This is a genomic window from Parabacteroides sp. CH2-D42-20 (assembly GCF_003670185.1).
Classification (GTDB): Bacteria; Bacteroidota; Bacteroidia; order Bacteroidales; family Tannerellaceae; genus Parabacteroides; species Parabacteroides distasonis.
Genome location: NZ_RAYG01000001.1, coordinates 288357 through 403699, shown reverse-complemented (window position 1 = coordinate 403699; position 115343 = coordinate 288357). Strand labels below are relative to the sequence as shown.

Below are 115343 nucleotides of genomic sequence, written 5' to 3'. Positions count from 1 at the left end.
ACAACGCCTGCGGCCAATACGAGAGTAGCTGCCACAGCGTACCAATTAGAGCCCAACAGCGAACAAACCATGTTATAAGCCTCTCCGGAGAAAACGGCCGCCACGTTCATCGACAGGTGGAACAATAAGAACAGAACAAGAAAGAGGCCTGATATACTCATTATCAGCTTCTTCCCGATAGAAGAATTAAGTAACCACATAAGATAATAATTTAAGTTATTTAATTGTATTTAGAAATTTCTACTTAAACTATGTAATTATCACGCAAAGGTATGCTAAATCCATATATCGCGCAAACGATTAAAGAAATATTTCTGCATTAATGGGAGAGGTCAGGGCATGTGCCCCGACACATGAAATAATGCGGAAGGAAAAGGCTTTCCTTATGAATAATTTATATACATTTGCCTATATGCGTAAGGATTTGAATGGGGCACGGCATTTTTCTATAGGGATCAAGTTTACGATCTTATTGTTTACGATCGCGATCTTGGTTCTTGTGCTTTTTTCGTATAGGAGCGACAAGCATGGCAACCTGTTCTGGCAGGTAGAGAAATTGATTCCGCATCATCCGGACAGCGCTTTGGTGTTATTAGAGAAAGTGACGGATATCAATGGATTATCGCTTCGAGAGAAAGCCCGTTATTGTCTGTTATGGACCGAATCACGGGATGAGGCGGGATTGAGGCATACATCGGATTCCATAATCTCTATCGCTACGGATTATTATAGGACGACACGAGGCTGTTACTGGCCTCCCAAAGCGTGGTTTTACCGGGGGAAAGTCTATGAGGATATGGATCAACCGTCCCTAGCTTTGGAATGCTATTTACGTGCGTTGGAATATGAGGGAGGGAATTGGGATTACGAATTTTGGGGACGGTTATATAACCAGATAGGGAGGCTGTACGCCGAGCAGGAATTATATGGCAAGGCTATGTCTTTTTTGAGAAAAGCGAGTGCCCAATATCAGCTCTTGAATGATACGGCCGGACAAGGCCGGATACTGGAGGAAGTCAAGAAATACGAGGCGTTACGGGATTCTATCGGATCGCTGTCAGCGAGAGAATCGATTTATCAGATCACTTCCCGGTATGATGTAAGGCCGGTTCGTGAGGACTTATATAGGAAAGAATTGATGCTATCGCAAAGGGGACAGGAGCGTTATCTGTACGCGTTTATTATCGGCATAATCCTATTTATTTGCTTCCTCCTTTATCGGCGATGGAGAAATACGCAGGAAAACGCTCTTCGAAGGGAAGAAGCCTTGCGACGTTCGATTGCTAGCCAGCAACAACGTATGCGAGAAGAAAAAGAAGAGAATGAACGGCAAATCGCCCTTTTGGAAAAGAGAATTACGAAAATAAAGGAAGAAAAGGATCAAGAGTTGATGTTGGTTTCCTTACAATTGGAAAAACAACGGCTGGAGATTTGTAACGAGTCGATTCATAATAAGGAGAGTAAGCACTTATTATCTGTCGCGATCTTGCGGAAATCGGAGGTCTATGAGAAGTTTCACGATCGGGATGCCGGCAAGATTGTCTCTGAGGATTGGGAGCTTTTGGAGGTGCTGTTGAATAAGGCTTATGATGACTTTACCTTACGGCTGAAAAAACTATATCCTGCTATTTCCGATACGGAGTTGAAGGTCTGTATGCTTACGAAGATCGGCGTTCCCGCCAACCAGATCACACGGGTATTGAAATATAATAGTTCGGTACTTCGTCCTCGTCTGTTCCGGAAGATTTTTAAGAAAGAAGGTTCTACGGAGGCATTTGTGGAGTTTATCTCAAGTTTTTGATTATTATGTATTTATAGCTGTCTTGGCAGGTTTGTTCTCATTTTTGTTCTCATTTATCATGTGATTTGTGAGATATGCGGGATATTTTTGGAGGCAAAAAAGCATGGTTATGAAAAGTGTAAAGTTAGCCTCTATCTTGTTTTATTTAAATAGTGTTTTTGTCGTTTCTTGTTTCGTGTCATGCGGTTCTTCGCCAACGGAAGCGCCCTCTCTTTTAACCGCAGATATAAGAGGGGGGATGGATAAACCGAGGCTATTGGGATTAGGCGATGAGATCAAGGGGGTTACTTTTGTCCCTTTAGAGGTGACCACGGATGATGCCTCGTTGATAGACGGAGTTTATGATTATGCCGTGACAGATCGATATATCTATGTGCTTCCCGTAAAAGAGCCCCGTATCGTCCTGTTCGATCGGCAAGGGCGTTTTATCCGGACGTTGGTAAAAGAAGGGCAGGGGCCGGGTGAATTTAGCGGTATTCTGCCATGTATCCAAGTGGACGAACGTAATGACCGCCTTTTTTTATTTAGTAATAATCGAGTTTGGGAATATACGTTGGAAGGTGAATTTATCGGACAATCCACCCATGAGTATTCGGTAATCTATATGCGTCATATCGGAAAGGATCGTTTCGCCGCCATATCATTCCCTTTTCAGCCTTTCAACGGAGGGGGATTCGGATTAGGCCTATTTTCGAGGAAAGGGGATACGATAGCGATCAAGAATGATTTTTATTCCTTTTTATTACCTCATGAGAAGAGCGGGTTCACGACAAGTATCGCCCCCGCTTATTCTGATGCGCAAAACTCCGTGTTGTTTAAGACCGGTAGCAATGATACGGTCTTCAGTATCTCGGCGGATCGAATCAGTGCGGCTTGTGTCCTTGATCTGAAAAACTCGGATGCGGAAGTGATTCGTTCGTTGGATGTTACGGACATGAGTAATTTGCGAATTGAAAAAAAGGATCCCAAGGATATCTTTGTGCAAGATATGATTGAGTTTCCGGCACATTATTATTTCCGTTTATTGTATAACCAAGGCTATTATATAGCCTCTGTGGATAAAAAGACGGGAAAGACACTCGTGGAAAAATGCGAGATGCCGGGTTCTATCTATGAACTGGCGGACGCAAACCTTCAACATGGCATGCAGGGTACGAGAAGTTATCGGAATTTCCCGGTCTGGGGGAGGGTCATAAAAGATGAGCTGGTACAAGTAGTGACCCCGTATGAGCTAAACTTATATAAATCGCTTCGCTCGATCACGATTCCGCAGGAGTTGAACTTAAAAGGAGAGGAGGGCAATCCGGTTTTTGTGTTCTATTCGTTAAAACAACCTTTATAGTTTGTTAATCCACATGGCGCCATCCTGTTTATTGTATATTTCTTAAAAACGGATTCCATAGTAGTCAACTTTACTATCCATAGAAAGTATGATTAGTATTAATAGTAATGCAGAATACTATGGATGCTAATTGACTCCCATACAGATATATTTTTATTATATGCTGATTATCTGAAATATAAATAATAATCTTTACATATTAGACTTATTGTTTTTTTTAAGAGATTAAATTTAATGCGATTGCCCATGGTTTATGGTTATGAAACAAAGTGTTCTCAAAGTCGAAACAGGATGTTTATGGGTATGGAACAACGGGAATGTCTAAAGAGGAAATCTTTGGCAATTGTAATAGGTTGATAATGTGTATATGAAAAAGAGATGAGGAACAAATATCCCTCATCTCTTTTTTAATTCATTGAGCTTTGAACTTCCAATACCAGCAACGGCCACCAGGGCTGATGCCCTGTTCCGGATATGCCAGAACGAGGTGGTCTTTATCTAAGAGCATAACTTCGAATTGATGTATGGTTGTGTTCCCTTCATTGGGAGATATGCCATGCATGACAGTCGCCTCATTGATCTTGATTAAAGCCGTAGACCATTCCGCCGTGTTATACCCGTTAGGTATGCTTCGGCTGAGATCTAGGCTGAAACTTCCTTTTTCCACGATGGTACCGTTGGCTTTTTTCTTGGTGAAATTAGCTCCTCCATTTAGATCAAACGTGATACTTTGGGCGAAATCTTCCGGAAATTTACTTTCCATATCCTCTGCGGAGAGGCCGGACCACATGGGAGCGATGTCGTATAAGTAACCGCCATCTCCCCATATAAGCCCTTCGTTGTCCCAAACCCATGTTTTACCTTCTTTCTCCGTTCCCGCTAAAAGCGCCCATTCCGGTGCGAGCGCATGATCGATTCTGTCGATCTTTACGGTACGTGTAGTCGTTACGGTTCCTCCGGCGCAAAGTCCCGTGAAGGTGATTTTGTGTTCTCCAAGGAAAGGAAGTAATACGGTATCCCTTTGCCGGACAGAAGTACTTACGATATAATCCCAAAAGCTTCCCACTTGCGGGGTCTCGTTAGACATTACGACTTGATTACCTCCCTCTGTTGTCGTGTATACCTCGATTCTCAGGTCACTTTCCGCTACTACCGAACCCATTTCCATACGATCGGTTATGGGTTCACATGCGATGAAAAATACGCATATTAGCAGGCATATATGAAATAAATAGTTTTTCATGTTCAATTGATTTTAATGGTTTATTTATACATAATGTTTCCTCCGGACCACCCGGGTGTTTGCTCCAATACCCCGTTGGATAAATCGATTTGAGTCTGAGGAATAGGCATGAATCCTCCGGTTTCCTCTATACGTTTGACGAAATCGCCGAAGTTACTTTTTGTCTTGATGCCACTATTCGTGATATCGATACCGTTTTGCCTGTTCAAGGCTTCGCCGGCTATGCCCCAACGGAGGAGATCATGATAACGCAAGCCCTCAAAGGCGAGTTCCCATCGTCGTTCGTTCCGTAGTGTCTCGTCCGTGTAAGTGGCTTTAGGCTTTAGACCTGAGCGCTCACGTACCCGATTTATATAAGAGACATCTTTCTTTAACTCAGCATTCATCAATAAGACATCGGCGAAACGGATTATCACGATATCTTGTGTATTATCAAGTTGGAAATCCGCCTTTCGTCCGTACATGAATACGCTATAGTTGGCGATAGTGCCGTCTGTGCCTTTGGCGTTGATCGGTATGTATTTCTTTTGCCAGAAACCGGTCAATTCCATCTCTTTCCCATCGCTGCTGTTTATCATGATATTTTCATCCGGACTTTTTGAGTCTATGATAGAGCCGGCACGACGTATATCTGTCGGTTCCTCTCTTTCCCACGATTCCCATAGATCGGGGTTTACGGGACCTGCTCCCCAGCCTTGCCCGAATGGGAAACAATTCGCATAATCGCTTTGGGAACGGATTCCGAAATATAGGTTCATCTGGTTTGAGTAGCAGATGTTTGTACTCCAGTCCGCTAAAGTTGAGAACTTGATCGCGAATATAGTCTCGTTATTAGCGCCGGTTTCCTCTACCCATCGTAAGTTATTATCGTTAGCGTATTTATAGTCCGGAGTTGTAAGTCTGTTGCTATAAGGCCATAAATTACGGAAATCACCGATCAAGCCGTGTCCGCTATTTGCGATACAATCATCCAGCCAATCTGTCACTTGTTGTTTTGCGATACTTCCCCCGTCATTTAAAGGCAACACCTCTTTCTTATAATACCCGCTATAGAATAAATATACTCTGGCTATCAATGCTTCTGCGGCCCATTTGGTGGCATGCCCTAATTCCGGAGCGGAGAAAGAACCGAACGGAGAGGCGGGGAGAAGTTCGATGGCCGTTTTTAAATCAGTGGCTATCTGTGCGTAAAGCTCATCTGCTTGCGCTCTAGGATTATTTACAGGGTCTGTTTCTATGATCAAGGGAACCGTACCGAATATACGACATAATTCGAAATAGAAATAAGCGCGTAGGAAGTGAGCCTCTCCTAAGATTTGTTTCTTCTGCCCTTCAGATTCCCACCCGTTTACAAGATCTAACGTTCCGATTAGCGTGTTACAACGGAATATTCCGGTGTAATTCTGTTTCCATCCGTCGGCAAACATGTTCTCTCCCACTTTTTTCATCTGGTTGACAGCTTGCGTGTCACTATCACCTTCTCCGGCACCTCCGAAACGATCGTCAGAAAGTAATTCCGCCAGATAGAAAGACTTCTGCGAGGGTAATCCGTAAGGCAATATCGAATAACAACCGGCTAATGCGGACTCGGCGTCTTTGGGCGAACTTGGAAAGTTTGAGGTATCTTTTTTAGTCAGATTGTCGACTTCCAAAATACTGTCGCAACTTGTTAATAAAACAAGGACTATCTGAAGTAAATAAATAATCTTTTTCATATCTTTTTTCTTAGAATTTTAGATTAACACCAACCATATATGTACGAGGAGCGGGATAGAATCCTACATCGATACCGGAAGACCACTGGCTATTATCCTCTCCGGAATGTCCTACTTCGGGATCCATTCCTGAGTATCCGGTGATCGTGAACAAATTCTGGGCCGTTACATACAAACGAGCCTGTTGGAGAGGCAACTTGGTAAATAGCTTTTTGAAATCATACCCTAGGGTGATATTTTGCAAGCGAAGATAGTCACCATTCTCTATATAGATATCGGAGATATATTGCCAGTTCGTATGCGTACCGGAGGTTAGGCGAGGAAGTCTGTTAGATGTTCCTTCTCCATGCCAACGTTCAAAAATATCGGTCGTATAGTTTTCCAAAGGGCTGTCTCCGGCGGAACGGTATGATTTGGCGATCTGGTTGCCAAATACCCCGTTGGCGGTGATGGCCAGATCAAATCCTTTGTAACCGAAATTCAAGGAAAGACCTAGGTTAACATCCGGGTTCGGGTCTCCGATCATGCAACGGTCGTCTTCTGTGATGCTTCCATCTCCGTTCGTGTCTTGGAATATCAAGTCGCCGGGTGCTGTTCCCGCTAGTTTAGCGCCTTGATAAGCATTGATTTCCGTCTCGTTCTGGAATACGCCCAATGTCTTATATCCGTAGAAGTAACCGATTGGATATCCAACTTGTGCCCTGTACATTTCGGGAGCTCCGTTGCTCAATACATAAGGATCTCCATGAATGATACCTTCCGTGTTAGCGATTTTTGTAACCTCATTCTTGTTTCTTGAAATATTCAAGTTCGCTCCATAGGTGAAATCTCCTACTTGGTCGTTCCAGTTTAATGCGATCTCAAAACCTCTGTTGCGTACGTCACCTCCGTTCACGAAGGGGGCATTGGCTCCATAAGTATCCAAGATAGGGGCTTGAACCAACCAATCCTTGGTCGCTTTGTTATACCAGTCGAAAGAGATTCCCATCCGGCCATTGAGCAAGCGGGCATCTACGCCAAGGTCTAATTGCTCGGAGGTTTCCCATGTAACGTCCTTATTCGGCAAGATATCCGGGTATGCTCCGGATACGGGAATATCCTTGTTTGAGCCGAAGAAATATTGGGAATTACTGAAAGAGATGGTCGCTAGATATTGGAACGGATCGATATCTGCGTTACCATTTTGTCCCCAGCTTGCACGTACTTTCAAGAAGTCTAGCCAATTCTTGGTGGATTCCATGAATGCCTCATTGGATAGTACCCAACCCGCCGATACGGAAGGGAAATATCCCCATCGGTTTCCTTTGGCGAAGTTGGAGGATGCGTCTGCTCGCATAACGATTGTGGCCAAATAAGTTTCCTTATAATTATAGTTGACACGGCCAAATACGGATACAATGCCCAATTTCCTTAAAGGAGATCCGCCTAACGTGGTCTTACCTGGTGTTATGATGGTCGTATTATCCAAATAGGCGTGATACAGATCGGAGAAGATCGAGTTTACATTTGAGCCATTCATCTCTTCTCCCATGCCTCTTTTTTCTACGGATTGTCCGACTAAGACATCGATATTGTGTTGTTTCGCTACGTTGAACGAGTAGTTCAACGTGTTTTCCCAAGTCCAATCGGTACCCGTGGAAAGGTTTTGACTGACTTTGTTCTCTTTGTTGAACGTATTCATTGACAAATCATACTCAGGCGTAAATGAGCGGTATGAACTTGTATAGCTATTCAAACCGAAATTACTTCTGAACTTAAGTCCTTTGATCGGTTGTATCTCCAAGTAAGCGTTCGCACGTAAGTTCTTGTTCTTTGTGATGTTCTGTCCTCTCCCATATTCCATGACTGCTACCGGATTTGCCTCATATACATTCCAGGGGATTGAGTAATGATAATCTCCGTTTTCGTCATTCATTGGAAGGAATGGGCTTGCGACCATCATACTATGGATATCATTCCAGTGTATATTGCCGATTCCGATTCCGGAATTCTCTTTATACGTGAAAATCAGGTTTTCCCCGAATTTGATAATATCCAAATTATTGCGTTTGAATAACGTATGTTCCGTATTCAGGCGGAATGTATAACGATCGTATTTGGGAGCTACCGGTTTTCCTAAGATACCGTCTTGGGTCGTATAGGAAATACCCGCAGAGTAAATAGATTGCTCTGTGCCACCGGTGATATTTAGGGCATGGTTTTGTGTCAACGCATTTTTATTGCGTATCTCTTCCAGCCAATTTGTCCCGTTCCATTTCCCACTTTGGATCTTGTCCCAATCGGGTACTAATGCGGCGAAGTCATAAGCGGGTAAGCCGTCATTCATGCGAGACTCGTTCATAATGGTCGAGTATTCTTGGGCGTTTAATAACGGAGCCATTTTATATACATTTTGGAATCCTACATATCCGTCGTATGAGATCGTGGCTTTTCCTACCCGTCCTTGCTTAGTTGTGACTAAGATAACCCCATTAGCGGCACGAGAACCATAGATTGCGGCGGAAGCGGCATCTTTTAAAACGTCGATGGATTCGATATCCGCAGGGTTCAAGTTATTGATATCTCCACCAGTAACTCCATCGATGATATATAATGGAGCAGATGAACCAGTGGTACCTAAACCTCTGATCGTGACTTTGAATCCTTCACCCGGCATACCGGACGTTTGTGTAATGTTCACACCTGGAGTCTGACTCTGTAAGGCACCTAAGGCGCTTACCGTGTTTAACCGTTGGATATCGTCTCCTTTTACTTGTACGGTGGCGCCGGTGACTAACTTTTTCTTTTGTACGCCATATCCTACCACTACCACCTCATCCAATGCTTGGGAGTCTTCTTTCAATACGATCTGATAATCAGTCTTTCCGGACTGTATCTTAATTTGCTGGTTCATGTATCCGATATAGGATACTTCCAGTAAACAATTTTCCGGGGCTGTCAACTCGAAATTACCGTCCAGATCGGTTACCGTTCCATTGGTTGTTCCTTTCTGCACTACGTTTACACCAATTAAAGGCATACCGTCTGTTCCTGATATAACAGAGCCTTTAATTCTCCTATTGTTTTGTGCTGTGACTTGCATGCTTATTGAAAGCGCTACAAACATCATGAACACGAATTGTACAAACCGCTGTTGTCGTTTGTACTTACGAATCAAACCTTTTTCTTCTTCCATAAGAATTAGTTGTTTATAGATTAACATGAATAATAATACGTGAATATCCCCTTATAACACCATTTTGTAATGATGCTAAATAATTGTGTACCTTATATGTCGTTTAAAATCAGAAAGCCATGATTACATTGTTTATAGTAGGTGCGGAAGCTGGGTAATTTATGGAATTTCCAGCTTCTTCTACGGTTACATAGTATTCTAATCCATTGAGAGAGACCGATGGCATTGTGAGGCTATATGTATTTCTCGCTATCAATTCCATCTCTGCGGACCGAAAATCTCTTTCTCCGATTTGCCTATATTTTAATACAGGTATGCTTGTTTTACCAGAAGATAAGATGATTGTTTTAAGGATCATTTTCTCATCTTTCTCTATAAGGGAACGTTCCGTCAATAAGATAATCCGGGTCGGGCCCTTGTATTGAGTTGACAGCCCGGCTTCTTTAGGCAGGGCAGCCCCAGTATAACGCTGGATCATATCGTCGTGTTTATCCAGAAAATGATTTCCTGCTCTTGATAATTGCTCCAAATTGGCGACTGTCCCTAACTCACCGGGAGTATAGACAGTTTGTAACAGGTAGCCCATCATCTCTTCCCATTCTCTGGACATCTGGATGCGGATAGGGAGTATTTCCTTTTGGACAAACTGTTTGCGCTGTTTCGCATTTGTCATATTCTCGGCCTTTTCCATCGCTTGATCCAATAGGCCCCGTGTACATCCGAGTTTCGCCATAGCCTTGGTATAGTTGAAGGTATTAACCCAGTAATTGAAACGGTCAATATTTCCTTTCCCATTGACTTTAGATCCGAGTCGTGCGAAATGATCGACGAAAGCATATTTCTGTTTTTCCTTATCCCATGGAGCTTGGTTCGGCATGACTGCGCCTGGCCCGGAATTGGATACCCAATTAGCCGGACGAGGTATTTTCACGTTATCATTGCCACCGTTTCCATAAAAACCATCCACAGAGACAAATATAGCGGCTGCGCTATCTGCGATTTCTTTACCAAATTCACCAGTGGCATAGTCTTTATAAAAACTAAAGGCTTCCATGTCACGGGGTTGGCTGGATTCCATGCCTGTTCCTTCCGGTAAGTCTGCCTCATAATCTTTATAAGCGATACCACCGGCATTGATAGCCCGCTTAAAATATTCTCCTTTTACTTGGTTGACGTCCTCCGTTTTTCCTTCAATTATAATACCGGAAATGAAAGGGTTTTCCACCTCTACATTAAAATCGATATTTAGAACACCATCCTTTACGGCAATGGGTTTCGTCTTGATCTCATAAGCCGTGTCTTTTCCCACTTTCGCGAATACGTCAAGGTGGGTGGCTACCGCTTCTCCTTCTACGTTTACCCCGAAGACACGTTTTCCTTGCTGGTTGTATACATTCTCACAGAATTGTAGAGTGACGGTATACACGCCATTAGGCACCTTCACCAAGTAACTTTCCATATCATAGCAAAGCGAGTTAAAAACGGGACTGTCTTTTGTCCCTTTGATTATTCGTCCGTCATCCGCATTTACTTTACCTTGTATGCGTACATCCTCGGTTTGTACGGGAGTCTCTATATAAGGTTTCCCGAAATTAGGATTCCAGTCTTTCTGGCTCCATGAGGCTTCTGCTAATGCCCGTACATTAGGGGCGATGGAACGGGTACGCCAATGAATACCAATCAATCCGTTACAATTATAATCTAATGCCTCCGCTGCGTCAGCTCGCATACGTCCGACCCAGAATTGGGGAATTGTCATCCGGGGATCTTCCTCTAACCAAGGTATGGCCCATTTCGGCCTGTCAGTCTTGATCTTATAGAACCCTCTTTCTATGCGATCTTGTCCCCACATACGGCTAATACAACTGATCGGGGAACGTGCGGGAATGATCTGGTCAAATCCACTTCTGTTTTGTGGGGGCCCCAATACCCATCCGCTTAATGCCAGCTCAAACGGATAGTTCATATCCGCTAATACACTATTAGCGATCTTGATGTCGTTAATAGTTTGCTGCACGACCTTATTTGTGGGATTTCCCCAAGTCCATGATTCTGGTGTCCATAACCAATAATAATCTAATGAATGTGTCTGAGTGATACGGTTGAAGATGCCTTCATAGAGCATGCGAGTGGCATCCTCACTTTCTGGATTTATCCCTTGCCTCTTTAATTCGGATCTCACCATTTGTGGGATAGTCAAAGGAGTTTCCGTACCCATGCAGAATTTCAAGCCAAATTGATGACCGAAGTCGAAGGCGGAGGATAATAATTTTCCGGTCCGTTCGAATAATAAGCACATGCTATCCGGCGTAGTAGGGAAAGGTTCGGTTCCTTTTAAGATATCGGCGCCGTATACTTCCCTATCATATAGCAAGGATGCTCCCGAAGAGAATTGGCTGGTCGTTAAAGGAGCGTATCCCCAATGTCCGGGCCTTTGCGTGTTTGCGAATGTTGCTGGATATGATTTGGCTACCTTGGCACTGTCTTGTATATCTTTTTTAAGACCGATCCAGACGCTAGGCTCCGCATGAGGGCCTCCTTCTGGGTAAGTGTGTAATCCGAAGAAATTCATCCTTAATTTTGTCAACTGGGAAAAATAGGCTTTATAGTCATCTTCATTCCACCAGTCCGGTCCTTCCGGAAAATCATGGAAAGGTAATATCCCGCGTGTGCTGAATAAAGGAGAGTTGAGTTCTTCCTTAAAATGGGTCAGTGAACCTGTATAAGGTTCATCCGGAATAACATCTCCATGTAAATAAAAGCGAACGCCTAACAATTCCGCATATCTGTAAGCGCCATATAGGGTCGCTACATCGGAACCGCCAATGATAAATAAGCGGTTGTCTTGACTAAATATACGGAAATCCTCTTTGCCGAGATTGGCGGATCTCTCTTGTATGGCTTGTGGTACATTAGGCATATCCTCGATATTGACTATGATGATCGAGTTTGCGGAACAATCCGATAAATCGGACTCTGTATGAATCGTTGGTATTAAGCCTGTCCGCTGGTAGATATATTTCTTAATCTCCCTGGTTCCTAACTCCGTTAAAGGGGATGGATTCCTGAGAGAGCAAATGGTTGGCACTTTTTGTTCGCTACATGACACGAATAAGATCAATGTAAGCATAATGAGCCAACTTCCTGTTTTCCTTGTATTCTTTTTCATACGAATATTGTTATTTCAGTTTGTAAGTTTTTCCAATAAAATCAATCTCATCAAGTGTGATGGTACGAGGATTATCATAGATAGCCTTTACGTCTTTTGCAGAGTTATATTGGTCTATATAATATCCCCAACACATAAACCACGTATATGGCTGATCTTTATATTGTTCATTTGTCGGCATCTCACCTATTTCACCTAAAGCCACGATTTTACCTTTTCCTAATGAGACAAGTTCATCGTAAGTCTCTTGAGTATATTCCCTGCGATAAACGTCGGTGGCTAATAGGTCGACATACTCGGTGCCCGGGAAAAAATCAACATATGAGGGGACCCATTGACTGATAGCGCTTGCGTTCCATACCCACAAAAGATTATTCAGTTTATGATAATGGGTGAAATAGTCATACATCATAATCCATAACTTCTTGTAACCATTTTCACCGGGATGGCCCCCCCACCAGAACCAGCTTCCGTTCATCTCATGATAAGGACGCCATAGAACAGGGATACCTAAATCCCGCAATTGTTTGAGATAGGAAGCGATTCGATCGGCTTGACGTTGCCACGCCTTATGCAAGAAGGTGCCGGGAGTGGTTAACTCTTCCCATGCCTCATCCGGTATCCGGTTTTCTCCAGTCCAGATAGATGATCCATCGCATTCATCGCCATCCGTAGGGAAACATGCGTGCCACATTAACGTGATGATCCGTCCTTGTTTATATTGTTGAATCGCCTCTGCTATCATGTCCGCACGTAGGCTTGAGTCCCTGCGATTATTGAAAGAGAAAGGCTTATAAGGTGTACTAAGATTCATCGGTCCGCAATGCTGATAATTCTGGGCGCTATCACCTTTTACATTAAAGCTGAAATCAGAACCCCATAGTACGGGGGTTTTTCCTGTCACTTTCCGGACTGCGTTTTCATATAGATTTAAATCGCTTACGAAATTATGTTGTCCGGACAGCGTATAATGTTTAGCCTGTATGGTATAGAGAAATTCCAGTAATTGGTAAGCCTCTTTCGATGCCTTGGGATTGACTGGGATATGTTTTTGCCCAAATAAGCTAAATGAGCAAGAGATAAACATTAGTATGTGATATAATACAATAGATCGTCTCATATTAATTCTTTCTTTTGTTTTTTCGAAAGCAAGTTTGTAATTCACATATTTGGCAACCGTATCGTTTAGTCTGTACCTCCTTTCCAATTCCAATAAATCCGCTGATAGACTTTATAGGAGACATCATGCAGCTATCGGAAAGTTGAATGCCTAGAATGTTATCCGGTAATAAGGAGAACAGCTTTCGTTGTTCAGTGACATTCCATCCGCAGTACCCCGGACTAAAACGGTTGGTGTGTTTTAGTCCTTTCTCGATTTTTTGTTCGAGCTGGATTTCTAGATAATCACCGGCCTTTTCTACTAAGCAGCTCCCTATGGAATCAGTAATGAAGAGAGCTGCCCAATCGTCTTTTTGGGAGATACTTTTGCTCCAACGTTCGAATCCCCTTCCTGCCGTGGCGACAAAAACAGCTATTTGTTCAGCCCGTTTCATCAAACTCGCTATTGTCTTTCCTGTTTGAAAATTCATTTTTTGTATACTGATTGAATCCTGCTGTATTTCTGCGGCTAATGTGGATAAGTACCCTGAGACAATAACATCTTCCGGAATTCCAGCCAATAATTCTCTTGTCAGGATTTTCACGGATTCGTCTGGTTCATGTGTACCATACCCCATAGCCTCGTAAATTTCTTCTTTACGGAGACTAAGAGAGGAAGCCGGGAGCTCAAATGAGTATATCATGATAACGCGATTAATTTTTTTGCTAAGACAACGGCTGCATTAGCATTATCGCTATATCCGTCGGCACCTATTTCCAACGCGTATTGTTCCGTGATAGGAGCACCGCCGATCATGACCTTGACTTTCTGGCGTAGTCCGGAAATCTCCAGAGCCTTAATGACCTCTCTCATATAGTTCATGGTCGTGGTAAGCAAAGCGGACATGCATATAATATTGGCGTGATGTTCCTCTACGGCTTTCACGAATTTTTCCGATGAGATATCAACACCCAGATTTATAACCTCGAAACCACATCCTTCGAACATGGAGGCAACAAGGTTTTTCCCGATATCATGTAAATCTCCTTTTACCGTGCCGATGACGATCTTGCCGGGGGATCTGTTTGTCTCTGTCGCCAAATAGGGCTTTAATAAGTCTAAGGAACCTTTCATGGCTCGTGCGGCCATCAATAGTTCGGGCACAAATGCTTTTCCGTTCTCAAACCGGGTTCCTATTTCCTCCATAGCCTTTACCATATATTCGTTAATGATAACTTGTGGCTCGATACCTTCTTCGATCGCCTTTTGAGTCGTACTGATCGCTAAAGGCAGTTTGCCCGTCACTATGGCCGTATGTAATTCTTGTAGTTCTACCATTTTCATTTCGATTTATAGATTAATTGTTATTGTATTCTTCCAAGGCTTGATAAAAAGCGTCGATATTATTTGCGGGTACTAAAGGGGGAATATCGCATCCGGATGATAAAATGAAGTTCGGATATGCCGCGGTCTCTTCCAGCAAAGTCCGGGTAGCCTCATAGACTTGTTTGGGGGTGGACATCTTAAAGATACCTACAGGGTCCAGATTTCCCATGACAAGTACATCTTTCGGGCATTTCTCTAAAGTTTCTGTCATACATGCCTTATTACCGAAATGGTAAGCGTTCGCCCCGGATTCAAGCATCGCTTCCGTGCAATGACCCGTATTTCCGCAGTTATGCAGGACGACTATAAAATCTTTATCTTGTACCGCCTCTACCACCTTCTTGATATAGACGGATGAAAATTCCCTGCAATCCGCATTCGATAATAAGCCGGCGGCAGGCTCTGCCATGATAACTCCGTTTACGCCAGTATCTTTTAGGGCCATGCAATATTGAATGATAAATTGCGTACACTTATCTAATAATAAACGAATGACATCCGGTTCTATATAAATAGACATCATGATTTCTGTCATATCGAATAATCTGCCCGCAAGAGAATAAGGACCGATACAACCTGCGAGAATCGGTTTGTCTTGAATCTTTTCGGCTGTCAATCTATTTGCCTTTAAATATTCAGGAATGCGACCGTTGTTTAAAGATGGAATCCTCAATTGAGTTACGGAGTCGATATCGTATACCAGACGTCCGATCACGGAAGGAACTTCATTTTCGGTAAAGCGTATTTCCGATCCAAAGGCTTCTGCTTCAACCGTCAGATCCATGATGACAGTAGCTGCGGCTGATGGATATTTCTCATTTAAGGCTATTATGGCTTTCGAATGTGTTTCTCCATCCGTAACCGCTTGCAGAATGCTCTTATTGATCATTTCTATGCCGGGGTGAGTCATTATGGGAATAGCGATCCTGCTTTTTTCCTGTATGATTTCATTCGCCCATTTATTCATATTTATTAGTTTCATTGTGCTTAATTATTTATGGATGATAAAGCTTCTATCATTGCGATGACATTTTCTACCGGAACATTCGCTTGGATGTTATGAACTGAATTGAAAATGAACCCGCCATCTTGTCCCAAAATGTCGCATTGACGTAATACATGATCATATACCTCCTTCGGAGAAGCATAAGGAAGAATTCTTTGTGTATCGATTCCTCCTCCCCAGAATGTAAGTTTGGAACCAAATTCTTTTTTGAGGAATGTCGGGTCCATGTTTTTCGCGTTTATTTGTACGGGGTTGATAATATCGAAGCCGGCTTCGATAATACCCGGAAGGATGGGGACGATGGCACCACATGAATGCTTGAATACTTTCCAGGTCGTATGTGTATGGATCCAGTCGTTCATACGCTTATAATGAGGTAACCATAATTCATTGAAAGTATCGATTGAGCAGAATTGCGAATCCTGACAACCGAAATCTGTGCCGCAAGTAAAAACCACATCCACTTTATCGCCAACCGTATCCCATATTTTCTTATAGTTCTCGATCGCTATCGTGATTTGCCGGTCAAAAACAGTATGGATATACTCTTGTCTCATCATCGTGGAGATATACCATTCTGAGACACTTCGGATCCCATGCGGATTTTTTAGTCCCATACCGGGAATAAATGCTACGTCACCTAATGCGGTGCCCCCAAAACCTGCTACCACAGCTTTCCCGGTTGAGGAGGCTTGTTCCACTTCCTGCTTGATCCATGCTAAATCCTTATCAGACAGAAGCCCGTACTCCTCTAAATTGTCAGATGGATTTAACTGCTCTTCAATGATAGGTTGTTGCCTTTCTATCGCATTGATGAAATAACATTGGGCGGGCATAATGGCGCTTGGTGGATAATTCGTGTCACCTTCCGCATATATATAAACATCGCCTTCCTTATCCGTAGCTAAATTTATGGGGTGGGCGATCATCACTCGTTGTCCCCAAGGGGTAATTTGCTCATGGAATTCCGATGCGTCGTTATTGAATATATCTTTAGGACCGGATACTCCGATCGTATCAATACCGATAATCTCTTGAAGTTCCTCGTCAATTTCTCCCAACATCTGGAAAGGATCTATAATTTTTACGGGCTTTTCTCGTAACCCGTAATGTTTGCGTAATTCCTCTACAATCCGGCAATGCATGCCTGTGACGGTTGTCGCCCCAAAATCTACCGGGATTCCATCTGTCGTTTGATGGTTTATTGCCTTTCGTATTTTATTTTTTGAGTTCATGATATTGTGATTAAGTTGATATCGCAAATGTATGGCTTCTCTATTGGCATAAAAATAGATGAAAACAACCTCTGGAATGGACAATTATTGCTTTCTTTGTGACGAATAGGAAAGGAGATATATATGATTCAGCGTGCGTTAGGTTTTCCGGGAGAGAGGTTTATTTATCTTCCGTTAGAGTTGTTGGATAGGATTAAGGATAGTCCATTAACCGGGGATTTATATGTGTATTCATTGGGCTTTTTCTCCCGTGCCTTACATCATTATATAAATCGCCCGACAGGTTGCGAACAGTATATTCTTATTTATTGTACGGAAGGAGAGGGATGGATAATTCTTAACGGAAAGAAGTATACTTTGACCGCTAATCAATTCATTATACTTCCTCCTTGCATCCAACATAGTTATGGTGCCTCTGATATATCGCCGTGGAGTATCTACTGGATACATTTTTTAGGCGACAAGGCTCCCTTGTATTCGAAGAAGTTTTATGTTCCTACTTCTATCACTCCTTCGGATACCTCTCGGATAGAGGAACGGATCAAATTGTTTGATGAGATTTATATGATCTTGAAAAATGGTTTTTCTCAGGAGAATTTGAATTATGCGAACGTTTGCTTCGCTCATTTCTTAGCTACGTTCCTATATCTGGAACAGTATCGAAACGGGAGATCTCCCAGTGAGTATGCGGAAAGCATTATCAATCGTGCGACATATTATATGAACGAGAACCTGAATAAGAAATTAACGGTCGATGATCTGGCGGCGTATGTAGGCTATTCGCCCTCCTATTTTTATCGTAAGTTCGTGAAGGAGACCGGATATGCCCCTATGGACTACTTTATGAGGATGAAAATTAATAGCGCCTGTTTATACCTTATAAAGACCGATCTGAGGATTAATCAGATAGCTTATATGTTGGGTTTTACGGATGCCTATTATTTTACTCGTGTGTTTACGAAAATAATCGGTATTTCCCCTTCGGATTTCAGGAAAGAGAATTTTCAGTTTAAATAGCTCTATATTGAATTTTTTGTTTGGGTTTAATGTTAATTAACTGCCTTTAGAATATAGACGTACGAATATTTCGTAAGTTTGCGAAGGTTAAGTAATAACTTTAAAACTGATTGAAAATGAAAAAGGCAATTATGAACACAATGATCATCCTGTTCGCTTTGGCGATGTGTGTAGGATGTGGGCAGTCTTCGGAACAAAAAGAAGACAGTGTACCGACAGATGTTGCAAAGGAAAAAGAGCAAGTGCAGGTACAAGCGGAGGACGAAGATACGCTGGAAAATGGAGAGCAGGTATTTAGGGTGGTAGAGGTGATGCCGAAGTTTCCCGGCGGTGATGCGGAGCTTTTGAAATTTATAGCCAAGAATGTAAAGTATCCACAAGAGAGCCAAGAGAAAGGGGAGCAAGGCCGTGTGATTTGTTCGTTTGTGGTAACGAAGGATGGAACGCTTACGAATTACAAGGTCCTTAGAGGAATCTCCCCGGCATTAGACCAAGAGGCGGTTCGGGTCTTGCAAATGATGCCTCGTTGGACACCGGGCACCCAAAAAGGCGAGCCGGTAGCCGTGAAATATACGGTGCCGATCACATTTAAGTTGCAATAATTCACGATTGCAGGTCTTGTGATTCTTATTTAATGTTAATTAACGTGCCTTCCGCATGCTGTTTACGACTATTTCGTAGCTTTGTAGATATACATTAAATAAAAGGATAAGATTTATGGAGAAGCTAACGATGCAGGAAGAAGAGGCGATGCGCTGGATTTGGCGGATCGGTCCTTGTTTTGTGAAAGATGTGCTGGCCAAATACGAGGACCCGAAACCTCCTTATACGACGCTCGCTTCCGTGATCAAGAATCTGGAGCGAAAGAAGTACGTGAAGGCGAAACGTTATGGAAATACGTATGAATACCGTCCTTTGATAGAGGAAACGGAATATAAACGTACGTTCCTTGGCGGCGTGGTAACGAATTATTTCGCTAACTCGTATAAAGAAATGGTTTCTTTCTTTGCGAAAGATCAGAAAATCTCTACGGATGATCTAAAGGATATCATCGATTTGATTGAGAAAGGAAAAGAATAACCTAAATCCCACATACCATGACACCGGAATTTGCCTACTTATTGAAGGTAAATGTAGCCTTTGTACTCTTTTACGCCTTCTACCGGTTGTTCTTCTATAAGGACACGTTCTTCAAGCTACGTCGTGCGATCTTGCTGGCGTTCTTTGGCTTGGCTCTGTTTTATCCTTTGCTGAACATCCAAGATTGGGTAAGGCAACAAGAGCCTATAGCGGACGTGATTTATATGTATTCCGCTATGTTGCCTGAGGCGACGGCGAAAGCGGATGCCGCGGCGTCCGTGGATTGGTATGGATGGTTGCTGGGATCTTTGGGGTTTATTTATTGGGGGATCGTAGCGTTCTTATGCGGACGTTTTCTCGTGCAATTAAGCAGTATCTTATGGTTGGCTCATACCTGTGAGCGTGTTGTTATTCATAAAACTCCGGTTTATGCGTTGCGGAAGGCCGCCGGGCCATTCTCCTTTTTCCGTATGGTCTTCTTGCATCCGGAGAGTCATTCGGATAAGGAAACGGATGAGATATTGACACATGAATGTACGCACGTATCCCAATGGCACTCGATTGACGTGATCTTGAGCGAGATGATGTGTATGGCTTGCTGGTTCAATCCTTTTGTATGGTTATTGAAGCGTGAGGTTAGGCATAATCTGGAGTATCTGGCGGATAACACGGTGATCCAGTCCGGTTACGATAGTAAGAGCTATCAATACCATTTATTGGGATTGGCTCATCATCAGTCCGTTACTACTTTGTATAATAGTTTCAATGTGCTGCATCTGAAGAACCGGATTATGATGATGAACAAGAAGCGGAGCCCGGGTATCGTACGTACGAAATATCTGATATTTATTCCATTGGTAGGGATCTTGATGCTGTTAAGTAATATCGAGGCGGTAGCGCGTTTGACTGTCCGTCTGGCGAATGAGGCTACGGTCTCGAACGCTATGGTGACGGCTACGGGCATTCTGGTTGATGAGACCGGGCAGCCTTTGATCGGGGCATCAGTTGTGGTGAAGGGCGGTAAAGAGGGGACTATCACGGATAGGAAAGGGGCTTTCTCTTTGGAGGTTCCTGCGAATGCGATTTTGCGATGCAGCTATCAAGGAAGGGAGTCCCAAGAGGTCTTGGCTGCTGATATGACAAATAATACCCATTTGTCCTTATCTTCCAAATCCCGTGAGATGAACGAGCAAGTATTTACCGTGGTAGAGAAGATGCCTAGTTTTCCGGGTGGGGATGCGGAGTTGTTGAAATACATAGCCACGAATATAAAGTATCCGAAAGAGAGTCAGGATAACGGGGAGCAAGGGCGTGTAATCTGCTCGTTTATCGTCGGGCGTGATGGTTCCGTCAATAATCCGGAGGTGCTTCGGGGAGTGACTCCTTTATTGAATGAGGAGGCCGTAAGGGTAATAAACACTATGCCTCGCTGGAATCCGGGAATGCAACGTGGAAAGGCGGTCGCCGTGAAATATACGGTCCCGATTACGTTCCGTTTGAAAAGTCCGGTAGTAGAAACGAAGGAAGAGACTTTGACGGTAGTGGACGTGATGCCGCAATATCCCGGAGGGGATCATGAATTATTAAAGTTTATCGCTCAAAGCATAAAGTATCCGACGGATGCGCAGGAAGCGGGAGTGCAAGGTCGTGTGATCTGTTCGTTTGTGGTAGATAAGAAAGGAAATATCGTGGAACCTAAAATCATACGGGGAATAGATCCCTCCTTGGATGCGGAAGCTTTGCGAGTCATCGGAATGATGCCCCGGTGGACTCCCGGTCGTCAGGACGGAAAGGCGGTCCGCGTCTTATATACGGTGCCTATTACTTTCCGGTTACAGTGAAATAAGAATAGAGGCTATGTTGGTCGCTTAATCAGTAATCTTAAAAATATACAGATATGAATGCGAAATGTAATTTAGTTACAGTTCTGTTACTTTGTTGCCTTATTTTTCCCGGGAATGCTCAAGAGTTTAATTGGCAAGACTTGGTGAACCGTAAGCAATATGCGGCTGTGATCGCTCATGCTGATAGCCTTACACTAGCTGATTCTTCGAATTATGAGATTATGAACGCTATCGGGCAGGCTTATGAGGGTATGCTTCGGTATCAGAAGGCTTATGACTATTACCGTCTTTGCTTTTCTATGGATACGACGAACTTGGATATCTTAAACATCTTGGCTCGGACGGCGACGAACTTAGGCCGTGCGGAGGATGCCGAGCGATATTTTCATCAGGTATTATCCGCCGATAGCTCGAACTTCTACGCTAATTATCAGTTGGCACGTCTGTATTTCCAATTGGGGGAGTATGAGAAAGCAGTTGATGCCTATGAGAAATTGCAAGCTCAGAATGAGGATAATACTGTCTTATACCGTGCGATTGGCGATTGCTATACTCGAATGGAACAATATCCTTCTGCTACGACCGCTTATTTTCAGGCGTATAACTTGAATCGTGAGAATGCGGGGTTGGCGGTTGCGTTAGTGAATTCATTGTATCGGATGGGGGCTAGTAGCCCGGATTATATATCGGAAGGAATAGCGATTTGCGATACCGCCTTGTTTTATAATCCCGGGAATCGTCAATTATTGCGTAGTAAAGGATTGGGGCTATATATCGTGAAACAATTTGTTCAGGCGGATTCTGTCTATTCCAGTTTGTTGGCTGATGGTGATTCCACCTACCTTACCTTGAAATATGGGGGAGCCTCGAAGTATTATGCCGGTCTGTATATGCCCTCGGTAGATATCTTGGATATGGCATATGAGCAGGATACGACCTCGGTCGAGGTATGCCTCTTATTGGGTTCCGCCTTGGGTAAGACGTATGACCGGAAACGGGCTTACGATTTATTTGACCGGGCGGAAAAGGGATTGGAGCCCAATCGTTTCTTGGTAAATCAATTATTGGCCTTCCGTGCGGAGACTTACCAAAAAGACGGGAGATACAAGGAAGCGTCCCGTCTCTACTATGAGGCATGGAAGAAGAATCCGGAACGACTGGATTTCCTAGCGGCGATCTCGCATATGTATAGTGAGATTGACGTGTCTAAATTCCAGAGCGAGGAGGATCGCCAGCGAGGTCTTTTTATCTTGGTACTTTATATGAATGAGAGCTTAAAGAAAAAAGCGGACGAGAGGACGATGGTGTTTAGCCGGGCGCTTCTGCAATCCTTCTATGAGGATATGTTTTTCCGTAATGTGGCGGAGGAGACTATGATAGACCCGGATGGGAAAAAGAGCAAGATCTCTATCGTGGATTTGCGTAACCTGATCAATCAATTGCCGGAGGAATCGGAGATGGTCATGGAGATTCGTGCCATGAGCGCCAGAAGCTCGGGTAAGATAGAGGAGGCGGCCCGTCTGCTTTATCGGGCGTGGAAGGTGAAGGGTACTCGTGTAGAATTGCTTCGTGAGATCGCGAACCTATATAGCCATCCGGATATCTCCGGATTCAAGAATGCGGAGGAGCTACAGAGAGGTGTATTCGCTCAAGTGACTTACGCAAAGGAACTGTTGAAAAACGAGTCGGATCTGAGTAACTTGACTTTTACCCGGCCTTTCTTGGAGTCATTAAATTCGGATATGTCCAAACGGGGTATCACGGAGCAAACCATGCTGGCTCCAGATAACCGGAAAAGCCAGCTTTCTATAAATGAACTCCAATCTCTGATCCAACAACTGCCGGAGACATCCGATGAGGTAAAAGAGATGATACGGATGATGAACAAAGAGAAAGCGCTAAAGAGCAAGAAATGACATCGAACGAAAGACTTTAAACATTATGAAAATGAGAAAATTAACTACGAACGCAGTGGCTATGCTGCTCGCTTTAGTCGGATGTATGGGATGTGGCAATCGGTCCGCTTCCTCTGTCGATAACCTTATAAGGGTTGATGTCATGGCCGATTATCCGGAAAAGGAACTGATACTTCAAGACCTCATGGACGTGGAATACATCGCGTTGGAAACCACGGATGATTTTATAACTAAAGGTGCCGTGAAAGCGATCGGAAAGGATATCATGCTGGTGACGAATCGGGGCAGTGATGGGGATATTCTTGTTTTCGATAGAAACGGAAAGGGACTAAGGAAGATAAACCGTTTAGGGCAAAGCGGTGAGGAATACACGCAACTTACAGGGCTTGTCTTGGATGAGGATAACGATGAGATATTCGTCAAGGATAATCCGGCGAGAAAAATAGGTGTCTATGACTTATTGGGAAACTATAAAAGGAGTTTTAAGTTCACGGATACCAGTTATTATAATTATATATTTAATTATGATCGTGATCATTTGATTTGCTATAAGAGTTATCCATCGGAAAAAGGCAAGCGGGAGTGTCATTTGATTATTTCCAAGCAAGATGGCCGTATCATTCATGAGATCCAAATTCCCTCTAAGGGGACTGAGACTCCGGTTGTAACAGAAGGGGAGTTTATCATTACGCCGGAATTTTATCTTACGTTCCCGGATCGGGATAAATGGATACTTGTCAATACATCGTCTGATACCATATTCCATTACTTGCCGGATGGTAATCTGAGTCCTTTTATCGTAAGAAGCCCTTCCATATCCTCCATGGATACTAAAGTATTTCTTTTTCCAACCGTCATCACCGATCGCTACTGTTTCATGAGAACCATGAGAAAAGAGGTTGACTTTACGACGTTTAAAGGTTTCCTTGGTGAAGATCTGGTGTATGATAAACAAGAAAATGCCTTATTCAGCTATATTCTATACAATGATGATTTCATCAATAAGGAAGAAGTCTCTCTAACATCAGAGCCAAGAAACCCCGAAATAGCTATCTGCCAAACTCTAGATGCCCCGGACTTAGTTGAGGCTTACGAGAAAGGCCAGCTAAAAGGAAAGTTGAAGGAGATCGCCGCAAACTTGGATGAAGAGTCGAATCCTGTGGTCATGCTGCTGAAAAAGAAAAAGTAATATATTGCTCCGGCTGCTACCTTGCTGGAAAAAAGTAAGTTGATGGCTATATTATTTTTTGATAAACACGTACATACTTGATTCATAATACGTAAATCGATTTTAGCGAGAAATGCCTATTAATTTTAGGGAGGCCGTATCAAATACTATCGATTGCCCGCTTATGTTCCGGAAATAAAATGTTCCTCTCTTGTTGAAATAGTTCTCCGATAACCTATACATTCCATAGCGAATAAGTATTTATTCTTAAATCAGCGCCGTGAACTGTATAAACCACGCCGTGGAATGTGCAGACCACGCCTTGGTTTATACAGTTCACGGCATGGTTTATAGAATAGATGAGATAGCGATAAACTTTATATATAGGTAAACATACGTTTTATTCTAGATGAATCCGTTTGCGTTTTCGAGTAAACCAGCTACATTTGCCGGAAAGAATATCTAGATGAGGAAGTTCCTTTTATTGTGGTTGGTTGGGTTGATGTTGGTGCCTTCTGTGATGGCTGAGCGGAAAAAGGTAGGCTTGGTGCTGGGAGGCGGTGGGGCGAAAGGTGTCGCTCATATCGGGGTGTTGAAGGTATTGGAGGAGGCCGGCATCCCGATTGATTATATTGCCGGAACCAGTATGGGAGCTATCGTTGGTGGCTTGTATTCCGTTGGCTATACTGCCGCTGAGATCGATAGCATGGTACGTTGGCAGGATTGGAGCATGTTGCTAAGTGACCGTGTGAAACGTAGTAACCTTACTTTTCCGGAGAAAGAGAATTCCGAGCGATATGTCTTTTCCCTTCCTTTTGGCCGGAGTAAAAAGGAGATAACGATCCAAGGGATGATAAAAGGTCAAAATCTCCAGAACCTTTTCTCTGATTTAACGATCGGTTATCATGATTCCGTAGATTTTAATCAATTGAATATACCTTTCGCTTGTGTGGCGTTGAATGTGGTGGACGGGCAAGAATATGTTTTCCATCGTGGAAGTCTTCCGTTGGCAATGCGTGCCAGTATGGCGATTCCTGCCGTGTTCGCGCCGGTACGTTTGGATAGCATGGTGTTGGTAGATGGTGGGATCAAGAATAACTATCCGGCGGATGTCGCACGGGATATGGGGGCGGATATCATTATTGGCGTAGATCTGGGTACTAGCGACTTGAAACAGTTGGAGCGGATAAATACCCCTTGGGATATCGTAGGGCAGATCGTCGCCTTGCATGGTTATGAGAAATACGGACCGAATAAGGAACAAACCGATCTGTTGTTCCGCCCGAATACAGACCCTTATAATTCCGCTAGTTTTGGGGAGACGGCCTTGGATACCTTGATTGACCGGGGTGAGCAAGTCGCCCGCAAGCAATGGGATGAGATTCTTGCCTTAAAGAAGAAGATTGGTTTATCCGATAGTTCGGATATGCACCGAAAGAGATTAGTACATTCCTATCCGGTAGCCCCTACCGATACGTTTCATATCCGGCGTGTCTTGTTTGAAGGTATAGATCCTCGTGATGAGAAATGGTTGACGCAAATCAGCGGCTTGAAAGAGAATAGCTTGCTTACCGTGAAGAAATTGCAGGAAGCCATGTCTATCGTGATCGGTACAAATCTTTACTCGAATGTGAGCTATAAATTGGTCGGTGAGAGGCAGGAGGATTTGGTGCTTACGGTACAGGAAAAATCAAATAGTGCGATTAATGTGGGCTTGAATTTTAATAGTGAGGATATCGTCGCCCTGTTGCTGAATGCTACTTTTGACAATCGGGCTCGTTACCATTCGAAGTTCTCCGTAACGGGAAGGATCGGGAAACGTATGTATGGGCGAGTGGACTATGCGATAGAGCGTAATCCCTTGCGTAACATCAACCTGTCTTACATGTTCACGTACCATGATCTCGACGTCTATAACCGGGGGGATAAAATCGTGAATACGACGTATCGCCATCATTTCGTGGAACTTGGATATTCGGACATGAACTGGCTGAATTTCAAGTTGAAGCTAGGAGCCCGTTATGAGTATTTTGATTATAACTCATTCCTTTATACGGCGGAAAACCAAAAGTATCAAGTAAAACCGGAAGGCTTTATCAGTTACTTCGCTCAGGCCCATCTGGAAACCTTGGACCGCCGTTACTTCCCGAGTAAAGGCGTTTCTCTGCAAGCGGATTATTCCATTTATACGGATAACTTCGTGACTTATAAGGGACATACCTTCTTCTCCGCTTTGAAACTCAGTTTCCTTTCAGTATTGCCGCTGACTTCCCATTTGAGTCTGTTGCCGTCTATCGATGGTCGCGTGTTGATCGGGAAAGATCCGGCTTATCCCTTTTTGAATGTGGTGGGAGGCGATATGCCGGAAAGGTACCTTCCCCAGCAGTTACCGTTCGCGGGGATCAATCGGATGGAGATATTCGATAATTCCGTGGCGATCGTCCGTTTGAACTTACGTCAGCGTATCGGGCAGCGGCACTATATCTCATTGATAGCCAACTATGCGATCCATGAGGATAATTTCTTCGACCTGCTCAAGGGAGAAAGTGTATGGGGAGGCAGCATCGGTTATGCCTATAATAGTATGTTCGGTCCGATGAATACGAACTTCGGATTGTCGAACCGGAATAATAACCTGCAATTTTATCTGAATCTGGGTTACAGTTTCTAATATTTCTTACATTTGTAAGGATTAAAAATAGAAAGTTATGAATGAACAGATCATAGAGTTCTTGACAGAGTTGAGGAGCCATAACAATCGGGAATGGTTCCAAGACAATAAAAATCGTTACGATGCGCTACGTAAGGGGTTTATCGATGAGGTACAAGATTTAATAGGTCGTATCTCCTTATTCGATCCCGAGGTAGCCGGGTTGGAGGCGAAAGATTGTTTGTTCCGGATATACAGGGATATCCGTTTCTCTCCGGATAAGACTCCTTATAAATGTCATTTCGCCGCTTACATCTCCCAAGGTGGTCGTGCCAGCGAACGGGGTGGTTATTATATCCATCTGGAGCCGGGAGGCTGCTTGCTTTCCGGAGGTGTATGGTGCCCGCCACCTGCGCTATTAAAGAAACTTCGTCAGGATATATACGATCATATCGAGGAATTTACGGCTATTATCGAGGAACCTACATTTAAGAAAACATTCCCGGTGTTAGAGGGGGAGATGCTGAAACGCATGCCTGCCGGCTATCCAATGGATTCCCCTTATGGTTATATCATGAAGCATAAGGATTTCAGCGTGGTGTCTTATAAGCCGGATAATTTCTTTTACGCTACGGATTGGATGGATAAGGCGGTGGATGACTTTAAATTGTTATTACCATTCAATCGTTTCTTAAACTATACGGTAGATGAATATCTAGGGAGAGTTTAAATCTCCCTAGCCTAAGGAAGTAGGGCTGTTAGTTTCTCCAGCTGCGTCTTTAACTCTTCTTGGGTCGCCTTATCGGTTTCTGTCCGGTAGGCCGCCTGTAAATTGGGTAAGAAAGGTAAGTAATGGGTATCCGCTATATACCGGGCTGCCCGGATACGGACGGCGGGTGAAGCGTCATAAAGCAATCCTTGTACCCATCGTTTGGCGTCCCATGAATGATGTGCTTCCAGCCAATCCAAGGCGGCAACCTTTTGCTCGCTTTCTCCGCTTAAAAGGATTTGAAAGGCTTTTTCTTCCTGCTTTAAATCATCGGTAGCCATTAATGATTCATGATTGAACAGGTCTGGACGTACGGCGGAGGATTGATAAGGGATAAAAGGCTTATTCAAGGTCCAACGTACCATCCGGGGGATCATCCACATCATGCCGGGAGTACCTTCGGGGTGGGCAATGGAACTAAAAACACGCCCTTTCCCGTAGTTATTGGCTACGAAGAATGGCTTACCGTTTGTCATATTAGCCGGGGCGTTTCCTTCCTCATGCACATCGCTTTCCATGATGGCAAGCGTGTTGCTTTGGATCGTATCAGCCGGATTGTTTATAAATACCGGTCCCTCATAGTAAATGACGAAACTCGTATCGCGGTCGGCTAATTCGGGGAATATCTTCTTACCCTCCTCGCATAAGGTGAATTTCGCTAATCCATGCCCTCGGTTGTCATGCTCGATGTCGATCGCTTGCTGTCCATTTAGCTGTATACAGGTGTAATCGGGAGTATTCGAGAATAGATAGGCTCCGGCACAGATCCCGACAGCCCCTTTACCTTTAGCGATGAAGTCCTTGATACGTTGTTGATTTAAGGTCCCTAGGTTTAAGTACTGACTTTTGCCACTTCCTCCCGGGATAATAATAGCGTCGATCGAATCGAGCACATTATTAGCTATATCTGCTGTAGTAATGGTACATACCTCCATTTCCGGGTCCAGCCGGATAGCGGCGACAGTTTCCCAAATACAGGTCTGTGCTCCTCCATGCCCATCGAATACACCCACCTTTATCGGCTGAGTACTAATCTCTTTTTTCGTGCTCTTGTTTTCCGGCACTGAGCACTGAACGCATAAAGCCAGATAGGCAAGAAATAAGATGGCGGTCGTTTTCATTTTACGGAGGATTTTAGGTTCTGTAGAATTCAATTTGCATTCTACCTTCGCAAAGGTAAGAATATATTTATTAATCAATAGATTTTTAATTTATTAAAAAAGCGGTGTCTAAAGTTTTCTTTTGAAAGTTACATCCGGCTGGTGGTAAATAATAGATATTTAAAAATCGGGGGAACTTACGATTTGGTTTACAATATGTCAGTAAACATAGGGGAATCGAAGGGAATGAAGGTCTTGAATGTGTTAAATATTGTGATATTGCTAACGATTTGTCACTTTGCTTTTGGTGATTGTCGGGAAACTTCCTTACTTCGCGGTACAAAATGATAGTAACCTTATAAATTAAAATAGTATGAAGACATCAGTTTGGGGTAAAAGTATTCTTGCGCTAGTTTTTACTTTCATGTGTAGTTTAGCGATAAGCGCAGCGTCTCCTAAAGATTATCTATATGATACAAAAGAGGAGAATGGTAAGATTATTTCTAAAGTGGTATTCTTACAGGAAAACGGACTGTTGAACAAACAGGTAAGATATGAGTTCCAGTACAACGAGAACGGCAAGGTTTCCGAGAAGAAAGCGTTTCGTTGGGATCGGACAAACGACGAATGGGTTCCATTCTATCAGATCACTTATCAATATGATGATCAAAGTGGAGAGATAAAGACAAATTACGGTATGTGGGATAAGAAAAAGAAAAACTTTAGCTTAAATGTCCAGAACATGATTATCCCGAGTACTAATTACGAAGAAATTTTCTCATAATACATACTTTAAATTAAGACTTTCATAGACAAATAGGGGAAAGGGGCGATTTGGTATCGCCCCTTTTCTTGTTTTTATCAGATGATTTTCTCCAAATCTTTCAAATTGTTAGCTACTTCCTCATCCGTTACCTCATAGTTTGTTAGATCACCGGATAGATATTGGTCGTAGGCGGCCATATCGATCAAGCCGTGCCCCGATAAGTTGAACAAGATCGTACGAGGTTTACCTTCGATCTTGGCTTGCTCTGCCTCATGGATAGCCGCGGCGATAGCGTGGGATGATTCCGGGGCCGGTATGATTCCTTCCGCTTGTGCGAATAAGGTAGCGGCCTTGAAGGTATCCAATTGCTTGATATCCACGGCGCTCATCAATTCGTCTTTCATCAACTGGCTGACGATGGAGCCGGCGCCATGATAACGCAAACCTCCCGCATGGATATTCGCTGGAGAGAAATTATGTCCCAACGTAAACATCGGGATTAGCGGGGTATAGCCAGCCTCATCTCCGAAGTCATATTGGAATTGCCCTCTTGTAAGTTTCGGGCAAGATGCCGGTTCCGCTGCTATAACCCGGATATCCTTACCTTCCGTTAGTTTATGGCGCAGGAATGGGAATGTGATACCGGAGAAGTTGGAACCACCACCGAAACAACCGATAACGACATCGGGGTACTCGCCAGCCATTTCCATTTGTTTCTCGGCTTCCAGTCCGATAACGGTCTGATGCAGCATAACGTGGTTTAATACGCTACCTAATGTATATTTACAGTTCGGTGTCTGCATGGCCAACTCTACCGCCTCGGAGATAGCGGTACCTAGACTACCTTGATAATTAGGATGGTCTGTCAAGATCTTACGTCCGGCTTTCGTACTCATACTCGGGGAGGCGATCACTTGCGCTCCGAAAGTCTGCATGATCGAACGACGGTAGGGCTTCTGGTGGTAACTAACCTTTACCATATAAACGGCAAGTTCCAAGCCGAAAGCTTTTGCCGCGTAAGAAAGAGCGGCACCCCATTGTCCGGCGCCTGTCTCGGTCGTGATATTTGTCGTACCCTCTTGTTTACAATAATAAGCCTGAGCCAAAGCCGAATTCAACTTATGTGAACCGATCGGGCTTACACTCTCGTTCTTGAAATAGATATGAGCGGGCGTATCCAGAGCTTTTTCCAATCCGGTGGCACGAACTAACGGAGTCGGTCGCCATACCTTATAAAGCTCGCGTACTTCATCGGGGATCTCGATCCATGCGTCTGTCGTGTTCATTTCTTGATGAGAGACGCCTTTCGAGAATAGAGGATATAAATCTTCCTCCTTTAAGGGCTGTTTAGTTTGTGGATTTAAGATTGGCAGCGGTTTGTTCTTCATATCCGCTACGATATTATACCATGCCGTAGGTATATCTTTTTCTTCTAGCAAAAACTTTTTAGTACTCATTTTCTTTATCTGGTGTTTACAATATTAATCTAATTTGACCATTAAGGCTTACAACTTGGAAGCAAAGGAACAAATAATATTTCGTTTCCTCAAATTGAATCCATAAAAATATATACATTCGCAGCTTATAAGGTAAGAAAAATAACAAACTGAATTATAATGAGACGGATTACCCTGTTGCTCGTGGGGATGCTAGCCTTATTTTCTACGACAGCGCAAAGAAAAAACTTCACTTACAAATTCTACGGCTTCGTCCGTGGAGATCTTTTCTACAATTCCCGGGCTAATATGGCTCCGATCGATGGGAACTTTTATCTCTATCCTTTGGATAAGAGTTTTGATGCGGATGGCAAGGATTTGAACGCCACGCCGAATGGCAGTTTCTATACGTTCACTTCCCGCTTGGGTTTGGACGTGACGGGTCCCGATATTGGCAAGGCTCGTTCCTCCGCTAAGATAGAGACGGACTTCGGCGGTTTTTCCGGTAGTAATACGATGTTACGTATCCGGCAGGCATACGTAAACTTGGATTGGGGAAAATCGGCGGTATTAGTAGGGATCACGTGGCATCCCTTGTTTGGCGCCGTGATGCCGGATGTCTTGAATCTTTCCACCGGAGCGCCGTTCCAGCCTTTCAACCGTAGCCCTCAGATCCGTTACCAGTATAAGGCGAATAGCCGGGTACAATTGACGGCTTCCGTGTTGTGGCAATTACAATACCTTTCCAGCGGACCGAAAGGCATGAGCGAGGATTATATCAAGAATAGCTGCATTCCGGAGATGTTCGTGGGGGCGGATTTTACCCCTGCGGATGGTTGGTTGATGGGGCTCGGCGCTCATATGATCTCCTTAAAACCCCGTACTTCCACGGAATGGAAGGAGCAAACTTTTAAGGTGAACGAGCGAATGACCGCATTCTCTTACGAGGCACATTTGAAGTATAGCGGAAGAAACTATACCTTTGCGGCGAAAACCTTGATGGCTTCTGCCTTGGATCATACCGCTTTATTGGGCGGTTACGGGGTGAGTTCGGTGGACTCCCGTACGGGCGAACAGGGATATACGCCTTTTCGCCATTCTACGACATGGGTGAATTTCGCCTACGGAACGAAATGGAGACCGGGTGTTTTCGTCGGATATACGAAGAATTTGGGAACCGGGAAGTCCTTGGTCTCAGCGGATAAGGTGTATGGTATGGGATTGGATATCGATCAATTAATAACCGTCAGCTTAAACGTATCGTATAATTTACCGCATTGGAAGTTCGGTTTCGAGTATTGTCCGGCGACAGCTTATTATGGCACGACCGACTTAGAGAGCGGACGTATCGAGCAAACACATGCGATAACGAATCATCGTATATTAGGTTTGATGATGTATCATTTTTAAAGATAGATTGACCGGAATGGAAATGAAACGCAACTTGCTTCTTTTGATCGGCCTATGTATGGCGGTATGCGTACAGGCGCAAAAGAAAAACTTCTCTTACAAATTTTACGGACAGGTACGTGGAGACTTGTTCTATAATTCCCGTGCGAATGCCGAGATCGTGGATGGTTTGTTCCACCTATATCCGAAGGACGTGGCGTTGGATGCGGATGGCAAGGACTTGAACGCTAGTCCGAACGGTAGTTTTTACCTGCTTTACTCCCGTTTGGGAATCGATATACAAGGACCGAAGGTTGGGTCGGCCAAGACTTCCTTGAAACTGGAGGCCGATTTCCGGGGCTCGGGTAGCAATTGGGCGGTGCTCCGTATCCGTCATGCCTATGTGAATCTGGATTGGGGCAAGTCCGCTGTCTTGATCGGACAGACGTGGCATCCGCTATTTGGCGAGGTCTTTCCACAGATGTTGAATCTTTCTACCGGCGCTCCGTTCCAACCGTTTAACCGCAGCCCGCAAATTCGTTATCGTTATACGGACAATGGGTGGCAATTGACCGGGTCGGTCCTATGGCAGTTGCAATATCTATCGGCCGGACCGAATGGAAAGAGTGAGGAATATATCAAGAACAGTTGCGTACCGGAAGTCTATCTCGGGGTGGATTATAAGAAACCCGGTTGGCAGGTAGGAGCCGGTATGGAAATCTTGTCGTTAGTGCCGAGAACGCAGAACGAGGTGGATGGCAAGATTTATAAAGTCAGCGAGCGGGTTACTTCCGTATCCGGCGAGGCGCACGTGAAATATCAGGACGCGAATTGGTTGGTGATGGCGAAAACATTGCTGGCTTCTAACTTGACGCAGACTTGTATGTTGGGTGGTTACGGCGTCACCTCTATCGACCTACGTACCGGCGAACAGGAATATTCACCGTATCTTTTCTCAACTTCTTGGTTGAATATCGTGTACGGAAAGAAATGGAAACCGGGTTTGTTCTTAGGCTATTTGAAGAACTTGGGAGCGAATGAGGCACTGGTAGGCAAAACCTATGGCGTAGGTCTGGACGTAGATCAGGTATTTACGACCAACCTGCAGCTTTCGTATAACCTCCCGCACTGGAAACTGGGTATTGAATACAGTCCTTCCATTGCATGGTATGGTAATGTGGATTTGCAGGATGGTGGACGGATTCATGACACACATTCGATAACCAACCATCGGGTATTGGGCGTATTGATTTATATGTTTTGAGAAGGCATGGAGGAATTACGCTAAGCATAAAAAAGCGGGATAAGAGTGTTCTCTTGATCCCGCTTCCGCATATATAGAATTTACAAAGTTGTCTGTTATTTGATATTACCCACCTTTAGCAAGTACTCGGCGATTTGTACGGCGTTCAAAGCGGCGCCTTTCTTGATCTGGTCGCTCACAGTCCAGAATGTCAAACCATTCGGGTTGCTGATATCCTTACGGATACGGCCTACGTAAACCGGATCGTGATCCGCTACGAACAACGGCATCGGATAATCCTTGTTTGCCGGTTCATCCTGCAATACCACACCCTCAGCCTCGGCGAAAGCCTTGCGAGCCTCTTCCACGCTGATCGGACGCTCTGTCTCTACCCAAGTAGATTCGCTATGCGCACGCATAACCGGTACGCGAACACAAGTAGCGCTCACCTCGATATCCGAGTGCATGATCTTACGGGTCTCGTTATACATCTTCATCTCCTCTTTCGTATAGCCGTTTTCCGTGAATACGTCTACGTGAGGGATTACGTTATATGCCAATTGATAAGCGAATTTCTCTACTGTAGGCTCCTCGCCCTTTAATAATTGCTCATATTGTTTTACCAACTCAGCCATAGCGGTAGCGCCCGCTCCACTGGCAGCTTGATAAGTAGATACGTGAACACGCTTGATATGAGATAAGTTCTCGATCGCCTTCAACGCTACAACCATCTGGATCGTGGTACAATTCGGGTTAGCGATCACGCCACGAGGACGATTCAAGGCATCCTCCGGGTTTACTTCCGGTACGACCAATGGAACATCCTCGTCCATACGGAACGCACTGGAGTTATCGATCATCACCGTACCATGTTTCGTGATCGTCTTCTCAAACTCCTTGGAAGTACCACCTCCGGCTGAAACAAAAGCAACATCGATTCCCTTAAAGTCGTCGTTATGCTTCAGTTCCTTAACGGTATACTGTTTACCACGGAAGGTATAAACACGTCCGGCACTACGAGATGAGCCAAAAAGTACCAGCTCATCCATCGGGAAGTTTCTCTGGTCGAGTACACGCAGGAACTCCTGTCCTACGGCTCCACTTACACCAACAATTGCTACTTTCATTTTGAGCACTGATTTAATTTGAATAATGTAAAATAGTTATAACTTTGCTGTCTGTAAAGGGCTTTCATATTTTTGCCTTTTGCGCCCTATTATTTACAGTTGTAACTTATTAGGGTGCAAAGATAGAGAAATTTATAACTAAAACGATATAGCTATGAAACAATTATTATTAATTCTTGCGTTTTTACTTCCGCTTTGCGCTTATCCCCAGTTAAAAGAACCGTTTAATGGACCGGAGATTACATCGGATAACCCTTGGACGGGTGATTTAGATTGCTTTGTGATTGAGAACGGATGGCTGGTCTCACGTGCGGATCCTACCCGGAAAAGTGTTTCCATAGAAACTCCTCTCGTTTATTCCGCTACAATGGAATGGGAATTTGAGATTCGGATGGATTTCAAACCAAGCGATCAAAACCATATCCGGCTACATGTTTATTTAGATGATCAGAGGATGCTTGGATTAAAAAACGATTATTATGTCCAAATCGGCAGTAATAAGAAAACGATAACTTTTCGGAAACATACCGCAACGGAGAAGAATCCAAAGATCTTAATAGAGAAAGCGCTCGATGTCTTGTTGGGAGCCGTGGATTTGAAAGTGAAACTTACTTTAGAAAATCATAAGATATGGAACTTATATGTGCTAGAGAAGGGTAGGTTTGTCTTGATAGGGAGTTGTGAGTCTGAAGTTTCTTCTTCATGTAAAGGGAGACAACTACGTTTTGAATGCCGCTATTCTAAAACGCGAGTAAATGATTTTGCGTGTAACTACATCATTATATCCGATAATATCTCGATCGAACCAGAGAAGCCGGATACTCCCGAAGAGCCAGAAGAACCCAATGAGCCCGATGAGCCGTTGGTTCTTCCGCGGCTTCTTGCTATCCAACCGATCACCGAGTCTGTTTTCCAATTACAATATAATCTTCCGGTGGATATCCGTGAGGCGATATTCTCGATATCGGGTATCGGTAATGCCTCTCGTATGACCTATGCGGATGATATGCGGATCCATGTGAATATCAGCTTTGATAAGGAGTTGAAGGTTGGTATGGGTTATGATTTGTTGTGCTCGGGGTTAATGGATCTTGAGGGAAATAAGATTCCGGAGAGTTCTACCGAGATTCGGTTAGAATATGAAGAAGAGCCCGACGCTCCGGAGGAACCAGAAGTGCCGGATACTCCTTCTTTCCCCGCCGGTAGTATCCGTATTAATGAGGTGATGGCTGATCCGAAAGGACAAAAGGCTTTTCCGGAAACGGAGTATGTGGAACTTTATAATACGACGGATAAGGCTATAGAGTTAAATGGTTGGTCATTCTTATATGGTAGTAAGCCAACGGTATTGACAGCTTTGCTTTTGGATGCGGATGGATATATCGTGCTTTATCGGTCTGGTAGGGATATACATATTGACGATTCGGGACAAGATATGCCCTTGGATAAATTCCCGGCGTCTTTGGCGAACACGGGGAAGGAGCTTGCGTTATTCGATCCTTCCGGTAAGGAGATCGACCGGATTGCCTATGAGAAAGCGAAAGCCGGTATCGCTTGGGAACGTTCTGAAATCGGTTTTTATTTATCAACGGATGAGCGAGGAGGCACGCCGGGTTCCGCAAACTCTTCTCCTGCCGATGAACCAGAAGATCCGGATCGTCCGGACACTCCCCATAAACCGGGTATCCCCACGGACATTATAGTCTTACCCAATGAGATCGTTTTTAATGAGTTGTTGTCGAATCCTTACCCGGAAGGGAGTGAGTATATCGAGCTTTATAATCGTTCGGACCGGACATTGTCTTTGGCTGGACTGTCTGTTGCTACCCGCAAATCCGATGGTACATTGAGTACGCATTATCCTTTATCTTCTATAGTCTCTCCGGTAGAACCACAAGATTATGCGTTGCTGACTAAAAGTATGGGAGGAGTGAGCGATTTTTATCTGATATCTTCGCCGGATGCTTTGCATGAATTAAAACTTCCGGTCTTGGCAAATACCTCCGCTACGCTAGTCCTGTTTCGTACAGAAGATGAGGTTATGATCGATGAGATTCGTTATTCCTCTAAATGGCATGCCCCATCCGTGAAAAATGAGAAGGGGATTGCCTTGGAGCGGATTAATCCTGATAGCGATACGCAGGATGAGATGAATTGGACTTCGGCTTCGGCCACGGCGGGATACGGTACGCCCGGCTATCGGAATTCCCAATATGGAAAGCAAGATGAAGGCGAGGTCACGGGCATAGAGTCTCCCGTTTATTCTGAGGCAACGAAGGAATATACGATCTCCTACCATCTTGATGAATCCGGCTATACCTGTAGGGCCTGGATATTTGATATCTCCGGAAGGCATATCAGTGAGGTGGTAAATCATGACTTATTAGGGATAGAAGGTGAATTGGCTTGGAACGGCCTTGCGGTGAATGGTTCCAAGGTGAGAACCGGCGTTTATATTTTCTATGCGGAACTTGTTCATCCTCAAGGACAGGTAAAACGATATAAGGAAGTGTTTTTAGTGAAATAAGTTCATTTGTGAAATAATATTAGTATTTTTGCTATGAGTAACTATAACGGTAACATTGAAAAAAGAAAAGCGGCTCAGGATTTAATGAAGAACAGAAGAGAAAATACTTCAAAGTATTTCTTCGATTTGTCAAAATTAACTTTTGCCGCTCTTGTATTGGGAGTAGGAAGCGCATTATTAAACCGCTGGGAGGATACGAGAGATATCATGCTGTGACCTCCTATATTCTGGTATTCTTTATTTACTGGAACGTTTATCGCTACAGTATTTGCTTTGATTGGGTATAAATTATTAAAATAGAGAAATATGTTATTAGCAGTATTCTTTACGGTTATTTCTATAATGGCGGCAGGTTTCTTGATATTCCTGTATACCCCTCGTGGTAAACGCTGGCTAAGAGATGAGTTTTAATCATTGATATACATCTTTATACCACTCAAGATCCTTGTACCACTCATTTAGTTTGGGCAAGGCTTCTTGGGGGACGTAGATAGATAGGCCGCTATATTTATTGACCGGCAGATAGCTTCCATACGGATACGGATAAGCGTAAACCGCCTTGGGTGTAGTAGCCTTGTAAATAACCGCCTTTTCCATGCTCCGCTTGAATGCGTTATATTGCTCTTCCGTGGCCAGACGGCTCACGTAATCATCAAAATCATATAAGGCATGATAATTCGGCGTCAAATACTCCATGATCTGCAATTCGCTAACGGGTACGGCGAAAAGATCTCTTTCCGTCTTATCATGGAATAGGGTACGGCAAGTAGCAGCCAATTCATCCAACTCATCGCTTTTCATGACCGAGATCGTTCCTGCCTCACTTTGATAATACGTATAAAACTTTGTCGCTATCCCCACCACATCAGCTTCTTTCTTGAACATATCCCCCATTATCGATTGATAAGGGAAGCCGTTCGCCAATATCTCCGTTGGCGAGCCGATAATATAATCCGCACATCCCCGGAAAGCGTAAGCTACCTCGGCACACGACATATAACAAGCGTCGAACAAAATAAAATCAAAATGATACTTCGATAAAGCGGAGGCCAGATCATTGATCTCCATGAAATTATTTTTCCCGTCTTGCCCGAAGGAACGCAAATAACTATAGATATCAGAAGGCAGCCATCCTGTTCCGTGACTCCACAGCACCAACCCGTAACTATCCGCCGGATATTCCTTTTGTACCTTGTCGATTATTTGCGTCAGCGTCTCGGTAGAGGCCGAGTTCTGGTTCGAGTCGTAGGTCTCGAGCACGATCTGCCGGATGGTATCCGCTTCCAGCTTTAATTGAAAAAGCTGGGGAGCCTCGTTCTGCTTATCCGTATAGATCAACAAATTGCCGTTGTTCAATCCATCTCGCTCAATCCCTTCCTTTATCGCCCTCAGGTTTTGGCTCACGTATCCACTCAAGCTATTATCCCCCGCGAAATAGATAAGAACCGTACGAGGGGCGGTAGTAGGGATAACGACCTCCTCTTTATCGCAAGCGACAAACGAAAGGAGTGACAGGAAAAAAATCACGATATATTTAGCCTTCATGAGTCATATTCTGGATTTATTTTACAAAGATAACGTTTTTCATCCGTAAATCATGGATATTATATAAGTTAACGTACAAATGAACTGATAAATAATATTTATATTTGTACGGTTTTGCCTCTTAAATAAACAAACCTAATGAACCGGGAGATATGAATAAACTATATTTACTGTTAGTATTTCTTTTGTCAACCTTTATGGATATTCAAGGACAGGTCGTGGCCGTGAAGACCAATGTGCTTTATGATGCGATCACTACGCCGAACGTAGGGGCGGAGGTTGCGTTCAACAAGCATTGGTCGGTTGAGGCATCGGGGTATTATAACGGTTGGACATTCTCGAGCGATAAGTCCTTTAAGCATTGGATGATACAACCAGAGGCGCGCTACTGGATACACGAGCGTTTCAACGGACATTTCTTCGGGGTTCATGCCCAGTATATGGATTACGATTTCGCCGGTTTGAAGCTCCTGTATGGGATGGAGAAAAAGAATAGTTATAACGGTAACGCTTATGGCGGCGGTATCTCTTATGGTTATCAGTTATACGTGTCGCCCCGTTGGAACGTGGAGTTCACGGCGGGTTTCGGATACTTGCATTTCGAATATGATAAGTACGCTTTTCCTAGAGGAGATGCGCCTATCGGCAAGTTCCGCAACGAGTATTGGGGATTAACAAAGGCGGGTATCAGTATCGTTTACATCATCAAATAAAGAGATAAATCTATGAAGACATTCATTTATATATGCTTGCTTGTGATCGGCCTTGTTTTTCCGGCAGGAGCGCAGGTACCTATACAATCTTACCGGGGGCAAGTCTCCTTGAAGCAAAACCGCATCGAGCGGGAGGGCAACTCCTTGCGTCTAGACCTAACGATCAGTGTCTGCGGACTCTCCGTGGGACGATATCAAACCCTGTCCTTGATGCCGATGTTGCGTAGCGACAGAGATTCCGTAGTCATGGCCCCGGTAGTACTAAACGGGGCAAACAAGCAAAAAATGTACGACCGTACCTTAGTTTTCGAAGGCAAGAAAGCCGCCGATGGCGACGCTTATACGGTAATCAAGAACACCCCGGAACTGATCCGAGAAATCCCCTATGAACTATCCATTCCATACCACCCATGGATGAAGAACGCCGCTCTGATCTTGGTTGGGGAGTTGGATAATTATGAAGGTGCGCCATTACGAACATTCGTAAACGTATTGACAGAACATTTGGACATTCCGTAAAATGGTTTTTAACGCATTCCGTTATCCTGCAAGTACTGTCGAATAAGCGTAGGCGGTAGACTTGGGTATGGGCTTGTGCCTGCAATGTGTTCTGTATCTTTCGCTATGTTTCAGTCCACAATATCCCAAGAAGCTTGCTACAGTTTTGATGTTTGCCCATCAATAAGAGCTTTCATTTCTGCGCTATTAGAACTATATTGCTTTCCTTTCAAATATTTAATGGCATTCCTTAGGATTGTTATTTCTTCTGCACTCTTAATTTCGTGAAATAACTTTTTGAAGTTCGTATCCTCTTTGCTCGATACTTGCTTTGTCTGCGCTGTAAAAGATCTCAATTCATCTGAAAGATCGAATTGTTTCATCTCAACTTTCTCTTCCTTAGCGCATTTTAGGATAAAGCGGTCTACGGCAGGATCGATCATTATTAAGAAATGAGCCTTGTCCGGGTGTTTGTAAAAATATAGGGAGTCCGTATGTCCTATTTCCTCAAATTCGTTGACGTAACTGACCTGTCGTTTGTCTTTATCCACTATTCCAACCGCGAATTTATCCGATAACTTTTCTTTCATCACTTTTACGACGTTGTTACAGCCTTTCTGATGATTATATCCTTTAGCGGTGGGAACCAACGTCTCGATTAGGTTTGTATCGACGTAGCATTCCGGAATTATGTAGAGTTCTGCCATTATCTTAAGAAGGTTTCGGTGTTGAAAAATAGGTCGATGCCATATTCGTACATTTCTTGTATTTCTGTGTCACTGGCTCTTTTCACGAAAGTTTCCCCATTCCTGAAGTCAACTAGGTAAATGGCAAGTTCGTCACTCGGTAATTCCAGAAAGTCGTTAACCACATAAGGACTGTGTGTCGTTATAAAAAACTGGTTTCTGTCCGATTGGATAATATCCTGCGTTACCTTTGATATGAAAGGAGGGTATGAGTGGGCTTCCGGTTCTTCAAAAACTAATGCGGACTCACTGTTACTTTCAATAGCCGCTTTGTAGAAAATCATACGCTGCAGGGTATCGGCTATGGAATGAAATGGAATTAAAAATATCTCTCCCGGTTTCTTTTCTTTCATTACTTTAATCTCCTGGCTATTGGTATCGAAGACATATTTCAAGCCATAGTCGTTGAAAATAGTTCTTAATTCTTCTTTCAACTTGGGCATCATGGAAACGATATTCATCAAATTGCTTCCTCCCGGAGGTAATAGGAAAGGGATCGGTAATTTCTCCTTATCGAATGCTGGTGGATAGAGATAGCATTTGAAAGGGTTTGCCGTTGGAATATCTATATTCTTCTTGGCGGGTATCGTCAAGTTGGAAATAGTAAAAGCTACATCTTGTGCGGGATGAGCCGGATTGGTTTGCGAATAAAGAAGTCCCATGTTATCCATTTTTACTTCTACATTCACCTTGTTCGTTTTCACAGAAATTGGGCTATCTACATGGCCGTCGAAAAATAACTCTGCATCGTTCTCCGTACGGATAAACTGCTGGATGCTTCTTTTCCGGGTATATTTCAAATAGGGCAGACAAAACAAGGACATCGCTTCCAATAGATTACTTTTACCCACATTCGGCTTGCCAATAATCAAGTTGATCCTCCGGCATTGGTCTAAAGTCACATCTTTGAGTGACTTGAAGTTGCTTATATGAATATGATTTATGATCGTCTCCATTTTATGACTTTATGTGATTTAAACAGGATTGACAAAGATAATGATTTTTCTATGACTTTATGTGATTTGAGCTGGCTTACTTTGCCAACGAAGTTAACTTACTTTGCGAATTTTTGAAAAGGTCTCATACGCCTGAAAAACTAGACGGATCAATGTCTTTCAAAAATAACACATTTTCTCATCCGAGGCGAAAAAAGGATTTGCAGGTTTTCATATTTTCGGATTATGTTAAAGATTCCATATTCTGAAAAACAATCTATCCATGTGTATGTTTTCTTTTAAAGAATATGAATCAATAATTTGATTATCATGAAGATTTTAATAATAGTTACTAGCACAGGGACTTTTGCCAATGGGAAACTCGCAACCGGATTATGGCTTAGTGAGTTTACTCATATCTATCATAGTGCAAAAGAAAGCGGCTATGACATAACGGTAGCCAATCCGAAAGGAGGTTATACTCCCATTGATCCCGAAAGTTTAAAACCAATTTTTTTAGATGAAATGTCCGAAAAGTATTGGGAAAAGCCAGAATTCAAAAAGCTGTTGGATCATGCAAACAGTTTGGATAACCTGTTGGAACAACAGTTTGATTGTGTCTATTTAGCCGGCGGACACGGTGCGATGTATGACTTTCCTGACAATGAAGCTTTAAAGACTATCGTAAGGAAACAGGATGAAAGTGGGAGGATAGTGTCGGCCATCTGCCACGGGGTCAGTGGGTTGTTGAATGCCAAACTATCCAATGGCGAATATATGATTAAAGGCAAAAAGCTGACGGGATTCAGTTGGTTTGAGGAAAGTCTTGCCAGAAGAAAAGAAGAAGTACCTTTTGATCTTGAAGCGTTGTTGAAAGAGAGAGGAGCGGATTATGAAAAAGCATTGATACCTATGACTTCAAAAGTAGTTGTAGATAATAATCTGATTACTGGGCAGGACCCGTTCAGTTCTAAAGAAATGGCGAAGGTCGTTATGCGGCAATTAAATAAAGCACGATAATAAATGGCTGAAGTAATCAGCTGGGAATAAATGTTTAATTCAAGTCAGTATCATTATGAATTTAGATGAAGTCCTTCATCATCGTCGTTCTGTACGGGTGTATGATAAAGAGAAACCAATAGATACGGAAAAGGTAAAACATTGTTTGGAACTGGCTACATTGGCTCCTAACAGTTCTGATATGCAATTATGGGAATTTTACCATATTACAGAACCTGAATTATTGGCAAAAATCTCAAGGGACTGCCTTGGTCAGAAAGCGGCTTCTACCGCTTCACAAATTGTCATTTTTGTGGTTCGGCGTGACTGGTACAAGAAACATGCGCGATTCGTACTCAATTTTGAACGGGAGAACATTCGTCATTACAGTCCTAAAGAACGTCAGGCCAAACGTATTAAGGATCGGGAAATATATTACGGTATATTGATGCCCTTTGTTTATGCCCGGTTCTTCGGTATTCTCGGATTGCTCAGGAAATTGTTGGCTAATATAATCAGTATTTTCCGTCCTATGATGCTTGAAGTTTCCGAGAATGACATACGTGTGACAGCCCATAAATCCTGTGCGCTTGCCGCACAAACGTTTATGATTGCGATGGCAAACGAAGGCTATGACACGTGCCCCTTAGAAGGGCTGGACAGCCGTCGGCTAAAAAGGACATTGAAACTACCTCATGGTGCTGAAATAAACATGGCTATTCCTTGTGGGATACGGGATGGAAATAAAGGCATTTGGGGAGAACGTTGCAGAGTACCTTTTGAAGATGTTTATCGTAAACTTTAAGGCCTCCTTTTTTAAGGCTGGAATTTTCACTCACAAATAAAAAGTACAAATATCAAGTATAAGTGGTAGATGTTGTAGATGTTCGCATGAGCCGTTAATTCCCTATCTCGCAAAAATAAGTGACTTGTATCCATTGGCCATTCTGAAAGTGGATAAGTTGAAGGACGGCTCGATGGCTGTTGATGGTGAGGTTGGCGGTAATCTGCTCCGTGGTGAATGAGTGGTGAGCGTATTTGGCAGTGTGGTTGATGATCTTGTTGGCATACGTCTCTTTTCCTTCCTTTTCCCACGTGAAGATAGCGCGATCGAAATCTAGCGTGAAACGATCATGGAAGGTGTTTCCTTTCCATGTCTGACCCAAGGGCTTGATGCCTTGTGGAGTATCAACGCATTCTGTTATCCGGCAAGTGTTGTCGGATAAATGTAGGTGATAGACTTGGGCATGGGCTTGCGTGGCAAGCAGGAGCCATAGCGACAAGACGGGTAACAGGAGGATCGTCTTCATTTAATGGATAAGGGCAACCTGTCTCCATCGGTTGCCGGGCTAAAAATACAGAAGCGTGGAAACTATTGATATTACCGTATTGAGGCTCTGGACGGCCCTATCCATGTAATAAACAATAGCCCACGCCATGCTGTTATATCGTCCAGAGCAATTACTGGTAAATATACCACCGACGTGAGCGTTTATTGTCTATTATCCATGGATATGAAATTGTCCAGATTTCAATACGGGATAATATCTTTAAACGCTCTTCGTTAACTTATGTCCTCCTTCAGTGACCTACGCTTAGATATGAGGGATTATCGCAAATATAGGAAGAATAATTGATATCCGTATGCTAAGTGGGGAGAAGTTTCCTCGCAGATTGACATTTTGACAAAATGTAAACGGAAGTCCGTGAGAGTCGATTATTTCGGGCGGATGTACGTCTCGCTTCCAAATACGCAAGAAAAAAACAGCAATTGTTTAGTAGACAGGTAGATGTCGAAAAACGGCCTTTTATTCTAGCGAAATTAATTCATCGTAACTCATGGTTTGCCGGGTGTTTGGGCTATTCCATAAGGTTACGATAGGGTTATAATAAGGTTATAACGCCTTTCTCATTAGGTTATAACCCTATTCTTAGCTGCTTACGATGCCCAACGTAACCATATGTGTCGCCTAACGCGGCCTTTCGCGTTGGCTTTCGCAACCTATTGTGTGTGAAAAGGGGGGCTTTCGAGGTGGAAAAGGGCACTAATGGCTATCTCCTTCTCGCTGTTTTGTGGTTCTTGCGGGAAGGGGATGTCACGATATATGGCTTATATTGCTCAAAAAAACAGAATAACACCTGTTTCGCTAACAGAACGTATTTTTCGCTATAGGGCGCTAAATACGTACGTTCTTAAATACCAATCTCACCAGAACCTTCCGGGCCTTCTGTCCAAGGATTGATGGAGGCACCTACGTTGATGTCTTCGGCTTGTATGGTGAAGGTATATTTCTGCTTCTTGCCGGCGATGAATGCTTGGGAGGGATGAACCTCGTAGGTATGGCCGCTGATGGAGAAACGGAACGTGGGAGCCTCGCCGGGCCAGAGCAGGTAGTTTGTCGCTACGGTGGCCTCGGTAGGAGTGATGGTAATCGGTGCGGCGAGCGGTATCGGATAGTCCGCTTTCGTATCCGAGGTGGTCAACTGGCCGGTCTGGATATCCATACGGACAGATGCAGGGTAGTTTACCAGCTCTACTTTTTGCAAGACTAGGGTTTCCTTGATATCATCGGCTTTCTTTATGACGATCGTGATGGCGGATAGCTGGTGATTGAAGCTGAGGGCGACGATGGCCGTCGAGCCGTTGGCTTCGGTTTGTACATCCATCTTTCCCTTGTTGAGGATCGGGGTGGCGTACATGATATCGATTTGGTCTTTCAGTTCGTAGCTAGCTAGGGTATTACTTAGCGAGGCTTGATACGGATAGTAAGCGTAGAAATTAATGACCGTATCGGCGGCTACAGGGAAATGAGCGTCCATATCGGAGGTATAGTTCGTGCCGTCCGCCGTGGTATAGGCTTGGTTGGTTAGGTCGGGACGCGGGGTGAGTGGCGAGGTCTCGTTTAGTTTATGGCCCCATCCGTATATTCCGATCGGCAAGTCGGTCGGCATGGTAGATTCGGTATGGATCGCTTTCGATTCCAGCTTGTAAGGAGAGGCGCTGAAAAGGATAACGGCGGGTACTTGCTTGGAAGGCCCGCCATTATCATCGTTTGTACAGCTATTTAGAGAGAGTCCCATCAAAAGAGATACGGTGATCAGTTGTTTTGTGTATCGCATATTTCGTGTTTTATCTTTTCGTTTGATTTAGTCGATTGATAAATGGATATGGTAGGGGTTTGGATCCGATACCTTGGTTTCGGGCTCGGTAACGGTAGAGTCCGTAGGAGTCTCCGGTATCTCGCCTCCGTTGTTTACCTCTTCGTTCGGTGTAGCGTTATTATCTGCGGGTACTTCGGGAGAGGCTATTTCCGGGATATTCCGGTTAATCGTTATATTGTATTGATAATTGACCCCGGCTTCCCAAATCTGCGGCTCATCGGAAAGGGCGACGTGGAACACGTTGCTTTCATCGTTTCCGAAAGTTAATATCATTTCGTTCGCTTTTTGGGGGAACAGGAGGAATTGGCCGGGGATTGGATTGTCTCCGTCGCTTAATGTCGTGTTGGTGTTTAAAGTATAGGTTGTTTGTCCGGCGATGTCGCTTAATTGGCCCTGCCATATATCCAAGATGGCACTTTGTGGGGCGGTAATTTGTACTTTGGTTAGGGGGAGGTCTATAGTGACGCCTGCGTTTTTAATGATGTTTATTGTTATTTGAGTAAGTAAGTGATGGAACTCAAATACTAATACGGATGATTTCTTTGACTGATTCAGCAAAGAGGCGTACATGAGGTCGTATTGATCGGCGGTGTTGTCTTTGAGGGTGAGGGTGGTGTATTGGGTGCCGTCGTAATTGGAACCGGTTGTGGCGGATGATATGAAGGGGTGGATAGCGAAGAAGTCCAGTTCATTCCCTGTTGGGAAGAAGTATGTATTATCATAAAGGATATCACCGTTTAGATCAGATATTCCTTTAGTGTTATTAAATAGATTGGGAATCCAACTAGATACTGAATTATTTGGAAGATGTTGAATAGAGAATAAACTAATTTGAGAGTCTTTTAAGATAGAACTGTTATTAATACTTTTTGTTGATATTTCTACACATAAAGAACGAAAGCGAATAGGAACATCTTTTTCATATTCTTGAATGAGTCCTTCATTATTGCAACTCAATAATAGAAGTAACCCACATAGCAGATGTGATAAATGTATATTCATGTTCTTATACTTTTTGAATGAATAAAGAAGTATTAGGAAGAATAAGCTTAATAATTCTTCCTAATACTTGAGAAATATTATTCAACAGTACCTGTGCCAGCACCTGTACTTGTCCAATCTGTAATTGCAGCGGAGAATTCAACGCCTTTACTGTTGACAGTAATAGTTACAGTTGTGATATCCCCTTCTTTGAACGTAAGTGTACTTAGGTCTGAAACGGTAAGTGTTTGTTCATTAATAGTTAATGTAAGATCAGAAATTGCTGTACCCGGAATAATTATAGGTGAAAAATCACCACATGTCGCATTACCTGATCCATCTACAGTTATCGTTTCTGCTGTTGTGAGAGTTTTACTTAAAGAAATCTTGTTAGCATCAGTGATTTGTGAACCTTTGGTTAATTCTCCTGTAATAAGATTTAATGAAGCATCTTTATAGTCTACTTTGAAAGATACTGCTTTTAAAGCAGATTCAGGAACATTTTCATCTTTTTTGACAACTTTAAATGCAATTCTAGCTAGTTTATGTGCAAACTGTAACTTCATTTTATCGGCACTGAATTCAGTCGAAGCTCCAGTAAACTTTTTACTTGTTAAGTTACTCCATAATAAGTCCTGTTTAACTCCTTCCTCGCCAGTTTGTACTGTAACCGAAACGGTAGGAGCGACAGATGCAGTACCGGCAGTATACTTATAGCCGTTTGTTTCTGTAGTAGTTGCTAAAGGATAGTAAGCGTAAAAATGATGAGTGGCATTACGTTCCCAAACAGCACTAGCATTAGTTGTGGCGAATTTATTAGTTGCGTATGTAAAACTAATATTATCCATGAAAGGACTTGAATAATCAGCATTAGGTGCAGCATCTCCTTTAAATCCGATAATTCCAATGATTTCATTGTCGCTAAAAGCTGTTCCTGTTTTTGCAGCTTTTGTTTGTACTGCTAATATTGAACTCCCAAATTCAATAGGAGTAGGTTCATTCTGGTTCACTTGTGGTTGATCCGGACCTTCAATCTCATTTGTACAGCTAACCATGGCTGCCATGGCCAACATACTAATCATTAACTTTTTCATTTTACCCTAATTTAAGTTGTTACTATTTGTATATCATTTAATCTTATTCGATTGTGGTCTCTTCGCCGGGACCTACTTCCCAGTTCGTGAGGCGGATCGTGAATTTCGGGCTCTTCTCAACCGTGGCATTTATAGTCACGTTGACATGAGGAGTGTCTATTTCATTTAATTTGTCCTCTAAGTCGGCGGTAGCGGAAACCGTGCTACCGTCGCTTAGGGTAAAATCTATTGTCACTTGATTCGTGACAGGTTTTTGTTCTTCTTCCTTAGGGAGGGCGGTACCTAATATGATCAGATCGCCGTTTACTCCTTTATCGGAGGTTTCCATATCGAACTCTACATTTGTGGATGCCTCGGTCACTACCTTGCGTTTACTCAAGTTTAATGAGGTGGATACGCCCGATAATGAACCTTTGCAAGTCTTTATCTCCTCCGGTTTGTCTACCTGTACCGTAAAGGTTACGTGGCGGACCAACGGAGTCAGTACCAAAGTGCCCGACTTGTCTTGCCCCGGTGTGATCTCCAATGAATCGACGACAAACCCATACAACGGGGTTATGCCTTGCGATGCCTGTCCGGTGGCCTTCGTCTGGAGGATATAAGCCTCCGCTTCGTCGAACCTTGACATATTACGAAAGTCGATATTCTTCGCGTCGTAATTAAAAACCAGTATTTTATAGGTGGCCGGCGGTAAGAACAACATCATGCTATTTGCGTCCCCATCCGTCTGTACCATAGGCCCTCCCTCCGAAGGGTAAATACAATATCGAAGTTTCTCGGGAGCCGGAAAGCCGGGTATCACGCTATCCCAACGAAGGGTGTAGGTGATGAAGCCGGTACTCTCTTTTTTCGGTTCGTCAGATCTCTCGCAACTGCATTCTATCACTAAACTCGTAATAAATAGAATGGCGATCGTGACCTTTAAGATAATACTTGTCTTATTGTACCTATACATTTTATTTATCTTTGAAAATCAATTATGATTGACCTTCTGGACGCAAATGTATAGGGAATGCTAAAGGGGAGAATTGTTATTTTTGTCCAAAGAGTTGCAAAAGTTGAGAGATTTTAAAAAAATCATTGAATATTATGTATTTTCATCCTTTAGAGAACGGACAGAGCGGGGAGATTGGCCAAAATTAGCCCTGCAGAAGTGCGAGAAGTTAGAAAGCGATTCAAAACCATACTTGTAACAAATCTCGGATATGGAAAGCTCGGTCATGATAAGGTCGTTGTGGATGTCTTGGCATTTGCGTTTCAGCATCCATTGGTAGGCGGGCTCTCCGAACGTATCCTTGAAGATACGGCGGAAGGTGGGTACACTGTAGCCTCCCAATTGGGCGAAGGTCTCCACGTCTTTCGCCTTTTGGTAGTTCTGCATCACGAAATACTGGAAACTGTGGCTATACCGGTAAATCGGGGCGTAAAAGGCGGCTAGCTCCTTGATGGGGTAGTAGCAGTTCAGCAAGTAGACCATCTCCGAGCGTTTGGCTTGCATCAGCCCGGAGCATCTTAAATCATCGTTGAGGTAGAGCTTCATGCCCTCGATGAAGAGTTGTATCGGCGGAACCATCGTCATTACGATGGGCTGCTGGCGTTCGTTCTCCACGATGGAGATGCCTTTGTTGAAACGGTTGTCGCATATGTTTTGCGGACGCTCGAAGAGATAGATGATACATTCGGTGTAGTCGAGTACCTTGCACTCCACTTTCGAGCCGATCGGTTGCAATACGAACTGTCCGCCCCGGAACGTAGTGTCCGGGTGCTCCTCGCTGTTCAGCCAGATCTCTCCCTTGACTAGGAAAAAGACCATGTTCTGCATGCATCTTGTCTGAGGGATCACGTACCCTTTCGGATAAAGACGATACTTGAATATGTCCCTCTGGTAGAAACTACAAGAGGAACAGTCGGTATATTTGGTGCAGCGATGGTCGGTTAACATATATTGTTGTCTTTATAATTTTACTTTCTTTGTCTTGCCCTCGCTCTCGTTGTGAAAGCGATCTACGGCGGTCACTACATAGCGGTATTTTACCTTACCTTTCTCGTAAGGCATCAAGTAGCCGGTTTCCCGGGTGATAGCCACGATCTTCGAGGGATCGCTCGTGTCTATTGGCTCTTTGTCGTTAAAGCGATAAACCACGAAATAAGAGGCTAGCTCCGGATTCGTGGGGCTTTGCTCCGCTTGCCAGTGCAAGAGGAAGCCCTTGGGCGTCCATTCGGTCTTTAGCTTGCTTACGTCTTTTGGCGGACGGTTATGCATATGGGTATAGGCCGGGATAAGGGCCGGGTAACGGTGGTAGTTCCGCTGTAGGCTGTCGGCTACGCCCTTGTTGTTCCATAGAATCTCGTTGGCGGGCCAGAAGCAATTGCCGCTCACGTGCGGCAAGGCACGCTCGTAACGCATCTTGCGGGTTAATTGGTCCGCTTTCATGGTGCGGGCCACGTCTTGCCCGATATATAAATGACCTCCGTTGGCGTTTTTGTCCCACCATTTGATAAGCGTGATGTAATCCGCCGCCGGGTGTCCGATCTCCCAATAGATCTGGGGGATGTTATAATCGATCCAACCTTGCTGTACCCAATAGGTGATATCGGCGTAGAGGTCGTCGTAGTTTTGCAGACCGTTGGTATTGCTACCCGATCCGTCTGCGGTGCTTTTCTTGTTGCGGTAGATGCCGAAGGGACTGATACCGAAGCGTACCCAAGGCTTGGTGAGCAGGATGGTACGTTTCAATTCCCGGATCAGGGTATTCACGTTCTCCCGGCGCCAATCGTTCCTTTGCGCCTCGCTGTATCCTTTTCGCAAGCCGTATTTCCGGAAGCTGTTATCATCCGGGAAAGGCATACCCGCCGCGGGATAGGGATAGAAATAATCGTCCATATGGATAGCGTCCACGTCGTAACGGCCGACGATATCACGCACTACCCGGCAGATAAACTGACGGCTTTCCGGCAATCCCGGGTCGAAAAGGATTTGTTTATTATAAGTGACAAACCATTCGGGATGCTTATGATAGATGTGGGAATCGGCGAAACGGGTGTTTCCCGCCGTGCTCGCCCGGTAAGGATTCAACCAAGCGTGAAACTCCATGTTCCGTTTATGGCATTCTTGGATCAGGAAGGCCATCGGGTCGAACTCACCTGCCGGGGCTACGCCTTGCTCTCCGGTGAAGAAGCGGCTCCACGGCTCGATATCGGATTTATAGAAAGCGTCCGCCTCGGGGCGCACCTGAAAGATGATGGCGTTGATGCCGCATGCTTGCAGGTAATTAAGCTTGCGGATGAAGTCTTTTTTCATCCGGGCGGGAGTCATATCCTTGTATTCGCCTTGAAAAGCGGTCTGTATCCATGCTCCCCTAAACTCTCGCTTGGCCTCCTTGCCCGTACTCGTAGCCGGACGAGGCTTCTCGCGAACCGTAGAACATGAGGTTATCGCACAAAAGAGAATCGCTATTAAGAAGCGAAAATATTTAATGTACATGGGTGCCTTGCTGTGTTTGTCTATGAAATTTTCAACAAATGTAGAAGATTCCCTGTAAATATGAAATATTTCACCCTTGTTATTTTATTTACTTGGCAGTAGAGACGAGGCACACCCTGTCTAACTGTGTGAATTAGTTCAATGAAGATAGGGCAGAATCGGTTAGTTTTGGCTATCTTTGCGTTAAAGAAAAAGATAAAGGTAATATGTCTGAGAGCAATTCGATTTTCATCAAGGGGGCACGTGTCAACAACTTGAAAAATATAGATGTAGAGATTCCGAGGGACAAGCTGGTGGTGATAACCGGGCTGTCGGGGAGTGGAAAATCATCGTTGGCGTTCGATACCCTTTATGCGGAGGGACAGCGCCGGTATGTAGAGAGTTTATCCGCTTACGCCCGCCAGTTCTTGGGAAGGATGAGTAAGCCGGAATGCGACTATATTAAGGGAATACCGCCCGCTATCGCTATCGAGCAGAAGGTGAATACCCGTAATCCGCGTTCCACAGTCGGTACATCTACCGAGATTTATGAGTATTTACGCTTGTTATATGCTCGCGTCGGGAAGACGATATCGCCAGTTTCCGGCACCGAGGTGAAAAAACATCAGGTGAGCGATATTATCAAGGAGGTCATGCGATATCCCGAAGGAACTCGTTTTGCCGTATTCGCTCCGGTTGTCTTGCCGGAAGGCCGGGATATGAAGGAGCAGCTGGAGATCTTGCGGAAAGAAGGATATGCCCGTCTGTCGGTGAATGATACGGTATATCGTATCTCGGAGGTACTGGCGAGCGAGGAGTTGCTGTCTTACCCGATCGAGTTGTTGGTGGACCGCCTGACGGTATCGGACGATAAGACCTTGAAAAGCCGTTTGGCAGACTCGGCCGAGACCGCTTTCTTTGAGGGCCATGGTACCTGTTTGATCCGTATTTATACGGAGGAAGGGGTAGTCGTGAAGGAATTCTCGAAGAAGTTCGAGGCGGATGGCATGATATTCGAGGAGCCTACCGATATGATGTTTAGCTTTAATAATCCGTTGGGCGCATGTCCGACCTGTGAGGGATTCGGTAAGGTGCTGGGCATCGATGAGAATCTGGTGGTGCCTGATAAAAGTTTGTCTGTCTACCAAGGAGCCGTGGTTTGCTGGAAAGGTGAGGTGATGGGGGAATGGCTGAAAGACTTTATCGTGAAGAGCGAGAAATATAACTTCCCGATCCACCGCCCGTATTACGACTTGACACAGAAAGAGAAAGACTTGTTGTGGCATGGGGCGAGAGGTTTACACGGCATCGACGATTTCTTTAAGTTCGTGGAAGAGAATCTTTATAAGATACAATACCGGGTGATGCAAGCCCGCTATCGGGGAAAGACGACTTGCCCGGTTTGTAAGGGGAGCCGCTTGAGGCCGGAAGCGCTGTATGTGCAAGTGGGCGGTAAGAATATCGCCGAGCTGGTAACGATGCCGGTTTCGGAGGCAAAGGCTTTCTTTGATCAACTGGAACTGGACGAGACGGATGCGGCGATCGCTAAACGTTTGCTCACGGAAATCAATAATCGCTTGCAATTCCTGTTGGATGTGGGGTTGGGTTATCTGGCTTTAGATCGCCTCTCGGCCTCTTTATCCGGAGGAGAGAGCCAACGTATCAATCTGGCTACCTCGTTGGGTAGTAGCTTGGTGGGTTCGTTGTATATTTTGGATGAGCCGAGTATCGGTCTGCATTCCCGGGATACGGATTTGTTGATCAAGGTATTGCGACAGTTGCAAGCCTTGGGGAATACCGTGGTCGTGGTGGAGCATGATGAGGAGATTATCCGTGCGGCGGATTATATCATCGATATCGGTCCGAAAGCGGGGCGTTTGGGGGGTGAGGTCGTTTATCAAGGCGATGTGAATAACCTCCGGAAATGTAGCGATAGCCATACGGTACGTTATTTGACGGGAGAGGATCAGATCGAGATCCCGCCTTATCGGCGTCCGTGGAATAATTATATAGAAGTGACAGGGGCTCGGAAGAATAACTTAAAGAGTGTGGACGTGAAGTTTCCTTTGAACGTGATGACGGTGGTTACCGGTGTGAGCGGTTCGGGTAAAAGCTCCTTGGTTCGTGATATCTTCTACGAGGGCGTGAAACGTCATTTGGATGATGCCGCCCGCCTGACCGTGGATTGCTCCGGTATCAGTGGAGATTTGAATATGATTCAGGCGATCGAGTTCGTAGACCAGAACTCGATCGGAAAGAGTTCTCGCTCGAACCCCGTGACGTATATCGGTGCTTACGACGAGATCCGTAAACTATTCGGCGAGCAGCCCCTAGCGAAACAGATGGGATATAACGCCGCCTATTTCTCCTTTAATAAAGAAGGAGGTCGCTGCGAGGAATGTAAGGGCGAGGGCAAGATCACGGTAGAGATGCAGTTTATGGCGGATATCACCTTGGAATGCGAGGCTTGCCACGGCAAACGCTTCAAGCAGGATGTATTGGATGTAGAGTATCAAGGCGCTAACATATACGATGTATTGGAAATGACCGTGAATCAAGCGATCGAGTTCTTCGAGAAAGGTTCCGGCTCCCAAGAGAAGAAGATCGTGAAACGCTTGAAACCGCTGCAAGACGTAGGTTTGGGCTATATCAAGCTGGGACAGACTTCCTCCACTTTATCCGGTGGTGAGAACCAACGTGTGAAACTGGCTTATTACTTAGGCCAAGAGAAGCAGCAACCTACCTTGTTCGTTTTCGACGAGCCTACGACCGGTTTACATTTTCATGATATCAAGACTTTGTTGAAAGCTTTCAATGCCTTGATCGAGAAAGGCCACTCCGTGGTAATTATCGAGCATAATATGGATGTGATCAAATGTGCGGATTATGTGATCGATTTAGGACCGGAAGGCGGAAAGGCCGGCGGGCAGTTGGTTTGTGCCGGTACACCGGAGGAGATAGCGGCTTGCGAGGCATCCTATACCGGAAGGTTCCTGAAAGATAAATTATAATGCCTCTAGTTGTAGAGACGTAGCGTGCTGCGTCTCATCCCATCAAAATAGTAACTTAAATTCCATACAATAAGTATGCGAATGACGTAGTTGTACAAACTATTGAATAATAGCATCTTAAAAAAGATGATTATGTTTCCCGAAAAACACGTACGTGTTTTTTCGGGATCATACGATCGGGTACAAAAGCGTACATGAACCTATACAACAAGCCTCCCTTATCATCAGACCTGAAAATGAATGTTTGGATGCGGTTTTAGTACTAGTGAATAAAACGTAAGATTTCTGAAAGTAACTCATTTTAAGGAAGTAACCAAAACAAGTAGATTGGATTCCCTGTTAAGATTGTACTTATTTATAATCGAATAATTTATACTGTGCGTGTGCTCTTTACGAGACATTCAAGTAGCCTGTGAAGGCGAAAAAGCAGTAATATTAATACTAGTGTAATAAAATAAAGTTCATTCAGCCTGTTCTTCTGTGAAGAAAAACAGGCTGTGTTTTTATTGCTTGGCAGGATCGTCGTCTTTATTCCACTTGTCCCGCATTCTCAAGCGCTTGACTTGCAGATAGCGTAGAAGGATGATGATGACGAGCGTAGCGCCGATCATCAGGAAATATTCGGTATAATTGTTTCCGGGATTGTTTCCCGGCCAGCCGATGATACTCATTACGATTAAGTAAACAAGTAAGGCAATTGTTGTGATATTGATCTTCTTCATATTCGTTTTATTCTAAAAACAGGACAAAGATACAAGATTGTTGCGGGCTTTAGGAGGTTAAAACGCATTTGTACTGTGCCCGATAATGTTCTGTTTGAATAATTAAGATATATAAACCTTGTGGGAGGGGAATCGGGAGGATAGGGTTCCCTGCCTGTACCGTTTGCGTGAATACTAATATGCCTGCCGGAGTAAACAGTTCGACTTTACCGGGGGATGGAAGATTAGTAATGAATAAAGTCTTGTTCTCTAGCTGATAGCTTAATTCCGGAAATGAAAAGGCTTGATTGGAAACAGGGGAATCTTGTCGGGCTTGAGGTTCCGATGTCGGGAAAGATATGGGTGCGTTCGTTGATAATAATTTATAATTGGCTGGTTCGGATGTATTATATACAGATAGGCTGGTACTTTTATGCGCTTTGACAAAGAAAGCGGAGAATGGAGGGATGGCGAAATCGCTACCGATCACGTAGGGTTGGTAGGTGGAGCCGTCATATATATAAATGTATCCGTCTAAGGCCGAGTTTGATTCTATTTGACTAAGAGATAAAGGAGCCGGCAGAGGATTACCGCATAGATACCAGCCGTTGTGATTCTGGTTCTGGCTTTGGTTGTTAATGCTTACCGGAATAGAGGCTTGACCGTTTTTTCCGAAATCTATAGGGATATCTTTTGCTTTCGAGGAGAAACGAAGGTTCTGACGATCGGCGGAGGCGTCAATAGCGATCAGGTACCCCTTGTTCTTCTTGAAGATGGGCTGGGATGTATTGATTATTGTTTGTGGTATGACTTCCCAGTTGTTGGAAGGGCTTTGTGAGTTGGCTCGCTTTTCTCCGTTATAGGTTTGTACGTAAAAGTAGTTACCGTTTGTATCGCTTTTGTCATCACCCAGTTGGAAATCCGGGTCTATGCCGGAAGCGAATACATCGAAGGGGAAGGAGATAAAATACCATTTGCCTTTTTGAGCGAAGGTCCTCTCGATCGTTATTTTGCCGGAGATGTTAATAGTTCCGGACGATCGCAAGGTGGAGGAAGACGCCAAGGTACCATCATTTGGATAGATAGTAAGGTTATTTGCGGATAGATTTCCGGTTGGTAAAATATGGATATTTCCATTGCCAATAAAGATATCTTTACAGCTGATATTTGTATTTATGGAGATATTACCGTTAATCAAGGCGTTGCGGTGACGGTAGGCGGGTAGGTGGCTCCAGCGATCCTCATGGTTCCAATCGCTGTTTCCGGTAAATAGGGAATAGGTAGGAATCATTCCATGAGCATAAACACTGTCTACATAATAATAGCCGTTTTTGGTATTGGCGGCCGGTGCGGGAACGATAATATCCAATCCCGGGGGATTGTTTTTTATATCTGTGGTTTTGAAAGGATTGATGCCACTCTCTCCTATGGTTGGAACTAAGGAGGGATAACTTGTTTCCCCTTTTCGATAGGTTCTGGCTCTCATGCCTTCTCCTTCTACTAGAAGGATGCCCCCTTTCCGTATACTGATTTTTATATCTTGATGATCTGTTAACGTGAAATGCTCGAAAGCCACTTGCGTATTCATTGGCATTCGTAACCCGTAGTTACCGTGGCTGTTAGGAATATCTTTCACGCCGGAGATATCTTCAATAAGGGCTTCACCTGTAATGGCATAATCCCAATTATCAGTCGGAAGTCCCTCAAATGTCTGCATCCGAAACGTATCCCGGATAGATATATTTGCGTTACTTTGCACAAAGCTTTCCCATGTAGACGGATTTGAAACTTGTGACTGGATAAATTGTTGTACGAATAGGAATGCCGTACAAACGACAACGCATCTGGATAGATGCCAAATTCTCTTTTTCATAGCTAAGTTGATTTATATTTGTAAATATGTTCGCAAATATACGTAAATAATTGAAATAATATATCTTTGTGGCATGAAAGAATTTATCATATCTGAGGCACAGACCGAAAAGGCCGTTTTGGTGGGTTTGGTTACCCCCGAGCAAAATGAGCAAAAGGTTAAGGAATATCTGGACGAATTGGCTTTCTTGGCCGATACGGCAGGGGTGGATGCGGTAAAGCGTTTTACCCAGAAAATGGATTACCCGAATTCCGTCACTTTTGTCGGGACCGGTAAATTGCAGGAAATTAAGGAGTATGTGGTAGAGAATGAGATCGGTTTGGTGATCTTTGATGATGAGCTGAGTCCGAAGCAACTCCGTAATATTGAGAAAGAATTGCAGGTGAAAATCTTGGATCGTACGAGCTTGATCTTGGATATCTTCGCTAGCCGTGCACAGACCGCCCATGCGAAGACACAGGTGGAGCTTGCACAATATAAATATATGTTACCCCGCTTGACTCGTCTGTGGACACACTTGGAGCGTCAGCGAGGCGGCGTAGGTATGCGTGGTCCGGGTGAGACACAGTTGGAGACTGATAAACGTATTATCTTGGATAAGATCGCACGATTGAAGAAAGAGCTGGTGGATATTGATAAGCAAAAAAGCGTACAACGGAAAAACCGGGGTAAGATGGTACGTGTAGCGTTGGTCGGATATACGAACGTAGGTAAATCTACCTTGATGAACTTATTGAGCAAGAGTGAGGTCTTTGCCGAGAATAAGTTGTTCGCTACGTTGGATACGACCGTACGCAAGGTCATTATCGAGAACTTGCCGTTCTTGCTGTCTGATACGGTCGGATTTATCCGCAAGTTACCGACCGAGCTGGTGGAATCTTTTAAATCTACCTTGGATGAGGTACGGGAGGCGGATTTGCTGGTACATATCGTGGATATCTCACACCCGACTTTTGAGGAGCAAATAGAGGTCGTGAACCGTACGTTGGCGGAGATCGATAAGACCGAGAAACCGATGATCATGGTTTTCAATAAGGTGGACGCATTTACCTTTGTCCCGAAAGAGGAAGATGATTTGACCCCTCGTGGTCGTGAGAATATCGATCTGGATGAACTGAAACGTACGTGGATGGGAAAATTGCAAGATAATTGCATCTTTATCTCCGCCAAGGAACGTACGAATATAGAGGCGTTGAAAGAGATGTTGTATGAACGGGTCAAACAAATCCATATCACCCGTTTCCCCTACAATGACTTCCTCTTTCAGCAATATGATGAAGAGTAGAGTCTTACAAAATTAGTACCAATGAATCATTTGAGAAATTTGCGGCCGGATGAGATCGCCACCTTGCGATCTCAGGCTTGCCGGGCCGATGATTGGAATCAAGTTTGGGTTCCAGAAGTGTTTGATATTGAATATGTGAACCACGTACGTTTTTCAGGAGTGGTTAAGTTAGGGGCCTTTCGTAAGGTGTTTACCCTGCCGGGAGGATTGGTAAAGCATAGCGGGCTTCGTCATGTTACCCTGCATAATTGTACGTTGGGGGATAACGTGTTGATTGAGAACGTACAGAATTATATCGCTAATTACCGGATCGGTGATGACTGCTTTATCCAGAATATAAATGTTATGTTGGTGGAAGGCAAGGCTACGTTCGGGAATAATGTCGAGGTGTCGGTCTTGAATGAGACCGGCGGGCGTGAGGTTCCGATTTACGATGGCCTGTCGGCTTCATTGGCTTATATTATAGCATTGTACCGTCATCGTCCGGCCTTGATCGAACGCTTGCGGGATATGATTACCGCTTATACGGAGGGTATTGCCTCTACGGAGGGAACGGTTGGCGATAAGGTCAAGATTGTCAATACCGGTACGATCCGTAACGTGAAGATTGGTGATTACGCGACCATAGAGAATAGCGCACGTCTGGAAAATGGTTCCGTAAATAGTAAGAGAGAGGCCCCGGTATTTATCGGGGATAGTGTGATTGCGCAAGATTTCATTGTCTCTTCGGGAGCCAAGATCGCGGATGCCGCTAAGATTATCCGTTGCTTTATCGGACAGGCTTGCCAAGTGACGCATAACTTCTCGGCCCATGATTCCTTGTTGTTCAGCAACTGCGCTTTCGAGAATGGGGAGGCTTGCGCTATATTCGCCGGTCCGTTTACGGTGTCTATGCATAAGAGTAGTTTGTTGATAGCGGGAATGTATTCGTTCTTGAACGCGGGAAGTGGCTCCAACCAGAGTAATCATATGTATAAGCTGGGACCGATCCATCAAGGGATCGTGGAACGTGGTTCCAAGACTACCAGCGACTCGTATATCCTTTGGCCGGCCCGTATCGGCGCTTTCTCTTTGGTAATGGGCCGCCATCATCACCATAGCGATACTTCCGATATCCCATTCTCCTATTTAATAGAGAAGGATGATGAGACTTACTTAGTCCCGGGAATTAATCTTCGCAGCGTGGGTACGATCCGTGATGCCCAGAAATGGCCGAAACGTGATAAACGTACGGACCCGGATCGCTTGGATATGATTAACTATAATCTATTGAGTCCCTATACGATCCAGAAGATGCTGAAAGCGGTGGATATCTTGAAAAACCTGCAGGCATTGGTTGGAGAGACTTCCGAGATTTATTATTATCAGAATACTCGTATAAAAGGTTCCTCCCTCCGGAATGCGTTGAACTTTTATGGGATGGCAATTAATAAGTTCTTTGGTAACTCGTTAATCAAGCGTTTGGAAGGTACGACCTATTGTTCTATGGAAGAGGTCTGGGAGCAATTGCGTCCTACGGAATCCAAAGGCTCCGGAGAATGGTTGGACTTGGCGGGCTTGATCCTCCCGAGGGAACCGCTAGAAGCCTTGTTGCAAGATATCGAACAGGGGGAAATCGCTTCCTTAGAGGATGTGGAATGCTTTTTCCGTTTGGTTCACGGACGTTATTATTCCTTGGAATGGACATGGGCGTACGAGATGATCGAACGTTATTATGGGGTGGATCTCCGTTCGATTTCCGCCGCAGAGATTATTGAGCTGGTTCGTCGTTGGCAAGAATGTGTGATCCGCTTGGATGAGATGCTTTATGAGGATGCCCGTAAGGAATTCTCCTTGACTTCTATGATCGGTTTCGGTGTGGATGGTTCCAACAAGGAAAAGCAACAGGATTTCGAGGGTGTTCGAGGAGATTTCGTGAATAATCCGTTTGTTACCGCCGTGCAGGAACATATCGTGAATAAACGGGCGCTTGGGGATGAACTGATCGAGAGGTTGAAACCTTTAGTATAAAGCTTATGAAACCATTATTTCAAGAACTGCCATTCCCGATAGATAGTCACATTCATTTCTATGTGGAGGATCTACCGCATTTTATAGTGCCTTGGCACTACCATCCGGCTATTGAGATAATGTATATCACAAGTGGTACGGGTACTCGCTTTGTCGGGGATCATGTGGAAGGATATTTCGAGGGCGATGTTTGTATGATCGGCCCTCAACTGCCACATGAGTGGAGAAACGACCCTGTTTATTTCGATAAGAGTTCCGGCTTGCGGGCTACTTGTATTTGCTTGTTCTTCAAGCGTCAGATTTTTGAACCTAATTTAATCCGTCTTCCGGAGATGAGTAATATCCGGGAATTGATAGAGCGTTCCCGTAGAGGGATTAAGCTTGTGGGTAAGTCCCGGAAGAAGATTGCCGAGCTGATCAGCCAATCCGCCAATGAGACGGGAGCGAGTAGGGTGATCAAATTGATTGCTTTACTGGAATTAATGGCGACTTCCGAAGAATATGAGATATTAGCCAGTACGGGGTTTACGGAAACGGTCAACTCGGACGATTTCGAGCGCTTCAATAAGGTCTATAAATATCTGGTGAAGAACTTCACGTCTCCAGTGAAACTGGAGGAAGTCGCCGCTTTGGTAGGCTTGACTCCGACCGCTTTTTGTCGTTATTTCAAGAAACGGACCAAGAAGACTTTCGTGGAGTACTTGAATGACATGCGCATAGGACACGCGAAAAAACTATTGATAGAGGGAAATCTGAAGATATCCACGATTAGCTCCGAGGCCGGATTCAATAATCTATCCAACTTCATCGGCCAATTTAAGAAAACCACGAATATGCTTCCATCCGAGTACCAGAAAAAATATAAGGAGCGCCTGGATGGAGAATAAGGGCAGGATTTCATAGTTGTTTGGAAAAATACTAAAATAAAGCCCAAGGTATTCGATCTATTTTTGCGATATAAGTTGTATCGTAAAATAGAATATCATGGAACATAAAAAGATTGTAATCCCATCCTTGTCATTTTTTCAAGATGAGCTAAAGGGGGAAGGTGTGGTAAAGAGCCGGAGAACTTTAGGCGAGCTTGCCGGAATTTTTGAGAATCAAGATGCTTATTCCCAATTACCATTAGATCAATTAGCATACGAGGTATATAGTTATTTACCGGAGCGGGAAGGCACTCCGGGAGGGCTTTATTTTGGTATTACTCAATTATATCCGGGAAAGGTGGGAGATGAGTATTTCATGACGAAAGGCCATTTTCATCAACAAGAGGATCGTTCTGAGTATTATTGGGGATTGGAAGGCGAAGGTATGTTGATCTTGATGGACCGGGAACGGAATACGTGGGCGGAAAGGATGATGCCGGGTAGCCTGCATTATATACCGGGCGGTGTAGCGCACCGGGTAGCTAATACTGGAAATAGCGTCTTGTCATTTGCCGCGTGCTGGCCTTCGGATGCCGGGCATAATTATGAAGAGATAGCGAATAAGGGCTTCTCGGCCCGATTGGTAGAAGTGAACGGTACCCCTAAATTGCGATAGCTTATGTATACGATAGCGATAGATTTAGGGGGGACGGTCGTAAAGATCGGACTATTGTCTGATGGTGAGATCGTAGACTGTGTGAGATTACCTTCCCGTCTGGCTCTGGGATTAGCTCCGAACTTACCTAAGATAAAGGAGGCGATCGATCGGTTGTTGGCCGCTTGGCGTATTGATGTGGCTGCGCTTCGTTGTATCGGCCTGGCTTTTCCCGGGCTGGTAGATCCAATTCATAACCGGGTAATCTCTACGAATGAGAAGTATGATGATGCCTGTTCGATCAGTCTGGATAAATGGGCATGGGAGAATTGGGAAGTTCCTTTCTGCATGGATAATGACGCTCGTTTGGCCGTAGCCGGAGAATGGTGGCAGGGTGCGGCCCGGGGAAAGAACAATGTAGTCATGATGACAATCGGAACCGGTATCGGTACGGGAGTCGTGATTGATGGACGGCTTCTGTATGGACAGCATTTTCAAGCGGGTTCTTTGGGAGGACATTTTGTGTTGGATTATAAGGGCCGTCGATGTTCATGCGGGAATAAAGGCTGTGTAGAAGCTCTGTCTTCCTCTTTCTTCTTACCGACCATTGTCAGGGAGCATGCCCTTTTATCGGAATCGTTTAAACGAGATGCGGATGTCTATGATTTCAAGCGCATTTTTAGGTTAGCGCAGGAGGGGGATGAAGATGCTTTATTAATTAGGAATGAATGTATGGATATCTGGGCGTCGGCGATAATAACCTATATACATGCTTATGATCCGGAAGTCGTGATTCTAGGTGGGGGGATTTTAAAAAGCCAAGAGGTGATTATCCCTTATATCAGCAAACGAGTGGATGAGTTGGCTTGGTGTCCTTCCGGGAAAGTCCCGATTGTGCCGGCAATCTTGGGCGATGACGCCGCTTTATTCGGCTTGGAGTATTTCATGGTAAAACAACAGCAAAATGAACGGATTTGTATTTGATAAAGGAATTGATATAACACCGGTTCAATCGCCTATGGGGGTTACCTATGGGGCGGGTGTATTTGGTCCGGAGGTCGAGATTCGCCGGCTGGAAGATATACGGGCTAGTTTGCGTGATCCTCAATGCAAGGGACCGGAGCAGGTTTACTCGATCGCTATGGATGTCGGCAAGGAAGAACATCGTGCGTTGCTGAATAAGTTACATTTGTTATTCGGGGTAGTGACATATAGCGCTGGTAAATTGGGGCAGGAGCCAGTCAGAAGTCAAGGGCATATTCATAAGATATCTCCTTATAGCGGTTGGTCTACGCCGGAAATCTATGAGGTTTGGTCGGGAGAGGCGATTATTTATATGCAGGAGTATGCGGAGGATCAACCCGGTCGATGTTATGCGGTACATGCCTTTCCGGGGGATGTAGTGATCGTTCCTCCCTATTGGGTACATGCGACGATTAGCGCAAATCCGAGATTACCTTTGACTTTCGGGGCGTGGTGCGATAGAGATTATGGTTTTGTGTATGAGGGGGTTCGTAAACACAGGGGAATCGCTTGGTTTCCTGTATTTAATGGAAGCGATGAATTAGAATGGATCGCGAATCCGATGTACGATTCCTCTCATTTGATTTGTAAATCTCCTTCGGATTATATTTCTTTAGATATTCGGAAAGGAGTATCTATTTACAGACAATTCGAGGAAAATCCGGAGATTTTCTTATATGTGCCTAATCCGGCGTTGAAGGCGGAGGTATGGCGTGATTTCGAGCCTTGAGTTTATAGATGGATTAAATACACAAGAAAAACATGAAAAACACGAGCTATAGATATTGGATGATTTATGTAATAGCGATTGTCGCCGCTATGGGAGGACTATTGTTTGGCTTTGATACCGGCGTGATTTCCGGGGCGATTCCTTTTTTCCAGAAAGATTTTGGTATAGACGATAGTATGGTGGAGGTAGTTACTTCCTCCGGTTTGCTGGGAGCTATTCTGGGAGCGCTGTGTTGTGGTAAATTGACGGATCGCATAGGACGTAGGAAAGTCATTTTGACTTCGGCTGTTATTTTCGCTTTCGGTGCGTTAGGATCGGGTTGGGCTCCGGACATTTACCACTTGATTGCCGCCCGTTTATTCTTGGGAGTGGCTATCGGGATCTCTTCTTTTGCCGTACCTCTTTATATTGCGGAAGTTTCCCCGGCGAAGTCACGGGGGATGTTTGTCGCCATGTTCCAATTGATGATTACGATCGGGCTTCTGGTATCTTATCTTTCGGATTTGTATTTTGCGGATGAGACGTCTGTTTCATGTTGGAGGCCGATGTTTTATGTGGGGGTGATTCCCGCTATTATTTTGTTCGTGGGTATGTTGCTGGTTCCACCATCTCCAAGGTGGTTGATGTCCGTTGGCAGGGAGGAGGAGAGTTTATCGGTCTTAAAGATGATCGAGCATCCGGATCAAGTAAATGTCTCATTTGAGCAGATGCGGAATGAGATGCGGAAAAATGATGAGCAACAAGGGCGTTTTAAGGATTTGGCTCAGCCTTGGTTGAGGAATGCGTTGGTTATCGCTATTGGTATCATGTTCTTCCAACAGTTCGTAGGTATCAATACGGTGATCTATTATAGTCCTAAAATATTCTTGATGGCCGGTTTCGATGGTGCGGTCTCTGCGATTGGGGCTTCTGTAGGGGTGGGAGTTGTCAATTTATTGTTCACGTTACTGTCTGTCTATTTCGTAGATCGGCTGGGAAGGCGTAAACTTTATTTTCTGGGGTTGAGCGGTATCGTGATTTCCTTGTTGCTACTCGCTACCTCTTTTATATTCGCCGCTCAATTAGGGGATTCTGGGAAATGGCTTTCCATCGTCCTTATTTTCTTATATGTGGGATTTTTCGCTATCAGCATCGGGCCGTTAGGTTGGTTGATTGTGTCGGAAGTGTTTCCACAAAAGCTAAGAGGGCTGGGGGCTTCTCTCGGTTCATTGTCCGTATGGTTTTTCAATGCGATCGTATCGTTTACCTTTTTCAAGATACTGAAGGTATTCTCAATACCGGGAACCGATTTAACGATCAATGGCGAAAGCCAAGGGAATCCGGCAGGAGCGTTCTTATTTTATGCGTTTATTGGAATTGTGGCGATTATTTGGGGATATTTCTATGTACCGGAAACGAAAGGAGTTTCATTGGAGAAGATCGAGGCTTTTTGGAGAAAAGGAGGACACCCGAAAGATAAAATAATATAATATGGATAGAAGAGTATTTATTAGACAAACAGCAGTTGCGGCATTAGGCGGCTTAGTGGCTTTTGATTTATCAAATGCATTAGCTAAAAGTGAAATGGCTTTTGCCGGGAAAGGAGAAATCTCGCCCCGGGCAATCACCATGTGGGATTTTTCTTGGTTGGAGAGGCGTTGGCCCGGAGCCGGTTATGAGGACTGGGACCAAGTATTGGACGAGCTCTCGGAACGGGGGTATAATGCGATACGTATTGATGCTTATCCTCATTTAATAGCGGAGAATCCAATGAAGAAATGGTTACTTAAAGAAGTTTGGAATCAGCAAGATTGGGGAAGTCCGGATATGAATGAGGTACAAGTTCAACCGAATTTGAACTTGTTCTTGTCGAAATGTAAGGAGCGGGATATTAAGGTCGGGCTTTCTTCTTGGTATCGTCTCGATGTGGATGAGGTTTGCCTGAAATTAGATACACCGGAGAAATTGGCGGATTGCTGGCTGACAACCCTTCGTTCGATCGAGGAGGATGGGTTATTGGATACGATCCTTTATGTGGATCTTTGCAATGAGTGGCCCGGTGATTCGTGGGCTCCTTTTTTCGCTAAAACCTATCCGAATGTCGGTTGGGGGAATTGGTATAAGGAGGAATCCTTACGATGGATGAAAACCTCGTTGGAGAAGATGCGACAAGCATATCCGGATATGCCATTCTTATATTCTTTTGATCATGGGGATGTCAAGAAATATGAAGAGGTGGATTGCTCTTTTCTTGATTTGTATGAGCATCATATTTGGATGGCCCAACAGAATGGTGGAGAATTTTATAAGCTGGTGGGATATGGCTACAATCGTTTTTCACCGGATGATTATAAGAATGTGGTGAAAAACGCGGAACGGGTTTATCGGGAAAGACCTGAATATTGGCAGAAATTGTTGACTGATAAGATCGAGCTTATGGCTTCCGTGGCCCGGAAGAATCGCCGTCCTCTCGTTACGACAGAATGTTGGGGATTGGTGGATTATAAGGATTGGCCTTTATTGAAATGGGATTGGATAAAGGATCTTTGCGAGTTAGGAGCTATTACGGCTGCCCGTACGGGTATGTGGGTCGGTGTAGCGACCAGTAATTTTTGCGGACCTCAGTTTGTTGGGATGTGGCGGGATGTGGAATGGCATAAACGATTGACTTCTATTATCCGTTCTTCTTCGATTGATGCGTCTCTCATGAAGAATAATGAGGTAGCGGCCAAATTGTTGAAACGGCTTTAATCTTGGGATGGTATGTATTACGATCATTCTTATATTTTGATAAGATTCTAAAAGCAGGAGGTAAATTTCTATAAAGTTTATGTCTTTAATAATTGTAACTTGCCTTCGTGAAAGAGTTAAATAAATCGGATGTCATGAAAAGAATAATTTTAATTATGTGTTGTTTCCTATCTGTATTCGCTTGGGCCGATGATGGGAGGACAACGATCTCATTAAATGGGGAATGGGATTTCGATCAAACGGAACTGGCTTTTCCTCCACGGAAATATACCCGTAAGATACCGGTTCCGGGATTGGTGCATTTAGCGAGGCCTAAAATCTCTCAATACGAGAAATTCTTTAAGAAACCTGACGGCGTGGAGCTGGTGGAACAGTTTAATTTCTTAGAGAGAGATTATACGCCGATGTATAATTGGTATAAGCGGAAAGTATTTATCGATGAGAAATTTAAGGATGAGCAATTATTCCTTACGATAAAGAAAAGCCAATATGTTACACGAGTCTTCGTGAATGGGCATGAAGTGGGGGCTTCTATGGAATGCTATACTCCAATGGATTTTAATATTACGAGTGCCGTAAAATATGGCTCGGACAATGAGATATTGATTCAGGTGGGCGACCGGGCGTGGTTGCCTAGCGAGGCCGCCGGCGGAACGGATAAGGAGAAAGTCCATTACCTACCCGGAATCTGGGATGACGTGTTCATTACGGCTACTGGTAAGATGCGGGTCGATAAAGTTTTATTCCTGCCTTCTCTGGCTAAAGGATTGGTGACAGTTAAGACCTTGGTGAGAAGTTTGTATCCACCCCAAATGTTGTATGGGGATAAAATGAAGGATTCTTGTAAGATTGAGTACTGTGTCAAGGAGAAGACTACAGGGAGGATAGTAGGAAAGAAAATGATTGAAGGTGAGGCTAAGCGGGATAATAGGACTTATTTCGAAACGAGTATCTCTTTGGATAATCCGAAGGCTTGGACTCCTGATTCCCCTTTCTTGTACGAAGGTGAGGTCTCGGTGTATGACCAAGATGAGCTTGTAGATCGTTATTCCGTGAACTTCGGTATGCGTGATTTTTCGAGAAAAGGTAAATTCTTTACGCTTAATGGGGATAAATTCTACTTACGAGGTTCCAATATTACGCTTCAACGTTTCTTTGAGGACCCGGATTGTCAAGCGTTGGCTTGGGATCGGGAATGGGTGAAGAAACTGATGGTAGACCTGCCAAAGTCAATCGATTGGAACGCTATGCGAATATGTGTAGGAATTGTACCTGACTTCTGGTATGACCTTTGCGACGAGTATGGTATCGTATTACAGAATGAGTGGCTATATTGGCAAAATCATGGATGGGATGAACAGGTACGTAAGGAGTATACGAATTGGGTATGGAGCGATGGCAATCATCCCAGTATCGTGATCTGGGATGCGATCAATGAGAATTGGGACAGTTATATAGGAAATACGCTGATTCCCGAACTAAAGGAATTAGACCCGACCCGGATCTGGGATGCCGGTTACATGACATCAGATCAGATGGGGACGAACGATGAGATGGATGAACCACACCCTTATCGTGCGCTTACGTTGATGCATTCCAGCGAACTGAACGACTACTTCAAAAACAATCCCTATAACTTAGGTGCATTGCATGAGAATTGGGTAGGTTTCTCTTCTATACTAGATGCGGGCGTTCCTCAGTTGGTGAATGAGTACGGATGGATTTGGTTATGGCGTGATGGACGGCCCTCGAAATTGACACTTAACAATTACAATTACTATCTTGGCGAGAATGCCACTCCGGAACAATGTCGTGAATTGCAGGCATATTGGTTGGAACTTGAGACGGAATGGCTGCGTTCGGAACGTTCGGTAGGCGGAATCTTGGCTTTTTGTCATTTGACCAATAATTATGGTTTCACGGGAGATTGGTTCATCAATGATATCAAGGATTTGGAACCTTCACCGGCTTTCCGCTGGTTCAAGCATTGTTTCGCCCCCTCGGCAGTCTTTATCGATTTAGCGGATCGTCGTTATACCAAACATCTCGAGCCCTTGAAACCGGGTAGTGATTTAGTATTCAACTTGGTAGGGGTGAACGACTTGAATAAGGAGTCGTCTGGAAAAGTTCTCTTGAAACTACTAGACGAGAAAGGAACTATTATTTCGACACAAGAAGAGTCTATTGTGATTGAACCTTTTGGCAAGCGGCTTCAACCTTGCCTTCTGAAATTGCCCTCAAAATCAGGAGGCTATCTTCTGATAGCCGAGTATCATGAGAAGGGGAGGGCGAAACCAGTACTTAGTCGCCGTTATCTAAAAGTAGGCGATGCGGTAACCTCTTTCAAGGATTACTTTGAGTATACATTAAATTAGTTAGGTTAGCTTTTATATCCAATTTCCTACGGCGGCACTCCTCGTGAGTGCTGTCGAGGGGAATGCTACCCCTTTTTTGAAAATACTCAGAGTCCGACTAACCAAAAAGTAATGTTAGGAATATTGTTTAAACCTTTAAATTCGAATAGTTTATGAAAAAGAAAAGTAAGGATCAGCGATGGCGTTGGATATGTGTCGGGTCATTATTGCTCGCTTCCTTAAATGGCAATCTGGAGGCAAGCGGCCTTTCCCATCCTAATGTAAATCCGGTGGAAGTTTCTCAAGCGACAAGAAAATTGCGAGGAACGATCTTGGATACAAATGGAACTCCGGTTATCGGTGCGAGTATTTCCGTAAAAGGAACTACTACCGGTACGATCTCTGACATGAATGGCGTATTTACGCTAGATGTGAAAAATGGCGATGTATTAGAAATCTCGTTTATAGGCTATCTCTCCCATACGGTTAAGGTCGGTACGCAGACTGATTTACAGATTGTCTTGAAAGAGGACACGCAAGCCTTGGATGAGGTGGTAGTGGTTGGTTATGGCGTTCAGAAGAAGAGCGTGATGACAGCGGCCATCAGTCGTGTCACCTCCGATGATTTGGAGAAGCTGACGCCGACCCGGGTAGAGGATGTGTTACGAGGAAAAGTCTCGGGAGTAAGCATTATGCAGAATTCCGGACAACCGGGAGCCGAGTCGAGAGTCCGTATCCGTGGTACAGGAACTATCAATGATAGTAACCCTTTGTATATTGTGGACGGAATGCCACTTGAAGGAGGTGTCGATTATCTGAATCCGCAGGATATACAATCTATCGAGGTCTTAAAAGATGCCGCTTCAGCCGCTATCTACGGTTCACGTGCGGCTAATGGTGTTATTCTGGTTACGACAAAGAGCGGGAAAAAAGGAAAAGCGGTTGTCAATTATGATTTCTCTATCGGTTGGCAAAATCCTTGGCGAAAAATGTCGGTCTTGAATGCCACCGAATATGAGACAATAATGAATGAGGCTTACGTGAATGCCGGGATGGACCCTATTTACGATGATCCTTCGAAAGCAGGTGTAGGGACGAACTGGCAGAATGAGATTTATAACGAGAATGCCCCGATCATGAATCATCAAGCGAGCATCAGTGGGGGTGGTGATAAGGGAAGCTATTTCCTCTCTTTTGGTTATTTAGATCAAGAAGGAATTGTTGGAGGAAAAGATAAGTCGGATTATAAACGATATAGCTTACGTTTCAACAATACCTATAATGTGTTTGAGAATAAGGCGAATAAATTTTTCCGTAGTTTCAAGGTCGGTACGAACCTAGGATATACACGGATCATATCCAAAGGTATTTCGGAGAATGACAACTTCTCCGGCCCGTTAGCAAGTGCGGTGATGACTCCACCGAACGAATCGGTCTATCTGGAGAATCCTTCGGCGGAAGATCTCGCTTATTACGAGAAAAATTATCCCGGCTATGTCAAGGATGATGAAGGCCGCATCTATAACGTGATCGAGAATCAAGAGATCGTGAATCCGGTCGCTATGATGCAGACCTTAAACAATAACAAGGACTGGGATAAATTTGTAGGTTCTGTTTGGGGTGAATTGGAAGTATTCGAGAATCTTACGTTTAAGACCTCTCTCTCCACGGATATGGCTTTTTGGGGCGAAAGGAATTGGTTCCCAGTTAGCTATTTGTGTTATATGGTCAAGACTGAGAAATCGAGGGTGGAGCAAACGATGAATCGTGGCATGAAGCTTCTTTGGGAGAATACGTTGAGTTATAAACGTTCGATCGATAAACATAATTTCGCCGTTTTACTGGGAACCTCTATGGAACGGTATGATAGTAAAAAGGTAAAGGGAACAGCCTTGAATTTACGAGCGGAAGATGATCATAAAGCATGGATCGATTTTACCAATAGTGCCTCTCCCGGCGATCAGCATTCGGAAGGTGGTGCGACAGAGCATCGGATGGCGTCCGTTTTCGGACGATTAAACTATAATTATGACGAAAGGTATATGCTTGAGTTAACCCTTCGTCGGGACGGTTCCTCTAACTTCGGCCGGAATAATCAATATGCTTATTTCCCTTCCGTCTCCGCAGGCTGGACGTTGACTAACGAGCCTTTCATGGAAAATAAACCGGGATGGTTCGATTTCTTAAAAGTACGCGGAAGCTGGGGCCAAAACGGAAATGAGAAAATCGGGTCGTTTGGATATACTACGACGATGACCGGAGGAAATAACTATAGTTTCGGGGCAGGCTCGAACGGTGTCATCCATAGCGGAACAAAACCTACTTCTTTGGCCAATCCTGATTTGCGCTGGGAAACCTCGGAGCAATTGGACTTTGGATTTGATTCCCGCTTCTTTAATAACTCCCTTTCTTTTAGTTTTGATTGGTTCAAGAAAGATACAAAAGACATGTTGATGGAGCGTCCGATACCCCTATATGTGGGAAGTGGCTCGCCTTTGTCGAATGTCGGGACATTGACCAACCAAGGTATCGAGCTTGAAGTCGGTTATAAATTAAGTGTAGATAAAGTGAATCTATCTTTCTTGGCGAATGCTTCTTATGTGAAGAATGAGATCAAGAATCTAGGAAATCAAACAGGATATATCGATAAGGAGAGTTTACCGACTTTAGGTACGGTATCAAGGAACCAAAATGGTTATCCGATCGGTTATTTCTTCGGATATAAGGCGATTGGGGTTTTCCAGACACAAGAGGAGATCGATAACTATATCAGTCCTGCTACCGGTAAGCCTATACAACCGAATGCGGTACCCGGTGATACGAAATTTGAGGATTTGAATGGAGACGGCGTGATCAGCGATGATAACGAGGACCGTACGATGATAGGCAAACCTAATCCGGATTGGATGGTTGGACTTACTGTTGCGGCTGATTGGAATGGCTTTGATTTAAGTGCCTTTTTCCAAGGTTCTTTCGGAGCGGATGTTTTCGATGCGTTACGCCGTTATGAGTTGGCGGCGGTCAATTATACGTCGGATGCTTTGGAAAGATGGACAGGACCGGGCACCTCCAATTCGATGCCAAGGATTGTCTTGGGTGATACGCCTAAGAACTTCCGTCCGTCTACTTTGTTGGTTCACGATGCTTCTTTCTTGCGCTTACGTAATTTACAGGTAGGTTATACGCTGCCGGCCCAGTTGACCCGAAAAGCTTATATACAACGCTTGAGGTTTTATGCGTCGTTCGATAATTTGTTGACTATTACGGGATACAAGGGAATGGATCCGGAAATCGGTTCGACAATGGGTATAGATAAGGGTGTATATCCTCAAGCCCGGGTTTATACATTTGGATTGAATTTGACATTTTAATCATTAAAATTAGTGTTATGAATAAATATATTTATCTGCTAGCCGTTGTATTCGGACTAAGTGGCTGCAATGATTTTTTAGAGTTGTCTCCGACGAATAAGGTTATCGAAACGGATTATTACAAGACACAGGAGGATTTGACCGAGGCATTGGTCGCTGCCTATGACCCGTTGAAATGGAACGCTTATAATGCGTATAGCTCTTATGAACTGGTAAGTAATATCATGTCGGATGATGCGGAGACCGGTGGATCGACGGTATCGGATCAACCGCAGTTGCAGCGAGTGAATGATTTTACCAATTGGGTGACACCGACAAACTTACCCGAGGGTTTATGGGGGCGTTCGTATGAGGGTGTGAACCGTGCGAATATCGTGATAGAGAAATGCCCTCTTCTTCCGGAGGGGACGATGTCGGAGGAGCTTCGTGATCGTTATGTGGCTGAGGCTCATTTCTTGCGTGTATTTTATTATTTCCAGTTGTGGCGTTTCTTTGGATACATACCGTATTACGAGACGAATTTGGGATTGGATGATATAACAACTGTCCCTCAGTTACAGCCGGATGAGGTCTATGCGAAATTAATCGAGGATTTAGATAATAATGTTATTGGGAAGTTACCTAAGATAGTCCCGGCTAATGAGAAAGGACGAGCTACGAATGGTGCCGCTATCGCGATGAAAGCACGTATCGTTTTATATCAGAATGATGATACTAAAATGAAGGAGATCGCCAGCCAATTGAAAGAACTAATTACCGATCCTGCCTATCAATATGATTTGATCCCGGATTATAAAGTTCTTTTTGATGATGAGTATGAATGGTGCAAAGAATCTGTTTTTGAAGTCAATTATACGGAAATCGGGAACTCGAATGATTGGGCAGGCAAGGCTAATCAAGGTAACTCCGATATAATAATGCTAGGAGCCAGAGGTTTGAAAGATCCTAATAATGTATATGTGGAAGGTTGGGGTTTTGCGCCTGTAACAAAAGCATTGAATGATGCGTTTTTACCAAATGATCCTAGAAAGTGGACAACAATCATAGATCATGAGGAGTTTAGAGCGGAAGGCGGGACGGTTAGCTCGGATGTGAATCAATATACAGGATATAGCGTACGCAAATATCATCCTCGTGCGGGGTATTCTTCTACGGTTGGCACGGAAGCGCTGAATTATAAGAACAATTACCGTGTAATTCGTTTCTCCGACGTATTATTGATGGCATCGGAAGCTTTGTTGAGAAGTGGAGGTAGCGTAGGCGAGGCACAGGATTATTATGCGAGAGTCGTTAAACGTGCGATGGGGGATGATTATAAGGTTCCGGCGGTTTCATTGGATAATATCTATAAGGAACGCCGTTATGAGTTTGCGATGGAAGGTATTCGTTATTGGGATTTAGTACGTACGAACCAAGCAAAAGATTTTATCAAAGGCTGGGATGATACAAAGAAATACTTGCCGATTCCTCAGTCGGAGATTGATAAGTCGGATGGCCATTTGGTACAGAATCCTCATTTCTAAGAATTGAGCTGTATTTACATTTGTTCATTTTAGGAGAACCTGATAGCTTTTAATTTGTTGATAATTAGATATGGATGTGTGATCATTTGTCCACATCCATGTTTTTTGTCTTTAAGTAAATAGTTTAAATCGATAAAATATGAGATTAAAATAGAGTAATAACGGTACACGAATACCCATTTGCGACCGCTTACGATCCCGTTCGTTGGCTATTCACTTACGGATCCAAAAAGAAGGACATTTCTTTTTAGATGGGATAAGCTTGTATTCCAGATCTTTTTATGTACATTTGAAGCCACCCAATAGTGGGGTAACTAAAACATGATATGACTATGGAAAAGAAAACAGAAAAAGAGGAGAAGTATATGAAGGAATTACAAGATCGATATATCCGTTTCGACTGGGCCATCAAACGCCTACTCCGGCAAAAAGCGAATTTCGGAGTGCTAGAAGGCTTTCTTACCGTGTTCTTGGGCGAGCAGATCAAGATTGAGGAGATATTGGAGAGTGAGGGAAACCAGCAAATGGCCGATGATAAATTCAATCGGGTGGATATCAAGGCTAAGAACACAAAGGGAGATATCATCCTTATCGAGATCCAGAATACCCGCGAACTTTATTATTTGGAACGTGTGCTTTATGGCGTGGCGAAGGCCGTCACCGAGCATCTTCATTTGGGACAGGATTATTCCGGGGTGAAAAAGGTCTATTCCATCAGTATCCTTTATTTTGATATAGGCGTAGGAACCGATTATCTGTATCACGGGCAGAACCAATTTGTCGGCGTGCATACCCATGATCATTTACAGGTAAATACCAAGGAGAGGGGTGCGATCGTCAAGCGTCTTCCCTCGGAGATCTTTCCGGAGTATATATTGGTCCGGGTGAATGAGTTTGATAAGGTGGCCGTGACCCCCTTGGAGGAATGGGTGCGATACTTGAAAGATGGGATCATAACTTCCGGAACGACAGCCCCCGGCTTGGAAGAGGCACGAGAGAAATTACGCTATTACTCAATGTCTCCCGAGGAACGTTATGCTTATGACGAACATCTGAATGCGATTATGATCCAGAATGACGTGTTGAGCACTGCTAAGTTTGAAGGACGGGAAGAAGGATTAGCAGAAGGATTAGCAGAAGGCAGAGAAGAAGGACTAATAGAAGGTCGAGAAGAAGGCCGTGTGGAAGAACGTCTAGAAACAGCTCGGCGTATGCGGTCTGATGGGCTTTCGATGGAAATGGTCGTGCGTTATACTGGTTTGTCAGAGGAGGAAATAAATAATTTATGACATCCTTGAGGCTTTGCTAGCGGAGCAGGATCGGTTCTTTTAAGTTCTTGGCCTGCTCCTCGGATGATGTTCCAGTATCTCTTTGCGAAGGAATTCCCGGTCGATATGTGTATATATCTCGGTGGTGGTGATTTTCTCATGCCCCAGCATCTCTTGGATAGCGCGTAAGTTGGCGCCTCCTTCCAGCAAGTGGGTGGCGAAAGAATGACGGAAGGTATGGGGACTTACGTTTTTATGGATACCGGCGGCCTCCGTCTGTTGCTTGATGATATGAAATACCATGATACGGGAGAGGGCCGTTCCTCGCCGGCTTAGAAATAAAATATCCTCGAAGCCTTTTTTAACCACGACCGAATTCCGGTCATACAGATAGTTTTTAATTTCCCGCAAAGCAACTTCGGAGATAGGAACAAGCCGTTGTTTGCTTCCTTTACCCTCTACCCGGATGAAACCTTCCTTGGGATATATATCCGAATAACGCAGGCCAGTAAGCTCCGATACGCGCAGTCCACAACTATATAAAACCTCCAGCATCGCACGGTTCCGCTGTCCCTCGGGAAGCGTGAGGTCTATCGTGTCGAGAATGCTATTTATCTCGTTGACGGTTAATACTTCCGGCAGCTTCAATCCGATCTTGGGAGACTCTAACAATTCGGTCGGATCATTTGTTATATAATTGTCAAGCAATAAGAAACGATAGAACGATTTGATACCCGAGATGATGCGTGCTTGCGATCGGGGATGGATACCGATGTCACGTAATTGGGCGATGAACTGTTGCAAGTCGTCGTAGCTGATCTCCTTAACGTCCTTTTTCTCATCCTCTGCGAAACGTAGCAATTTGTCAAGATCTGTCAAATAGGCGTCGATGGAGTTGGCAGAGAGCGATTTTTCTAATCGTAAATAGGTGTTATATCGGTTTATTATATCTTTTCCTTGTCGCATTGTCGGTATGTCGTTATGAATGTGTCAAATAAAATCCTTACCTTTGCCGGATAATTCCGGCCTCAACGGGCGGTACAAAGGTAATAAACTTACAATTAAGAATGAAGAAGATTCAGATCATCAATGGCCCTAATTTGAATCTGTTGGGCAAGCGAGAACCGACAGTATACGGAAATGCCTCGTTCGAGGACTATTTGAGCGAGTTACGTGCCCGCTTTCCTCAGTGTGAGATATCTTATTATCAAAGTAATGTGGAAGGAGAGATAATTAACAAGATCCATGAGGTGGGTTTTGAATATGACGGTATCGTGTTGAACGCCGGCGCTTATACGCATACTTCCATTGCGTTGCACGATGCTATCAAGGCGGTTACTACGCCAGTCGTGGAAGTGCATATCTCGAATGTGCATGCCCGTGAATCGTTTCGTCATGTGTCGATGATATCGGCGGCATGCAGGGGAGTGATTCTTGGGTTTGGGCTGGATTCGTATCGGTTGGCGATCGAATCGTTTATGTGATAGAAGGTTTAGAAGGTTATCAAATAGAATTAATAATTAGGTTATAATAATTTAAGGTATATGTTAAAGCATACGAAGATTGTTGCTACAGTTTCCGACCAGCGCTGCGACGTTGCGTTCGTTGAGGCGTTATATAAAGCGGGAATGAATGTGGTGCGCCTGAATACGGCTCACATGATGGAAGAGGGGTTGACCCGTGTGGTAAATAACGTCCGTACCGTATCCGACCGTATCGGTATCTTGATGGATACGAAGGGGCCGGAAGTACGTACCACGACGACGGTAAACAAGGAACCGATCCCTTTCAAGACTGGAGAGATCGTGAAGGTAATCGGTAATCCCGATCAGGAAACTTCGCATGATTGTATTTGTGTGTCATATAAGAATTTCGTGAACGACTTGGCGATTGGCAGCGACATCCTTATCGATGATGGTGATCTGGAAATGAAGGTTACCGGGAAATCCGGCGATTGTTTGCTTTGCGAGATCCAGAATGACGCTACGCTAGGTAGCCGCAAGAGCGTGAATGTGCCGGGCGTACGTATCAATTTGCCTTCGTTGACTGAGAAAGACCGTAATAATATCCTTTGGGCGATCGATCATGATCTCGATTTTATCGCTCACTCATTTGTTCGCAACAAACAGGACGTATTGGATATCCAACGTATCTTGGACGAGCGTAACAGCCCTATCAAGATTATCGCTAAGATCGAGAATCAAGAGGGTGTAGACAATATCGAGGAGATTTTGGAAGTGGCTTATGGCGTCATGATCGCTCGTGGTGACTTGGGTATCGAGGTTCCGGCCGAGAAGATCCCGGGTATCCAGCGTATGCTGATCCGTAAATGCGTGGAGGTGAAGAAGCCGGTTATCGTGGCTACGCAAATGCTTCATTCCATGATTAATAATCCTCGTCCTACTCGTGCCGAGGTTACGGATATCGCCAACGCTATTTATTATCGTACGGATGCTTTGATGTTAAGCGGTGAGACGGCTTATGGAAAATATCCGATCGAGGCGGTACGGACCATGACGAAAGTGGCTCGTGAAGCTGAGAAGACTAAGCTTTCCGCGAATGATATCCGTGTGCCGATCGAGGGGAATGATTTAGACGTGACTTCTTTCTTGGCGAAACAAGCCGTTAAGTCTTCTTCTAAATTACATGTGAAGGCGATTATCACGGATAGTTATACGGGTCGTACGGCACGTTATCTGGCCGCTTTCCGCGGAACCTCTACTGTGTTCGCTATATGCTATAATCCTCGTGTGATGCGTATGTTGGGTCTTTCTTATGGGGTATGGGCGGTTCATCAGCCGTACAACGACAGTCGTAGGGGATATTTCTATGATGCGTTGAACCAGCTGATCCATAGCGGACGTATCACTCGCAACGATATGGTAGCGTATTTGAGCGGTAGCTTCGGCGAAGGTGGCGGTACCAGCTTTTTGGAGATTAACAACGTAGGAAAGGTGCTGGATGCCGGCACGCAATATCAGTTGCCTACTTTTAAAGAGTAAGAGGAATGTTTACGGGCGAGATTGATGCGTATATTCTTTCTCATATAGATGAAGAAGGGGATTTGCTGTCGGCGTTGAATCGCGACGCCAATGTGAACCTTCTCCGTCCGCGTATGCTATCCGGGCATTTGCAGGGTAGGATATTGAAGATGTTTTGCCGGATGATTCGTCCGAGAAGAGTCTTGGAGATCGGGACTTATACGTCTTATGCCACTTTGTGTATGGCGGAAGGCATGGAAGAGGGGGCGTTGATCCATACGATTGAGATCAATGACGAGATGGAGGATTTTATCATGAAATATCTTTCCCGCTCGCTACATAAGGACAAGATAAAAGTCCATTTTGGGGATGCGATGGAGATTATCCCCCGTTTGGATGAGACGTTCGATATGGTTTTTATCGATGCCGACAAACGCCTGTATTCCGAGTATTATGATTTGGTATTCCCGATGGTCCGTCCGGGCGGCTTGATTCTCGCGGATAATACGCTTTGGGACGGTAAAGTGGTAGAAGAAGTGCATCCTTCCGATAAACAAACGAAGGGAATACTGGTTTTTAATGAAAAGGTTAAGCAAGACGATCGGGTAGAGAAGGTGATCCTCCCTTTACGTGACGGCTTGACGATGATCTGGAAAAAGTAAATAATAAAGCGTATGGAAAGTACTAGATTACAAAAGATCGAACGCCTTCTTCAGAAGGAGTTGAGTGATATATTTCAGAAGCAGACGCAAGGAATGCATGGCGTATTGGTCTCTGTCAGCGTAGTTCGTGTAAGTCCGGATTTAAGTGTGGCGAGAGCTTATTTAAGCATTTTCCCGTCGGATAAATCGCAAGAGCTATTGGAGGCTATACGGAGCAATACGAAAGCGATCCGTTTTGATTTGGGGCAACGTATTCGTTTGCAGGTTCGTAAGATTCCTGAATTGAGCTTCTTTATAGACGATTCATTGGATTATATCGAGAATATCGACAATCTTTTGCATAAGTAATCAGAGGAGCCTTGAATCTTCCGTTCTATATAGCCCGGCGATATCTCTTTTCGAAGAAGTCGCACAATGCCATAAATATCATATCGATGGTATCGGTATGCGGGGTTGTTGTCGCCACGATCGCCTTAGTATGCGCCTTGTCGGTCTATAATGGTTTCAACGATTTGGTATCTTCTCTCTTCAGCAATTTTGATCCGGAGTTGAAGATCATGCCCCGGAAAGGGAAGGTTTTCGACCCGACCTCGGAAGAGATACGTAAGGTGAGGGAATTGCCCGGCATTGTTTGTTTTAGTGAGGTATTGCAGGACAATGCCTTGGTCCGTTATCGAGATCGTCAGGGTGTAGCTACCTTGAAAGGTGTAGACGAGCAATATGAGAAACTGGCGCAGATCGATAGTATCTTGATCGATGGAAAGTTCCTTCTGAATGACGAGGTGGCGAATTACGCGAATATGGGGGTCGGATTGGCTTTCTCGCTAGGAATAAACGCTGGCTTCGTCTCTCCGCTAGAGATCTACGCTCCGAAGCGGGAGGAGAAGGTGAACATGGCGAATCCGGCTTCTTCTTTCAATTTGGAATATGCTTATATCGGTGCTGTCTTTCGTACGGACCAACAGGTTTACGATGATTCATATATGATCGTGCCTTTGTCATTGGCCCGTTCTTTATTTAATTATGATAAAGAAGTGACAGCGGTGGAATTGAAGGTGAAAGATAGCGGGGATATCGCTCCGGTAAAGAAAGAGATTCAACGTATCCTAGGTGATCAATATATCGTGCAAGACCGTTTTGAGCAACAAGAGGCTTCTTTCAAGATGATGCAAGTCGAGAAATGGATGACCTTCTTGATCCTTACTTTTATATTGGCGATCGCCTTATTCAACGTGGTGGGTTCTTTATCCATGTTGATGATCGAGAAACAGGAGGATGTGAGTACACTGCGTAATATGGGGGCTGATGACAGTCTGATCCGTCGGATTTTCTTGTTTGAAGGCTGGATGATCTCCGGTTTTGGAGCTTTGATCGGAGTCTTGATCGGGGTTATACTTTGCTTGCTACAACAAGAGTTTGGCTTTATAAAACTAGGGGAAGCTGCCGGAGCGTTTATTATAGAGGCTTATCCGGTACGTGTAGTCCCGGTCGATATAATAACAGTCTTTGTAACGGTATTAACGATAGGCTTTTTGGCTGCGTGGTATCCTGTACGATATCTTGCTAAGAAGTTGAAAATTGAGAATTGAGAATGAATACCGCTTGCCGATAATTCTCAATTCTCAATTCTTAATTAGTTGTATTCTTTTCCGTATTTGATTTTAGCGTCGGCTACGAATTGTTTGATACGTTGTTCGTCATCCTTCTTACAAATCAATAGTACGTTTCCAGACTCGGCCACGATGCAATCTTTTAGTCCTTGGATAACGGCTAGACGTTTCGGGTTATTTAATGCGATCACATTGCCGGAGCATTCGTATAGCATTGCCTCGTTATTTTTCAATACTGCGTTCTCATTTTCGTCTTTATTCGCTAGGTCGAACAAAGATCCCCAGCTACCGAGGTCGGCCCAGCCGAAATCTACACATAGCATATATACGTTGTGCGCTTTCTCCATGATACCGTAGTCGATGGATATATTTAGGCAATAAGGGAAATTTTCTTGGATGAACGCTTTTTCTTCCGGGGTATTAAATTTATCCTTACCTAGATCGAAACGGCTGCTGATATCCGGGAGATATTTAGAGAACGCTTCCAAGATCGTATTCACGTTCCAGACGAACAAGCCAGAATTCCAGAAGAATTCTCCACTTTCCATAAATACCTTTGCCAACTCGAGGTTCGGTTTTTCAGTAAAGGTCTTCACCTTGGTGAAATCATCTACTACCGTATCACTGCTTTGGATATATCCGTATCCTGTTTCCGGGCGGCTAGGCTTGATGCCCAAGGTGACCAACGCACGGTTTCTCTTCACGAAATCCAACGCCTTTTGAACGTCCCTCAAGAAAACATCCTCTTTTAAGATCAGATGGTCGGAAGGGGCTACGACAATATTGGCTTCCGGATTGCATGCCTTAATATGATAAGCCGCATAAGCGATACAAGGAGCTGTATTGCGACGAGCCGGTTCCAAAAGGATTTGTTCTTCCGCTAATTCCGGCAACTGCTCCTTGATTAAGTCCGCATAAGATTCGTTGGTAACGATGTATATATTTTCAGTAGGGATGATTTTTGCGAAGCGATCAAATGTCATTTGCAGTAAAGACCGTCCGCTCCCAAAAAAATCAAGGAATTGCTTTGGGTAACTTTCTCTACTGAAAGGCCAGAAACGGCTACCGATTCCGCCTCCCATGATGACGCAATAATTATCTTTCATGATATTGGCTGTTATTATGATTATACGTTTACAAATGTAACGAAATAATCTTTCTATGCGAAACAATCCCGTACATATTCCCACTGTGAAAAAAATATTTGAAAATTTTCACCCAAACGCTTGCGGGTTTAAAAAAAAGCTGTACCTTTGCAACGCATTTGAGAAACAAACCTACTGCTAAAGGTTAATTAAAAATGCCCAGATGGCGGAATTGGTAGACGCGCTGGTCTCAAACACCAGTGGATTCACTTCCATGCCGGTTCGATCCCGGCTCTGGGTACTGAAGTTGAAAAGCTTGATTGAGTAATCAGTCAAGCTTTTTTTGTATGTAATTATTCGGCAGGACTATCCACGGCTAGACAATTTTTGTATCTTTGCTCAACTCATGAATTTATAAACAACAAGGTGAAATATCCCATTAAAACAGAAAGATTAATCATACGGCTTGCTGAACCGGAAGATGCAGAAAGCATTTTTTCTTACCGTTCTGACTTTGCGGAAAATAAGTATCAGGGATGGTTCCCTGATTCAGTTGAAGAAGTCCGTGATTATATTAGCAATATGCCGGCGACAATGGATATTGCCAATATATGTTTTCAGTTTACCATTATTCTTGCAGATGAAAACAGGTTAATTGGTGATATGGGAATCAGCTTTACCAATCACAACAATATGCAGGCTGAACTTGGATGTACGCTACATAAAGATTATCAGAAAAAAGGTTATGCTACAGAAGCATTGAAAGCAATGGTTGATTATCTTTTTGGAACGCTCGATAAACATCGGATTATAGCCTCAGTCGATCCGAGAAATACAGCTTCTATCCAGTTAATAGAGCGATTGGGGTTCAGAAAGGAAGCTCACTTTAAGGAGAGCTATTATTTGCGTGGGGATTGGGTAGATGATATAATTTATGCGCAGCTTAAAACCGAATGGGGTAATAATGATAAATATAGCAAAGAAGAGATAATGATAGACCCCCAAATTATTGCCTTGCAATTTAATGAATGTATCAGTAGGGCTGACATTAACGCACTATCCAGTTTAATGACTGAAAATCATATTTTTATTGATATGGCAAACAATCGAATTGTAGGAAAATCTGATAATATAGTTAAGGCATGGAAGCCGTTTTTTAGACTTTATCCGGGATATCGAAACATTTTCGAGAGCGTAACAGTAAATGGTTCTATGGTTATTATGCAGGGATATTCCATTTGTTCAGATCAGGTTCTAAATAATGTTCATGCTATTTGGGTTGCAGAAATAAAGGAAAATAAGGTTAATCTATGGCATATCCATCCGGACACGAAAGAGAATAGAAATAAGTTTGGTATATAAACATGAAACAATGAGTATTGGAGAATATAAATGAATATAGGTTACAAGGTTGGTGAGTTGATTTATGATGCAAATATATATGATGGATTAAATACCTTTCTATTTGATTTGCAATTCTACAAAAAGTGGCTACCGAAAAATAAGGAGGCTGAAATACTTGAACTGTGCTGTGGTACAGGCAGACTTACGATCCCCATTGCCAAAGATGGATACAGCATTTGCGGAGTAGATTACACACCCTCAATGCTCGAACAAGCAAAGATGAAGGCTATCGAAGCAGAATTAGTGATTGATTTCATAGAAGCAGATATTAGAATGCTCGACTTGCAAGAAAAATTCGACCTAATCTTTATTCCATTTAATTCAATCCACCATTTATACAGAAACGAAGATTTATTCAATGCGTTAGGATGCGTTAGAAATCATCTCAAAGTAGGAGGCTTATTTCTGTTAGATTGCTTTAATCCCAACATCCAGTATATTGTCGAGAGCGAAAAAGTGCAGGCAGTAATTGCCGAATATACAACGGATGATGGACGGGATGTGTTGATAAAACAAACAATGCGTTATGAGAGTACAACCCAAATCAATCGCATCGAATGGCACTATTTTATCAATGGCGAGTTTCATTCAATCCAGAATTTGGACATGAGGATGTTTTTCCCTCAAGAATTGGATTCATATCTGGAACGGGCTGGATTTGATATTATTCACAAGTTTGGAAGTTTTGAAGAAGAAGCATTTAACGATAATTCGGAAAAACAGATATATGTTTTAACCCTTAATGATAATAAGGTATTATACGAAAAGATACAAAACCAAAGATGAAAATGGACTTTAAAATCAGAATAGCGCAACAATCTGATAGTGCTGAACTGAGAGATTTATATAAGAATACCGTGCTTGTAGTAAACAGGCGTGATTATTCACAGGATGAAGTTGAAGATTGGGCATCATGCGGAGATGATCTTTCCAATATAGAGGAAATGATAAAGACTCACTATTTTATTGTGGCTGTTAATCAACTGTCTCAGATTGTAGGTTTTTCATCCATTACGCCGCAAGGCTATCTGCACTCTATGTTCATTCACGCAGACTTTCAAGGCAAAGGCATTGCAACTATGCTTTTGGAAGAAATAGAACGATATGCTATTACAAAAGGTATTATACAAATCACATCAGAAGTGAGTCTAACTGCTCGTCCATTCTTTGAGAAGCAAAAATACGTGGTGAAGAAGGAACAAAAACGACAGGCAAATAAATTGAATTTGACTAATTTTTGGATGGCAAAAACCTTATCTGTAATAAAACCATATCATGGTCGTATTCCTGCTTGTGGTGTGTTCTGTGGCGGTTGTCCAAGCTACACACGAGATGAAAAAAATTGTCAGGGAGCAGAGGAAAACAAAACCCGCTGTGAAAAATGTAGAACATTTTACCTGTGTTGCGTTGAGAAAGGAATAACACACTGCTACCAATGTCATCTATTTCCTTGCACTAAGTTCAAAGGTTTTACAAAACGTTGGTTAAAGTATGGGCAAGACTTTATTGAAAATCAGAAATTTTTAAAGCAGGTGGGTGAAATGGAATTTTTGAGGTTTTATAATGAAAAGGTTACAGATTAAGTTTAGTCCATTTCTCTTGTATATCTAAAATGAACTAAACCTTTGTTTTTATTGAAAGTTGTTAGCCTATCTCCTTTGAAAGAAATCTCTTGATTTCTTCCTCACTGGGCAACTGGATTTTATACTTTTGTACAAAAATATTTGGGTCTAATCCTGTTGTGGCATAACGAACTAAAGTATCTCCTTTTTCAGTACAAAGCAAAATACCGATTGGTGGATTATCATCGGGCTGCATTACTTCTGCTTTGAAGTAGTTTAGATACATATTCAGTTGGGATGCATATTCATGGTGGAATTTGTCAATTTTTAAATCCACTATGACATGGCGTTTCAGTATGCGGTGATAGAAAACGAGGTCAGCAAAGAAGTAATCTTCATCTATCAGTATGCGTTTTTGGCGAGCTTCAAAGCAGAAGCCGTGTCCCATTTCCAGAAGGAACTTTTGTAAATTATCAAGGATGGCTTGCTCTAAATCATTCTCTGTAACTAATGCCCGTTCATTTAACCCTAAGAACTCTAAGGTCAAGGGAGTATTTATTACATCCGCAGGCTGTAGTTGAACTGCCTGTTGCTGTACTAATGCAGAAAGAGCTTCTTTGTTTTTAGATAATCCACTACGCTCGTAGTACAATGAATCAATCTGCCGTTCCAGTTCTTTTACAGTCCAGCATCCCCTAATCGTTTCCATTTCATAAAAGGCACGTTTAATAGGATTGTCAATAGCAGATATTGCATTCAAATGCGTAGAAGATAATCTGTTAAATAGCTTTTCTGCAGCCAATTTCCAGTCATTATTTGCTATTTCTGAAACCACTTGCAATTTGGCGGTTACTGACCGCCGAATTCCCGAACCCGACATAACATAGCCTAAAACCTCTTCTTTCAACTGTGGATAAACAAGATACAAACGTCTGAACTCCCGGAATCGACGTTCATTCAGCCCTTTGGTATTCAGTCGTTTTTCCAGCTTCTTCAAGAGTTGCTCACCATAGGCTGCACGGTCTTCACCGTTTTGTTCAAACTTCAATAGCTTGTTTGAGTAGTCTACATTCTTATATGTAAGGTCTTTCACATCACAGAAGCGTAAACCACAATATAGGCAGAAGATAAAGGCACGTCTTACCATTGAGTTCTCATTCTCATAATGGCAGTTGATAAGAGCCTGAATTTCTTCCAGTGAAAGCACATCTTTCCGTAACATTTGGTCGTCTACCTTGCAAATTACTTCTTTACACGGGTCTTTCAGTATCACATCGTGTTCGATGGCATAGCGTATCACTTTCTTGAAACGCTGATAGATACTTTTTGCTCCCTCGCCAACGCTACGGGATTGCAAATAGTCTACAAACAGAACCATCATATCTTTAGTAATAAGTTCGGGCTTGATGTTACATTCATATAATGGCTACTGTTCTTTCAGAAAATCCTTAAAACGACTGAAAGCAATTTGCATCATACGCAGGTCTTTCTTAATATTTATGGCTAATCAGTTAAAGAAATCCCTTTCTTTGGAGATTGAACGGTTCAATGCTTCGCAGAAGAAAGGATTTAGCTTTATGTTTTGATGTAAAATGCTTTTTCATAGTTCCTCTATAATAGAAGCTCACGCTAGTAGCCAAGAGGTAGTGTGGCATGTTTAGAACATGTATTCCCAAAAAGAAGAAGGAATCTGCTCTTTTGTCGAAAAAAAGTCTTATGTTTACGCACGATATGAAAAACAGGGTTTATATAGGCCCTGATATCAGTAAATAACCAACCTTGACATGTGTACAAACAGAGATAAGGCTATCTCTTTTGGGCGGGACGGCGGAGATGTCTGCCGTTTCGTTTTTTGTCTATGAGCCAGTGACGTGGTTGCTGACGAATCGTTGCCTCAAGATATTTTTCTGTAGATTCATCATTCATATATTACCAATATTAATCAAGTAAACGCTCACCCGATATTTATTGGGGACAGACTTAATTCAAAGGGATAAGACAAGAATTGCGGATGTCAGCTTAATGCGATGAATGGTATCTTTTTGATTGAAATACCTTCTTTTTTACGACACGGCTCTCTGGCTATAAAAGCCAACGAGCGTAAACGGGGAGCGCGAACAAGCTGCCACAACCGCTTTTTAACACGATAAGCGTCGCTTTTTAACGAATATATACGTATCAACCTACACATATGGCTGTATCAACTCACACATATAGCAGTGTCAACCCACGCATATAGCCGCGTCAAGCTACACATATAGTGGCGTAAGCCTACACATATATAGGCATCGGCCCTCACATACGGTAGCGTTGGGCATTATTACCGCCTAACGACCGTAAAACATGAACTAGGGTGAATTATTTCGGCTGGAACGAAAGGCCGTTTTTTAGCAAATAGCTATCAAACAGAGAATTGCTGTTTTTTTCTCTCGAATTTGGAAGCGAGACGCACTTGGGTACGGAATAATCGTTTCTCCGGGACTTCAGATTACAAGTTGTCAAAAAGACAAATGGGCCACTTGTATCTATAGTTCCTCTGCCATTTCCCGATAACCATCGGGGGAGAGACGCTTAATGTATAATTTATGCCTTGTCAGGTGAATAACTTACGGCTGGGGGTAGCCGTAAGCTTACGAGTCTGGAAGTGGTTAGTTATTCACTTGGGAAGCCTTTCTCAAGTGAGTTGGCCTGTTGGTTAATAGTTTATAAGACAGCGATTTATATGGCAATAGTTATCTCATGATCTCATCTGTTGGCCGACTTATCTTAGGCTGCCGGCTGAAATATAGATGAGCCTGAAGATATCCCCAATGATTATCGGGTGAGCCTATAAAATACCTATAACTCGAAGCTAGCGGTACTATCAATACTTTTGTGTCAAAGAGGAAGCTTGATTCAGATCTTATGCTTTGATAGGTTTACATTATTTTAATGTACGCCTGTACATTATATATAGTTAAAAACCTTGATGTTTGACAATCTTTTATGGGATAGAAACGACTAGTTTAAACGATCGATTCTTTTAGTCATTTGCAAAGGTACGCGTTTCTTCGATACTTGCAACCCTTCTGAGCTATTTTTTTCACCCCTTATCCTCTTTCTTATCAATCAAATAGGCTATCCGTTACGAAACAGCCGATTCCTTTCACGAACCATTCTTTTTACCCCCTTAAAAAACGCAAGATCTAGACGATCGTTTAGACTAGTCGTTTTCGGGTAAAACAAGGGTGCTAAACGACGGGATGGACTTTAATTAACACTATTATTAATATTAAATTTTGAGTTTATGAACAAAAGGATTTTTACCTTGTTAACAGCTGGTTTACTGCTAGGTGGACCTGCTTTTAATGCTGCGTATGCCGCTACTGATCTTACGGCTAAGACCGTAATTTCCTATAGCGAGAATAAGACGGCTCTTGCTAATGGAATGAGCTTTTATCTAGGTGCGTCTGAGAATGAATTGTTGAAGGTTACAGATGTTCTTACGACAAAGGACAAAAAGAAGGTTATTTCTTTTGGTGATGCTGATGGTAATGCAACTACAGGAGTCGTATTTACTATCCGTAATTATTCATCTAACTCTTTTGAGTTGTGGGCTAATGTTGGTGGTGTGGCTTATCAAGTAGTTACCGGTAAAGACGGTAATGCGTTGACTGCCGCTACCGACAAGAATCTTTCTGAGTTGAATGCTAAGTTCGCTGTATCAGAGGGCAAGTTGAAATTCTCAGGTTTGTATACAGTAACTGTACCTACAAAAGAAGTAAAGACTGGCTTGAAAGCATTCTCTTGCTCAGAGGGTATTGATGCCGCTTATTTGAATGACTATAATTCAAATGGCACAACATTGTCATTCGATTATACAACGAATGAACTGGTTGGAAATTTGTTTGATAAGGTTGTTCCCGTATCATTTACGGATGAGGTTGCGGCAACTCAACCTTCTGATGAGAATAAGTTGGCTGCCGGTACTTATTTCGTGAAAGGTGATTCGAAGAAAGTTAAGGCATTTGTTAGTGCGGTAAATGCAGAGACTCCAGATAATGACGCAATCTTGACAGCGGCTCAAGAAATTACATTCTTAGCTTTAGATCCCTCTAATCGTTATGACATCAATGGTAAGCAAGACAATGAGGGATATGCTTTGTATTGGATGAAGGGATCGGTTGCTACGGCCAACGCTGACTCTTGCTCTAACGCAAACTTTACGATTACGGCGAAAGACGTATTGAATGAGGATGGTAAATTGACGTTGACTGTTGATTATAAGAAAAAAGATCAAACAACAGCCGCGACGAAGGTTTACGTAGCTGCTGTTAAGCCATCTGTTTCTGATACGAAAACTTATGTTACTTCTGTTCTAATGTCAGGAACGAAATATTCCGCTATCCATCCTCAACTAGGTGAAAACTCTTACCTTGACGCTTCAGTATTGTTGAAGAAGAACATTGAGAATGTGGTTAATATCTACTTCACTAGCTCAACCAAGAGTGAGAATGATGAGGCTGATTCACAAACTGAGTACCATAAGTATTTGACAATAGATCCTGCTGATGGTTCAAGCTTAAGTGTCGCCGCTTATAATAGCGTAGATTTCACTATGCCGGTATCACAATGGATCGTTTCTGGCTTCAACGGCAAATATGAATTTACATTGACAAACCGTGAGACTGGTGATGATTTAGTATTACGTTTACAACCTAATGGTGCTGAAGGTGGCTATAAGGTAGTTAACGCTAAGTACAACGGCACTGATGTAACAATCGCCGCAAATAAGGGTGTAACAACAGCGTTAGCTTTAGCAAACAATACTTCCGTTAAGTTCAACACGATCGCTACGACTCGTACGGACGGATATAAGGTATTCACGGATACTCAGATCGCAGAAGGCTTTAAGATGACATTCAATGGTAAGGACGCGTTATTTGGAGAGAAAGCTCTTTACGCTATTGATGACAATGCTACTAAAACAATGAAGGCTTCAACCAAAGAGGAGAATTTAATCGTTCTTTATCCGGAAAGAATAAAGGGAGCGAAAGATCATTCTACTAAATCTCTGCAAGGTGTTGAGGATTATGTGATAAGCACAAATGCTTTCGCTTATTTGAATGATAAGGGAGAGGTTGTCATGAAGGCTGATGGCGATACATTGGTTGTTCCGACTTATGTTTTACGCTATACGGAAGCCAAAGGTGATGATGCTAAATATCTTGGCGCTGCCGCATCTAGAGATAAGGCTGCTGATGCCGCTACAGAGTTCGCTGTTGTTAAGAATGCCGCTGGCGCTTATTCTTTAGTTGCGGTGAGCGCTGTAACAGACGGTAAGCTTAGCTATGATGGCTCAACTGGTAGTAGTGCAAAAATGGCTAGCGTAAATACTACTTCTATGGCTATTACTTATGCGGCCAATCGTTACCAATCTGCTGATGATATTAATAAGACTTACGCTAACGTTGAGGTTTTGGACGCTAATCCGTTCAACCCGTCATTGGCCGCTAAACCTCGTCACGCTTCTTTCGACAATATGTTAGGCTCTATCAACTATCAGTTGAATAAGAATGGCTTCAACGAGGGCATCTTGTCCGCTGAAAGCATGATCTTCTGGTTAGATACAGCGGATAGCAAGGCTAAGACTCCGTCATTCTATATCTCTAAGGGTATTGAGGTGGCTGAAGGTGAGGAAAAACCGGCTGAGAGAATGTTCATGTTCAATCCGACAGATTCTTTGCATTATTTCGTTGAAGGTTCTGCGCAACAATATACGGACGAGAAATATTATTTGGAAGGTTCAGGCAAGTCTGAGACGAAGGTTATCTTCCGCCCGGCTATCCTTACGGGGGTTGATACAATCACTACTACCGTGAAAGGTGAGACCGTTAAGGTTGTTAAGGAGCTTAACGATGACAAGAGCGTGAAATCAACAGATCGATTGGATGCGTTCAAATTTAATATCACACTTGCGGAGGGAGATGATGAATATTTCGTTTCTTCTCAAAGAAAGGTCAAAGAGGGTGATGTTTATAAGACAGCTTATGTATATGCTTTGAATGGTATGTTAGGTTTAACAACAAATCCAGAAAAGGCAATGGTCTTCACGCTTGGCACAGAGGTTCCGACAGCCAACGAATCTATCGACGCAAAAGAATCTTCTATCGTAGTTGTAGCCGGTAACGGTGTCGTAACTATCCAAGGTGCCGCAGGCGAGACTGCTTACGTTCGTACTGTATTAGGCCAGACAGTTGCTGAGACAGTTCTTACTTCCGACAACGCTACTATCGCCGCCCCTGCTGGTGTAGTATTCGTAACGGTAGGTAACGAGACAGTGAAAGTAGCTGTAAAATAAGGATATTCAATAAAGGAATAATGAAATAAGATAATCAACAATTCCCGTGAGGGTTTCGATCCCAAGTAATCCGTGACGGATGAACAGGCGGGAGTTGGATTAATATTAATACTAAAGTAATAAATTAAGAGGTCCGTAAGTACCTCCGTGAGGATGGAGTACGGATAAAGAAACAAGTCTCCGGCAGGCGTAAGCTTTGCTGGGGACTTCGTATTTTGCGACCTTATTTATGTGTAACTAATGAAAAAAGAACTGTCTAATAACGTGAAAGATGGGGCCTTTTTGTATTTTTGCGGAAATTAGGAGTAATAGTAGTATCAAAAATAAGCTCAAACAATTAATGTCAAACTCAAAAATCTCAGCGGCCGCATTTGCGGACACAAAACCTCATTATGACCTTCTTGATGGATTGAGAGGTGTCGCAGCGTTAATGGTTATATTTTATCATGTATTCGAAGCCTTTGCTACGAGTCCCATTGATCAACAATTTAATCACGGTTATTTAGCCGTTGATTTCTTCTTTATCCTGTCTGGGTTCGTGATTGGTTATGCTTATGACGACCGGTGGAAAACCATGACGACAAAGGATTTTATCAAACGTCGATTGATCCGTTTGCATCCGATGGTTGTCCTTGGAGCTGTTTTGGGAGTTATCGCGTTTTGTATACAAGGGTGTGAGAAGTGGGATGGTACGCATGTCTCTATATCCATGGTGATGCTAGCTTTGCTTATCAACCTTTTTTTGATACCGGCTGTACCCGGTTCCGGGCCTGAGATCCGTGGAAATGGTGAGATGTTTCCTTTAAATGGCCCTAGTTGGTCTTTGTTCTTCGAGTATATCGGGAATATTATGTATGCCTTGTTTATTCGTCGGATGTCAACGAAGGCGCTTACGGCACTTATTGTCTTGGCGGGAATCGGATTGGCTTCGTTCGCTATATTCAATTTTTCCGGTGCGGGGCACCTAGGTGTAGGGTGGACGATGGAAGAGTACAATTTGATCGGTGGCTTTTTACGAGTGTTATTTTCTTTCTCGATGGGATTGTTGATGTCGCGCGTCTTTAAACCCATTCATGTCAAAGGTGCTTTTTGGATTTGTAGCTTGGCGATCGTTGTTTTACTTTCCATGCCCTATGTCGGTGACGGTGAGGCTTTATGGATGAACGGTATCTATGATTCTGTATGTGCGATCCTAATATTCCCTATGCTTGTTTATCTGGGGGCCTCCGGGAAGACAACCGATAAGCATTCCGCCCGTATTTGTAAATTCTTGGGAGATATCTCTTATCCTTTGTATATGGTACATTACCCTCTTATATACTTGTATTTTGGGTGGGTGAAGAAGGAGAACCTTACATTTGCCGAGGCATGGCCGGAGGCATTGGCCTTGGTTCTCGGAAGTATTGCGCTGGCTTATATCAGTTTGAGGATATACGACGAGCCTGTCCGCAGGTACCTGACCAAACGTTTCTTGCGGGTACGTAAATAAGCCCGATTGGATAGCCTATAGACTTGCCCCAGTACTTCGTAAGGAGTACTGGAATACTTTGATGAAAGTACCGAAGTACTTCCTACGTGGTACTGGGGTACTCCCGCCGGGAGTACTGGGCTGACTGTCGGGGGTGTCTCGCTGTTTTATCAATCTTTATCCGCTATACGATCTAAGAGGATAGACACATGTCTGCCGTCCATCAAGCCATGATGAGCCGTTACGGAGATAGGGAGCATCCGATGCCCGTTCTGCTCGATCAGCTTTCCGGTGGAGATACGGGTAGCGGAATCGCCTGTACGGAAAGAGGAAGCGTGTTTCATCTCCGTGAAGGCGATCCACGGAACCGGGGAGAAACGGACTAAGTCTTGCCGGTCTGATTCCCTATCTTTGCAAAGGCCTGTGAGAGCTTGCACACGTTCGATCTCTTTCTGTGCGTTTTGAAGGAACAGTTGCCTGTCCGGTGTATATTCGAAGAAGCCGAAGCCGAATGTACCGTCTTCCCGCCCGATCGTTGTTCCCACGTGGATTCGGTCGAAGCAGACAGGGATGTTGTCGATGATCCGGTACCGGAACTCTTCCACCTCATTAACGGCTGTCATAATCTTATGTAAGGAGTAGAGGAAAAAAGAGGCATGATCCGCTTTCGCCTCTTTATAGATGGAGGTCACGTCTATCTGGGTGGTCAGCCCAAAGAAAGGGTCGTCCATAGAACCGAAAAACAGGAAATGTTCTTTCCGGTTCCAATGCTCTAGGTCAATAGGATGCTTCATGATTCTTTATTTGTTGGGTTTACTATTTTGTGGAAAGCGATGCGTTCCGTACCATTTGCGATGTAAATGATACCGCATTGCTTGAAGCCATGCTTTTTCAATAAGTTTTGCATGACAATATTATCCCGGTGTGTATCGATACGGATATTATCGCAATGAGCGAATGCCCATTTTAGACATTCGGTCGAGATCCCCTTTTGCTTACCGTTGGAGGCCATGCGATGGATCACGGCATAAGGTTCATCGTTCAGCCATTCGCCTTCATAGATCTTTAGGTAAGTAGGGTCGATTCCCTCGATGTAACAAAAGGTCCCCACTAACTCGCCCTGCTCATTTTCGCATACGAAACTATGGCTGGCCTTGATCTCGTTGGAGATCAATTCCTCGGAAGGATATCCGTTGATCCATTGATTCCCGTTGCCATGCTCTTGCATGAACCTGCGTGCATAATCGTACATAGCCATTACCTCGGCCAGATCTTCTTGTCGTGTTCGTCTGATATTCATGATCGGTAGAAAAAGTTATCCCGCAAAAGTAGTATATTATTGTTATCTTTGCGAATCTAGTCGAAAAATATATAAACCAATTAAATCAAAATATCATGGAACCATTAAAAATTGCTACCGTGCAGTTCGAGACACGGGATAACGATAAAGTGTATAATCTTTCTATCATCCGGGAGATGTGCCGGAAAGCGTCGGTAGAGGGAGCGGATGTAGTGGCTTTTCACGAATGCTCGGTTTGTGGATATACGTTTGCCAAGGACTTGTCTCGCGAGGAATTGTTGGCTATTGCCGAACCGATCCCCACGGGGGAGAGTACGCAAGCCTTGATCGCCATCGCCAAAGAGTTTGGCGTCACGCTACTGGCCGGATTCTTTGAGCGGGATGGGGATCGCATCTATAAAGCGCAAGTTTGCGTGGATGGCAATGGCTTGAAGGCAAAGTACCGCAAGCTACATCCGTTTATTAATCCGAATATCTTGCCGGGCGATCAATATGTGGTTTTTGAGATCAAGGGATGGAAATGTGGCATATTGATTTGCTACGATAATAATATCATAGAGAATGTCCGTGCCACGGCCTTATTAGGGGCGGATATCATTTTCATGCCTCACGTGACGATGTGTACCCCTTCCCCTCGCCCCGGGGCTGGTTTGATAAATCCTATGTTATGGGAGAACCGGGCAAACGACCCGACTTCCTTGCGACAGGAGTTCGATGGCCTGAAGGGACGTGCTTGGCTTATGAAATGGCTTCCCGCTAGGGCGTACGACAATGCGGTATATGTGGTATTCTCCAATCCGATCGGGCGTGATTATAATGAGATCAAGAACGGTTGCTCGATGATTCTGGATCCTTTCGGCGATATCGTGGCGGAATGCCGTAAACTGGGTGATGATTTCGTGATCGCTACGGCTATCCCTGAGAAATTGAGACAGGCTGGAGGATATCGTTACCGAAATGCCCGTCGTCCGGAACTTTATGCGGATATTATCGGCCAACCGCATGAGTCCAATCAAAAGGTAGCATGGTTAACAGAAACAACAAATAAATAGTATGCAACAAACAACAATCTCTAAGTCACCTCGTGTAGAGGTGGTGGATGCGCTACGTGGATTCGCTGTCTTGGCAATCTTATTAGTGCATAATGTGGAACATTTTATCTATCCGGTCTATCCGGACCCGGCTACGCTGCCGGGATGGTTGAACGTATTGAATGAAGGCGTGTTTACGGTGGTATTCGCTTTGTTTGCCGGGAAATCGTATTCTATCTTTGCCTTGTTATTTGGTTTTACCTTTTATATACAGTATTCGAACCAGCAGGCGAAGGGAAAAGACTTCGGTTACCGCTTCCTTTGGAGATTACTGCTGTTGACGATCTTCGCTACGTTGAACGCCGCTTTTTATCCGGCAGGCGATGTTTTGCTGCTGTATGCGATCGTGGGCGTTGTTTTGTTTATCGTGCGTAAATGGAGCGATAAGGCTGTCTTGATAACGGCTATTATCTTTTTATTGCAGCCGGTGGAGTGGTATCATTATATCGCTAGCCTGTTTAATCCGGATTACCAATTACCCAATTTAGGAGTAGGGGAGATGTACTCAGAGATGGCGGAGCATACCAAGCGGGGGGATTTATGGAATTTCATCTGGCAGAACGTGACGTTAGGACAAAAGGCTAGTTTGCTCTGGGCTGTTGGTGCCGGCCGGTATGTACAGACCTGCGGGTTATTTATGCTGGGAATGTTGATCGGGCGCAAAAAGTTATTTATCCCCTCGGAGGAGAATTCCCGTTTTTGGATAAAGACCTTGATCATTACTGCGATCGCTTTCGGTCCTTTATACCAACTGAAAGTATTGTTGATGGATACGGCGGACAGCGCTATCGTGCGCCAGACGGCAGGTGTTGTGTTTGATATGTGGCAGAAATTCGCTTTTACGTTCGTATTGGTGGCTTCCTTTGTGTTACTGTATCAGCGCGAGGCCTTTAAGCGTTTTACCTCTATCTTACGCTCTTATGGAAAGATGAGCTTGACGAATTATGTGACACAATCTTTTGCTGGTGCGTTGATCTATTTCCCGATCGGCTTGAATCTGGCTCCTTACTGCGGTTATACGGTCAGCATGTTCATCGGTATCGCCTTTTTCTTCTTGCAAGTACGCTTCTGTAAGTGGTGGGCTGAAAGACATAAACACGGACCGTTGGAAGGTCTTTGGCATAAGTGGACATGGGTAGGTTCTAAATAAGGATCTGATTATCTGGTGAAATGAGATGGGGTATGTCCCGTCTCATTTCATTACAGACAGTTCTCACTCCATAAAAGGTTTGGCATATTTAATCATTCCATGCACGTTCTTGAGTCCTTCCGGTGCCAACTCGACAACCATGCAATATTCGCTGGGGACATCGAATGGAAACTCAATGCCGAAATCAATCGCCCTTTTATATCCGAATCTCGGATAATAATCCTTATGCCCTAATAAGACGACCGATTTATAGCCTAGCTCTCCAGCTCGCTTATGCGCTTCACGGATCAAAGCGCTACCAACGCCAATCCTTTGGTACTTCGGTACCACCGAAACCGGTGCTAGCCCAAGAGAGATCACGCTTTGGTCTTCTGATACGATTTCCACCTTACTCATCATGAGATACCCTATGATTTCGCCGTTTAATTCAGCGACTAAGGAGAGCTCCGGAATATAAGCGTCCGTTTTTCGTAAACGTTCTACAAGGTACGGTTCGCTTTGATCACTGTCCTCCACGTCACGGAAAGCAAGTTCCACGACTTCCCTTACTGCTTGAAAGTCGTTCTCTTGCTCTTGTCTAATCTTGATTTCTTTATTCATATGTTGCGTATTTCCGGTTATCGCTCAGACCCGTATCGTGAGTCCGTTTTTATCTTCTGCGTCGAACACTGCGTACCGGAGCGGATTTTTCTGCTTTCGGAGCCTTGACAGTGGGAGCTTTCTTTTCGGAGGCAGGTTCTTTGGTTGTAGTACCTTTTCCTCTTGCGGCGCTCTTTCTGGCTTTCTTCGCGGCTTTGCTGTCTACCGCTACTTGAGTCGTATCCGGTTGATACCAGAGTGATTTCTCAAAGCTGGTTAATTGACCTTCGATACGAGCTTGCTCGTTCTTTAAGGAATCCGGTGTCGGGCAATACGCCTGCAATGGCAGATTCATCAAGTTTTGGGTCTTGATGATATCCCCCTCGAACATCCGGCGACGGAAATAGTCATCCATCGTAAAAGTCATGGCGTTATTCATATTAGACGTCATGATGTATGAATTGCTGATATACGGACGTATATTCTCGTAAGGAAGCCAGAACATAGGCATGGTTGTCTCTCCCATATCACCTGTAGAGGTAAGGATCGGGCAAATCGCCAATATCTTGACATCAAAAGCGGAATTATTCTGGTCGAAATACCATGCTTCTTTTACATAGTAAGACCGTACGTCGGCTGCAGGTATATCGCTTTCATTGATTACGAAAGTCGGTTCCTCACCCGCTCTCCCCGGTATCTCCTCATAAAGGATGTAGAAGCGATCCAGCAAATCCTTGAAGTTGATCAAATGGGCTTCGTCAAACTCCTCGTATCCGTCCAGATACTCATAGGCCTTGATCTTGTTCTCACCTAAAAGCTGGAAGATTACGGAGAAAAGATTCATCTGTCCGTTCATCGGGCGGGTCGGGTAATAAAGCGGAGCGTTCTGTTCTTTCATCAAGTCCACCTGCCGGTAGATAATACGCATCCAGCGAGCGTTCCCGATCTCTTGCGTCAAACGCTCGTTCATATCTTGGGCCCGTACGGTCAGTTCGGGTAAACCGGTATCTTTCTTATCGTTTCTTTCCCCACGGCTGGCTTGAGGCGAACGGCGACGCGTTTGTTGTTGCTGCGTAGCTTCGTTCTCAACTTCTTCTTGCGCATGAAGAGGCATCGCTGTTAAAAAAGTGGCGGCCAAAGCGGCTATGTAATACAGATGTTTCATACTGCGAATCTTAATTTACGATTACTTCGATAGTCGGTATGGTACGTTCGATACCGTCCGGACCTTTCGCGACTACACGGGTGATATAAAAACGTTTACCCTTACTTAAATTGCGGATATAGTTTTTCTGACGTTGGGAGAAGTTGGTTCCTTCGGCCACTTCCGGGATAGCGTTACCCATGGAGTCGAAGAAAGTCAGCTCAAAACGTAATACCGTATATTTTACATTTAGCAAATCATCGTCGATAGCGGCCAGAATACCGTCAGCCTCTACCAAGCTACGTTTGGCGATCATACCTCCCTTGAACTTACGGACGTTACCGTTTTGATCCTTATACTCGATATAAGGTAGGGGATCGGGGAGGGCACGCACGCGGAAGGTAGTCTTTGCCATTTCTATGTTCCGGCCATCCGCCATGCGAGCGTTTACCGTGATCACGGCTTCCGTTCCTACTTTAGACGGGCGGGCTTCCCAACCATCCTTGCTGCGGGTTAATGTGCCGTTCGTCATGGTAGCTGTCACATTACCGCTCGGTACACCCGGGACGGCGATACGCATCGGGTTGGCGATACCGGCATATAATACGTTCATCAATGTCGGGGCCACGGTAGCTGTCGGCTCGGTCACGAAATACTCGCTCTCGAAATCCCGGCGCATGATGCTGCCGTCGCTATTCGGCATCTCGATATAACCTTTGATCGGGAATGTCCCGGCAGCTCCGGTATTCACCGTGAAGACTCCTTTATTCTCGTAAGGTAATTCTTTTCCGTTTACATAGATCGTAGGACGTTTCGTAGAGTCTACCGCCGATAATACGATATTCGCCTTGTACTGGCTTCCTCGCATTACGATCTGGCTTTCCGGGATTACCTGCGCCGTGATCTGGTTCACACGGTAATCGCCAACGTCTACGCTATTCAATAAGTTCGATAAGACCTCACCTTCGGCGTAGCGAACGTCACTTTGCATTTTTGTTAACAGGGTAACAGCCGCCGCTACCGGCATATTCTCGAACAAGGCCTCTTCCCAAGTACGGGTATTGATCCCCGCTTTATGAGGGGGAGTCGTGCTTAGGTTCGCCTCCAATACGGCAGTCTTCGCCGAATCTTCGATAAAGCCGCCCATCCAGATACGATACTTATCGATTTCCGCTCTCAGCTTTTTACCTTCTCCGCTTACAGGAGAGAGCATTACACGGGAAGCGGCTTCCAAATCATCCTTATGCTCGATGCTGTTTACGTTGGCATTCTCGCCATCAGCTACCTTAGCGATACGGATCTTTAAATCTTGTATATACGTATAGAGGCTATCTGAGGCTTTTTTCACCTCACGGGCCTTCAATGCCCACTCACCCACTTTCTGGGGATTCTCTTGGTAATAAGCTTCCATCTCGTCCGCTACGATCTTGTTTCGGCGGGAGGAGTTATCGATAGAGGTTCGCAAGCTACCTTCCACCAACTCAAAACCATCCAGCACCTCCGACGACACATTCAGTGCCATCATGGCGATGAACACCAGATACATCAGGTTGATCATCCGCTGACGGGGAGAATTGGGATTATTTGATATTCCTGCCATATTTCTTTACTTCATTGGGTTGTTTGTATACGGAGCCTGTTGTGGCTGTTGGTAACCATAGGGTTGCTGATATTGCTGTTGGTAACCGGGCTGTTGTGGCTGCTGATACATCGGTTGTTGAGGTTGTTGTTGCGGCTGCGCCGGTTGTTGGTAGCCCATATTCACGGTCATCGCTTGCAATAAACGACTGTATACTTGGTTCAATTCGGCCAGTTGGCGAGTCATCTTTTCCGTCTCGTTACGGAATACGGAACTATCTACCACCGATCCGTCATACATCTCACGGATACGATTCAAGCCACTATTGATGTGTTCGATAGATTCGATCTGCGAACTGATACTCTTCAACTGGATCTCATAGATGGTATTCAATCCGGATACGTTACGGTTCAATTGTTCCATCTGGTGTACGTAACCACGGGAGTTTTGGTTGATGCCATCGGAATTATCCGTGATACTCTTATAAGAGTTCAACAGTGTATCGGATACGTTCGTAAGCGAATTAGTCACTTGGCTGAAACGCTCCATGTTCTCAGACATGCCAGATAATTGCTCCAGATATTTTTGGGTAGCTTCCGTCAATTCCGCCATCTTGGAAATTTGCTCGGCCGCTCCGCTTAATTTCTTGATGCTCTCGGATAAGTTCTTGGTATCTTCTTCCGTCACGTCCAGATTACCTGCGATATTCAAGGAACCACCTCTTTGCGCGTTCGCCTTAGACGCTGCCGAACCGATATTTATTCCCCCGGCTATCTCATCGTCTTCTACATTATCCGTAGAATTGATCATGGTTGAGATCGGCGTACCGGTGAAATCCGGACGATCCATCGGGTTCTTTGATTTCAATACGGGGAAAACATCTTCCCAATGATATTCCTTGTTCGGATGCTCGAACGCCGAGATAAAGAATACGATAGACTCGGTGATCATCGCCACGAACAAGATTTGGTTAGCGTATGGTATATGTAATAACTTAAATAACGCACCGAGGATTACGATGGACGCACCCCAACTATACAGGAAGTTCAATACTCGTTTTCCTCTTTCGCTGGAGAGGAACATCTCCAGTCTGTTTTTATATCTTCTATATTTTCCCATCGTCGTATTATTGTCTTAAATGATTCAAAACTTTAAATTTATAATTCCCGCTTATTTCTTTCCCTTGGAGCGAGAGAATCCTATTTGGGTACGTGCGCAACGGAAACCGATGTAAGAACGGCTCTCGTTCTGGAACTCGAAAGTACGCATGTCCGAACGGATAAATTGTGAGACATCTTTCCAAGAACCTCCTCGCACTACTTTCTTTTTCATGGCGTAGGGATCGTTCTTGGCGGCGTTGTAACGCAGATCCGGGTTCATGTCGCTCATTTGGCTCGGGCCAGACTCGGAGTAAGACGTTGAGGTCCATTCCGCCACGTTTCCTGCCATATCGTATAACCCGAACTCATTCGGGGCGAAAGAGCCTACACGAGACGTAATCAAATGGCCATCCTCCGTATAATTACCTTTACCCGGCTTGAAGTTACCTAAGAAACAGCCTTTGCTGTCTTGAAGCTCGTCGGTAGACCAAGGGTACTTATTCTCGTTCTTACCTGTACGGGCGGCATATTCCCATTCTCCTTCGGACGGAAGACGGAATGGCTCTACCAATTGTCCCGGTGGCAAGCTCAAGGATTCTTTGTATAAATTCGTACGCCATACGCAGAAGGCAGTCGCTTGTTCCCAAGAAACACCGACTACGGGATAATCATCGTAACCCGGATGAGAGAAATACATACGGGTATATGGCTCGTTGTACGCATTCTTGAAATCGTTCACCCAGCAATTCTCGTCTGGGTAGATATTGACGATACGGGTATTCAAGAAATCCCATTCGCTGCTTAACGGGCGGGTGATCGTCTCGTTGATTACACGTCCTTCATCATCGATGTAAGCGGTGTCCTTGGAGATCATGACTACCTCGTTCGGATCTACCTGAATATCCGTATTACGAACCCGGTCCGCCGGGTTCAATTGATTCTTGCGGAGAGCGGCGGCGGTATAGTCGTACCATTCGTATTTATAGATCATTTGTTTAGGGTCCAAACCTTTCTCTCCGGTAACGGGATTCGTGTAATAGACACTTTCTATCGCACGTTGCTCATCCTCGTTCGCCCGTCTCCAAGGAATCGGACGGTTCCAGTCCAAATGCGGAGTGACAGGTTCCCCGTAACGGTCTTCCGTGATCTTGAACAGATCGTTGCCTCCATAAGCCGGGTCCGCCAAGCGTTCACGGATAATAGAGTCTCTCACATAATAAACGAACTGGCGATATTTGGCGTTCGTTACCTCTGTCTGATCCATCCAGAACGCGTCGAAAGAGACCCCTTTCGTCTCCGGCATGATTCCCCACAAGGAATCCTTGTCGGCGGGACCCATCTCGAACGAACCTCTTTTAACCAAGACCATTCCATACGGCGCTGGTTCATTGAACGCTACCGATCTGACACCTGTCACCTCACCGCCGGCACTCCGGAGAGATTTACCGCAGGAGGTAAGCAAGGCTACCGTTACAAGTACTAATAATACTTTTTTCATATACTATAATATACGTACACTTTTATGTCTATTTTTCCCTGTCTTCGTCTTGTTCAGCTTTAAGGCATACTTGACACATAGCTCGTGGCTACCGCTACTTGCCCGTCCTAGGGCCGTGGTCGGGAAATCAAAGGCGTAACCCGCATGGAAACGACCTAGCTTTACGCCGAACATGATGCCCACCGATTCATTCACCCGATAGGAAAAACCACCATTAAACATCTTATTATATTCCAGCCTAGCGGTAATATCCGCATGAAAACTTTGCATGTCTGTCAGCAAGAACACCGAGGGCTGTAATTCTATCAACGGATTCTTTAATTGAATATTGTATCCACCCATTAAATTAAGTGAACGACCTATATAGGTATAGGCGTTCTCGTCCAGTTGAAGCTCCGGTTGGGTGATATGCGTCATGCCAAACCCGGCGTAAAACCGTTTATGGGTATAGTAAATACCGAAGTTCATATCCAACCCCATGCCGCTGACCTGCTCTACAGGAATGGCGGCGTCGGTCTCTTGATGGTATTCGGACTCAACCTTTATCACCTTGGTTCCGTCGAACGATTGGTTGACTAAGCCGATTTGCAGACCTCCGCTCAAGACTCCCCCGAATAATTTATACTTATAGGCGTATTGCGCCCCTACATGTGTATTCTGGAAAAGTCCGATCGCCTCGGTAAATACAACCAATCCGACACCATGATTCGTCTTGCCTAAAGCGAGTGGCATATCCGCGGTAATGAAGAACGACTTGGGTGCCCCATGTACGCCGATCATTTCCAAGCGGGCGAGAGCCAATATATTCAAGTCCTCCGTAGCTCCGGCCACGGCCGGGTTATAATACGGTTTCGCCATGAAGTATTGACTTAAGCGTGCGTCATATTGCGCCCGTACGATTCCCGCACAAGTACACAAAAGGATCAAGATCGAAAGAAGACGTCTTCTCATTTAAACATTCACTTCACGTTGTAACTACAAACGCAGCAAATCCGGATAAATTGTATTTTCACAAAAAAACAACGAGGCAGGGGAGCTCGATCGTCCGCCACCTCGTTCTTCTATTTCTTAATTTTCAATTTCCAATTCTCAATTGAACTAGTATTCTTCCTCGTTGAAGAAGAAGTCTTCTTTACTTGGATAATCCGGCCAGATGTCTTCCATGCATTCGTAAATCTCGCCTTCATCTTCCATTTCCTGCAAATTCTCAATCACTTCTAATGGCGCACCAGAACGTTGTGCATAGTCAATAAGTTCATCCTTAGTCGCAGGCCAGGGTGCGTCTTCCAATTTTGAAGCTAACTCTAATGTCCAATACATAGCTGTCAAGTATTAATAACCGCCGAAGCGATTTGGTTCTCTATTTTTCCGCGAAAATATGACTTTATTTATTATACGCAAGTATAATCCCAAATAATTTCTTTACCGTTATTATTTATGCATTCTTTTCGTGCCAGAACGAAGAAATAATCCGATAAACGGTTCATAAATATCAATACAGGCTCCTCAACGGGGCAATTCTCGGCCAAGCGATAGATTTGTCGCTCGGCACGACGGCAAACGGTGCGGCAAACGTGTGCGAGGGCGGCCGAGCGGCATCCTCCCGGTAGGATGAACGCGTGCATTTTCGGCAGCTCATTATCCAGACGGTCTATCTCCCGCTCGATACGCTCGATGCTCTCGGGTGTTACCTTGCTCTCGATTTTCAATTCCGTGGTCGCTTGATCCGTGGCTAGGTAAGAACCGATCGTGAATAGCTTATGCTGGATGAATGATAAGAAATCAGTATCTTTCTCATCATTCAAGGCCGTGATTAATAATCCGATAAAGGAGTTCAGCTCATCTACGGTGCCATAGCTCTCGATCCGATCGTGCGCTTTCGACACGCGTTGTCCACCTACCAGTGAAGTGGTTCCTTTATCGCCTGTTCTGGTATAGATAATACTCTTCTTCATATCTGACTTGTTTTGAATCCTAAAAATAAACAATATAATCTCGTTTGTGCAATTTCTTGTTGAATAAGATAATCCCTAGCGAGTAAAGATCTAAGGTGACCGTCACTTCCGGACATGCGCAGATCTCTTCCCAAAGTTCACGCATCTTACGGCTCGCCTTGATTCCCTCAAAAACGAATACCGTATCGTTGTGCGCGTATTTCATACATTCATTAAACAGCCAGAGGTTGTTATGTTGTTCATATAAAGTGTTGAAAAAAACAAAATCTAAGCTATTTATGTCATTTAAGGCTTGGGGAAGCAAGTCCTTATAATTACCGATACGCAAATCGACGGGATTACGTCCCTCTTTAGCGAATGCTTGACGGGCAATCGTGGCGAATTCCGGTACATTTTCCAAGGCGATACATTTCAATCCCGTGGCATAGGAGGTTAGATATAAGGTAGACAACCCCATCGTGGTTCCTATCTGGAGGATATTCTTGGACTTGAAATAGTTTGTCAAACGGAATAATAAGGCGCCATGCTTGGGCCGGATGGATTCCCGTTTTACGATCTCGCTGATGGAACGGGTCTTTCGTTTCCCTTTGTTCTGCCGGTCTGGATAGGTGATCTCTCCTTCCCTGAATAATAACTGCTTACGTAAAAGCTCTATATCATAGAAACTATAATAGGAGCATTTTTCCTCGATGACCTTCGTGATGAGGTTAAAAACGAAAGGCGAATGTACTCCGAATCCTTTACGGTAACGGATGCTGCGGTACAAGAGCGATCCTTTTCGTAATGTATTAACCTTTGGTAGTATTTGCATTTCTTTTTGTCATTGGGCAATGAGACCTTGCCATTTACCGCGAACTTACATAAAAAAACGCAATTAGCATAAGCCTCTAGTCATTAAACGGGGTTATAATGACTTGTGCCATGCGGATGGCACAGCCGTGCCATAACGGTGGCACCAGCGTGCCATCGCAGTGGCACAGTCATGCCATCAGCGTGGCACTGGCTTTATCTTAGAAACTGGCTTTCTCCGGTTCTGGGCGGATATAGGTTAATATCTGCCCGCTTAATTGAAGCAGCGAGATCTCACAGATCTTGGTGGAATATTCCGCCACGGAAAGACGCTCCTCCGCTTCCAGCAGACTGTTTTGTGCCTCACGCAATTCGATACCAGACAACTCGCCGAGTTTATAGCGGTCGATGGCGATCCGGTAGTTCTCTTGGGCGGCTACGAGGTTCTCTTTCTCTAGGCTCCATAGGTCGAGGTTGTTTTTATAGGCCATCCAGAAGTTGCTCATGTCCGCACGCAGGGCAAGTTCCAGTTCTTGGATGCGCAATTGCTGGTTCTCGATTTGGATGCGGGCGTTGCGTTGCTCACGTTTCCGGTTGAAACCATCGAAGAGGCTCATACCGATGGTCACGCCGTAATTAAGCCCCAGCCGTTGTTGGAGGTCGTAATTGCCCACTTCCGTCCAGTTTGCCGTGTAGCCGTAGCCTGCGTTTAGCTTGACATAGGGATAATAGCGGCTTTTTACCTTTTTATAATCAAGCTCAGACAACGTCTGGTTCTTTTGGGCGATCAGGAGTGAGGCGTTGGCTTCGAGGGTATTCTTCCATAGATCTACCTCGTCGAGGAACGGGTTCGGGTAGATCAAGGAGTCCTTGATCTGGATTTCCTCCTCCACATTATTTAATGCCATCAACTCGTTCAGGCGGATACGGGAGGTATGCACGACCTCCAATTGGTTTAATACCTTGGAGCTATCCGAGTTGAAGTCCACTTGAGCCTGTTGCAAGTCCAGACGGGACATGGAGCCGATATAATACCGTTCTTCCACGATCCGTAAACGCTCCTTGGAAAGATCCAAGGTGGAACGGAGGTTACGCAAACGGATTTTCTGTCGGATTAGGTTGTAGTACTCGCTGGAAAGGTTGGCTACGAAATCCTCGATGGTCATGCGGGTGTTCAGTTCCCCCATTCGCTGTAATTCTTTCAAGCGAGAGTATTCGGCTTGGATACCGAAACCGTCGAAAACCGTCCAGTTAACGTTTAGTCCGACGTTGCCCGTCTCGCTGTTTATACCATTCGCCTTCTCGATCGATCCGTCTTGCAGGCTGTTACGGTTGTTATTGATATTTCCGCTGAATCCGCCGCTCATATCTACGGTAGGCAGATAACCGGCGTTTCCCGGGGTGGCGTTATTGTCGCTGATCTGTTGCTCGTTACGAATGATACGGATGGAGTAGTTCTGCTCTAATCCGGTTTCGATACACCGTTTCAGATCGAATAGTTGCTGCGCTTCCGCCATAAAGAGGGAAGAGAAGGCAAATAATAAGGTATATACATATTTCTTCATAAATCTACAACTAGGTGTTTTGTTTTTTTCGGTTGGTGGATATAAATGAATACATGGCCGGTACGATAAACAGGGTCAAGAAGGTCGATACCAACATTCCGCCTACTACCGCTACACCCATGGCGATACGCCCTTGGGCACCCTCGCCAGTAGCGTATACCAACGGTACCAGACCGAGGATGGTCGATACGCTGGTCATCAAGATCGGGCGCAGACGCTGGGTCGCGGACGAGCGGATCGCTTCCGGCAAACTAAGTCCCGACTCTTGCCGCTGATTGGCGAACTCTACGATCAAGATACCGTTCTTCGCCACCAAACCAATCAACATAATGATACCGATCTGGCTGAATATATTCATCGTGATACCCGAATAACTCATGAACATCAGCGCACCGGCGATAGCCAAAGGCACGGTGAACATCACTACCAACGGGTCCTTGAAACTCTCGAACTGGGCGGCCAACACCAAATAAATCATCAGCAAGGCCAAGATCATGGCGAACATCAAACTGGAAGAACTCTCACGGAACTCTTTCGACTCGCCGGAAAGAGCGGTGCGGAAGCTACCATCCAGCACCTCCGAGGCGATACGGTCCATCTCGTCCAGACCATCGCCGATCGTGTATCCTTTATTCAATCCACTGGAAACCGTCGCTGATACGAAACGGTTATAGCGATACAATTGGGGCGGCGCCACGTTTTCCGTAACCTTAACCAAGTTATCCAGCTGGATCATTTCTCCATTGTTACTACGTACATAGATCGATTTTAAATCGACAGGGGTATTTCGTTGCTGGCGGTTGATCTCGCCCAATATCTGGTATTGCTTACCATTCATATAGAAGTAGCCCATACGCTGTCCGCTCAACGCATATTGCAAGGTCTGGGCGATGTTGCGGGTGCTGACGCCCAATAAGGAAGCCTTATCCCGGTCGATCTCGATACGTGCCTCCGGCTTGGTGAAGCGCAAGTTCACGTCCGCCATCTGGAAGACCGGGCTCTCGTTCACCTTTTGCATAAACGTGGGCAGGAACTCTTGCAGTTTATCCAAGGTCGGGGCCTGCAATACGTATTGGATAGGCATACCGCCCCGGCGTCCGCCGAAGGTGGATTGCTGTTGTACGAAGGCGCGGGCCAAGGTCTCTTTGCGAACCTCTTTCGACAAGGTCTCGGCGATCTCCATTTGCGAGCGTTCCCGTTCCTTGATATCGCTTAATATGAGGTTTAGCGAACCTCCTCCTTCCCACGAGCGGGTCATGATGGATTGCTTCTCGGGAGCGATGGAGTCGGCTATTTGCTCGATACGGTCCGCGTAGTCGCGGATAAACTCGAAGGTAGCCCCTTCCGGCCCGCGCATATTCACGGAGATCATGGAACGGTCCTCCAAAGGCGATAACTCGGAACGAATGTTCTTCCAGAAGTACCCGATCGATCCGAAAAGAAGGATAACGATAGGGATCGACCATATCTTATGGTTCAGGAATGCGTTCAACGACTTGGCGTAGATCGTGTTCAATCCCTCGAAGAACGGCTCGGTCTTCCGATAGAACCAGTTTTTCTTCTCTCTCCTCTTCAATAGCTTGGTAGCCAACATCGGTGTAAATGTAAGGGCCACGAACGAGGAGATAGCGACCGAACCGGCGATCACGATACTGAACTCCTTGAATAAGCGCCCCGTCATACCTTCCATAAACACGATCGGCAAGAATACGGAGATCAGGGTGATCGTGGTAGATACCACGGCGAAGAAGATCTCTTTCGATCCTTCGATACCCGCCTCTTTCGGTGACATGCCTTGCTCGATACGTACATATATATTCTCCGCCACCACGATTGCGTCGTCTACCACCAGACCGACCGAGAGCACGACCGCCAACATCGTCAATACGTTGACGGAGAATCCGGAGATATACATCACGAAGAAAGCTCCTACCAACGATACGGGGATAACGACGACAGGAACCAGCGTGACCCGCCAGTCACGGAGGAACAAGAAGATAATCAATACGACCAAGAGGAAAGCCTCGTAAATCGTCTGTTGTACTTCACTGATAGAGGCCCGGATAAAGCGAGTGTTGTCATACATCATCTCGATCGTGACATCTTCCGGCAGGTCTTTTTGTAATTGCTCGATACGCTTGTAGGCTTCGTCGGCGATCTCGATATGGTTGGCTCCCGGTTGGGGGATGATAACGGTCATAACCATTGGCTCGCCGTTCTTCTTCAGTAAGCTCCGCAAGTCCTCGGGAGCTACCTCCGCACGTCCGATATCGCTGAAGCGCACGATGTTGTTGTTGTCTTCCTTGATAATTAAATCGTTGAATTCCTTGGCGGTATGCATCAATCCTAAGGTACGTATGGATAAGGAGATCGTATTTCCCTCGATACTACCGGAAGGAAGCTCCACGTTCTCGTTATCGACGGCGTTTTTCACGTCCATCGGGGTCACTCCGTAACCCGCCATCTTGATTGGGTCCAGCCATAGACGCATGGAATACCGTTTTTGTCCCCAGATATCCACGCCACTCACGTTCTCGATGGTCTGCAAGCGCTCTTTCACCGTTAGCTCGGCGATCTCGCTCAACTCCATCAACGAGCGTTTGTTGCTTCGGATGGCGATCTGCATGATCGGGGAGGCATCGGCATCCGCTTTCGATACCGTAGGCGGGTCGCAGTCGCGGGGAAGGTAGCGTTGGGCACGAGATACCTTATCACGTACATCGTTCGCCGCCGTCTCCATATCCACGGACAACTCAAACTCTACCGTGATGCGGCTGCTGCCTTGGCTACTCACGCTACTCAATGAACGGATACCCGGGATACCGTTGATATTCTGCTCCAACGGCTCGGTGATCTGGTTCATGATCACGTCTGCGTTCGCTCCGGGATAAGATACATTGACCGAGATAATCGGCTGGTCTACGCTCGGGAACTCCCGGACGCCAAGGAACCGGTAACCGATAAAGCCGAACAGGAGGATGACCAGCATCATCACTGTCGAGAGTACGGGCCGGTTTATACTGGTTTCTGAAATATTTGCCATCGTTCTTCTCCTTATTCAGTCAAGTTATCAATAGAAACTTTCATGCCGGTACGTAACTGCATCACGCCGGACGTGATCAGCGTATCGCCCACATTCAACCCTTGCAATACCTGTACACGGCTCTCGGTTCGAATACCGATCGTGATCTCTTGAGGCTCGGCCACGCCGTTCTTATATAAGTAAACGATGTCTTTTCCCATCTCGGGGATAACGGCCTCGCTGGGGATGGCTAAAGCGTCCTTGATCTCCCGCTTGCTGATCTCGACGGAGGTATAACGGCCGGGTAAGATATTCTCGCCCGGATTCGGGTAAGTGGCACGTACTTTCAAGGTACGGGTTGCCATATCTACCTTGCTTTCCACGGCGTAAACGGTCGCCTTATAGTTCTGCATCATACCGTCTTTCTCCATGCGGAACAGGATCGGGGTTCCGTCTTGTACCTCGGCCGCGTAGCTCTCGGGGATGGAGAACTCGATTTTCAAAGGGGATATCTTGGTCAACTTGGCGATTACGGAAGAGGAGGAGGTAACGTACGCGCCCTCACTCACGGAGCGAAGTCCGATGATTCCATCGAAAGGAGCCCGAAGCTCTGTCTGGGCGATATTCGCTTTGACTAGCTCGATATCCGCCATTAGCTTCTCGTATTCGGTGGCTACTTGCTCGTAGGCCTCTTGGCTGACGGCGTCTTTCTCCAGCAAGGTACGTTGGCGATAGACACGATCCTTGGCTAAAGGAACTTGAGCCTCCAGCTTCTTTAGCTGGGCTTGCAGCGGCTTGTCATTGATTTTGGCCAACAGATCGCCCGCCTTTACGTGGGTACCTTCCGTGAAATAGATGGCTACCACCTTACCGGAGGACTCGAAAGCCAAATCCACCTCTTCGTCCGGAAGGGTACTCCCGGTACTCATGATCTTATCGGTTAATGATTGGTATTTTAATACCTCGGCGTTGATGTTAAGTGTCTGGTTTCGCAGGCTCGTGCCCGGTGTGGGTACGACGGAAGCGGCATCTTGGGATGCCTTGAACTTGTTTTTCAATTGAGGGTAAGCGATCATTCCCGCTATCATTAATAAGATAGCCGCCGTAACTCCCCATTTCGCTCTCTTTGTCATCATGTTCTCGTATGGTATTTACTGATAATTTACACTCGTTACTCCAAAATATATAACTAAACGCAAGTTTAGACTGCCCTTTCGTAAAAAGGTTTAATCAAAGATGTTATTTTTTTGAGAGATGAATCCTTGATTGGGAAGAACGGGAAAAATAAGGGAATTAAAACGAATCTAGGGAGGAAGTCTGATCGGTTTGTGGTAGAAGAAATGAGTGTCTCCTGTCGTATAGATCTTTTCACATAGGTGAAAAGAACGTTTCACAGCCGTGATCCGATCGTTTCACATGGGTGAAAAGATCAGATCACACTTGTGAAACGATCTGTTATAGCTTATGTATAACTTTCATTAACTGCTCGCCCAAGCCAATCGTATAGCCTTGAGAGACAAATACGACACGGTTGAACGTATCGGCGATCAAGAAGATCGGCAAGGTATTGGCGTTTTGCAATTTCATCGCTGTAGCCATCTCCTTTTGGATCGCCCCGTCGATATCCAGACCGTATGTGATCGTGCCCGGTAAATCGCCGAACTCTTTCGGATCGAAGTTCTTATAGCCCTTCTCGTCAGGGAAGAGAAGCACGATGCCTCGTCCCCAATCTTCTAGTTCCTTCTTCACGGCGGCGATATCACGCATCGCATGGTTTGTCGGTTCTTGGCGGGAGCCTAGAAGCGCTACGATATAGTAGCCACGTCCGGTAGTAGCTAGCAAGCTAGTTTCCTCGCCGTTGTCCGCACGTTTGAATTTATTCTCGGAGTTGAAATTACCGATCACCTGTATCTCGTCCTTGCTTTCGCGCATCTCCAATTGGATCGGGGTGGTCTTGTCTGCCTCCACATTGAAAAACTCGATCTCGGCCAATACGCTACCGTTTGCCATACGAGTACCGGTCACTAACATATAATTACCTTCATCCATGGATAACGGTTTCTTCAGTAATCCGCTCCAAGTATCTCCCAAGCCCATATCCACATTACCGCCTCTCTCGAAATTCAAGGTCTGTAAAGTACCGTTCGGCAAAACCTTGGCGATCGTGAAGTGACTGTAATATTTCGGGTCTTGCAGCGCCTTGATCGGTTGGTAAGAAGCGATTACCTTGCCTTGTTTAGCGGTCGTCTGTACGGCAGCCTCGAAATCGACGTCTACCCAAGCGTTGTCCTTGAAGTACTGGATCTTGCGGGCTACCGGCTCGATACGTGCCGGAATACCTAAGCTACGAGCCACGGCCACGAAGAAGATATTACGGGAGCCCTTATCAGCGATACGAGATTTCCATACACCCATCGGCATGATCGGAATACGTTGTGCGTTTAGCGCGTCGTTAATGGAGACGTTATTCTTCACCCAATCCACCAATGCCTGTGGATTCTCTACGGCTTGTTTCGCAAGGGAAGGCTCAATATTCGCGGCGAAGAAACTCTTATAAGGAGTCAGGAACTCATTGGCCACACGAGGATTCATGATATATTCATTGAACCATTCGCTTTGAACGGCCGGCGTATTATTCAAATGATCCGCGAAGACAGATGCGGGTGTATCACGTAGATCCTTAGCGGACACGACATCCAATAATGCCATCGCTTGCGCACGCTTCTCGGCGGGAGTCTCCCGTAAGAACTTCTCGATCTCCATCCAGTTACCACGGCTACCGATTATGAAATCCTCCGTCTTCATCGGGTCGATACCCAATTCTTTCGCTAAAGCCTCCGCTTTCTCTTCCGTATAGAAAGTGGCTACATATTTATTACGGATAGCGTCTTCCTCCAATAAGCGTTTGGCGTTCGCTTCCTTTTGCTCCGGTGTAACTTCCGCTGGGATAGAGCCGTCCACCGGTGGTATGATATCTAGGGCGATCGTCTCCACATCTCCCGGTTTTTTGTTCAAGGCGATCGTAACCTCTCCGTCTTTGCCGAAAGAGACCTTGCTGTAGCCGAACTTGCCGTCCTTACTGGCCCATACCAACATATCCCCTTTTCCGGCGGATAATGAGCATTTGCCATCCGCATCCGTCTTCTTGCGGGCTACACTGTTAAACTCGGCATAATTATAAATCTTGAATTCTACCAAAGCGTCCTTCACCGGCTTGCCATTGGCATCCGTAACCGTGATAACAGCTTTAGCCGAAGGCGCGTAATTATCGATCACGTTGATCTCGGTATACCCATCGGTACGTTCCATGACATCCTCCGGGCCATTGTATTTACCGAATACTTTCGTATGCATCAACATACCCCGGTAAGCAGGGCCGTTGAACCAACCCAGATTCAATACCGGTTCGGGCTCGCAAGCGCCGAGGAAATACCATTTACCATTCACCCAAGCTTCTACCCATGCGTGGTTATCATCCGTATGCGCCCAGCGAGGCGTATATACCTGACGTGCGGGGATACCCACGGAACGTAAAGCGGCTACCGTGAAGGTAGACTCCTCGCCGCAACGACCGTAAGCGGTCTTTACGGATGCCAAAGGGGAACTTGTGCGCCCATCGGAAGGGGTATAGATAACCTTCTCATGACACCAGTGATTTACTTCCAGTACGGCATCGTACAACGAGAGACCCTTCACCCGGTCTTTCAACTCATCAAAGAAAACCATGCGGCTTTCATCCAGATTCTCATTGTTGATTCGTACCGGCAATACGAAATGGCGGAAGATATCCTCTGGAATGCTATCGCCCCAAGGCATCTCATTCCGTGCTTGGAAAGAGGAACGGATGTTTTTCAAATAGAAATCGCCACTATAGTCCGTGATGTCTCCAATCGGCATATAGGCGTACATGAAGGTTAACGCCTCCCTCTCTTCGGGAGTCATTTGATCGTTAAATACTGCGAAAAGGTTTCCGTTAGGCAGAGCGGCCTGTTTCGCTTGGAAATCGTTCTCAACCTCAGCTCGGTAAGCGGCGTCGGTAATAAAATGTTGTTGGTTGTTACAGCTCGTCCATACGAGTAATGTGAACAACAGCGCAAATAGATGTTTTTTGTTCATAAAGCGGATATGTATGTTTGCCAAAAGTAATGATTCTATGCGAGATAGAAAAATTCTCGAACAATTTGTAAGAAAGATTTGTTTTTCTATAGAAAGAATAAATCTGGTCTTCCTGTAAATTTGGGACCGGATTTCTTCTTTTTGTGTGATTATAATTGCAAAAAGTTTACGAACTTTGTGACAAAGTATCAAATCACTAATCATAAAACCCGTTTTGCGTATGTTTCAAAATCCTGAGCAAGTGCTATTAATAGCCTCGGTGATCCTGTTTTTTAGTATATTCGCTGGTAAGGCCGGTTATCGTTTCGGCTTACCCGCTTTGTTGTTGTTCCTTGGTGTGGGAATGTTGTTTGGCAGCGATGGTCTGGGCATCCAGTTCAGCGATCCGAATGTAGCCCAGTTTATCGGTATGTTGGCGTTGAGTATCATCTTGTTCTCGGGTGGTATGGATACGAAAGTTGCGGAGGTCAAACCTATCGCCTCTCAAGGTGTGGTATTGGCTACGCTCGGGGTGCTGGCCACGACTTTTATCACGGGCGGGTTTATCTATTGGTTATTTGGTTTATTTGGCAAATATGTTACGTTGACTTTCCCGGAATCTTTATTGCTGGCGGCGGTCATGTCCTCTACGGACTCAGCCTCGGTTTTCTCCATCTTGCGCAGTAAAGGGGTTTATTTGAAAGAGCGTCTGCGTCCTACCTTGGAACTGGAGAGTGGTAGTAATGACCCGATGGCTTATATGCTTACCTTGCTTCTGATCGCTTACATACAAAGCGGAGGTATGAATATTTGGGAGGCCGGGCTATCCTTGGTCATTCAATTATCGGTGGGAGCTATCGCCGGTTTCTTATTGGGGAGACTGGCTGTGTTGATTATCAATAAGATCGATATAGATAACGAGTCTTTGTATCCGATCCTTTTATTGGCTACGGCTTTCTTCACCTTCGCCGCTACGACCTTATGTAAGGGTAATGGCTATTTAGCGGTTTATATCGCTGGTTTGGTGGTTGGTAACGCTAAGATTGTTCACAAGAAAAGTATGGGGACGTTCTTTGACGGTTTCGCTTGGTTGTGGCAGATCGTGATGTTCCTTACGTTAGGCTTGCTAGTGAACCCGCATGAGTTATTACCGGTGACGGGTGTAGGTGTTATGGTGGGAGTCTTTATGATCTTGATCGCCCGTCCGATTAGCGTGTTCCTTTGCTTGATACCTTATAAGAATTTCTCCTTCAAAGGTAAACTGTATATCTCATGGGTGGGATTACGCGGGGCGGTTCCTATTATTTTCGCTACTTACCCGATGATCGCCGGGATCGAGCATGCCGGTATGTTCTTTAATATCGTATTCTTTATCACGATTCTTTCTTTGCTGATTCAAGGAACCACGGTTACTCAAGCCGCAAAATGGCTGGATATGGTGGATGAGCCGGAACGAAAGGATGAGTTTGGCATCGAGCTTCCCGAGGAGATCAAGAGCGCTATGAGCGAGATCGATATTACCCCGGCGGTATTATCCCATGGAAATAAATTGATGCAGCTGACTTTACCCGATCATACCTTGGCGGTAATGGTGAAACGGGAAGGCCGCTATTTCATCCCGAAAGGAAATACGGAATTAAAGGAGAACGACAAGTTGTTAATGATCTCCGATAATGACGAGGCGCTTTTGCAGGCGTATGATTCCTTGGGGGTGAAGGATTATACGATGAAGAAGAATTGAAATAATGTGCCAATGCGAATACTCTTTGTGTAGAATAAGCATTGGCACATTATTTTATCGTACCGGGAACTCGGTTATACGTAAAGTGGTACAGCCATAAGGAATTAACTCGATCGTCTCTTCATCACCCATCGGTTCGTTGGCTTGCATGAAGAAATTTACGGGGCCGGCGGAACCTTTGAACATTTTCCATGAAGGTAAGATCCGTCCCTTTGTTTTGATCGTGATAGGGGCATTCTCTAGGTTCCATGGGTAAGGGGCTATGTTCTCTGCCTTTCTAACGACGAAATTTTTCTCTAGTTCTTCTTCTTTCAGATATTTGCGAATCAGGGAATAATTCCATGCTGAAGTAGAGGTGACCTCATAATACCATTCTCCTTTATGTGAAGACTCCGGGCGTTGATCAACCTTGCGTTCCCATTTCTCATCCATCTTTAGGGAATACAATAATGGGCCTCGTTCGATGACAACCGCATCGTCATACCAATTGCTTGTGGATATACGCATGGGTAGCTCTAGCTGGATATGATCGCCATCTTTCCATTCCCGGTTGATTCGTACGATTTCGCCAGAGTGAGCTGCGATAGAGACAGCCTCGCCATTTATCGTAATCACGGGATTATTACACCAAGCAGGAATACGCAAGTGAAAAGGGAAAAAGGCTTTCTTGTCTTTCTTGCTAGGGAACGATAAATTGAAATCGATCTTTTCTTCAAAGGGATAATCGGTCTTCTCTGCGATTTTAACCGTGATGTCGTTTCCCACTTGGGCAGTCACTTCCGATGGTGCGTAGATAAGTGAAGCGATGCCATTATCGGCGGTGGCAAACCATAGATGTCGTGTGAATTTAGGCCAGCCTTGATGTAGATTGGAGGTACAACAAA

General features: G+C 44.5%; 89 protein-coding genes, 1 tRNA gene and 3 pseudogenes (2 of these 93 cut by a window edge). 48 read left to right on the top strand and 45 right to left on the bottom strand.

The window, feature by feature from the left end:
- Positions 1-200 carry the start of a succinate dehydrogenase cytochrome b subunit gene (locus D7V92_RS01535; RefSeq protein ID WP_005859976.1) on the bottom strand. It extends 493 nt beyond the left edge of the window, so the window shows 200 of its 693 coding nt (coding positions 1-200); its start codon is at positions 198-200; the stop codon falls past the left edge of the window.
- Between the two features lie 185 nt (positions 201-385).
- Between D7V92_RS01535 and D7V92_RS01530 the strand changes: the two genes are divergently transcribed.
- Together D7V92_RS01530 and D7V92_RS01525 are read left to right on the top strand one after the other, a co-directional pair.
- Positions 386-1801, top strand: a complete 1416-nt coding sequence (locus D7V92_RS01530; RefSeq protein ID WP_121772141.1) for a tetratricopeptide repeat protein — start codon at positions 386-388, stop codon at positions 1799-1801.
- Between the two features lie 109 nt (positions 1802-1910).
- Positions 1911-3143 (top strand): 6-bladed beta-propeller, encoded by a 1233-nt coding sequence (locus D7V92_RS01525; protein ID WP_121772140.1) that lies wholly within the window; start codon positions 1911-1913, stop codon positions 3141-3143.
- A 412-nt stretch (positions 3144-3555) separates the two neighbouring features.
- Here D7V92_RS01525 and D7V92_RS01520 read toward each other — a convergent pair whose 3' ends face one another.
- The 9 genes from D7V92_RS01520 to D7V92_RS01480 form a co-directional block, all read right to left on the bottom strand.
- Positions 3556-4386: a hypothetical protein gene (locus tag D7V92_RS01520; RefSeq protein WP_036616326.1), complete on the bottom strand. Its 831-nt coding sequence runs from the start codon at positions 4384-4386 to the stop codon at positions 3556-3558.
- A 20-nt stretch (positions 4387-4406) separates the two neighbouring features.
- On the bottom strand, positions 4407-6101 hold the full coding sequence (locus tag D7V92_RS01515; protein WP_121772126.1) for a RagB/SusD family nutrient uptake outer membrane protein: 1695 nt from the start codon (positions 6099-6101) through the stop codon (positions 4407-4409).
- A gap of 10 nt (positions 6102-6111) precedes the next feature.
- Positions 6112-9276, bottom strand: a complete 3165-nt coding sequence (locus D7V92_RS01510; RefSeq protein ID WP_036616320.1) for a TonB-dependent receptor — start codon at positions 9274-9276, stop codon at positions 6112-6114.
- Positions 9277-9385: 109 nt separating this feature from the next.
- Positions 9386-12445 (bottom strand): malectin domain-containing carbohydrate-binding protein, encoded by a 3060-nt coding sequence (locus D7V92_RS01505; protein ID WP_121772125.1) that lies wholly within the window; start codon positions 12443-12445, stop codon positions 9386-9388.
- Between the two features lie 10 nt (positions 12446-12455).
- Positions 12456-13565 (bottom strand): glycosyl hydrolase, encoded by a 1110-nt coding sequence (locus tag D7V92_RS01500; protein WP_036651693.1) that lies wholly within the window; start codon positions 13563-13565, stop codon positions 12456-12458.
- 1 nt (position 13566) lies between these two features.
- Positions 13567-14247, bottom strand: a complete 681-nt coding sequence (locus tag D7V92_RS01495) for a vitamin B12 dependent-methionine synthase activation domain-containing protein (protein WP_121772124.1) — start codon at positions 14245-14247, stop codon at positions 13567-13569.
- Positions 14244-14882, bottom strand: coding sequence for a corrinoid protein (locus tag D7V92_RS01490; RefSeq protein ID WP_121772123.1), 639 nt, complete (start codon positions 14880-14882; stop codon positions 14244-14246). Before D7V92_RS01490 ends, D7V92_RS01495 begins: the two co-directional genes overlap by 4 nt.
- Before the next feature lie 19 nt (positions 14883-14901).
- On the bottom strand, positions 14902-15912 hold the full coding sequence (locus D7V92_RS01485) for a methylcobamide--CoM methyltransferase (RefSeq protein WP_036616308.1): 1011 nt from the start codon (positions 15910-15912) through the stop codon (positions 14902-14904).
- A 5-nt stretch (positions 15913-15917) separates the two neighbouring features.
- Positions 15918-17171: a uroporphyrinogen decarboxylase family protein gene (locus D7V92_RS01480; protein WP_121772139.1), complete on the bottom strand. Its 1254-nt coding sequence runs from the start codon at positions 17169-17171 to the stop codon at positions 15918-15920.
- A gap of 123 nt (positions 17172-17294) precedes the next feature.
- On the opposite strand from D7V92_RS01480, the gene D7V92_RS01475 reads away from it, so the two are divergent.
- The 10 genes and pseudogenes from D7V92_RS01475 to D7V92_RS01440 all read left to right on the top strand — a co-directional run bounded on the left by D7V92_RS01475 (position 17295) and on the right by D7V92_RS01440 (position 27576).
- A complete protein-coding gene (locus D7V92_RS01475) occupies positions 17295-18188 on the top strand; it encodes an AraC family transcriptional regulator (RefSeq protein ID WP_036616302.1) in 894 nt (297 codons plus the stop codon).
- 116 nt (positions 18189-18304) lie between these two features.
- Entirely contained in the window at positions 18305-18790 is a 486-nt protein-coding gene (locus tag D7V92_RS01470; RefSeq protein ID WP_036616290.1) for an energy transducer TonB, read from the top strand.
- A 115-nt stretch (positions 18791-18905) separates the two neighbouring features.
- On the top strand, positions 18906-19268 hold the full coding sequence (locus D7V92_RS01465; RefSeq protein WP_005859967.1) for a BlaI/MecI/CopY family transcriptional regulator: 363 nt from the start codon (positions 18906-18908) through the stop codon (positions 19266-19268).
- 17 nt (positions 19269-19285) lie between these two features.
- Positions 19286-20452: pseudogene (locus tag D7V92_RS22690) on the top strand (carboxypeptidase-like regulatory domain-containing protein); the annotation flags it as partial.
- Positions 20450-20758 (top strand): annotated as a pseudogene (locus tag D7V92_RS22685) (energy transducer TonB); the annotation flags it as partial. The pseudogenes D7V92_RS22690 and D7V92_RS22685, both read left to right, overlap by 3 nt.
- 60 nt (positions 20759-20818) lie before the next feature.
- Positions 20819-21109, top strand: a complete 291-nt coding sequence (locus D7V92_RS22680; RefSeq protein WP_369974676.1) for an energy transducer TonB — start codon at positions 20819-20821, stop codon at positions 21107-21109.
- A 56-nt stretch (positions 21110-21165) separates the two neighbouring features.
- Positions 21166-23028 carry a tetratricopeptide repeat protein gene (locus tag D7V92_RS01455; protein WP_057328441.1) on the top strand — a complete coding sequence of 621 codons (1863 nt, stop codon included), beginning with the start codon at positions 21166-21168 and terminating at the stop codon, positions 23026-23028.
- Positions 23029-23059: 31 nt separating this feature from the next.
- Positions 23060-24217, top strand: a complete 1158-nt coding sequence (locus D7V92_RS01450) for a 6-bladed beta-propeller (RefSeq protein WP_057326100.1) — start codon at positions 23060-23062, stop codon at positions 24215-24217.
- A gap of 445 nt (positions 24218-24662) precedes the next feature.
- The gene (locus D7V92_RS01445) at positions 24663-26867 is read left to right on the top strand and encodes a patatin-like phospholipase family protein (protein WP_121772122.1); all 2205 of its coding nucleotides are present in this window, start codon (positions 24663-24665) and stop codon (positions 26865-26867) included.
- Positions 26868-26904: 37 nt separating this feature from the next.
- Positions 26905-27576: a DUF2461 domain-containing protein gene (locus D7V92_RS01440; protein ID WP_008773003.1), complete on the top strand. Its 672-nt coding sequence runs from the start codon at positions 26905-26907 to the stop codon at positions 27574-27576.
- Positions 27577-27587: 11 nt separating this feature from the next.
- Here the strand turns inward: D7V92_RS01440 and D7V92_RS01435 are convergent, their stop codons facing one another.
- The gene (locus D7V92_RS01435) at positions 27588-28736 is read right to left on the bottom strand and encodes a BPL-N domain-containing protein (RefSeq protein ID WP_005863380.1); all 1149 of its coding nucleotides are present in this window, start codon (positions 28734-28736) and stop codon (positions 27588-27590) included.
- 352 nt (positions 28737-29088) lie between these two features.
- Here D7V92_RS01435 and D7V92_RS01430 point away from each other — a divergent pair, with 352 nt between their 5' ends.
- Positions 29089-29499, top strand: a complete 411-nt coding sequence (locus D7V92_RS01430) for a DUF3836 domain-containing protein (protein WP_005859949.1) — start codon at positions 29089-29091, stop codon at positions 29497-29499.
- A gap of 77 nt (positions 29500-29576) precedes the next feature.
- Here the strand turns inward: D7V92_RS01430 and D7V92_RS01425 are convergent, their stop codons facing one another.
- The gene (locus tag D7V92_RS01425; protein WP_121772121.1) at positions 29577-30938 is read right to left on the bottom strand and encodes a TrpB-like pyridoxal phosphate-dependent enzyme; all 1362 of its coding nucleotides are present in this window, start codon (positions 30936-30938) and stop codon (positions 29577-29579) included.
- Between the two features lie 159 nt (positions 30939-31097).
- On the opposite strand from D7V92_RS01425, the gene D7V92_RS01420 reads away from it, so the two are divergent.
- Positions 31098-32327 carry a DcaP family trimeric outer membrane transporter gene (locus D7V92_RS01420; protein WP_121772120.1) on the top strand — a complete coding sequence of 410 codons (1230 nt, stop codon included), beginning with the start codon at positions 31098-31100 and terminating at the stop codon, positions 32325-32327.
- A 22-nt stretch (positions 32328-32349) separates the two neighbouring features.
- A complete protein-coding gene (locus D7V92_RS01415; RefSeq protein ID WP_196006624.1) occupies positions 32350-33570 on the top strand; it encodes a DcaP family trimeric outer membrane transporter in 1221 nt (406 codons plus the stop codon).
- A 95-nt stretch (positions 33571-33665) separates the two neighbouring features.
- Here D7V92_RS01415 and D7V92_RS01410 read toward each other — a convergent pair whose 3' ends face one another.
- Positions 33666-34676 carry an aspartate-semialdehyde dehydrogenase gene (locus D7V92_RS01410; RefSeq protein WP_005859941.1) on the bottom strand — a complete coding sequence of 337 codons (1011 nt, stop codon included), beginning with the start codon at positions 34674-34676 and terminating at the stop codon, positions 33666-33668.
- Between the two features lie 154 nt (positions 34677-34830).
- Between D7V92_RS01410 and D7V92_RS01405 the strand changes: the two genes are divergently transcribed.
- Positions 34831-37203 carry a lamin tail domain-containing protein gene (locus tag D7V92_RS01405; RefSeq protein ID WP_121772118.1) on the top strand — a complete coding sequence of 791 codons (2373 nt, stop codon included), beginning with the start codon at positions 34831-34833 and terminating at the stop codon, positions 37201-37203.
- A gap of 33 nt (positions 37204-37236) precedes the next feature.
- On the top strand, positions 37237-37419 hold the full coding sequence (locus tag D7V92_RS01400; RefSeq protein ID WP_036616268.1) for a hypothetical protein: 183 nt from the start codon (positions 37237-37239) through the stop codon (positions 37417-37419).
- Positions 37420-37614: 195 nt separating this feature from the next.
- On the opposite strand, the gene D7V92_RS01395 is transcribed toward D7V92_RS01400, so the two are convergent.
- Positions 37615-38748, bottom strand: a complete 1134-nt coding sequence (locus tag D7V92_RS01395) for a clostripain-related cysteine peptidase (RefSeq protein ID WP_005863369.1) — start codon at positions 38746-38748, stop codon at positions 37615-37617.
- A gap of 152 nt (positions 38749-38900) precedes the next feature.
- On the opposite strand from D7V92_RS01395, the gene D7V92_RS01390 reads away from it, so the two are divergent.
- The gene (locus D7V92_RS01390) at positions 38901-39461 is read left to right on the top strand and encodes a DUF3575 domain-containing protein (RefSeq protein ID WP_005863367.1); all 561 of its coding nucleotides are present in this window, start codon (positions 38901-38903) and stop codon (positions 39459-39461) included.
- A gap of 12 nt (positions 39462-39473) precedes the next feature.
- Entirely contained in the window at positions 39474-39980 is a 507-nt protein-coding gene (locus tag D7V92_RS01385; RefSeq protein WP_121772117.1) for a DUF3868 domain-containing protein, read from the top strand.
- A 137-nt stretch (positions 39981-40117) separates the two neighbouring features.
- On the opposite strand, the gene D7V92_RS01380 is transcribed toward D7V92_RS01385, so the two are convergent.
- A complete protein-coding gene (locus tag D7V92_RS01380) occupies positions 40118-40666 on the bottom strand; it encodes a hypothetical protein (RefSeq protein WP_087344748.1) in 549 nt (182 codons plus the stop codon).
- Positions 40666-41661: an AAA family ATPase gene (locus tag D7V92_RS01375; protein ID WP_005863361.1), complete on the bottom strand. Its 996-nt coding sequence runs from the start codon at positions 41659-41661 to the stop codon at positions 40666-40668. Before D7V92_RS01375 ends, D7V92_RS01380 begins: the two co-directional genes overlap by 1 nt.
- Before the next feature lie 309 nt (positions 41662-41970).
- Here D7V92_RS01375 and D7V92_RS01370 point away from each other — a divergent pair, with 309 nt between their 5' ends.
- Together D7V92_RS01370 and D7V92_RS01365 are read left to right on the top strand one after the other, a co-directional pair.
- On the top strand, positions 41971-42660 hold the full coding sequence (locus D7V92_RS01370; RefSeq protein ID WP_121772116.1) for a type 1 glutamine amidotransferase domain-containing protein: 690 nt from the start codon (positions 41971-41973) through the stop codon (positions 42658-42660).
- 55 nt (positions 42661-42715) lie between these two features.
- Positions 42716-43444, top strand: a complete 729-nt coding sequence (locus D7V92_RS01365; RefSeq protein ID WP_005859925.1) for a nitroreductase family protein — start codon at positions 42716-42718, stop codon at positions 43442-43444.
- 94 nt (positions 43445-43538) lie between these two features.
- Here the strand turns inward: D7V92_RS01365 and D7V92_RS01360 are convergent, their stop codons facing one another.
- From D7V92_RS01360 to D7V92_RS01330, 7 genes are all read right to left on the bottom strand, one after another.
- On the bottom strand, positions 43539-43949 hold the full coding sequence (locus D7V92_RS01360; protein ID WP_008779076.1) for a hypothetical protein: 411 nt from the start codon (positions 43947-43949) through the stop codon (positions 43539-43541).
- Between the two features lie 883 nt (positions 43950-44832).
- A complete protein-coding gene (locus D7V92_RS01355) occupies positions 44833-45759 on the bottom strand; it encodes a fimbrillin family protein (protein WP_121772115.1) in 927 nt (308 codons plus the stop codon).
- 27 nt (positions 45760-45786) lie between these two features.
- A complete protein-coding gene (locus tag D7V92_RS01350) occupies positions 45787-46803 on the bottom strand; it encodes a fimbrillin family protein (protein ID WP_036615987.1) in 1017 nt (338 codons plus the stop codon).
- A 77-nt stretch (positions 46804-46880) separates the two neighbouring features.
- Positions 46881-47876, bottom strand: coding sequence for a fimbrillin family protein (locus tag D7V92_RS01345; RefSeq protein ID WP_036615984.1), 996 nt, complete (start codon positions 47874-47876; stop codon positions 46881-46883).
- Between the two features lie 43 nt (positions 47877-47919).
- Positions 47920-48831, bottom strand: a complete 912-nt coding sequence (locus D7V92_RS01340; protein WP_121772114.1) for a DUF5119 domain-containing protein — start codon at positions 48829-48831, stop codon at positions 47920-47922.
- 132 nt (positions 48832-48963) lie between these two features.
- On the bottom strand, positions 48964-49818 hold the full coding sequence (locus D7V92_RS01335; protein ID WP_005859912.1) for a helix-turn-helix transcriptional regulator: 855 nt from the start codon (positions 49816-49818) through the stop codon (positions 48964-48966).
- A 12-nt stretch (positions 49819-49830) separates the two neighbouring features.
- Positions 49831-51360, bottom strand: coding sequence for a glycoside hydrolase family 10 protein (locus tag D7V92_RS01330; protein ID WP_121772113.1), 1530 nt, complete (start codon positions 51358-51360; stop codon positions 49831-49833).
- Positions 51361-51566: 206 nt separating this feature from the next.
- Between D7V92_RS01330 and uvrA the strand changes: the two genes are divergently transcribed.
- Positions 51567-54350, top strand: coding sequence for an excinuclease ABC subunit UvrA (gene uvrA, locus D7V92_RS01325; RefSeq protein ID WP_121772112.1), 2784 nt, complete (start codon positions 51567-51569; stop codon positions 54348-54350).
- A gap of 503 nt (positions 54351-54853) precedes the next feature.
- Here uvrA and D7V92_RS01320 read toward each other — a convergent pair.
- Complete coding sequence (locus D7V92_RS01320) at positions 54854-55072, bottom strand: hypothetical protein (protein ID WP_005863339.1); 219 nt, start codon at positions 55070-55072, stop codon at positions 54854-54856.
- A gap of 49 nt (positions 55073-55121) precedes the next feature.
- Positions 55122-56924 carry a T9SS type A sorting domain-containing protein gene (locus D7V92_RS01315; RefSeq protein ID WP_121772111.1) on the bottom strand — a complete coding sequence of 601 codons (1803 nt, stop codon included), beginning with the start codon at positions 56922-56924 and terminating at the stop codon, positions 55122-55124.
- Positions 56925-56997: 73 nt separating this feature from the next.
- Here D7V92_RS01315 and hflX point away from each other — a divergent pair, with 73 nt between their 5' ends.
- The 12 genes from hflX to D7V92_RS01255 all read left to right on the top strand — a co-directional run bounded on the left by hflX (position 56998) and on the right by D7V92_RS01255 (position 74760).
- Positions 56998-58209, top strand: a complete 1212-nt coding sequence (hflX, locus tag D7V92_RS01310; protein WP_005859898.1) for a GTPase HflX — start codon at positions 56998-57000, stop codon at positions 58207-58209.
- A gap of 21 nt (positions 58210-58230) precedes the next feature.
- A complete protein-coding gene (locus tag D7V92_RS01305; protein ID WP_121772110.1) occupies positions 58231-60219 on the top strand; it encodes a DUF4954 family protein in 1989 nt (662 codons plus the stop codon).
- A gap of 5 nt (positions 60220-60224) precedes the next feature.
- A complete protein-coding gene (locus D7V92_RS01300; protein ID WP_121772109.1) occupies positions 60225-61106 on the top strand; it encodes an AraC family transcriptional regulator in 882 nt (293 codons plus the stop codon).
- 97 nt (positions 61107-61203) lie between these two features.
- Positions 61204-61761 (top strand): glucose-6-phosphate isomerase, encoded by a 558-nt coding sequence (locus D7V92_RS01295; protein WP_036615948.1) that lies wholly within the window; start codon positions 61204-61206, stop codon positions 61759-61761.
- 3 nt (positions 61762-61764) lie between these two features.
- Positions 61765-62724, top strand: a complete 960-nt coding sequence (locus D7V92_RS01290) for an ROK family protein (RefSeq protein ID WP_009016585.1) — start codon at positions 61765-61767, stop codon at positions 62722-62724.
- A complete protein-coding gene (locus D7V92_RS01285; protein ID WP_121772108.1) occupies positions 62705-63493 on the top strand; it encodes a glucose-6-phosphate isomerase family protein in 789 nt (262 codons plus the stop codon). The genes D7V92_RS01290 and D7V92_RS01285 overlap by 20 nt, the downstream gene beginning before the upstream one ends.
- A 32-nt stretch (positions 63494-63525) precedes the next feature.
- Complete coding sequence (locus tag D7V92_RS01280) at positions 63526-64962, top strand: sugar porter family MFS transporter (protein WP_121772107.1); 1437 nt, start codon at positions 63526-63528, stop codon at positions 64960-64962.
- Between the two features lies 1 nt (position 64963).
- On the top strand, positions 64964-66223 hold the full coding sequence (locus D7V92_RS01275) for a cellulase-like family protein (protein ID WP_121772106.1): 1260 nt from the start codon (positions 64964-64966) through the stop codon (positions 66221-66223).
- 134 nt (positions 66224-66357) lie between these two features.
- Positions 66358-68598: a glycoside hydrolase family 2 protein gene (locus tag D7V92_RS01270; protein ID WP_121772105.1), complete on the top strand. Its 2241-nt coding sequence runs from the start codon at positions 66358-66360 to the stop codon at positions 68596-68598.
- A 152-nt stretch (positions 68599-68750) separates the two neighbouring features.
- Entirely contained in the window at positions 68751-71948 is a 3198-nt protein-coding gene (locus tag D7V92_RS01265) for a TonB-dependent receptor (RefSeq protein ID WP_121772104.1), read from the top strand.
- A 17-nt stretch (positions 71949-71965) separates the two neighbouring features.
- Positions 71966-73471, top strand: a complete 1506-nt coding sequence (locus D7V92_RS01260) for a RagB/SusD family nutrient uptake outer membrane protein (protein ID WP_048927046.1) — start codon at positions 71966-71968, stop codon at positions 73469-73471.
- A 332-nt stretch (positions 73472-73803) separates the two neighbouring features.
- A complete protein-coding gene (locus D7V92_RS01255) occupies positions 73804-74760 on the top strand; it encodes an Rpn family recombination-promoting nuclease/putative transposase (RefSeq protein WP_121772103.1) in 957 nt (318 codons plus the stop codon).
- 39 nt (positions 74761-74799) lie between these two features.
- Here the strand turns inward: D7V92_RS01255 and xerD are convergent, their stop codons facing one another.
- Entirely contained in the window at positions 74800-75705 is a 906-nt protein-coding gene (xerD, locus tag D7V92_RS01250; RefSeq protein WP_005859891.1) for a site-specific tyrosine recombinase XerD, read from the bottom strand.
- 101 nt (positions 75706-75806) lie between these two features.
- On the opposite strand from xerD, the gene aroQ reads away from it, so the two are divergent.
- The 5 genes from aroQ to D7V92_RS01225 are packed head-to-tail and all read left to right on the top strand — an operon-like array spanning position 75807 to position 79971.
- The gene (aroQ, locus tag D7V92_RS01245) at positions 75807-76223 is read left to right on the top strand and encodes a type II 3-dehydroquinate dehydratase (protein ID WP_005859889.1); all 417 of its coding nucleotides are present in this window, start codon (positions 75807-75809) and stop codon (positions 76221-76223) included.
- Between the two features lie 60 nt (positions 76224-76283).
- Positions 76284-77741 carry a pyruvate kinase gene (gene pyk, locus D7V92_RS01240; protein WP_121772102.1) on the top strand — a complete coding sequence of 486 codons (1458 nt, stop codon included), beginning with the start codon at positions 76284-76286 and terminating at the stop codon, positions 77739-77741.
- 5 nt (positions 77742-77746) lie between these two features.
- Complete coding sequence (locus D7V92_RS01235; RefSeq protein WP_005859885.1) at positions 77747-78382, top strand: O-methyltransferase; 636 nt, start codon at positions 77747-77749, stop codon at positions 78380-78382.
- 12 nt (positions 78383-78394) lie between these two features.
- Positions 78395-78730, top strand: a complete 336-nt coding sequence (rbfA, locus tag D7V92_RS01230; protein ID WP_005859883.1) for a 30S ribosome-binding factor RbfA — start codon at positions 78395-78397, stop codon at positions 78728-78730.
- A gap of 11 nt (positions 78731-78741) precedes the next feature.
- On the top strand, positions 78742-79971 hold the full coding sequence (locus D7V92_RS01225) for an FtsX-like permease family protein (protein WP_121772101.1): 1230 nt from the start codon (positions 78742-78744) through the stop codon (positions 79969-79971).
- A 44-nt stretch (positions 79972-80015) separates the two neighbouring features.
- Here the strand turns inward: D7V92_RS01225 and D7V92_RS01220 are convergent, their stop codons facing one another.
- The gene (locus tag D7V92_RS01220; protein WP_009016577.1) at positions 80016-81098 is read right to left on the bottom strand and encodes a mannose-1-phosphate guanylyltransferase; all 1083 of its coding nucleotides are present in this window, start codon (positions 81096-81098) and stop codon (positions 80016-80018) included.
- A 196-nt stretch (positions 81099-81294) separates the two neighbouring features.
- Between D7V92_RS01220 and D7V92_RS01215 the strand changes: the two genes are divergently transcribed.
- The 4 genes from D7V92_RS01215 (at position 81295) to D7V92_RS01200 (ending at position 84064) form a co-directional block, all read left to right on the top strand.
- Positions 81295-81378: transfer RNA gene (locus D7V92_RS01215), tRNA-Leu, on the top strand.
- Between the two features lie 125 nt (positions 81379-81503).
- Positions 81504-82439, top strand: a complete 936-nt coding sequence (locus D7V92_RS01210; RefSeq protein WP_233572771.1) for a GNAT family N-acetyltransferase — start codon at positions 81504-81506, stop codon at positions 82437-82439.
- A 30-nt stretch (positions 82440-82469) separates the two neighbouring features.
- Complete coding sequence (locus D7V92_RS01205; RefSeq protein WP_121772100.1) at positions 82470-83267, top strand: class I SAM-dependent methyltransferase; 798 nt, start codon at positions 82470-82472, stop codon at positions 83265-83267.
- Positions 83264-84064, top strand: a complete 801-nt coding sequence (locus D7V92_RS01200; RefSeq protein WP_008777733.1) for a GNAT family N-acetyltransferase — start codon at positions 83264-83266, stop codon at positions 84062-84064. Before D7V92_RS01205 ends, D7V92_RS01200 begins: the two co-directional genes overlap by 4 nt.
- A gap of 61 nt (positions 84065-84125) precedes the next feature.
- Here the strand turns inward: D7V92_RS01200 and D7V92_RS01195 are convergent, their stop codons facing one another.
- Positions 84126-85091, bottom strand: a complete 966-nt coding sequence (locus D7V92_RS01195) for a PDDEXK nuclease domain-containing protein (RefSeq protein ID WP_233572773.1) — start codon at positions 85089-85091, stop codon at positions 84126-84128.
- Positions 85074-85535 (bottom strand): annotated as a pseudogene (locus D7V92_RS22350) (phage integrase SAM-like domain-containing protein); the annotation flags it as partial. The pseudogene D7V92_RS22350 and the gene D7V92_RS01195, both read right to left, overlap by 18 nt.
- Before the next feature lie 1794 nt (positions 85536-87329).
- Between D7V92_RS22350 and D7V92_RS22655 the strand changes: the two are divergent.
- Both D7V92_RS22655 and D7V92_RS01185 read left to right on the top strand, forming a co-directional pair.
- Complete coding sequence (locus tag D7V92_RS22655) at positions 87330-90383, top strand: DUF6383 domain-containing protein (RefSeq protein ID WP_121772099.1); 3054 nt, start codon at positions 87330-87332, stop codon at positions 90381-90383.
- A 340-nt stretch (positions 90384-90723) separates the two neighbouring features.
- Positions 90724-91872: an acyltransferase gene (locus D7V92_RS01185; RefSeq protein ID WP_121772098.1), complete on the top strand. Its 1149-nt coding sequence runs from the start codon at positions 90724-90726 to the stop codon at positions 91870-91872.
- A 149-nt stretch (positions 91873-92021) separates the two neighbouring features.
- On the opposite strand, the gene D7V92_RS01180 is transcribed toward D7V92_RS01185, so the two are convergent.
- Complete coding sequence (locus tag D7V92_RS01180; RefSeq protein ID WP_036618767.1) at positions 92022-92645, bottom strand: chloramphenicol acetyltransferase; 624 nt, start codon at positions 92643-92645, stop codon at positions 92022-92024.
- A complete protein-coding gene (locus D7V92_RS01175) occupies positions 92642-93151 on the bottom strand; it encodes a GNAT family N-acetyltransferase (RefSeq protein ID WP_008779105.1) in 510 nt (169 codons plus the stop codon). Before D7V92_RS01175 ends, D7V92_RS01180 begins: the two co-directional genes overlap by 4 nt.
- A gap of 95 nt (positions 93152-93246) precedes the next feature.
- On the opposite strand from D7V92_RS01175, the gene D7V92_RS01170 reads away from it, so the two are divergent.
- Both D7V92_RS01170 and D7V92_RS01165 read left to right on the top strand, forming a co-directional pair.
- A complete protein-coding gene (locus D7V92_RS01170) occupies positions 93247-94203 on the top strand; it encodes a nitrilase family protein (RefSeq protein WP_121772097.1) in 957 nt (318 codons plus the stop codon).
- A gap of 1 nt (position 94204) precedes the next feature.
- On the top strand, positions 94205-95392 hold the full coding sequence (locus D7V92_RS01165) for a DUF418 domain-containing protein (protein ID WP_005863273.1): 1188 nt from the start codon (positions 94205-94207) through the stop codon (positions 95390-95392).
- 63 nt (positions 95393-95455) lie between these two features.
- Here D7V92_RS01165 and D7V92_RS01160 read toward each other — a convergent pair whose 3' ends face one another.
- From D7V92_RS01160 to D7V92_RS01100, 13 genes are all read right to left on the bottom strand, one after another.
- Positions 95456-95992 (bottom strand): GNAT family N-acetyltransferase, encoded by a 537-nt coding sequence (locus tag D7V92_RS01160; protein ID WP_121772096.1) that lies wholly within the window; start codon positions 95990-95992, stop codon positions 95456-95458.
- 49 nt (positions 95993-96041) lie between these two features.
- Positions 96042-97136 (bottom strand): gliding motility protein GldN, encoded by a 1095-nt coding sequence (gene gldN, locus D7V92_RS01155; protein WP_121772095.1) that lies wholly within the window; start codon positions 97134-97136, stop codon positions 96042-96044.
- 10 nt (positions 97137-97146) lie between these two features.
- On the bottom strand, positions 97147-98715 hold the full coding sequence (gene gldM / locus D7V92_RS01150) for a gliding motility protein GldM (protein ID WP_009016568.1): 1569 nt from the start codon (positions 98713-98715) through the stop codon (positions 97147-97149).
- Between the two features lie 6 nt (positions 98716-98721).
- Complete coding sequence (gene gldL / locus D7V92_RS01145) at positions 98722-99813, bottom strand: gliding motility protein GldL (protein ID WP_008772938.1); 1092 nt, start codon at positions 99811-99813, stop codon at positions 98722-98724.
- A 51-nt stretch (positions 99814-99864) separates the two neighbouring features.
- Positions 99865-101292 carry an SUMF1/EgtB/PvdO family nonheme iron enzyme gene (locus D7V92_RS01140; RefSeq protein ID WP_005859855.1) on the bottom strand — a complete coding sequence of 476 codons (1428 nt, stop codon included), beginning with the start codon at positions 101290-101292 and terminating at the stop codon, positions 99865-99867.
- A gap of 3 nt (positions 101293-101295) precedes the next feature.
- A complete protein-coding gene (locus tag D7V92_RS01135; RefSeq protein ID WP_008777736.1) occupies positions 101296-102243 on the bottom strand; it encodes a type IX secretion system membrane protein PorP/SprF in 948 nt (315 codons plus the stop codon).
- A 147-nt stretch (positions 102244-102390) separates the two neighbouring features.
- Positions 102391-102612, bottom strand: coding sequence for a DUF2795 domain-containing protein (locus D7V92_RS01130; protein WP_005633363.1), 222 nt, complete (start codon positions 102610-102612; stop codon positions 102391-102393).
- A gap of 71 nt (positions 102613-102683) precedes the next feature.
- Positions 102684-103247, bottom strand: coding sequence for a cob(I)yrinic acid a,c-diamide adenosyltransferase (locus D7V92_RS01125; RefSeq protein ID WP_005859850.1), 564 nt, complete (start codon positions 103245-103247; stop codon positions 102684-102686).
- Between the two features lie 19 nt (positions 103248-103266).
- A complete protein-coding gene (locus D7V92_RS01120) occupies positions 103267-104058 on the bottom strand; it encodes an O-methyltransferase (RefSeq protein ID WP_121772094.1) in 792 nt (263 codons plus the stop codon).
- 199 nt (positions 104059-104257) lie between these two features.
- Entirely contained in the window at positions 104258-105601 is a 1344-nt protein-coding gene (locus tag D7V92_RS01115) for a TolC family protein (RefSeq protein WP_036618744.1), read from the bottom strand.
- Positions 105602-105611: 10 nt separating this feature from the next.
- On the bottom strand, positions 105612-108644 hold the full coding sequence (locus D7V92_RS01110) for an efflux RND transporter permease subunit (protein ID WP_057326127.1): 3033 nt from the start codon (positions 108642-108644) through the stop codon (positions 105612-105614).
- 11 nt (positions 108645-108655) lie between these two features.
- Positions 108656-109756 (bottom strand): efflux RND transporter periplasmic adaptor subunit, encoded by a 1101-nt coding sequence (locus D7V92_RS01105; protein ID WP_199718890.1) that lies wholly within the window; start codon positions 109754-109756, stop codon positions 108656-108658.
- Positions 109757-110078: 322 nt separating this feature from the next.
- Positions 110079-112739, bottom strand: coding sequence for a transglutaminase domain-containing protein (locus D7V92_RS01100; RefSeq protein ID WP_233572770.1), 2661 nt, complete (start codon positions 112737-112739; stop codon positions 110079-110081).
- A 220-nt stretch (positions 112740-112959) separates the two neighbouring features.
- Here D7V92_RS01100 and D7V92_RS01095 point away from each other — a divergent pair, with 220 nt between their 5' ends.
- On the top strand, positions 112960-114459 hold the full coding sequence (locus D7V92_RS01095; RefSeq protein ID WP_009275279.1) for a potassium/proton antiporter: 1500 nt from the start codon (positions 112960-112962) through the stop codon (positions 114457-114459).
- 54 nt (positions 114460-114513) lie between these two features.
- On the opposite strand, the gene D7V92_RS01090 is transcribed toward D7V92_RS01095, so the two are convergent.
- On the bottom strand, positions 114514-115343 hold the final stretch of the coding sequence (locus D7V92_RS01090; RefSeq protein ID WP_121772091.1) for a beta-L-arabinofuranosidase domain-containing protein. It continues 1213 nt past the right edge of the window; 830 of the gene's 2043 nt are visible here — the last part of the coding sequence; the start codon falls outside the window, past its right edge; the stop codon is at positions 114514-114516.

Coding starts and splice junctions, on each gene's coding strand:
- D7V92_RS01530 (WP_121772141.1), top strand. CDS start 386: ATGAATAATTTATATACATTTGCCTATATGCGTAAGGATTTGAATGGG.
- D7V92_RS01525 (WP_121772140.1), top strand. CDS start 1,911: ATGAAAAGTGTAAAGTTAGCCTCTATCTTGTTTTATTTAAATAGTGTT.
- D7V92_RS01520 (WP_036616326.1), bottom strand. CDS start 4,386: ATGAAAAACTATTTATTTCATATATGCCTGCTAATATGCGTATTTTTC.
- D7V92_RS01515 (WP_121772126.1), bottom strand. CDS start 6,101: ATGAAAAAGATTATTTATTTACTTCAGATAGTCCTTGTTTTATTAACA.
- D7V92_RS01510 (WP_036616320.1), bottom strand. CDS start 9,276: ATGGAAGAAGAAAAAGGTTTGATTCGTAAGTACAAACGACAACAGCGG.
- D7V92_RS01505 (WP_121772125.1), bottom strand. CDS start 12,445: ATGAAAAAGAATACAAGGAAAACAGGAAGTTGGCTCATTATGCTTACA.
- D7V92_RS01500 (WP_036651693.1), bottom strand. CDS start 13,565: ATGAGACGATCTATTGTATTATATCACATACTAATGTTTATCTCTTGC.
- D7V92_RS01495 (WP_121772124.1), bottom strand. CDS start 14,247: ATGATATACTCATTTGAGCTCCCGGCTTCCTCTCTTAGTCTCCGTAAA.
- D7V92_RS01490 (WP_121772123.1), bottom strand. CDS start 14,882: ATGGTAGAACTACAAGAATTACATACGGCCATAGTGACGGGCAAACTG.
- D7V92_RS01485 (WP_036616308.1), bottom strand. CDS start 15,912: ATGAAACTAATAAATATGAATAAATGGGCGAATGAAATCATACAGGAA.
- D7V92_RS01480 (WP_121772139.1), bottom strand. CDS start 17,171: ATGAACTCAAAAAATAAAATACGAAAGGCAATAAACCATCAAACGACA.
- D7V92_RS01475 (WP_036616302.1), top strand. CDS start 17,295: ATGATTCAGCGTGCGTTAGGTTTTCCGGGAGAGAGGTTTATTTATCTT.
- D7V92_RS01470 (WP_036616290.1), top strand. CDS start 18,305: ATGAAAAAGGCAATTATGAACACAATGATCATCCTGTTCGCTTTGGCG.
- D7V92_RS01465 (WP_005859967.1), top strand. CDS start 18,906: ATGGAGAAGCTAACGATGCAGGAAGAAGAGGCGATGCGCTGGATTTGG.
- D7V92_RS22680 (WP_369974676.1), top strand. CDS start 20,819: ATGCCGCAATATCCCGGAGGGGATCATGAATTATTAAAGTTTATCGCT.
- D7V92_RS01455 (WP_057328441.1), top strand. CDS start 21,166: ATGAATGCGAAATGTAATTTAGTTACAGTTCTGTTACTTTGTTGCCTT.
- D7V92_RS01450 (WP_057326100.1), top strand. CDS start 23,060: ATGAGAAAATTAACTACGAACGCAGTGGCTATGCTGCTCGCTTTAGTC.
- D7V92_RS01445 (WP_121772122.1), top strand. CDS start 24,663: ATGAGGAAGTTCCTTTTATTGTGGTTGGTTGGGTTGATGTTGGTGCCT.
- D7V92_RS01440 (WP_008773003.1), top strand. CDS start 26,905: ATGAATGAACAGATCATAGAGTTCTTGACAGAGTTGAGGAGCCATAAC.
- D7V92_RS01435 (WP_005863380.1), bottom strand. CDS start 28,736: ATGAAAACGACCGCCATCTTATTTCTTGCCTATCTGGCTTTATGCGTT.
- D7V92_RS01430 (WP_005859949.1), top strand. CDS start 29,089: ATGAAGACATCAGTTTGGGGTAAAAGTATTCTTGCGCTAGTTTTTACT.
- D7V92_RS01425 (WP_121772121.1), bottom strand. CDS start 30,938: ATGAGTACTAAAAAGTTTTTGCTAGAAGAAAAAGATATACCTACGGCA.
- D7V92_RS01420 (WP_121772120.1), top strand. CDS start 31,098: ATGAGACGGATTACCCTGTTGCTCGTGGGGATGCTAGCCTTATTTTCT.
- D7V92_RS01415 (WP_196006624.1), top strand. CDS start 32,350: ATGAAACGCAACTTGCTTCTTTTGATCGGCCTATGTATGGCGGTATGC.
- D7V92_RS01410 (WP_005859941.1), bottom strand. CDS start 34,676: ATGAAAGTAGCAATTGTTGGTGTAAGTGGAGCCGTAGGACAGGAGTTC.
- D7V92_RS01405 (WP_121772118.1), top strand. CDS start 34,831: ATGAAACAATTATTATTAATTCTTGCGTTTTTACTTCCGCTTTGCGCT.
- D7V92_RS01400 (WP_036616268.1), top strand. CDS start 37,237: ATGAGTAACTATAACGGTAACATTGAAAAAAGAAAAGCGGCTCAGGAT.
- D7V92_RS01395 (WP_005863369.1), bottom strand. CDS start 38,748: ATGAAGGCTAAATATATCGTGATTTTTTTCCTGTCACTCCTTTCGTTT.
- D7V92_RS01390 (WP_005863367.1), top strand. CDS start 38,901: ATGAATAAACTATATTTACTGTTAGTATTTCTTTTGTCAACCTTTATG.
- D7V92_RS01385 (WP_121772117.1), top strand. CDS start 39,474: ATGAAGACATTCATTTATATATGCTTGCTTGTGATCGGCCTTGTTTTT.
- D7V92_RS01380 (WP_087344748.1), bottom strand. CDS start 40,666: ATGGCAGAACTCTACATAATTCCGGAATGCTACGTCGATACAAACCTA.
- D7V92_RS01375 (WP_005863361.1), bottom strand. CDS start 41,661: ATGGAGACGATCATAAATCATATTCATATAAGCAACTTCAAGTCACTC.
- D7V92_RS01370 (WP_121772116.1), top strand. CDS start 41,971: ATGAAGATTTTAATAATAGTTACTAGCACAGGGACTTTTGCCAATGGG.
- D7V92_RS01365 (WP_005859925.1), top strand. CDS start 42,716: ATGAATTTAGATGAAGTCCTTCATCATCGTCGTTCTGTACGGGTGTAT.
- D7V92_RS01360 (WP_008779076.1), bottom strand. CDS start 43,949: ATGAAGACGATCCTCCTGTTACCCGTCTTGTCGCTATGGCTCCTGCTT.
- D7V92_RS01355 (WP_121772115.1), bottom strand. CDS start 45,759: ATGCGATACACAAAACAACTGATCACCGTATCTCTTTTGATGGGACTC.
- D7V92_RS01350 (WP_036615987.1), bottom strand. CDS start 46,803: ATGAATATACATTTATCACATCTGCTATGTGGGTTACTTCTATTATTG.
- D7V92_RS01345 (WP_036615984.1), bottom strand. CDS start 47,876: ATGAAAAAGTTAATGATTAGTATGTTGGCCATGGCAGCCATGGTTAGC.
- D7V92_RS01340 (WP_121772114.1), bottom strand. CDS start 48,831: ATGTATAGGTACAATAAGACAAGTATTATCTTAAAGGTCACGATCGCC.
- D7V92_RS01335 (WP_005859912.1), bottom strand. CDS start 49,818: ATGTTAACCGACCATCGCTGCACCAAATATACCGACTGTTCCTCTTGT.
- D7V92_RS01330 (WP_121772113.1), bottom strand. CDS start 51,360: ATGTACATTAAATATTTTCGCTTCTTAATAGCGATTCTCTTTTGTGCG.
- uvrA (WP_121772112.1), top strand. CDS start 51,567: ATGTCTGAGAGCAATTCGATTTTCATCAAGGGGGCACGTGTCAACAAC.
- D7V92_RS01320 (WP_005863339.1), bottom strand. CDS start 55,072: ATGAAGAAGATCAATATCACAACAATTGCCTTACTTGTTTACTTAATC.
- D7V92_RS01315 (WP_121772111.1), bottom strand. CDS start 56,924: ATGAAAAAGAGAATTTGGCATCTATCCAGATGCGTTGTCGTTTGTACG.
- hflX (WP_005859898.1), top strand. CDS start 56,998: ATGAAAGAATTTATCATATCTGAGGCACAGACCGAAAAGGCCGTTTTG.
- D7V92_RS01305 (WP_121772110.1), top strand. CDS start 58,231: ATGAATCATTTGAGAAATTTGCGGCCGGATGAGATCGCCACCTTGCGA.
- D7V92_RS01300 (WP_121772109.1), top strand. CDS start 60,225: ATGAAACCATTATTTCAAGAACTGCCATTCCCGATAGATAGTCACATT.
- D7V92_RS01295 (WP_036615948.1), top strand. CDS start 61,204: ATGGAACATAAAAAGATTGTAATCCCATCCTTGTCATTTTTTCAAGAT.
- D7V92_RS01290 (WP_009016585.1), top strand. CDS start 61,765: ATGTATACGATAGCGATAGATTTAGGGGGGACGGTCGTAAAGATCGGA.
- D7V92_RS01285 (WP_121772108.1), top strand. CDS start 62,705: ATGAACGGATTTGTATTTGATAAAGGAATTGATATAACACCGGTTCAA.
- D7V92_RS01280 (WP_121772107.1), top strand. CDS start 63,526: ATGAAAAACACGAGCTATAGATATTGGATGATTTATGTAATAGCGATT.
- D7V92_RS01275 (WP_121772106.1), top strand. CDS start 64,964: ATGGATAGAAGAGTATTTATTAGACAAACAGCAGTTGCGGCATTAGGC.
- D7V92_RS01270 (WP_121772105.1), top strand. CDS start 66,358: ATGAAAAGAATAATTTTAATTATGTGTTGTTTCCTATCTGTATTCGCT.
- D7V92_RS01265 (WP_121772104.1), top strand. CDS start 68,751: ATGAAAAAGAAAAGTAAGGATCAGCGATGGCGTTGGATATGTGTCGGG.
- D7V92_RS01260 (WP_048927046.1), top strand. CDS start 71,966: ATGAATAAATATATTTATCTGCTAGCCGTTGTATTCGGACTAAGTGGC.
- D7V92_RS01255 (WP_121772103.1), top strand. CDS start 73,804: ATGGAAAAGAAAACAGAAAAAGAGGAGAAGTATATGAAGGAATTACAA.
- xerD (WP_005859891.1), bottom strand. CDS start 75,705: ATGCGACAAGGAAAAGATATAATAAACCGATATAACACCTATTTACGA.
- aroQ (WP_005859889.1), top strand. CDS start 75,807: ATGAAGAAGATTCAGATCATCAATGGCCCTAATTTGAATCTGTTGGGC.
- pyk (WP_121772102.1), top strand. CDS start 76,284: ATGTTAAAGCATACGAAGATTGTTGCTACAGTTTCCGACCAGCGCTGC.
- D7V92_RS01235 (WP_005859885.1), top strand. CDS start 77,747: ATGTTTACGGGCGAGATTGATGCGTATATTCTTTCTCATATAGATGAA.
- rbfA (WP_005859883.1), top strand. CDS start 78,395: ATGGAAAGTACTAGATTACAAAAGATCGAACGCCTTCTTCAGAAGGAG.
- D7V92_RS01220 (WP_009016577.1), bottom strand. CDS start 81,098: ATGAAAGATAATTATTGCGTCATCATGGGAGGCGGAATCGGTAGCCGT.
- D7V92_RS01205 (WP_121772100.1), top strand. CDS start 82,470: ATGAATATAGGTTACAAGGTTGGTGAGTTGATTTATGATGCAAATATA.
- D7V92_RS01200 (WP_008777733.1), top strand. CDS start 83,264: ATGAAAATGGACTTTAAAATCAGAATAGCGCAACAATCTGATAGTGCT.
- D7V92_RS22655 (WP_121772099.1), top strand. CDS start 87,330: ATGAACAAAAGGATTTTTACCTTGTTAACAGCTGGTTTACTGCTAGGT.
- D7V92_RS01185 (WP_121772098.1), top strand. CDS start 90,724: ATGTCAAACTCAAAAATCTCAGCGGCCGCATTTGCGGACACAAAACCT.
- D7V92_RS01180 (WP_036618767.1), bottom strand. CDS start 92,645: ATGAAGCATCCTATTGACCTAGAGCATTGGAACCGGAAAGAACATTTC.
- D7V92_RS01175 (WP_008779105.1), bottom strand. CDS start 93,151: ATGAATATCAGACGAACACGACAAGAAGATCTGGCCGAGGTAATGGCT.
- D7V92_RS01170 (WP_121772097.1), top strand. CDS start 93,247: ATGGAACCATTAAAAATTGCTACCGTGCAGTTCGAGACACGGGATAAC.
- D7V92_RS01165 (WP_005863273.1), top strand. CDS start 94,205: ATGCAACAAACAACAATCTCTAAGTCACCTCGTGTAGAGGTGGTGGAT.
- D7V92_RS01160 (WP_121772096.1), bottom strand. CDS start 95,992: ATGAATAAAGAAATCAAGATTAGACAAGAGCAAGAGAACGACTTTCAA.
- gldN (WP_121772095.1), bottom strand. CDS start 97,136: ATGAAACATCTGTATTACATAGCCGCTTTGGCCGCCACTTTTTTAACA.
- gldM (WP_009016568.1), bottom strand. CDS start 98,715: ATGGCAGGAATATCAAATAATCCCAATTCTCCCCGTCAGCGGATGATC.
- gldL (WP_008772938.1), bottom strand. CDS start 99,813: ATGGGAAAATATAGAAGATATAAAAACAGACTGGAGATGTTCCTCTCC.
- D7V92_RS01140 (WP_005859855.1), bottom strand. CDS start 101,292: ATGAAAAAAGTATTATTAGTACTTGTAACGGTAGCCTTGCTTACCTCC.
- D7V92_RS01135 (WP_008777736.1), bottom strand. CDS start 102,243: ATGAGAAGACGTCTTCTTTCGATCTTGATCCTTTTGTGTACTTGTGCG.
- D7V92_RS01130 (WP_005633363.1), bottom strand. CDS start 102,612: ATGTATTGGACATTAGAGTTAGCTTCAAAATTGGAAGACGCACCCTGG.
- D7V92_RS01125 (WP_005859850.1), bottom strand. CDS start 103,247: ATGAAGAAGAGTATTATCTATACCAGAACAGGCGATAAAGGAACCACT.
- D7V92_RS01120 (WP_121772094.1), bottom strand. CDS start 104,058: ATGCAAATACTACCAAAGGTTAATACATTACGAAAAGGATCGCTCTTG.
- D7V92_RS01115 (WP_036618744.1), bottom strand. CDS start 105,601: ATGAAGAAATATGTATATACCTTATTATTTGCCTTCTCTTCCCTCTTT.
- D7V92_RS01110 (WP_057326127.1), bottom strand. CDS start 108,644: ATGGCAAATATTTCAGAAACCAGTATAAACCGGCCCGTACTCTCGACA.
- D7V92_RS01105 (WP_199718890.1), bottom strand. CDS start 109,756: ATGACAAAGAGAGCGAAATGGGGAGTTACGGCGGCTATCTTATTAATG.
- D7V92_RS01100 (WP_233572770.1), bottom strand. CDS start 112,739: ATGAACAAAAAACATCTATTTGCGCTGTTGTTCACATTACTCGTATGG.
- D7V92_RS01095 (WP_009275279.1), top strand. CDS start 112,960: ATGTTTCAAAATCCTGAGCAAGTGCTATTAATAGCCTCGGTGATCCTG.